This is a genomic window from Streptomyces sp. ALB3 (genome assembly GCF_044385685.1).
Lineage (GTDB): Bacteria > Actinomycetota > Actinomycetes > Streptomycetales > Streptomycetaceae > Streptomyces.
This window is the reverse complement of the sequence record NZ_JBISCE010000031.1, coordinates 1-111,062: the sequence shown is the minus strand read 5'-3', so window position 1 is coordinate 111,062 and position 111,062 is coordinate 1. Positions and strand designations below refer to the sequence as shown.

The 111,062-nt window shown below is 71.1% G+C and carries 108 protein-coding genes, 1 pseudogene and 1 riboswitch (1 of these 110 running past the window's edge); of the genes and pseudogenes, 53 read left to right on the top strand and 56 right to left on the bottom strand.

From position 1 onward, the window contains the following. On the bottom strand, positions 1 to 2,316 hold the 5' portion of the coding sequence (locus tag ACHFIV_RS19265) for a family 49 glycosyl hydrolase (protein ID WP_398970324.1). 51 nt of this gene lie to the left of the window's left edge; 2,316 of the gene's 2,367 nt are visible here — the first part of the coding sequence; the start codon lies at positions 2,314 to 2,316; the stop codon falls past the left edge of the window. A gap of 736 nt (positions 2,317 to 3,052) precedes the next feature. Here ACHFIV_RS19265 and ACHFIV_RS19260 point away from each other — a divergent pair. The 5 genes from ACHFIV_RS19260 to ACHFIV_RS19240 all read left to right on the top strand — a co-directional run bounded on the left by ACHFIV_RS19260 (position 3,053) and on the right by ACHFIV_RS19240 (position 9,330). After that, positions 3,053 to 4,234 (top strand): ROK family transcriptional regulator, encoded by a 1,182-nt coding sequence (locus ACHFIV_RS19260; protein ID WP_398970321.1) that lies wholly within the window; start codon positions 3,053 to 3,055, stop codon positions 4,232 to 4,234. A gap of 82 nt (positions 4,235 to 4,316) precedes the next feature. Beyond that, entirely contained in the window at positions 4,317 to 6,050 is a 1,734-nt protein-coding gene (locus ACHFIV_RS19255; protein ID WP_398970318.1) for an alpha-glucosidase, read from the top strand. A gap of 70 nt (positions 6,051 to 6,120) precedes the next feature. Next, a complete protein-coding gene (locus ACHFIV_RS19250; RefSeq protein WP_398970315.1) occupies positions 6,121 to 7,443 on the top strand; it encodes an extracellular solute-binding protein in 1,323 nt (440 codons plus the stop codon). Positions 7,444 to 7,537: 94 nt separating this feature from the next. Then, positions 7,538 to 8,431 (top strand): carbohydrate ABC transporter permease, encoded by an 894-nt coding sequence (locus ACHFIV_RS19245; RefSeq protein WP_398970312.1) that lies wholly within the window; start codon positions 7,538 to 7,540, stop codon positions 8,429 to 8,431. Positions 8,432 to 8,433: 2 nt separating this feature from the next. Further along, a complete protein-coding gene (locus ACHFIV_RS19240) occupies positions 8,434 to 9,330 on the top strand; it encodes a carbohydrate ABC transporter permease (RefSeq protein WP_398970309.1) in 897 nt (298 codons plus the stop codon). Positions 9,331 to 9,577: 247 nt separating this feature from the next. On the opposite strand, the gene ACHFIV_RS19235 is transcribed toward ACHFIV_RS19240, so the two are convergent. The 3 genes from ACHFIV_RS19235 to ACHFIV_RS19225 form a co-directional block, all read right to left on the bottom strand. After that, positions 9,578 to 10,915, bottom strand: a complete 1,338-nt coding sequence (locus ACHFIV_RS19235) for a salicylate synthase (protein WP_398970306.1) — start codon at positions 10,913 to 10,915, stop codon at positions 9,578 to 9,580. Further along, positions 10,836 to 11,717: a class I SAM-dependent methyltransferase gene (locus tag ACHFIV_RS19230; protein WP_398970303.1), complete on the bottom strand. Its 882-nt coding sequence runs from the start codon at positions 11,715 to 11,717 to the stop codon at positions 10,836 to 10,838. Before ACHFIV_RS19230 ends, ACHFIV_RS19235 begins: the two co-directional genes overlap by 80 nt. 307 nt (positions 11,718 to 12,024) lie before the next feature. Beyond that, a complete protein-coding gene (locus ACHFIV_RS19225) occupies positions 12,025 to 12,663 on the bottom strand; it encodes a TetR/AcrR family transcriptional regulator (RefSeq protein WP_398970300.1) in 639 nt (212 codons plus the stop codon). A 119-nt stretch (positions 12,664 to 12,782) separates the two neighbouring features. Here ACHFIV_RS19225 and ACHFIV_RS19220 point away from each other — a divergent pair, with 119 nt between their 5' ends. After that, on the top strand, positions 12,783 to 13,571 hold the full coding sequence (locus ACHFIV_RS19220) for an SDR family NAD(P)-dependent oxidoreductase (RefSeq protein ID WP_398970297.1): 789 nt from the start codon (positions 12,783 to 12,785) through the stop codon (positions 13,569 to 13,571). A 313-nt stretch (positions 13,572 to 13,884) separates the two neighbouring features. Here ACHFIV_RS19220 and ACHFIV_RS19215 read toward each other — a convergent pair whose 3' ends face one another. Further along, positions 13,885 to 14,919, bottom strand: coding sequence for a squalene/phytoene synthase family protein (locus ACHFIV_RS19215; RefSeq protein ID WP_398970294.1), 1,035 nt, complete (start codon positions 14,917 to 14,919; stop codon positions 13,885 to 13,887). 611 nt (positions 14,920 to 15,530) lie between these two features. Here ACHFIV_RS19215 and ACHFIV_RS19210 point away from each other — a divergent pair. From ACHFIV_RS19210 to ACHFIV_RS19165, 10 genes are all read left to right on the top strand, one after another. Next, positions 15,531 to 17,261 carry an FAD-dependent oxidoreductase gene (locus ACHFIV_RS19210; RefSeq protein ID WP_398970292.1) on the top strand — a complete coding sequence of 577 codons (1,731 nt, stop codon included), beginning with the start codon at positions 15,531 to 15,533 and terminating at the stop codon, positions 17,259 to 17,261. Beyond that, a complete protein-coding gene (locus tag ACHFIV_RS19205; RefSeq protein WP_398970289.1) occupies positions 17,237 to 17,605 on the top strand; it encodes a nitroreductase/quinone reductase family protein in 369 nt (122 codons plus the stop codon). The genes ACHFIV_RS19210 and ACHFIV_RS19205 overlap by 25 nt, the downstream gene beginning before the upstream one ends. Before the next feature lie 376 nt (positions 17,606 to 17,981). After that, the gene (locus tag ACHFIV_RS19200) at positions 17,982 to 18,260 is read left to right on the top strand and encodes a hypothetical protein (protein WP_398970430.1); all 279 of its coding nucleotides are present in this window, start codon (positions 17,982 to 17,984) and stop codon (positions 18,258 to 18,260) included. Next, entirely contained in the window at positions 18,254 to 19,138 is an 885-nt protein-coding gene (locus tag ACHFIV_RS19195) for a HipA family kinase (protein ID WP_398970286.1), read from the top strand. The genes ACHFIV_RS19200 and ACHFIV_RS19195 overlap by 7 nt, the downstream gene beginning before the upstream one ends. Further along, complete coding sequence (locus ACHFIV_RS19190; RefSeq protein ID WP_398970283.1) at positions 19,135 to 19,518, top strand: DUF3037 domain-containing protein; 384 nt, start codon at positions 19,135 to 19,137, stop codon at positions 19,516 to 19,518. Before ACHFIV_RS19195 ends, ACHFIV_RS19190 begins: the two co-directional genes overlap by 4 nt. A gap of 200 nt (positions 19,519 to 19,718) precedes the next feature. Continuing rightward, positions 19,719 to 20,480, top strand: coding sequence for a 3-oxoacyl-ACP reductase FabG (fabG, locus tag ACHFIV_RS19185; RefSeq protein WP_398970281.1), 762 nt, complete (start codon positions 19,719 to 19,721; stop codon positions 20,478 to 20,480). A gap of 22 nt (positions 20,481 to 20,502) precedes the next feature. Next, entirely contained in the window at positions 20,503 to 21,258 is a 756-nt protein-coding gene (locus ACHFIV_RS19180) for an SDR family oxidoreductase (protein ID WP_398970278.1), read from the top strand. A gap of 119 nt (positions 21,259 to 21,377) precedes the next feature. Next, positions 21,378 to 22,958: an ABC transporter substrate-binding protein gene (locus ACHFIV_RS19175; RefSeq protein ID WP_398970276.1), complete on the top strand. Its 1,581-nt coding sequence runs from the start codon at positions 21,378 to 21,380 to the stop codon at positions 22,956 to 22,958. 90 nt (positions 22,959 to 23,048) lie between these two features. Next, complete coding sequence (locus tag ACHFIV_RS19170; RefSeq protein ID WP_398970273.1) at positions 23,049 to 23,768, top strand: uracil-DNA glycosylase; 720 nt, start codon at positions 23,049 to 23,051, stop codon at positions 23,766 to 23,768. Between the two features lie 74 nt (positions 23,769 to 23,842). Further along, positions 23,843 to 24,322, top strand: coding sequence for a hypothetical protein (locus tag ACHFIV_RS19165; RefSeq protein WP_398970270.1), 480 nt, complete (start codon positions 23,843 to 23,845; stop codon positions 24,320 to 24,322). Between the two features lie 196 nt (positions 24,323 to 24,518). Here ACHFIV_RS19165 and ACHFIV_RS19160 read toward each other — a convergent pair whose 3' ends face one another. After that, complete coding sequence (locus ACHFIV_RS19160) at positions 24,519 to 25,160, bottom strand: TetR/AcrR family transcriptional regulator (protein WP_398970267.1); 642 nt, start codon at positions 25,158 to 25,160, stop codon at positions 24,519 to 24,521. Between the two features lie 83 nt (positions 25,161 to 25,243). Here ACHFIV_RS19160 and ACHFIV_RS19155 point away from each other — a divergent pair, with 83 nt between their 5' ends. Together ACHFIV_RS19155 and ACHFIV_RS19150 are read left to right on the top strand one after the other, a co-directional pair. Continuing rightward, on the top strand, positions 25,244 to 26,455 hold the full coding sequence (locus ACHFIV_RS19155) for an FAD-dependent monooxygenase (RefSeq protein WP_398970265.1): 1,212 nt from the start codon (positions 25,244 to 25,246) through the stop codon (positions 26,453 to 26,455). Positions 26,456 to 26,486: 31 nt separating this feature from the next. Next, complete coding sequence (locus tag ACHFIV_RS19150) at positions 26,487 to 27,392, top strand: Gfo/Idh/MocA family protein (RefSeq protein ID WP_398970262.1); 906 nt, start codon at positions 26,487 to 26,489, stop codon at positions 27,390 to 27,392. A gap of 99 nt (positions 27,393 to 27,491) precedes the next feature. On the opposite strand, the gene lnt is transcribed toward ACHFIV_RS19150, so the two are convergent. The 3 genes from lnt to ACHFIV_RS19135 form a co-directional block, all read right to left on the bottom strand. After that, positions 27,492 to 29,072, bottom strand: coding sequence for an apolipoprotein N-acyltransferase (lnt, locus tag ACHFIV_RS19145; protein ID WP_458575931.1), 1,581 nt, complete (start codon positions 29,070 to 29,072; stop codon positions 27,492 to 27,494). Between the two features lie 297 nt (positions 29,073 to 29,369). Continuing rightward, entirely contained in the window at positions 29,370 to 29,528 is a 159-nt protein-coding gene (locus ACHFIV_RS19140) for a hypothetical protein (RefSeq protein WP_398970259.1), read from the bottom strand. A gap of 63 nt (positions 29,529 to 29,591) precedes the next feature. Next, a complete protein-coding gene (locus ACHFIV_RS19135; RefSeq protein WP_398970257.1) occupies positions 29,592 to 30,443 on the bottom strand; it encodes a universal stress protein in 852 nt (283 codons plus the stop codon). Between the two features lie 214 nt (positions 30,444 to 30,657). Between ACHFIV_RS19135 and ACHFIV_RS19130 the strand changes: the two genes are divergently transcribed. Then, positions 30,658 to 34,797, top strand: coding sequence for a molybdopterin-dependent oxidoreductase (locus ACHFIV_RS19130; RefSeq protein WP_398970255.1), 4,140 nt, complete (start codon positions 30,658 to 30,660; stop codon positions 34,795 to 34,797). Between the two features lie 2 nt (positions 34,798 to 34,799). Here the strand turns inward: ACHFIV_RS19130 and ACHFIV_RS19125 are convergent, their stop codons facing one another. The 3 genes from ACHFIV_RS19125 to ACHFIV_RS19115 all read right to left on the bottom strand — a co-directional run bounded on the left by ACHFIV_RS19125 (position 34,800) and on the right by ACHFIV_RS19115 (position 37,520). Further along, the gene (locus ACHFIV_RS19125; protein ID WP_398970253.1) at positions 34,800 to 35,588 is read right to left on the bottom strand and encodes an SGNH/GDSL hydrolase family protein; all 789 of its coding nucleotides are present in this window, start codon (positions 35,586 to 35,588) and stop codon (positions 34,800 to 34,802) included. Positions 35,589 to 35,754: 166 nt separating this feature from the next. After that, positions 35,755 to 36,627, bottom strand: a complete 873-nt coding sequence (locus ACHFIV_RS19120) for an undecaprenyl-diphosphate phosphatase (RefSeq protein ID WP_398970250.1) — start codon at positions 36,625 to 36,627, stop codon at positions 35,755 to 35,757. Positions 36,628 to 36,797: 170 nt separating this feature from the next. Beyond that, a complete protein-coding gene (locus ACHFIV_RS19115) occupies positions 36,798 to 37,520 on the bottom strand; it encodes a TVP38/TMEM64 family protein (protein WP_398970248.1) in 723 nt (240 codons plus the stop codon). 477 nt (positions 37,521 to 37,997) lie between these two features. On the opposite strand from ACHFIV_RS19115, the gene tuf reads away from it, so the two are divergent. The 3 genes from tuf to ACHFIV_RS19100 all read left to right on the top strand — a co-directional run bounded on the left by tuf (position 37,998) and on the right by ACHFIV_RS19100 (position 40,972). After that, entirely contained in the window at positions 37,998 to 39,167 is a 1,170-nt protein-coding gene (gene tuf, locus ACHFIV_RS19110; protein WP_398970245.1) for an elongation factor Tu, read from the top strand. Positions 39,168 to 39,234: 67 nt separating this feature from the next. Next, positions 39,235 to 40,086 carry a patatin-like phospholipase family protein gene (locus tag ACHFIV_RS19105; RefSeq protein ID WP_398970243.1) on the top strand — a complete coding sequence of 284 codons (852 nt, stop codon included), beginning with the start codon at positions 39,235 to 39,237 and terminating at the stop codon, positions 40,084 to 40,086. A 40-nt stretch (positions 40,087 to 40,126) separates the two neighbouring features. Then, the gene (locus ACHFIV_RS19100; RefSeq protein ID WP_398970241.1) at positions 40,127 to 40,972 is read left to right on the top strand and encodes a spermidine synthase; all 846 of its coding nucleotides are present in this window, start codon (positions 40,127 to 40,129) and stop codon (positions 40,970 to 40,972) included. Here the strand turns inward: ACHFIV_RS19100 and ACHFIV_RS19095 are convergent. Next, the gene (locus ACHFIV_RS19095; protein ID WP_398970239.1) at positions 40,934 to 42,244 is read right to left on the bottom strand and encodes an MFS transporter; all 1,311 of its coding nucleotides are present in this window, start codon (positions 42,242 to 42,244) and stop codon (positions 40,934 to 40,936) included. The two genes, ACHFIV_RS19100 and ACHFIV_RS19095, sit on opposite strands and share 39 nt — an antisense overlap. Before the next feature lie 67 nt (positions 42,245 to 42,311). Then, positions 42,312 to 43,343 carry a hypothetical protein gene (locus ACHFIV_RS19090; RefSeq protein ID WP_398970236.1) on the bottom strand — a complete coding sequence of 344 codons (1,032 nt, stop codon included), beginning with the start codon at positions 43,341 to 43,343 and terminating at the stop codon, positions 42,312 to 42,314. Positions 43,344 to 43,452: 109 nt separating this feature from the next. On the opposite strand from ACHFIV_RS19090, the gene ACHFIV_RS19085 reads away from it, so the two are divergent. Both ACHFIV_RS19085 and ACHFIV_RS19080 read left to right on the top strand, forming a co-directional pair. Beyond that, positions 43,453 to 43,890, top strand: a complete 438-nt coding sequence (locus ACHFIV_RS19085) for a DUF4442 domain-containing protein (RefSeq protein ID WP_398970427.1) — start codon at positions 43,453 to 43,455, stop codon at positions 43,888 to 43,890. A 130-nt stretch (positions 43,891 to 44,020) separates the two neighbouring features. Beyond that, the gene (locus ACHFIV_RS19080) at positions 44,021 to 44,680 is read left to right on the top strand and encodes a DedA family protein (RefSeq protein ID WP_398970234.1); all 660 of its coding nucleotides are present in this window, start codon (positions 44,021 to 44,023) and stop codon (positions 44,678 to 44,680) included. A 64-nt stretch (positions 44,681 to 44,744) separates the two neighbouring features. On the opposite strand, the gene ACHFIV_RS19075 is transcribed toward ACHFIV_RS19080, so the two are convergent. Continuing rightward, a complete protein-coding gene (locus ACHFIV_RS19075; protein WP_398970231.1) occupies positions 44,745 to 45,278 on the bottom strand; it encodes a gamma carbonic anhydrase family protein in 534 nt (177 codons plus the stop codon). A gap of 149 nt (positions 45,279 to 45,427) precedes the next feature. On the opposite strand from ACHFIV_RS19075, the gene ACHFIV_RS19070 reads away from it, so the two are divergent. After that, complete coding sequence (locus ACHFIV_RS19070; RefSeq protein ID WP_398970228.1) at positions 45,428 to 46,180, top strand: acyltransferase; 753 nt, start codon at positions 45,428 to 45,430, stop codon at positions 46,178 to 46,180. 146 nt (positions 46,181 to 46,326) lie between these two features. Here the strand turns inward: ACHFIV_RS19070 and ACHFIV_RS19065 are convergent, their stop codons facing one another. Continuing rightward, positions 46,327 to 47,199 (bottom strand): EamA family transporter, encoded by an 873-nt coding sequence (locus ACHFIV_RS19065; RefSeq protein WP_398970226.1) that lies wholly within the window; start codon positions 47,197 to 47,199, stop codon positions 46,327 to 46,329. A 94-nt stretch (positions 47,200 to 47,293) separates the two neighbouring features. On the opposite strand from ACHFIV_RS19065, the gene ACHFIV_RS19060 reads away from it, so the two are divergent. Both ACHFIV_RS19060 and ACHFIV_RS19055 read left to right on the top strand, forming a co-directional pair. Continuing rightward, a complete protein-coding gene (locus ACHFIV_RS19060; RefSeq protein ID WP_398970223.1) occupies positions 47,294 to 47,878 on the top strand; it encodes a helix-turn-helix domain-containing protein in 585 nt (194 codons plus the stop codon). Positions 47,879 to 47,907: 29 nt separating this feature from the next. Beyond that, entirely contained in the window at positions 47,908 to 48,462 is a 555-nt protein-coding gene (locus tag ACHFIV_RS19055) for a YbaK/EbsC family protein (protein ID WP_398970424.1), read from the top strand. A gap of 29 nt (positions 48,463 to 48,491) precedes the next feature. Here ACHFIV_RS19055 and ACHFIV_RS19050 read toward each other — a convergent pair whose 3' ends face one another. Both ACHFIV_RS19050 and ACHFIV_RS19045 read right to left on the bottom strand, forming a co-directional pair. Further along, positions 48,492 to 49,301: an aminoglycoside N(3)-acetyltransferase gene (locus ACHFIV_RS19050; RefSeq protein ID WP_398970219.1), complete on the bottom strand. Its 810-nt coding sequence runs from the start codon at positions 49,299 to 49,301 to the stop codon at positions 48,492 to 48,494. Between the two features lie 124 nt (positions 49,302 to 49,425). Next, positions 49,426 to 49,842 (bottom strand): CoA-binding protein, encoded by a 417-nt coding sequence (locus ACHFIV_RS19045; RefSeq protein ID WP_398970216.1) that lies wholly within the window; start codon positions 49,840 to 49,842, stop codon positions 49,426 to 49,428. Positions 49,843 to 49,925: 83 nt separating this feature from the next. On the opposite strand from ACHFIV_RS19045, the gene ACHFIV_RS19040 reads away from it, so the two are divergent. From ACHFIV_RS19040 to ACHFIV_RS19030, 3 genes are all read left to right on the top strand, one after another. Then, positions 49,926 to 50,552: a YigZ family protein gene (locus ACHFIV_RS19040; protein WP_398970214.1), complete on the top strand. Its 627-nt coding sequence runs from the start codon at positions 49,926 to 49,928 to the stop codon at positions 50,550 to 50,552. Positions 50,553 to 50,694: 142 nt separating this feature from the next. After that, positions 50,695 to 51,861 (top strand): exonuclease SbcCD subunit D, encoded by a 1,167-nt coding sequence (locus ACHFIV_RS19035; protein WP_398970211.1) that lies wholly within the window; start codon positions 50,695 to 50,697, stop codon positions 51,859 to 51,861. Next, the gene (locus ACHFIV_RS19030; protein ID WP_398970209.1) at positions 51,858 to 54,908 is read left to right on the top strand and encodes an AAA family ATPase; all 3,051 of its coding nucleotides are present in this window, start codon (positions 51,858 to 51,860) and stop codon (positions 54,906 to 54,908) included. Before ACHFIV_RS19035 ends, ACHFIV_RS19030 begins: the two co-directional genes overlap by 4 nt. Here ACHFIV_RS19030 and ACHFIV_RS19025 read toward each other — a convergent pair. Next, positions 54,898 to 55,344, bottom strand: coding sequence for an Lrp/AsnC family transcriptional regulator (locus tag ACHFIV_RS19025; protein ID WP_398970207.1), 447 nt, complete (start codon positions 55,342 to 55,344; stop codon positions 54,898 to 54,900). The two genes, ACHFIV_RS19030 and ACHFIV_RS19025, sit on opposite strands and share 11 nt — an antisense overlap. A gap of 93 nt (positions 55,345 to 55,437) precedes the next feature. Here ACHFIV_RS19025 and ACHFIV_RS19020 point away from each other — a divergent pair, with 93 nt between their 5' ends. Then, positions 55,438 to 55,923 (top strand): rhodanese-like domain-containing protein, encoded by a 486-nt coding sequence (locus ACHFIV_RS19020; protein WP_398970205.1) that lies wholly within the window; start codon positions 55,438 to 55,440, stop codon positions 55,921 to 55,923. A 108-nt stretch (positions 55,924 to 56,031) separates the two neighbouring features. Here the strand turns inward: ACHFIV_RS19020 and ACHFIV_RS19015 are convergent, their stop codons facing one another. From ACHFIV_RS19015 to ACHFIV_RS19005, 3 genes are all read right to left on the bottom strand, one after another. Beyond that, a complete protein-coding gene (locus ACHFIV_RS19015) occupies positions 56,032 to 56,901 on the bottom strand; it encodes an ATP-grasp domain-containing protein (protein ID WP_398970203.1) in 870 nt (289 codons plus the stop codon). Between the two features lie 81 nt (positions 56,902 to 56,982). Next, positions 56,983 to 58,668, bottom strand: coding sequence for a DUF885 domain-containing protein (locus ACHFIV_RS19010; RefSeq protein WP_398970201.1), 1,686 nt, complete (start codon positions 58,666 to 58,668; stop codon positions 56,983 to 56,985). A gap of 69 nt (positions 58,669 to 58,737) precedes the next feature. Then, positions 58,738 to 59,265, bottom strand: a complete 528-nt coding sequence (locus tag ACHFIV_RS19005; protein WP_398970198.1) for an Lrp/AsnC family transcriptional regulator — start codon at positions 59,263 to 59,265, stop codon at positions 58,738 to 58,740. A 59-nt stretch (positions 59,266 to 59,324) separates the two neighbouring features. Between ACHFIV_RS19005 and ACHFIV_RS19000 the strand changes: the two genes are divergently transcribed. After that, positions 59,325 to 60,611: a trans-sulfuration enzyme family protein gene (locus tag ACHFIV_RS19000; RefSeq protein ID WP_398970196.1), complete on the top strand. Its 1,287-nt coding sequence runs from the start codon at positions 59,325 to 59,327 to the stop codon at positions 60,609 to 60,611. Here the strand turns inward: ACHFIV_RS19000 and ACHFIV_RS18995 are convergent. The 3 genes and pseudogenes from ACHFIV_RS18995 to ACHFIV_RS18985 form a co-directional block, all read right to left on the bottom strand. Further along, positions 60,559 to 61,917, bottom strand: a pseudogene (locus ACHFIV_RS18995) (GNAT family N-acetyltransferase); the annotation flags it as partial. The gene ACHFIV_RS19000 and the pseudogene ACHFIV_RS18995 sit on opposite strands and share 53 nt — an antisense overlap. 293 nt (positions 61,918 to 62,210) lie before the next feature. After that, a complete protein-coding gene (locus ACHFIV_RS18990; protein ID WP_398970194.1) occupies positions 62,211 to 63,791 on the bottom strand; it encodes an alkaline phosphatase D family protein in 1,581 nt (526 codons plus the stop codon). A gap of 216 nt (positions 63,792 to 64,007) precedes the next feature. Next, a complete protein-coding gene (locus ACHFIV_RS18985) occupies positions 64,008 to 64,838 on the bottom strand; it encodes an alpha/beta fold hydrolase (protein WP_398970191.1) in 831 nt (276 codons plus the stop codon). Between the two features lie 146 nt (positions 64,839 to 64,984). On the opposite strand from ACHFIV_RS18985, the gene ACHFIV_RS18980 reads away from it, so the two are divergent. Both ACHFIV_RS18980 and ACHFIV_RS18975 read left to right on the top strand, forming a co-directional pair. After that, entirely contained in the window at positions 64,985 to 65,887 is a 903-nt protein-coding gene (locus ACHFIV_RS18980; RefSeq protein WP_398970189.1) for an RNA polymerase sigma-70 factor, read from the top strand. A gap of 614 nt (positions 65,888 to 66,501) precedes the next feature. Next, positions 66,502 to 67,269, top strand: coding sequence for a GntR family transcriptional regulator (locus ACHFIV_RS18975; RefSeq protein WP_398970187.1), 768 nt, complete (start codon positions 66,502 to 66,504; stop codon positions 67,267 to 67,269). Between the two features lie 129 nt (positions 67,270 to 67,398). On the opposite strand, the gene ACHFIV_RS18970 is transcribed toward ACHFIV_RS18975, so the two are convergent. From ACHFIV_RS18970 to ACHFIV_RS18960, 3 genes are all read right to left on the bottom strand, one after another. Then, a complete protein-coding gene (locus tag ACHFIV_RS18970; RefSeq protein ID WP_398970185.1) occupies positions 67,399 to 68,556 on the bottom strand; it encodes an ROK family transcriptional regulator in 1,158 nt (385 codons plus the stop codon). A gap of 122 nt (positions 68,557 to 68,678) precedes the next feature. Next, on the bottom strand, positions 68,679 to 69,329 hold the full coding sequence (locus ACHFIV_RS18965; protein ID WP_398970183.1) for a response regulator: 651 nt from the start codon (positions 69,327 to 69,329) through the stop codon (positions 68,679 to 68,681). A 4-nt stretch (positions 69,330 to 69,333) separates the two neighbouring features. Beyond that, on the bottom strand, positions 69,334 to 70,506 hold the full coding sequence (locus tag ACHFIV_RS18960) for a sensor histidine kinase (protein WP_398970180.1): 1,173 nt from the start codon (positions 70,504 to 70,506) through the stop codon (positions 69,334 to 69,336). A 107-nt stretch (positions 70,507 to 70,613) separates the two neighbouring features. Here ACHFIV_RS18960 and ACHFIV_RS18955 point away from each other — a divergent pair, with 107 nt between their 5' ends. The 3 genes from ACHFIV_RS18955 (at position 70,614) to ACHFIV_RS18945 (ending at position 72,885) form a co-directional block, all read left to right on the top strand. Further along, positions 70,614 to 71,558 (top strand): ABC transporter ATP-binding protein, encoded by a 945-nt coding sequence (locus tag ACHFIV_RS18955; RefSeq protein WP_398970177.1) that lies wholly within the window; start codon positions 70,614 to 70,616, stop codon positions 71,556 to 71,558. Beyond that, positions 71,555 to 72,298 (top strand): ABC transporter permease, encoded by a 744-nt coding sequence (locus ACHFIV_RS18950; protein ID WP_398970175.1) that lies wholly within the window; start codon positions 71,555 to 71,557, stop codon positions 72,296 to 72,298. Before ACHFIV_RS18955 ends, ACHFIV_RS18950 begins: the two co-directional genes overlap by 4 nt. Positions 72,299 to 72,450: 152 nt before the next feature. Beyond that, positions 72,451 to 72,885: a hypothetical protein gene (locus tag ACHFIV_RS18945; RefSeq protein WP_398970173.1), complete on the top strand. Its 435-nt coding sequence runs from the start codon at positions 72,451 to 72,453 to the stop codon at positions 72,883 to 72,885. Between the two features lie 116 nt (positions 72,886 to 73,001). Here the strand turns inward: ACHFIV_RS18945 and mug are convergent, their stop codons facing one another. From mug to ACHFIV_RS18910, 7 genes are all read right to left on the bottom strand, one after another. Continuing rightward, positions 73,002 to 73,550, bottom strand: a complete 549-nt coding sequence (mug, locus tag ACHFIV_RS18940) for a G/U mismatch-specific DNA glycosylase (RefSeq protein ID WP_398970170.1) — start codon at positions 73,548 to 73,550, stop codon at positions 73,002 to 73,004. Positions 73,551 to 73,575: 25 nt separating this feature from the next. Beyond that, positions 73,576 to 75,018, bottom strand: coding sequence for an adenylosuccinate lyase (purB, locus tag ACHFIV_RS18935; RefSeq protein WP_398970167.1), 1,443 nt, complete (start codon positions 75,016 to 75,018; stop codon positions 73,576 to 73,578). Positions 75,019 to 75,145: 127 nt separating this feature from the next. Beyond that, positions 75,146 to 75,946 carry an SAM-dependent methyltransferase gene (locus tag ACHFIV_RS18930; RefSeq protein WP_398970164.1) on the bottom strand — a complete coding sequence of 267 codons (801 nt, stop codon included), beginning with the start codon at positions 75,944 to 75,946 and terminating at the stop codon, positions 75,146 to 75,148. A gap of 341 nt (positions 75,947 to 76,287) precedes the next feature. Beyond that, positions 76,288 to 77,124 carry an SGNH/GDSL hydrolase family protein gene (locus ACHFIV_RS18925; RefSeq protein ID WP_398970161.1) on the bottom strand — a complete coding sequence of 279 codons (837 nt, stop codon included), beginning with the start codon at positions 77,122 to 77,124 and terminating at the stop codon, positions 76,288 to 76,290. A gap of 246 nt (positions 77,125 to 77,370) precedes the next feature. Then, entirely contained in the window at positions 77,371 to 78,390 is a 1,020-nt protein-coding gene (locus ACHFIV_RS18920) for a hemolysin family protein (RefSeq protein ID WP_398970159.1), read from the bottom strand. Continuing rightward, a complete protein-coding gene (locus ACHFIV_RS18915; protein ID WP_398970157.1) occupies positions 78,387 to 79,724 on the bottom strand; it encodes a hemolysin family protein in 1,338 nt (445 codons plus the stop codon). Before ACHFIV_RS18915 ends, ACHFIV_RS18920 begins: the two co-directional genes overlap by 4 nt. Before the next feature lie 198 nt (positions 79,725 to 79,922). Further along, on the bottom strand, positions 79,923 to 80,342 hold the full coding sequence (locus ACHFIV_RS18910; RefSeq protein ID WP_398970155.1) for a GNAT family N-acetyltransferase: 420 nt from the start codon (positions 80,340 to 80,342) through the stop codon (positions 79,923 to 79,925). 241 nt (positions 80,343 to 80,583) lie between these two features. Here ACHFIV_RS18910 and ACHFIV_RS18905 point away from each other — a divergent pair, with 241 nt between their 5' ends. Together ACHFIV_RS18905 and ACHFIV_RS18900 are read left to right on the top strand one after the other, a co-directional pair. Beyond that, complete coding sequence (locus ACHFIV_RS18905; protein WP_014157595.1) at positions 80,584 to 80,811, top strand: hypothetical protein; 228 nt, start codon at positions 80,584 to 80,586, stop codon at positions 80,809 to 80,811. Beyond that, positions 80,808 to 81,179, top strand: coding sequence for a fic family toxin-antitoxin system, toxin component (locus ACHFIV_RS18900; RefSeq protein WP_398970152.1), 372 nt, complete (start codon positions 80,808 to 80,810; stop codon positions 81,177 to 81,179). Before ACHFIV_RS18905 ends, ACHFIV_RS18900 begins: the two co-directional genes overlap by 4 nt. Positions 81,180 to 81,195: 16 nt before the next feature. Here ACHFIV_RS18900 and ACHFIV_RS18895 read toward each other — a convergent pair whose 3' ends face one another. Genes ACHFIV_RS18895 through bioB form a run of 4 tightly spaced genes read right to left on the bottom strand, consistent with a single transcriptional unit; the run spans position 81,196 to position 85,115 of the window. Next, complete coding sequence (locus ACHFIV_RS18895) at positions 81,196 to 81,891, bottom strand: class I SAM-dependent methyltransferase (protein ID WP_398970149.1); 696 nt, start codon at positions 81,889 to 81,891, stop codon at positions 81,196 to 81,198. A 27-nt stretch (positions 81,892 to 81,918) separates the two neighbouring features. Continuing rightward, positions 81,919 to 82,653, bottom strand: a complete 735-nt coding sequence (gene bioD, locus ACHFIV_RS18890; protein WP_398970147.1) for a dethiobiotin synthase — start codon at positions 82,651 to 82,653, stop codon at positions 81,919 to 81,921. A 1-nt stretch (position 82,654) separates the two neighbouring features. Continuing rightward, the gene (locus ACHFIV_RS18885; protein ID WP_398970144.1) at positions 82,655 to 83,959 is read right to left on the bottom strand and encodes an adenosylmethionine--8-amino-7-oxononanoate transaminase; all 1,305 of its coding nucleotides are present in this window, start codon (positions 83,957 to 83,959) and stop codon (positions 82,655 to 82,657) included. Then, positions 83,952 to 85,115, bottom strand: coding sequence for a biotin synthase BioB (gene bioB / locus ACHFIV_RS18880; protein ID WP_398970421.1), 1,164 nt, complete (start codon positions 85,113 to 85,115; stop codon positions 83,952 to 83,954). The genes ACHFIV_RS18885 and bioB overlap by 8 nt, the downstream gene beginning before the upstream one ends. Positions 85,116 to 85,257: 142 nt before the next feature. Between bioB and ACHFIV_RS18875 the strand changes: the two genes are divergently transcribed. Next, on the top strand, positions 85,258 to 86,406 hold the full coding sequence (locus tag ACHFIV_RS18875; RefSeq protein WP_398970141.1) for an 8-amino-7-oxononanoate synthase: 1,149 nt from the start codon (positions 85,258 to 85,260) through the stop codon (positions 86,404 to 86,406). On the opposite strand, the gene ACHFIV_RS18870 is transcribed toward ACHFIV_RS18875, so the two are convergent. Together ACHFIV_RS18870 and ACHFIV_RS18865 are read right to left on the bottom strand one after the other, a co-directional pair. After that, the gene (locus ACHFIV_RS18870) at positions 86,399 to 86,605 is read right to left on the bottom strand and encodes a DUF397 domain-containing protein (protein WP_398970138.1); all 207 of its coding nucleotides are present in this window, start codon (positions 86,603 to 86,605) and stop codon (positions 86,399 to 86,401) included. The two genes, ACHFIV_RS18875 and ACHFIV_RS18870, sit on opposite strands and share 8 nt — an antisense overlap. Next, positions 86,542 to 87,495 carry a helix-turn-helix domain-containing protein gene (locus tag ACHFIV_RS18865; RefSeq protein ID WP_398970135.1) on the bottom strand — a complete coding sequence of 318 codons (954 nt, stop codon included), beginning with the start codon at positions 87,493 to 87,495 and terminating at the stop codon, positions 86,542 to 86,544. Before ACHFIV_RS18865 ends, ACHFIV_RS18870 begins: the two co-directional genes overlap by 64 nt. Before the next feature lie 227 nt (positions 87,496 to 87,722). On the opposite strand from ACHFIV_RS18865, the gene ACHFIV_RS18860 reads away from it, so the two are divergent. Further along, on the top strand, positions 87,723 to 88,154 hold the full coding sequence (locus ACHFIV_RS18860) for an ATP-binding protein (RefSeq protein ID WP_398970132.1): 432 nt from the start codon (positions 87,723 to 87,725) through the stop codon (positions 88,152 to 88,154). Positions 88,155 to 88,262: 108 nt separating this feature from the next. Here ACHFIV_RS18860 and ACHFIV_RS18855 read toward each other — a convergent pair whose 3' ends face one another. Continuing rightward, a complete protein-coding gene (locus ACHFIV_RS18855; RefSeq protein ID WP_398970129.1) occupies positions 88,263 to 89,192 on the bottom strand; it encodes a LysR family transcriptional regulator in 930 nt (309 codons plus the stop codon). Between the two features lie 72 nt (positions 89,193 to 89,264). Between ACHFIV_RS18855 and ACHFIV_RS18850 the strand changes: the two genes are divergently transcribed. Further along, a complete protein-coding gene (locus ACHFIV_RS18850; protein ID WP_398970126.1) occupies positions 89,265 to 89,912 on the top strand; it encodes a LysE family translocator in 648 nt (215 codons plus the stop codon). An 18-nt stretch (positions 89,913 to 89,930) separates the two neighbouring features. On the opposite strand, the gene ACHFIV_RS18845 is transcribed toward ACHFIV_RS18850, so the two are convergent. The 3 genes from ACHFIV_RS18845 to ACHFIV_RS18835 all read right to left on the bottom strand — a co-directional run bounded on the left by ACHFIV_RS18845 (position 89,931) and on the right by ACHFIV_RS18835 (position 91,894). Continuing rightward, positions 89,931 to 90,401, bottom strand: coding sequence for a C40 family peptidase (locus tag ACHFIV_RS18845; RefSeq protein ID WP_398970123.1), 471 nt, complete (start codon positions 90,399 to 90,401; stop codon positions 89,931 to 89,933). Positions 90,402 to 90,404: 3 nt separating this feature from the next. Beyond that, positions 90,405 to 90,577, bottom strand: a riboswitch (cyclic di-AMP (ydaO/yuaA leader). Positions 90,578 to 90,942: 365 nt separating this feature from the next. Beyond that, a complete protein-coding gene (locus ACHFIV_RS18840; RefSeq protein ID WP_398970121.1) occupies positions 90,943 to 91,251 on the bottom strand; it encodes a hypothetical protein in 309 nt (102 codons plus the stop codon). A gap of 7 nt (positions 91,252 to 91,258) precedes the next feature. After that, positions 91,259 to 91,894, bottom strand: coding sequence for an ATP-dependent Clp protease proteolytic subunit (locus tag ACHFIV_RS18835; protein WP_398970118.1), 636 nt, complete (start codon positions 91,892 to 91,894; stop codon positions 91,259 to 91,261). Positions 91,895 to 91,972: 78 nt separating this feature from the next. Here ACHFIV_RS18835 and ACHFIV_RS18830 point away from each other — a divergent pair, with 78 nt between their 5' ends. After that, positions 91,973 to 92,272 carry a type II toxin-antitoxin system Phd/YefM family antitoxin gene (locus ACHFIV_RS18830; protein ID WP_398970115.1) on the top strand — a complete coding sequence of 100 codons (300 nt, stop codon included), beginning with the start codon at positions 91,973 to 91,975 and terminating at the stop codon, positions 92,270 to 92,272. Positions 92,273 to 92,431: 159 nt separating this feature from the next. Here the strand turns inward: ACHFIV_RS18830 and ACHFIV_RS18825 are convergent, their stop codons facing one another. Beyond that, entirely contained in the window at positions 92,432 to 93,427 is a 996-nt protein-coding gene (locus ACHFIV_RS18825) for an ABC transporter permease (RefSeq protein WP_398970112.1), read from the bottom strand. A 108-nt stretch (positions 93,428 to 93,535) separates the two neighbouring features. On the opposite strand from ACHFIV_RS18825, the gene ACHFIV_RS18820 reads away from it, so the two are divergent. The 8 genes from ACHFIV_RS18820 (at position 93,536) to ACHFIV_RS18785 (ending at position 100,559) form a co-directional block, all read left to right on the top strand. Beyond that, positions 93,536 to 94,156 carry a TetR/AcrR family transcriptional regulator gene (locus ACHFIV_RS18820; protein WP_398970110.1) on the top strand — a complete coding sequence of 207 codons (621 nt, stop codon included), beginning with the start codon at positions 93,536 to 93,538 and terminating at the stop codon, positions 94,154 to 94,156. A 139-nt stretch (positions 94,157 to 94,295) separates the two neighbouring features. Next, complete coding sequence (locus ACHFIV_RS18815; protein ID WP_398970108.1) at positions 94,296 to 94,598, top strand: urease subunit gamma; 303 nt, start codon at positions 94,296 to 94,298, stop codon at positions 94,596 to 94,598. Between the two features lie 14 nt (positions 94,599 to 94,612). Continuing rightward, positions 94,613 to 94,924 carry an urease subunit beta gene (locus ACHFIV_RS18810; protein WP_398970106.1) on the top strand — a complete coding sequence of 104 codons (312 nt, stop codon included), beginning with the start codon at positions 94,613 to 94,615 and terminating at the stop codon, positions 94,922 to 94,924. Next, the gene (locus ACHFIV_RS18805) at positions 94,917 to 96,638 is read left to right on the top strand and encodes an urease subunit alpha (RefSeq protein ID WP_398970104.1); all 1,722 of its coding nucleotides are present in this window, start codon (positions 94,917 to 94,919) and stop codon (positions 96,636 to 96,638) included. Before ACHFIV_RS18810 ends, ACHFIV_RS18805 begins: the two co-directional genes overlap by 8 nt. Before the next feature lie 20 nt (positions 96,639 to 96,658). Then, positions 96,659 to 97,324 (top strand): urease accessory protein UreF, encoded by a 666-nt coding sequence (locus ACHFIV_RS18800; RefSeq protein ID WP_398970101.1) that lies wholly within the window; start codon positions 96,659 to 96,661, stop codon positions 97,322 to 97,324. Between the two features lie 43 nt (positions 97,325 to 97,367). Continuing rightward, positions 97,368 to 98,045 (top strand): urease accessory protein UreG, encoded by a 678-nt coding sequence (ureG, locus tag ACHFIV_RS18795; protein WP_398970099.1) that lies wholly within the window; start codon positions 97,368 to 97,370, stop codon positions 98,043 to 98,045. After that, positions 98,042 to 98,827, top strand: a complete 786-nt coding sequence (locus tag ACHFIV_RS18790) for an urease accessory protein UreD (protein ID WP_398970096.1) — start codon at positions 98,042 to 98,044, stop codon at positions 98,825 to 98,827. The genes ureG and ACHFIV_RS18790 overlap by 4 nt, the downstream gene beginning before the upstream one ends. A gap of 154 nt (positions 98,828 to 98,981) precedes the next feature. Then, entirely contained in the window at positions 98,982 to 100,559 is a 1,578-nt protein-coding gene (locus tag ACHFIV_RS18785) for an alpha/beta hydrolase (protein WP_398970093.1), read from the top strand. A gap of 75 nt (positions 100,560 to 100,634) precedes the next feature. On the opposite strand, the gene ACHFIV_RS18780 is transcribed toward ACHFIV_RS18785, so the two are convergent. The 9 genes from ACHFIV_RS18780 to ACHFIV_RS18740 form a co-directional block, all read right to left on the bottom strand. After that, positions 100,635 to 101,684 (bottom strand): NAD-dependent epimerase/dehydratase family protein, encoded by a 1,050-nt coding sequence (locus tag ACHFIV_RS18780; RefSeq protein ID WP_398970090.1) that lies wholly within the window; start codon positions 101,682 to 101,684, stop codon positions 100,635 to 100,637. A 65-nt stretch (positions 101,685 to 101,749) separates the two neighbouring features. Further along, positions 101,750 to 102,460, bottom strand: coding sequence for a lysophospholipid acyltransferase family protein (locus ACHFIV_RS18775; RefSeq protein ID WP_398970087.1), 711 nt, complete (start codon positions 102,458 to 102,460; stop codon positions 101,750 to 101,752). Between the two features lie 457 nt (positions 102,461 to 102,917). Continuing rightward, positions 102,918 to 103,295, bottom strand: coding sequence for an SRPBCC family protein (locus ACHFIV_RS18770; RefSeq protein WP_398970085.1), 378 nt, complete (start codon positions 103,293 to 103,295; stop codon positions 102,918 to 102,920). Between the two features lie 22 nt (positions 103,296 to 103,317). Beyond that, positions 103,318 to 103,572 carry an HU family DNA-binding protein gene (locus ACHFIV_RS18765; RefSeq protein ID WP_398970082.1) on the bottom strand — a complete coding sequence of 85 codons (255 nt, stop codon included), beginning with the start codon at positions 103,570 to 103,572 and terminating at the stop codon, positions 103,318 to 103,320. Positions 103,573 to 103,758: 186 nt separating this feature from the next. Further along, the gene (locus ACHFIV_RS18760; protein WP_033301001.1) at positions 103,759 to 103,917 is read right to left on the bottom strand and encodes a hypothetical protein; all 159 of its coding nucleotides are present in this window, start codon (positions 103,915 to 103,917) and stop codon (positions 103,759 to 103,761) included. A 67-nt stretch (positions 103,918 to 103,984) separates the two neighbouring features. Then, on the bottom strand, positions 103,985 to 104,935 hold the full coding sequence (locus tag ACHFIV_RS18755; RefSeq protein ID WP_398970078.1) for a cytochrome c oxidase assembly protein: 951 nt from the start codon (positions 104,933 to 104,935) through the stop codon (positions 103,985 to 103,987). A 112-nt stretch (positions 104,936 to 105,047) separates the two neighbouring features. After that, the gene (locus ACHFIV_RS18750; RefSeq protein ID WP_398970075.1) at positions 105,048 to 106,073 is read right to left on the bottom strand and encodes a 6-phosphofructokinase; all 1,026 of its coding nucleotides are present in this window, start codon (positions 106,071 to 106,073) and stop codon (positions 105,048 to 105,050) included. Positions 106,074 to 106,258: 185 nt separating this feature from the next. Then, a complete protein-coding gene (locus ACHFIV_RS18745) occupies positions 106,259 to 106,987 on the bottom strand; it encodes a type 1 glutamine amidotransferase (RefSeq protein ID WP_205023279.1) in 729 nt (242 codons plus the stop codon). A gap of 34 nt (positions 106,988 to 107,021) precedes the next feature. Further along, complete coding sequence (locus tag ACHFIV_RS18740) at positions 107,022 to 108,260, bottom strand: MurT ligase domain-containing protein (protein ID WP_398970072.1); 1,239 nt, start codon at positions 108,258 to 108,260, stop codon at positions 107,022 to 107,024. A gap of 114 nt (positions 108,261 to 108,374) precedes the next feature. On the opposite strand from ACHFIV_RS18740, the gene def reads away from it, so the two are divergent. Then, positions 108,375 to 108,929: a peptide deformylase gene (gene def / locus ACHFIV_RS18735; RefSeq protein ID WP_398970070.1), complete on the top strand. Its 555-nt coding sequence runs from the start codon at positions 108,375 to 108,377 to the stop codon at positions 108,927 to 108,929. Positions 108,930 to 108,960: 31 nt separating this feature from the next. Here the strand turns inward: def and ACHFIV_RS18730 are convergent, their stop codons facing one another. Beyond that, positions 108,961 to 109,611 carry a TetR family transcriptional regulator gene (locus ACHFIV_RS18730; protein ID WP_398970067.1) on the bottom strand — a complete coding sequence of 217 codons (651 nt, stop codon included), beginning with the start codon at positions 109,609 to 109,611 and terminating at the stop codon, positions 108,961 to 108,963. 175 nt (positions 109,612 to 109,786) lie between these two features. Between ACHFIV_RS18730 and ACHFIV_RS18725 the strand changes: the two genes are divergently transcribed. Continuing rightward, positions 109,787 to 111,013 carry an acyl-CoA dehydrogenase family protein gene (locus ACHFIV_RS18725; RefSeq protein WP_398970064.1) on the top strand — a complete coding sequence of 409 codons (1,227 nt, stop codon included), beginning with the start codon at positions 109,787 to 109,789 and terminating at the stop codon, positions 111,011 to 111,013. Positions 111,014 to 111,062: the final 49 nt, after the last annotated feature.

The following is a 111,062-nucleotide window of genomic DNA, read 5'->3' as shown; positions in this document are numbered from 1 at the left end:
GTGGAGGCGGGCTCCGTCGGCGGTGCTCTGGCCCTCGATGTCGAGGCAGCGGCCGGACTTGAGGTTCTTCAGCGTGCCGTTGGCCTGGAAGGCCCACTTCTGGCTGTCCCAGCCGCCGCAGTCCCACAGATGTGCCTTGGTGCCGTTGGCGGTGGCGCCGCCGACGACGTCCAGGCACTTGCCGCCGGACTTGAGCTGCTGGCCATCCAGCGTCCATGTCATCGAGGCGGCGTTCGCGCAGGTCCACTGCTGGATCGCGGTGCCGTTGGCCGTGCCGGCTCCGGCGCGGTCGACGCACTTGGCGTTGCCGCCGTTGACGATCTGACCGGAGCCCGTGCCCGGGTCGGGATCAGGGTCGGGGTTGCCGCCGGGGCCCCAGGCGTTCCAGTTGTCCCAGTTCTCGGTGTCGAAGCCGAGGCGGCCCAGCTTGTCCGCTCCCCAGTTGGTGCCGGATTTGTTGATTGCGGTGCCGCCGACGGTGTAGTTCTCGAGCTTGAGGCCCTTGCCCTGGGTGGTCTCGTTCCCCAGGGTGACCTTCTGGCCGGCGGTGTTGGAGTGACGCTTGAGGAGGCTGATCTGGCTGCTGGGATCGAGGCCGTTCCAGTTGTCGATCTTCAGGTTCTTGACGTGGATGTTCTCGGTGCCGGAGAGGGCGAAGACGCGGATCGCGCAGTTGGTCTGGCCCTCGACGGTGATGTTCTCGAAGGTCATGTTCTTGACCCAGGTGTTGGGGTCGCCCTTGGTGGTGGATCCCATGTCCTCCCAGTGGGAGGAGGAGTTGAGGATGCAGGTGTTGTACTTGACGTCCTTCCAGTACATCCGGTTGTGGATGACGTGGGTGTTGGTCACCCGGACGTTGTCGATGTTGCGGGGGGTCCAGCCCCACTGGATGACGGGGCCGTTCTCGTTCTTCCAGATGACGGTGTTATCGATGGTGACGTCGCTGTGGTACATCTTCAGCACGTCGTCGTTGGCGTTGAAGAAGGTGTTCTTCATGGTGCTGCCGCGGTAGAGCTCGATGCCGTCGGTCTGCCAGTACCAGGAGCCGACCTGCTTGTAGTTGTCGACCCGCATGCGGAAGGTCTGCTCGTTGCCGTAGACGACGAACGAGTGGTAGGGCGGTTCGTTGATCGTCACACCCTGCAGGTCGAGGTGCTGCTGGGCGTTCGCGGACTGGAACTGGAGCATCTTCACGCAGGAGGCGTGACAGTTCGACGCGCCGCTGAGGTGGTCGTAGTTGTTGTTGGTGTCCGCCTCGTAGACGTACTGCTCGCCGGAGAGGACCCCGTACCCGGTGACCTTGTACAGGCTCTGGTTGTCGTGGAAGAAGCGGAAGGCTCCCTTCACGTAGGCGCCGGGGGCGAGGTAGACCCACTTGACGTTGGCCGGCAGGACCGCGTGGTACTTCGAGCCCATGGTGTAGGTGCCCGGGCGGAAGTAGATGATGTCCTGGCTGACGTTGTTGAGGTTGGTGACCTGGCCGGGCTCGGGGTAGTGGATGCTCCCTGAAGCGGCGGTGGGGATCAGCCGGTCCTTCTCCGCGCCGGTCGGCGTCGGCTCGGCGAAGATCATCATGGAGTTGCGCGGCTCGGTGTGGATGGCCCGGTTTCCGCCACCACCGCTCGTCGTCAGCTTGCCCGCGTCGTTCGCCGGCCCGGACATGTCGTTGTACGCCGTGTAGAGCTGCGGGTCGAACTCGACCGAGAACCGGTGGCCCTTGCTGCTGTAGGGCACCTTGACCCGCACGGTCTTGCTGTTGACGAGCTCCTTGTCGAAGTGCAGGCTGCTGGGCCTGATCTTGACCTGGTCGGCGGAGGAGATGCTCTGGTCGGTACGCAGGGACACGTCGACCCACACGTCGGCCGTGTACTGGAAGGACGACCAGCTCATGGTGAGGTTCGCCGACGCGGAGAACTCCGCACCGTCCTCCTTGGTGTAGCCGATCTTCCCCTTGCCGCTGCGGGGGATGCTCATGTAGGCGAACGAGTCGTACTTCGTCGTCGGCGCGGCGGCCGTGGCGACCTTCACGTCGTAGAAGGAGGACCGCCGCACCTTGTCGCCGCCCACCGGGCTGCTGGTGTTGAACTCGTGGTTGTCGTGCCACCAGGTCTGCAGCTGCTCGCTGTTGGCGGTGGCACCCGCCGCTCCTGCTGCCGGTGCCGCGAGCAGGGCGGCCGCGGGGACGAGCTGTCCTGCGGGGGCGGGGGCGGCCGAGGCCGTGGTGCTGGCGGGTACGACGGCTCCGGCGAGCGCCAGTGCCAGGCCGGCGGCGATGGCCGCCAGCGGGTTGAGCCGTCGCAGTCTTCCTGCGGGCATGGTGATGTCCTCTCCTTGATGAATCGGGGCATGGCCCCAAGGCGCCCGCCCGGGGGCGGGCACGGACACCGCTGGGACAGCTGGAACAGCTGTGTGGCGGAGTCATCGGTGCATGCGGTCGCCCGTTCACGGGGCTGACCGGGGTGCGGCACTCGTCCTGGTCGGCGGTTCGTCTCTCTTCGGGGGGAGCCGGCTGACGGAGTCCACGCGGGGATCATTCGCAGGGCCAGGAGCACAGGACACCGGTCCTGCGAGCGGAGCGAACCGGTCCTGCCCGCCCCGAGGGGTGAGGGGGCTGCAGATGTGGCGGCGGCCTGTGACCCAACAGGTCCTGGCTCCGCCCCGGTTGCCGGTTAACTTCCCGTCATTTCTTCCCCGTGTCAATGAAATGAACAGGATTCTTCGACCTGCGGGACCAGTGCGCGCATCACAAGAAGCACAAAACACGCAAAACGACTACAAGTGTCCGGCAGAGGTGGGCCATCACGGTTGCGTAACGCGATGTTTTCTTCCTTGACGCACTTAAAGGCTGCGGGACACACTCCCGTCATGAGCAGCGACGCCGACTTCCACAGGTCGACGGCGTCCCAGCCGCAGGAGGCGCGATGACGATCTCTGCAACGCTTGGCGGTACCGGTCCCGCGCATACGGGAAGCCCTCGCCGCCCGCATCGGGTTCGATGGCGCTGAACCCGATGCAACGGCCCTGACAGACCACTACCTGGAGGCACCGCGTGATGAGCCCGTCCAAGATCCGGTTCTCGGAGCTTGTCAGTGAGCAGACCCGGGCGGAGATCTTCGCGACCGTGCTCACCGCAGGACCCATCTCGCGCACCCAGCTCGCCCAGCGCCTGGGCCTGGTGCCCTCCTCCGTCACCCGCATGCTGCCGCCGCTGCTCGAGCATGACTACCTGCGTGAGAGCGACCCGGTTGCCCAGGGGCGGGGCAGGCCGCAGAAGATGCTGCACGTCAATCCCGACAAACACGTGGTCGTCGGCATGAAGATCGCCCCCGGACGGGTCTTCGGTGTCGTCACCGACATGGCCGCCAACGTCCTGGCCCGGGACGAGGAGCCCCTGGCCGACTGCACCCCCCGGACTGCCCTGTCCGCCGCCGCCTCCCTGACCGGCAGGCTCCTCGCAGAGGCGCCCGAAGCGGCGGACAGGGTGCTCGGCCTCGGCGTCGGAGTCAGCGGCCACGTCGATTCGGCAGCCGGGATCTGCCGCTACTCGGCCCTGCTCGACTGGAACAAGGTCGACGTGGCCGGGCCCCTGCGGGAAGCGACCGGGCTGTCGGTGGTCGTCAACAACGACGTCAACACCCTGGTCGTCGCCGAACGCTGGTTCGGCGAGGGCCGCGACATCGACTCCTTCGCCGTGGTCACCGTCGGCCCCGGCATCGGCTGCGGCCTGCTCCTGGACGGCGCCCTGTTCTCCGGCGCCACCGGACTCGCGGGCGAACTCGGCCACCTGCCCCTGGACCCCTCCGGACCCATGTGCAGCTGCGGCCGACGCGGCTGCCTCGAATCCCTGGCGGGCGACCGCGCCATCCTGCGCCACCTCGCAGACGGCGGATTCCCCTGCGACACGATCACCGACGCCATCGAGCTCGCGCGAGGCGAAGCCGGGGCGGCCCGCACCGTGGCCCGATCCGCCTTCGCCGAAGCCGGCACCGCCCTCGGCAGAGGCGTGGCCGGCATGTGCAACCTGCTCAACCTGCAGAAAGTCATCATCGCCGGTGAAGGCGCGGTCGCCTACGACCTGTTCGGCCCGCACATGAGCGAGGCGATGGAAGCGCAGGCGTTCTCCACCGCGGCCACCGACTGCGACATCCACGTCGACCCCGCCCGCCACGACCTCTGGGCTCGGGGCGCCGCCTGCCTCGTCATCCGCGACACCGTGGGCGCGGCCATCTCCTGACCCACAGCGCCCGCCGACGCTGCGGCGACCCACCACCCGCGAAGTCACTAAAAGTAACCATGCGAACACTGTGAGGTCTGACGTGCCCGAAATCGAAGCCAATCCCGCCGACGCCTGGTGGAGCGAAGCGGTGGTGTACCAGATCTACCCCCGCAGCTTCGCGGACTCCAACGCGGACGGCGTCGGCGACCTGCAAGGCATCATCGAACGGCTCGACTACCTGTCCCAGCTCGGCGTCGACGTCCTGTGGCTGTCCCCTGTCTACCCGTCCCCGCACGACGACAACGGGTACGACATCAGCGACTACCAGGACATCGACCCGCTCTTCGGCACCCTCGCCGACTTCGACCGGCTCCTTGGCGCCGTCCACGAGCGTGGCATGAAGCTCGTCATGGACCTGGTCGTCAACCACACCTCCGACGAGCACCCCTGGTTCACCGCCTCCCGCGACGAAGGCCCCCAGGGCAGCAAGCGGGACTGGTACATCTGGCGCCCCGCCCGCGAGGGCATGGAGCCGGGCACCCCCGGTGCGGAACCCAACAACTGGGGCTCCTTCTTCTCCGGCCCCACCTGGACCTACGACGAGAAGAGCGGCGAGTACTACCTGCACTTGTTCTCCCGCAAGCAGCCCGACCTCAACTGGGAGAACCCCGACCTGCGCCAGGCGGTCCACGCCATGATGCGCTGGTGGCTCGACCGGGGCGTCGACGGCTTCCGCATGGACGTCATCAACCTCATCTCCAAGACACCCGGCCTTCCCGACGGCATCGTGCCCGAGGGTGCCTTGCACGGGGACGGCAGCCCTCACTACATCTGCGGCCCCCGCATCCACGAGTACCTGGCGGAGATGCACCGCGAGGTCTTCGAAGGCCACCCGCGCCGCCTGCTCACCGTCGGCGAGATGCCCGGCGTCACCGTCGAGGACGCCAAACTTTTCACCGACCCCTCCCGCCGCGAGCTCGACATGGTCTTCCAGTTCGAGCACGTCGGCCTCGACCAGGGCCCCGGAGGCAAGTTCGACGTCCGCCCGCTGAAGCTGACCGACCTCAAGGCAAGCCTCGGCCGCTGGCAGACCGGCCTGGGCGAGACCGGCTGGAACAGCCTGTACTGGAACAACCACGACCAGCCCCGCGCCGTCTCCCGCTTCGGCGACGACAGCCCCGCCTACCGCGACCGCTCCGCGAAACTCCTCGCCACCGTCCTGCACCTCCACCGCGGCACGCCCTACGTGTACCAGGGCGAGGAACTCGGTATGGCCAACGCCCCGTTCGCCTCCATCGAGGACTTCCGCGACATCGAGTCCCTCAACCACCACCGCGAGCAGACCGCCCTCGGCGTCGATGAGGAACGCATCCTGGCAGGGCTGCGCCACCGCAGCCGGGACAACGCCCGCACCCCCGTGCAGTGGGACGCCACCCAGAACGCCGGCTTCAGCGCCGGCACTCCCTGGATCGCGGCGAACCCCGACCACACGCGTGTCAACGCCAAGGCCCAGCTCGCCGACCCCGACTCCGTCTTCCACTACTACCGCCGCCTCATCGCCCTGCGGCACACCGAGCCCGCCCTCACCCACGGCGACTTCCACCTGCTGTACCCCGACCACGAGCAGCTCTACGCCTTCACCCGCCACGACGCGGCATCCGGCACCGAACTGCTGGTCCTCGCCAACTTCAGCGGAGCCGACCTCACCGTCGACCTGCCCGACGGCTGGGAACACAGCGAAACCCTCATCGCCAACGTCCCGGCCTCCACACCTCTCACGGCCCCTCACACCCTGCAGCCCTGGGAAGCGCGCGTCCACCGCCGCAACGCCTGAGCAGCCCCACCTGAACACCCGTACCGCCTCCCCCCGCACCGCCCTGACCCTGCACATCCAAGGAATCCTCATGACGAACATGCGCTTCCGTGCTCCGCGCCGCACCACCCGACGAGCCCTGCTCGCCGTGTCCGCTCTGGCACTCGTGGCACCGCTGACCGCCTGTGGCGGCGGATCGGACACCGCGGCGGGTGACGGCAAGACTCTGCGCCTGTGGCACTACGAGCAGGAGGACGGAGCCCTGAGCAACGCCTGGGACTCGGCCATCGCGGAGTTCAAGAAGACCCACCCCGACGTGAAGGTCGTCTTCGAACGCAAGACGTTCGAGCAGATACAGCAGAACGCGGGCATGATCCTGAACTCCGACAAGGCGCCCGACGTCATGGAGTACAACAAGGGCAACGCCACCACCGGCCTGCTCGCCAAGCAGGGCCTGCTCACCGACCTGACCTCCGTCGCGAAGGAACGCGGCTGGGACAAGAAGATCAGCGAGAGCGCGTCCGTCACCGCCCGCTACGACGCCGACGGTGAAATGGGCGGCGACAAGTGGTACGGCGTCCCCAACTACGGCGAGTTCGTCCTGGCGTACTACAACGACGACCTCTTCAAGAAGCACGGCATCACCAAGCCCACCGACCTCCAGAGCTTCGAGGCCGCACTGGCCGGCTTCAAGGCCGCCGGGATCACGCCGCTCGCCAACGCGGGCAACGACCACCCCGCCGGCCACTGGCTCTACCTCCTGGCCCTGGCGAAGGCGAACGACGCCTGGGTCGACGACTACCAGCTCTACAAGGGCAAGGTCGACTTCCACGGCCCGGAGTGGACCTACGCGGTCGAGACCTACAAGGACTGGCTCGACAAGGGCTACTTCGAGAAGAAGGACGTCGGCCTCAAGGGCAGCGACATGACCGAGCAGTTCGTCTCGCAGAAGCGCCCGATCATGGTCGGCGGCAACTGGTGGTTCGGCGGCCTGACCACCGACATCACCGACTTCACCTGGTCCACCGCCGCCTATCCCGGGAGCAGGAAGACCCTCGGCTCCGGCGGCAACCACTGGGTCGTGCCCACCAAGGCGAAGAACAAGAAGCTCGCCGAGGACTTCATCGACATCACCATGTCGGACAAGATCCAGAAGATCCTCGGGGAAGAGGGCAACGTCCCTCTCGCCGTGAAGCCGGACTCCATCGAGAACCCCAAGTCCCGCGAGCTCATCACCGCGTTCCACACCTACCAGGACGGCAAGGGGCTCGCCTTCTACCCGGACTGGCCGGCACCCGGCTACTACGACACCTGGATGGGCGCCACCCAGAACCTCATGAACGGCGGCAAGCCCCACGCCGTCCTCGACGAGCTCAAGGCCCCCTACGAGAAGTACACCGCCTCGCGGCGCTGAGGCCGACCCGCCCGCACCCGCGCGTCAGTCCCTTCTTCCCGGGGACGGCGGCCCGCCCGCACCGGGCCGCCGTCCCGCCCCTCTTGGAGCAACAGTGAAAACCACACGTCACCCGCGGCCCACGGGGTACGCCGTCTTCCTGGCCCCCGGCCTGCTGCTGAGCCTGCTCTTCCTCGTCGTCCCGCTGGTGATGACCTTCTACTACAGCCTCACCCAGTGGCAGGGCGTCGGAGAGCCCACCTGGATCGGCTTCGACAACTACACCCGCCTGTTCAGCGACGCCGACTTCTGGGCCTCGTTCCGCAACATCGCCTTCGTCATCGTCGGCATCGCCGTCGTCCCCACCCTGCTCGGGCTCTTCCTCGCAGCCCTGCTGTTCGACTACATCGGCAAGAAGCACGGCGACGGGTTCGTCAGCCTCTTCCGCTCCGGCCTCTACCTGCCCCAGGTCATCCCCGTCGCCGTCACCGGGCTGATGTGGGGCTGGATCCTCGCCCCAGAAGGCGCAGTCAACAGCGTCCTCGAAAAGATCGGCCTGAACTCCCTCGCCCAGAACTGGCTCGGAGACCCCGACCTCGCCCTGTGGATGGTCCTCGCCGTCCTCGTCTGGATGCAGCTCGGCTACCCCCTGGTGCTGTTCCTGTCCGGGCTCCAGCGCATCGACCCCGAACTGTACGAAGCCGCCTCCCTCGACGGCGCCACCTGGTGGCAGCGCTTCACCCGCATCACCGTGCCCATCCTGCGGCCCGAGGTATACGTCGTCCTCGTCACCACCACCATCGCCGGCCTGAAGGTCTTCGCCCAGATCTTCGTCCTCACCGGCGGCGGCCCCGGCAACTCGACCCTCGTCCCCGCCTACTTCGCCTACCAGAACTTCTTCGAGCGCGCCGACGTCGGATACGGCTCCGCCATCTCCAGCACGATCACCCTGCTTGTGCTGGTCATCGCCGGAACGATGCTCACCCGCCAGGCCCGCGAGGACGGATGACCATGACCACGCACACCACCCCCGCGGCACCCCCGAGCCACCGGCGCGAAGACCGCAAGGCCAAAGCCTCGGGCAACCGCCGCACCCCCGGCTCCTACGCCGTCCTGGCCGCTGTCGCCGTGTTCGTCCTCGCGTTCCTCGCGCCCTTCGCCGTCATCCTGCTCAACTCGTTCAAGACGAGCGCGGACTTCCGCACCAACGGCTCGCTGTCCCTGCCCGACCAGTGGAACTGGAGCATCATCGCCGACGTCTGGGAACGCGTCGGCTTCACCCAGAAGCTCCTCAACAGCGTCCAGATCAGCCTCGGCGTCGTCCTCATAGCCGTCCTGTTCGCCCTCTTCAACGCCTACGCCATCGGCATCGGCCGCATCCGCTGGCGCACCCCCTTCCTCATCTTCTTCCTCGGCGTCAACGTCCTGCCGCAAGAGGGCCTCGTCTACCCCATCTACTACCTCTTCAAGGAGATGGGTCTCTACGACGGGAAGCTCGGCTACACCATCCTCGTCGGCATCACCTACAGCGCCTTCGGCACCTACCTGCTCTCCTCCGTCTTCGCCGGCTTCCCCCGCGAACTCATCGAAGCCGCCTCCATGGACGGAGCCGGCCGATGGACCATCCTGTGGCGCATCGTCCTGCCCATGAGCTGGCCCACCCTCTCGGTGATGTGCGTCTTCTTCTTCGTCTGGAGCTGGAACGAGTTCCTCTACCCCCTCGTCCTGCTCATCTCCAACGCCAACCAGACCGTCCCCCTCGGCCTGTCCGTCATGCAGGGCCAATACACCAGCGATCCCACCGCCATGAGCGCCGCGGCCCTCCTCGGTGTCGTCCCCATGGTCGTCTTCTTCCTGATCTTCCAGCGCTCCCTCACCCGCGGCATGACCGCCGGAGCGGTCAAGTAGGCCACCCGCGCCACCCCGAAGCCACCCCGGATCCGGCACGCACTGCCCCGCCGCCGGATCCGGGGTACGCGCACGCCCTGCCCCGAGCGGCCTCCGCAGCGCACGCGCCCGCTGCGGACATCCCTGCCCGGGAGGGCGGAGCGTGCTGTGCGGCTCTCTGTACGAGGTGGGGAGGCCGGGCCGTGGTGCCGGTGCCGCACGACCCCGCCGCCGTGCCGGGGACCACGCACGTGGTTGCCGCAGCACCTCACCCACCGGCATCCGGGGGAGCGGCCTCACCGGGCGGTGCATCGCCTCGTGCCTCCGGGCCGCCGATGGCGGCCGGGACGAGATGGTGGGCGACGCCGCGCAGCTTCTCGCACGTCTCCTCGTGCTCGCGTTCGGGCTGGGACTGCCGCACGATGCCGGCCCCGGACTGGAGCCAGCATCGGCCGTCCCGTCGGAAGATGCTGCGCAGGACGAGGGCGGCGTCGAGAGTGCCGTCGGCATCGCAGGTCAGAACGGCGCCCGCGTACAGGCCGCGTGGCTTTCCTTCGAGGGCCCGGATGAGGGGGTACGCCGGCTCCTTGGGGATACCCGTCGCGGTGACCGCCGGGAAGAGGGCCGCGAACGCGTCCCAGGGGCCGCAGCCGGGAAGGAGGTGGCCCGTGATCGTGGAGGCCAGGTGCTGGACGGTACCGCGGTCTACGACGGTCATGTACTCGCTGACACAGGTGTCGTCGCACACCGAGCCGAGGTCCTCCAGCGCGAGCGTGACGGAGATGGCGTGCTCGTGGATCTCTTTCGGGTCGCCGAGGAGGTCAGCACGCAGCCGGGCGTCGTCGCCGGGCGCTCCGCTCCGCGCCCGGGTACCGGCGAGGGGCCGCGTGGTGACGCGACCGTCGGCGGTGACCTCGGCCACCGTCTCGGGGCTGAACCCGGCCGCCTGGATGCCGCCGAGGTCCAGAAGGAACGAACGTGCCGGCGTGTTGGCCCGGCGCCCCGTGACAAAGCTGGTGACCAGGTCCACGGCGACCGGTACGGGGACCTGCCTGGAGAGGATGACCTTTTCCAGCGGGCCCTGGCTCCGCACTTCCAGCAGAGCCGCCGCGACCGCTGCCCGGTAGTTGCCGGTGTCCTCCAGGGGGAGCACGATCCGCCCGGCCGGCTCCGGCGTAGGCGCGGTGCCGGCTGACCGGACGTGGTCGGCGATGATGTGCAGCCGCTCGGGGGCGGTGGACCGGATGAGGATGCCCGTCGCGTCGGTGCGTACCTCGTCGGTGGGCACGATCAGGTGCAGCAGGGTCTCCGTGCCCTCGGTATTCTCCCCGGCCAGCGCGGCTCCCAGTTCGAACGACGCCCACCCGTAGGCTCGCCAGCCTGCCACCGGTGCCTCGGCGAGGCGTGCCCCCACATGTGTGAGGTCTGTGGCTTCCTCTCCGCTCAGCCGGACCGAGGTCAGGACACCGCCGGCCAGAGACCAGCCGACACTGCTCTCATAGACCACGTAAGGGTCGAACAGCCCGCTACGGACCAGCCGGGTCATCAGCAGCAGCGGCTCCTCGCGTAGCGGCAGGCGCAACTCCACGTAGGGTCTGCGGGTCATCCTGCTCCTTCCTCGGGGGGCGGCGGCCCCGCACACTGATCAGCGGATAGGAGTTGATGACGAAGTCTGGGTGATGCAACAGCGCACGGAACCGGTCCAGTTCGGTGGTTGACACACCGGATGCGGTCAGTCGGCCGCTGACTTGGTCGACGTTGTGCCGATGCAGGGCGATGCCCGCGCTGCCGCCCGGCCACGCCTCGGCGTAGGTGCTCGCGGTGAGGTCACGCAGCCCGGCGGCTGCCATCGCCCCCAGCACGCGGCGCCCCCACAGCGGATCGGCCCCGGCCGTCCTCAACAGGCTCATCAGCGCCGCATGGACCCGGTCGAACAGTGCTGCCGATGAGGAGTCGGGCGCCGCCAGTACCGGCGTCCAGCCGCAGTCGAACTCCTCCAGTACCAGCCATCCGCCCGGCCGCAAGGCCCCCACGAGCTTCTGGAGCACCTCCAACCGCTCCGGCAGGTGCAGCAGCACCAGCCGTGCGTGGACGAGGTCGTAGTCTGTGCCCGGCAGCGGATCGTGGACGATGTCGTGCCGCAGCAGGCGCACATGATCAGGGCGGTGCCGTGAGGCAGCCCAGCGTGGTTCCAGCTCGGTGACCGTCACCTCCCCCTCCGTCCCCACCCGTTCACCGAGCCAGTCGCCCAGGGAAGCACTGCCGCCCCCGACCTCCAGGCACCGCCATCCTGTGGTCGGTCCGATCAGCTCCAGCTGGCGCCGGGAAACAGGGTCGTAGCACGCCTCGAGTGCGGAGAAGCGGCCTGCCGTCTGAGCGGCGTCGCTGTCGAAGAGGTAGTGGGACACGAACTGCCTCCGTCCGAGGGAGGGGAAGGCTCTCTCACATACTCACGGAGTGCGTCGAGTCCGCACAGGGCGCTGAAGAGGGTGGTGGCAGTCGAAGGGCGCACGCCTGGCTCACTCAGGTGGCGCAGCGATGCCGTCTGTGCTGCCGGAACCACACCACCCGACGACTCCGGGGGTTCACATCGGCTCGGACGGCGGGCTCATCCTCTCCGCCTTCGTGCGTCGGACCTTCCGGAGACGTGGGCTGTCGGCCTGTACGGGCGGTGGTTGCCGGCTGGTTACCCCGAGCGGTGGGGCATCCGGTGTCTCAGACGCCGTGGGCCCCCGGCGCTCCGTATCGGGTGAGCATGGTCAGCACCGCTTGGTCGACCGCGTCGGCGACGGCGGAGGCGTCGGGCTCCCAGTGTGCGAGCAGCATCCGCGGCCAGAACACGTAGTTGGAGATCATCCCGAGGAATTGGGTCGCCGCCATCTCCGCGTCGTCGAGCACGGCTGTACCGGCGGCGTTCTCCGCTTCCAGGTAGCGGCGGACCGACTCGAAGTAGGGCATCTTGCCGAGCCTGAACTGGGTCTCGCCGAGCTCGGGGAAGCGCGGTACCTCGGCGATGACGATGCGGAAGAGGGCGGCCATGCCGGGCCGGGTGAGGAGGGCGACGTAGCGGCGTCCGATGGTCTCAAGTCCCGCGCGGAGGTTCCCTGGCTCGGGCAGGCGTTCCTCCTCGTCGTCGACCTTCCACTGTTCGGTGACGATCGCCTCGAACAGGGCCGCCTTGGTGGTGAACTGCTTGAACAGGGTCGCTCTCGACACCCCGGCAGCCTCGGCGATGCGGGCCAGCGAAGTGCCGTCGTAGCCGGAGTCGAGGAACAGCTTCGTCGCCGCCTCGACGATGGACGTCCGCTTCTGCGCTGCCACGCGCCGGTGGTATTCCGAAGGCTGTGCCGTCATGTCCTCCAGTATGCCCCAGCGGCGAGGTGAGTCACTTGACTCACCTCTAGTTCCGACCCTACCTTGAGAGGGGAGGTGAGTCACTCGGCTCACCACTGATGCGCCTGGAAGGAAGCACCATGGGACGCTTCGAGGGTCAGACCGTCATCGTCACGGGCGGCAGCGGAGGCATGGGCAGCAGCCATGTGCGGGGCTACCACGCGGAGGGGGCGAACGTCGTCATCGCCGGCCGTGACGACGGCGCCTGCCGCGACCTCGCCGCTCGGCTCGGTGAGCGGGCTCTGTCCGTTCACCTCGATGTCGCCAGCGAGGACGACTGGGCGGCGGCGGTGCGAAAGGCCGAAGGCCACTTCGGGCCGATCGCCGTCCTGGTGAACAACGCGGGAGTGCAGAACCCGGCGGCCCCCATCGAGCACACCGAACTCCGTACCTGGGAACACGCCTTCACGGTGAACGTCACCGGCCAGTTCCTCGGCATCAAGGCCGTGGCACCGTCGATGCGCAGGGGCGGTGGCGGAAGCATCGTCAACATCGCCTCGACCATGGCCCACATCGGCACGGCCTTCTACGCCCCTTACACCGCCAGCAAGTGGGCCGTGCGCGGGCTGACCAAGACGGCCGCGCTGGAGCTGGGGCGGGACAACATCCGGGTCAACTCCATCCATCCCGGCGTCGTCTCCACACCGCTGATCAACGAGCCCGCGGTCGCGGGCCAGCCGGCCATCGCGGACTTCTACTCGCCCGCCCCCTTCGCCATCCCCCGCCTCGCCGAACCCTCTGACATCACCGGACTGCTGCTCTTCATCACCTCCCAGGACGCATCCTTCGCCACGGGCTCGGAATTCGTCCTGGACGGGGGCCTGCTGCTCGGCCCCGCCCTCCCACCCGAAGCCGGCATCGCGGCGTGAGGGGTGGCGCTGCCGGACGGAGCGTGCAGTCGCGGGTGTGCGACGTGTTCAAGGCGACGGACGTCGCCCCGCGGTGATGGCGGGCTGTGGCAGTCGTGATCACGGCGTCCGAACCTTCCTGGTCCGGTGGTGGCGACAGCCCTGGGAGGCGGCCGAAAGCCTGGCAGCGGGCGGCGGCCGTCGAGGGCGGTTCCCGCGCCTTCGGGCCACCCTTGCCCCGATCATGTGCGGCGCCGGGGGTTCTATGCGAGAGGTCGTAGCGACCCGCTATGTCACGCCCTTGCGTGGGGGCGGCTCGCTCCCCGGGAACGTGTCACCCACGGCCCCGGCATTCCGACGTCCGGCGCCGTTCCTGAACCAGTAGGCGCAGGCAGGCCACCGCCTGGTTTCGCACGGGACCGCGCGTCACCCCGGTACCCATCCTTGCGATGGCCTGAAGCCTCAGGTGGTGCAGGCCCAGCACGCAGCTCACCAGGGGACGGTGGCGCTCCGCCACCTCGTCGACGATCCGGCTCGCCATTCTGAGTGTGGCGTGCGCGGTATCGGCTGTCGCTGAAATCAGTGCGCGTACACCTGGAGTGTCGCGGCCCTGTTCGAGATCGCCACGCGTCACGCCGTGCCGCTCGAGGTCATCGGTAGGCAAGTACAGGTTTCCGCCCCGCAGATCCTCCGCCAGATCGGCGAGGAAGTCGGTGCGCTGGCACCCGTCGGCGAGCAGCCGACAGGAGCGTTCGAACTGCTCGTCACCACCCTCGGGCTGCGCCAAGCCAGTGATGAGCATGAGGAAGGGCCAGGTGTTCTGGTCGACGTATGCCTGGTAGTCGGACTCGTTGACGAAACCCGCGAAGGCCAAGTCCAGCTGTGCGCCCGCCAGATACGACTCGACCCACCGCCTGGGCAGACCGGACACGGCAGAAGTGTGCAGAAAGGCTCGCAGCAACGGGTGCTCCGCCCGGCCGGTGTCCAAACCGGCGCGCACAAGACCCGTCCACTGGTTGAAGCGTCGTTCCCGCTCCGCAAGGGTGCCCGTATCGCACACATCGTCGGTGTACGAGGCGAAGGCGAAACTGGCGAGCAGGTGAGGCTGGGACTCCGCCGGTGCGAGAACGCGCACGGCCGCGTAACCCGCCGGATCGGTACGCACGAGGAACCGCGCTGCCTGACCGTAGTCGGCCCTCAGTCGACGCCCGACGACTCCTGCTGCATCCAGGCCACGCCCCCAAGAACGCACGGGCTTTCCTCGCTCACATAGAGAGGTGTGCAGGAAAAAGCCCATGCGCACCGACATCGTCACCCCGAAGCCCAACGACCGGATCGCGCCACCGTCACGCCCGTCGGCCACAGACATGGCCCGACACGGCGGGCTGTCAGAGCACCGCACCACGAAGCGGCATGGTGGTCGTGCCGTCCCGAACGGTGGTCTGTAGCCGAGCGCACCGCCCAGGAGCCATGATCGTGAGGTCCGGAACGGCCGAGAGGCGGGGGGACTCGACGTCCTCCCTGGAGCCCCGTGTGCGCCAGGCACCGCTGCCAGCCTTCTGGTTGTGACCTGTGCACGCATATCCGGGCCCGTGTGGTTGACACCCGCTGGACCCTCACCCAGGGTGACCCGTAGTGTGCGGGCCGTGATGCCTGTCTCCTGTCATCCTCCATCGGCCCGGTTGCCCCTCACCCCGGCACCCCCTACTGCCGCGAACCGGCAGTTACCCGAAGTGCTGAACCTGAACCTGCCTGCGGGGCAGCTGAGGGGCACCATCGGGGAGAACGCGGCGGGCAAGAGCAACCTGCTGGGCATTCTCGTCGGTGGGCTTGAGCGCTGGCGGGCACAACCGACAAGCAGTCCCCGGGACGGCAGCCTCTTCCACCGGCATCGGGACACCTGCCCCCCGGCCAACCCCGCCACCTTCTTGCCCCGAGCTCGGAACCGGGCCCAGGGGCCCGGTCGGGGACATGGCACCCATGCCTGACCAGGCTGGCGCCTACCCGCACGAGGCCCTCATCGATGTCCTGGTCATCGGCTCCGGGTTCGGGGGAAGCGTGGCCGCACTGCGGGCGACCGAGAAGGGGTACCGGGTCACCGTCATCGAGGCCGGTCGCCGCTTCGCCGACACCGACTTCGCCACCAACCCCTGGCAGGTGCGGCGCCTGCTGTGGGCACCCCGCCTCGGCCTGCACGGCATCCTGCGCCTCCATCCGCGCCGCCGACTCCTGACCCTGACCGGCACCGGGGTCGGCGGAGGATCCCTGGCCTACGCCGCCGTTCACTACCAGCCCGACGACACTGCCTTCCAGGCATCGCCATGGGACCAGGCGGTTGACTGGGCGGCGGAACTCGCCCCGCACTACGCCCGGGCCGAACGGATACTGGGTACCACCGCCGTGCCCACCATGGCGGCCGCGGACCAAGTGCTACGGCAGACCGCGGACGATCTCGGCGTCGGGGCCACGTTCCACCCCACCCGGGTCGGCATCCACTTCGCCACCCCAGGGCGGCAGACATCCGACCCCTACTTCGGCGGAGAGGGACCGGCCCGAACGGGCTGCACCCTGTGCGGACAGTGCACAACCGGCTGCCCCACCGGAGCGAAGAACACCTTGGTCAAGAACTACCTGTACCTCGCCGAGCAGGCCGGCGCCCGCATCCAGGCCATGACCCGCGCCACCACCCTGCGCCCGCAGCCTGACGGCACCTGGCACGTCCACACGACCCGCACGCCCACCGGCCTCCGGCCCGCACGCCGCACGCAGGAGGTCTTGACTGCCCGACAGGTGGTCCTGGCCGCCGGCGCCTGGGGAACCACCGAACTGCTGCATCGCTCACGCCCCCACCTGCCCCTCCTCTCCCCAGCCCTGGGCACCCGCACCCGCACCAACCGCGAAGTGATCACGGGTGTGGCAGCCCCCGGCTTGGACACCGGCGCCGCAGTCGCCATCACCTCCGCGATCCGCCCCGACGCCCACACCCTCCTGCAACTGTGCCGGGTCGGCCCCGGCACCCACCCGCTCGCCGCAGCCCTGCTGCCCTTCCCCTTGCCCGGACCCTGGCGCACCTTCGGTCGACGCACCGCCCTGCTCCTCGCCATGGAGCGCCGGGATTCCGCCCTGACCAGCAGCATGCGCCGCTCCCTCTTCGGCCGGCGCATGACCTTCCGGCCCGGCACCCCCCTCCCCGAACCTGTCCGTACCCGCGCAACCGACACGGCCGCCACCGCCTACGCTCGGCGCACGCAAGGCCGGGTCCGCCGCCTGGCCACCACGCTGCTGCGCATCCCGATCACCGCGCACCTCATGGGAGGCTGCCCCACCGGCACCGACCCGACCCAGCACGTCACCGACCCCTACCACCGGGCCCACGGTTACCCGAGCCTCCACATCACGGATGCATCTGCCATCCCGGCCAACCTCGGTCTCAACCCCTCCCTGACCATCACCGCCATGGCCGAGCGGGCCCTCGCCGCCTGGCCGCAGGCCGGCGCCCCGGATCCACGCCCCCGGCAAGGCGAGCCCTACCGGTCGCTGCCCACCCCCAAGGTGTCCCCATGCCCCACCCCCTCATCGTCCGCATCGGCCGCACCCGCACGTTCACCACACTCGCCCCCCGCTTTCTGCCCCGCTGCGACATCGCAGTCCACCGCCTCACCCACGGACGACTGCTCCCCAGCCGCTTGTTCATCGACACCGTCGTCCTGACGACCACCGGGTACCGCACCGGTAGAAAACGCACCACCCCGCTGTGCGCCCACGAGGATTCCGACGGCAGCTGGCTCGTCGTCGCCAGTAACTTCGGGAAGCCGCACCACCCCACCTGGAGCATCAACCTCCTCGCCACCCCCACCGCCGACGTCACCCATCGAGGCCGCACGATCACCGTCACCGCAAGGCAACTCACCGAAGAGGACAAGAGGCTCCACCAGCACCGCATCCTGAGTGCCTTGCCCGTCTACGACACCTACAACGAGCGGACCCGACGCGATATCCGCGTCTTCCACCTCACCCCCCGCCCCTGTCCCGCTTCTGCGGCATACCGGAAGTAGCGGGTTGGGGACGTCATGGCATGCGATGAGACGGGAGGAGGATACGGCGGGCCGGTCGGCGGGGGGTGCACGCCCCGACGGCAGTGCTCCTTCGGGCCCGCAGGAGAAGGAGCTGCGTCCGCCGCCGAAGAGCCCCGGCTTTCCCCGTACGGATGGAGCGAGTCGCCTTCTTCCGGAGCGTCGCTTGTGAGGCGGAGCTCCATGACATCTCACCTCCTCGGTCCGCTTCCTCCAGGTCTCGAAGTCGCTGCCGTTGAGCAGTCCGGGAAGGTGGCCTTCCCGTCATCCGCCATGTGCCGAGGGGGCGAAAGCATGGCAGGGGGTTGCGGCCCCGAAGGGCGGTTTCCACGTGCTTCGGCACACCTGCACCTCGATCATGCTGGAAGCCGGAGAGTCCGTCGTGACCGTGACGCGGTGGCTCGGGCACTCCTCGCCCGCGATCACTCTCGGTTACTATGCTCACTGCATGCCGGAGGCCGGCGGCAAGGGGCGCGGCACCATCGACGGTCTGCTCGGGGAGGGAGGGACATCGGCCTGCTGGTCGAAACTCCCCGGATTCTCCCCGGCGCCGTCGACCGGCGGTTCCCGCCGCGCCCCGCAGGAGCCTTCCGTTGATGGTAAGGCTGAAGAGATGGGTGGCCTGGGAAAGTGCTAAAAGAGGTTGTCGCGACCCGCTATGTCACGCCTTTGCGTGAGGGCGGCTCGCTCCCCGGGATCGTCGAGGCCGACGACCTGGGCACGTACGTCATGAAGTTCACCGGAGCGGGACAGGGCCGCAAGACCCTCGTCGCGGAGGTCGTCTGCGGCGAGCTCGGCCGGAGGCTGGGGCTGCGGGTGCCCGAACTGGTGACCATGCAGCTCGACCCCGTCATCGGCCTCGCCGAGCCGGACCAGGAGGTGCAGGAGCTCCTCAAGGCCAGTGCCGGGCTGAACCTCGGGATGGACTTCCTTCCGGGTTCGCTCGGGTTCGACCCCCTCGCCTACGAGGTCGGAGCCCAGGAGGCCGGAAGGGTCGTCTGGTTCGACGCGCTGATCAACAACGTGGACCGGTCGTGGCGCAACCCCAACATGCTCGTCTGGCACGGTGAGCCCTGGCTGATCGACCACGGGGCCACGATGATCTGGCACCATAACTGGCCGGGTGCGCGGGCTTCCGCGGCCAAGCCGTACAACGCCTCCGACCACGTCCTCGCGCCGTTCGGCCCGGACATCGCCGCCGCGGCCGCCGAGCTCGCCCCGCTCGTCACGGAACAACTGCTCACCGAGGTGGCGGCGGACGTGCCGGACGAGTGGCTCGCCGGCGAACCGGGCTTCGCGACCACGGACGAGCTGCGCCGTGCGTACGTGGAGACCCTGCTGGCCCGCGCCGACGGCATCCACGAGCGCATCGTCCTGGAGGCGCCCTCGAAGGCCCGGCCCTCGCAGGCTCCCGGCTGGCTCACCGAACACCTGAACCCCTGGCCGCATCCCACCAAGAAGGACCGCGACGCCCAGGCGGACGCCGGACCCAGCAGCAAGGACGGCGGCCGATGAGCGAGCGCGATGTCTTCGAGTACGCGGTCCTGCGCGTCGTCCCCCGGGTCGAGCGCGGAGAATGCTTCAACGCGGGCGTACTGGTCTACTGCCGGGCCAAGTCCTTCGTCGCCGCGCGGACACACCTGGACGAACGCAAGCTCGAGGCGCTGGACCCGCAGGCCGACGTGGCCGGTGTGCGGGCTGCCCTGCGCGCGGTCGAAGGCGTCTGCGGCGGTGGTGAGGCGGCCGGCCAGGCCGCCGGTGACGATGCCGGGCGACGCTTCCGCTGGCTGATCGCACCACGTTCCACGGTCGTCCAGCCCGGTGTCGTGCACAGTGGCCTCACCGCGGATCCGGCCGCCGAGGTGGAGCGGTTGCTCGATCTGCTGGTGCGCTGATGCGTGGAGCCGCGCCGCCGCCGGGGCCCACGGGCGGCGGCGTCGTCCGGTGTGACATGCGCCCCTGCCCCCGTGGGCCGTTGACACCGGGTGCCAGGGCTTCTAGCGTCTCGTCTGCTGAAGGTACTAAGCGGTTGCTCAGCTATCGGGAACTTCCTGACGTCCGCTGAGCCGCGATCCAAGGGCGAGGAGAACCAAGCATGTCCACCACCGAGCAGCGCGTCGCCATCGTGACGGGAGCGGCACGGGGCATCGGCGCCGCCACCGCCGTACGCCTGGCGGCCGAGGGCCGCGCCGTCGCCGTACTCGACCTCGACGAGGCGGCGTGCAAGGACACGGTCGAGAAGATCACGGCTGCCGGGGGCAAGGCCCTCGCCGTCGGCTGCGATGTGTCGGACAGCGCGCAGGTGGAAGCCGCCGTCGCGCGTGTGGCGGCCGAGCTCGGCGCCCCGACGATCCTCGTCAACAACGCGGGAGTGCTCCGCGACAACCTGCTCTTCAAGATGAGCGAGTCCGACTGGGACCTCGTGATGAACGTCCACCTCAAGGGCGCGTTCCTGATGGCCAAGGCCGTCCAGTCGCACATGGTGGAGGCCAAGTTCGGCCGCATCGTCTCGCTCTCGTCCTCCTCCGCGCTGGGCAACCGGGGCCAGGCCAACTACTCCGCAGTCAAGGCCGGCCTCCAGGGCTTCACCAAGACCCTCGCCAAGGAGCTCGGCAAGTTCGGTGTGACCGCCAACGCCGTAGCCCCCGGCTTCATCGTCACCGAGATGACCGCCCAGACGGCGGCGCGGGTCGGCATGGGCTTCGAGGAGTTCCAGGCCGCCGCCGCGACGCAGATCCCGGTGCAGCGCGTGGGGCGTCCGGAGGACATCGCCAACGCCATCGCCTTCTTCACCGGCGAGGACGCGGGCTTCGTGTCCGGGCAGGTCATGTACGTCGCCGGCGGACCGCTCAACTGACCCCGGAAGGGCAACCGACACCATGACTGTGCAGGACAGTGGCAAGGTCGCGCTCATCACGGGCGCGAGCAGGGGCATCGGCTACGGCATCGCGGAGGCGCTCGTCGCGCGTGGCGACCGGGTCGTCATCACGGGCCGGGGCGAGGACGCCCTGAAGGAGGCCGTCGAGAAGCTCGGCGCCGACCGGGCGGTAGGCATCGCGGGCAAGGCGCACGACGAGGCGCACCAGGCCGCGGCCGTCGCGCGTGCCATGGAAGCGTTCGGCCGGGTCGACTACCTGATCAACAACGCCGGTACGAACCCCGTTTTCGGGCCGATGGCCGAGCTCGACCTGAACGTCGCCCGCAAGGTCTACGAGACCAACGTGATCTCGGCGCTGGGCTTCGCCCAGCAGACCTGGAAGGCGTGGCAGAGGGACAACGGCGGGGCGATCGTCAACATCGCCTCGGTCGCGGGTGTGTCCGCGTCGCCGTTCATCGGCGCCTACGGCATGAGCAAGGCCGCGATGGTCAACCTGACCCTCCAGCTGGCGCACGAGTTCGCGCCGGTCGTGCGGGTCAACGCGATCGCGCCGGCCGTGGTGAAGACCAAGTTCGCGGAGGCGCTGTACGAGGGCCGTGAGGCCGAGGCGGCGGCGGCGTACCCGCTGGGCCGGCTCGGTGTCCCGCAGGACATCGGGGGCGCGGCGGCGTTCCTCACCTCCGCGCAGTCCGACTGGATCACGGGGCAGACACTCGTGGTCGACGGCGGCATTTTCCTGAACGCGGGCGTTGCCTGAGGGAGACCTGGGTCAGTTTGATCCTGAATGACTCAAGTGCCCCGCCGGGCCAGCGGATTGTCCCGGCGGGGCGCTGCGGTATGGTCTGCCGACCCCCAGGCCGATCGAGGAGCGTGCACGTGTTCTACCGGGCCAGTCTGCAGGCTGCTGCAGCCCTTGCTTCCCTTTCCCTGCTGGCCGGCTGCGGTCTGCTGTCCGACAGCAGTTCGGAGACGGACCAGCGGATATCGGTCGGAACGACGAGCTCGCCCTCGACCCTTGATCCGGCGGCAGCGTGGGACGGCTCCTGGGAGCTGATGAGGAACGTCTTCCAGACCCTGGTGAGCTTCCCGACCGGCAGTACCAGCCCCGAGCCCGACGCGGCGAAGGAATGCCGGTTCACCGACGCCACGAGCATGGCGTACCGGTGCACCCTGCGTTCCGGCCTCAAGTTCTCCAACGGGGAGAAGATCGACGCCGAGGTGGTGAAGTACTCCATCGACCGGATAGCGAAGATCAAGGTCAAGGGGGGCCCGGCGGGTCTCCTCGGGTCCCTCGACCGGGTGGAGACCAAGGGGGACGACACCGTCATCTTCCACCTCAGCAAGGCGGACGCGACCTTCCCGTTCATCCTGGCCACGCCGGCGATGTCGCTCGTCGCTCCCGGTGACTACCCGGCGGACAGCATCCGCGACGACGGGAAGGTCACCGGTTCGGGGCCGTACGTCCTGGACTCGTACGAGCCGGGCAAGCAGGCGGAGCTGACCAAGAACCCCAGCTACAAGGGCTTCGCCGACCGGAAGAACAACGCGGTCACGATCCGGTACTTCGAGGACTCCACACCCATGGTGGAGGCGCTGAAGAACAAGGAGATCGACGCGACCTACCGCGGCCTGACCGCCGAGGAGGTCATCGGTCTCGAGGACAACAAGAAGGACAACAACGGACTGCAGATCGTCGAGTCGGTGGGCGCCGACATCCGCTTCCTCGTCTTCAACCCCGAGGACCCGGCCGCGGGCAAGCTGGCCGTCCGGAAGGCCATCGCACAGGTGGTGGACCGTGACGCCCTGGTCGCCAAGGTCTACCGGGGTACCGCCGAACCGCTCTACTCCATGGTCCCCAAGGGCATCGCGGGTCATGCCACGAGCTTCTTCGACTCCTTCGGCGACCCGGACGTGGCCAAGGCCCGGAAGACCCTCTCCGGGGCGGGGATCGACGAGCCGGTCAAGATGACCTTCTGGTACACCACGGACCGCTACGGTTCCTCCACCGCTCCCGAGTTCGCCGAGCTGAAGCGCCAGCTCGAGGCGTCGGGCCTGTTCGAGATCACCTTGAAGAGCGCACCCTGGAAGACCTTCCAGGAGGGCTTCACCAAGGGTGAGTACCCGGTCTTCGGACGCGGCTGGTTCCCCGACTTCCCCGACCCGGACAACTTCATCGCCCCCTTCGTGGGCGAGGACAGCGTCACCGGCACCCCGTACCTCACCGACGAGATCACGCAGGAGCTGCTGCCGTCCTCCCGCAAGGAGAGCGACCGCGGAGCCGTCTCCGACCAGTTCAAGCGGGCCCAGGAGATCCTCGTCAAGGACGTGCGGTTGCTGCCCCTGTGGCAGGGCAAGCTCTACGTCGCCGCGGGCGAGGACATCGGCGGCGGCGAGCGCGCGCTCGATCCGCAGACGGTCATGCAGATGTGGGAGCTCTACCGCAAGACCAGCTGGTAGGCGGACGGCAGCGGGCTCGGCGAGGCGACTGTCAGTGGTCCCCGGTAGGTTCAGTGGTCAAGAACCGATCGCTTACCGGAGGTTGTGCACGTGACCGACACCGACCTGCTGCCCGAGTCCTGGCGCGGCGTCCTCGGCGAAGAGCTGCAGAAGCCCTACTTCAAGGAGCTCATGGACTTCGTCGAGGAGGAGCGGGCCAGGGGGCCGGTGTATCCGCCGCGGGAGCAGGTCTTCGCCGCGCTGGAGGCCACCCCCTACGACCGGGTGAAGGTGCTCATCCTCGGCCAGGACCCCTACCACGGCGAGGGTCAGGGCCACGGCCTGTGCTTCTCGGTCAGGCCGGGTGTCAGGACGCCTCCGTCGTTGCGCAACATCTACAAGGAGATGAACGACGAGCTGGGCCTGCCGGTCCCGGACAACGGATACCTGATGCCGTGGGCCGAGCAGGGCGTCCTGCTGCTCAACGCGGTGCTGACGGTCCGCGGCGGTGAGGCCAACTCCCACAAGGCCAAGGGCTGGGAGAAGGTCACCGACGCGGTGATCCGCGCGGTGGCCGAGAGGCCCGACCCGGCGGTCTTCGTCCTCTGGGGGAACTACGCACAGAAGAAGATCCCGCTGATCGACCAGGACCGCCACGCGGTGGTCAAGGGCGCCCACCCCTCGCCGCTCTCGGCCAAGAAGTGGTTCGGCTCGCGCCCCTTCACGCAGATCAACGAGGCCGTCGCCGCACAGGGGCACGAGCCCATCGACTGGCGGATCCCGGACCTGGGCACGCAGGCGACCCGACCGGCGGCCGCGGCCCGCGCCTGAAGGCGATCGCCCCTGGCTGCGGCTAGCGTCTGAGCCACCGGAACAGGCCGGCGGTGATCAGGGAGACCTCTGTAGTGGAGCAGCGGGAAATGCCGGGGGACGTCCTCATGACCAGGATCGGCCAGGCGATCATGCTGCTCCACGCCGGGGACAGGGAAGAGGCACGCAATCGCTTCGGGATCATCTGGTCGGAGATCGGCGAGCGCGGCGAGGCCCTGCACCGCTGCACCCTCGCCCACTACATGGCGGACACCCAGGACGATCCCGGGGACGAGCTGGCCTGGGACCTGCGGGCCCTGACGGCCGCGGAGGGGCTGGCCGCCGCGGGTGCCCGGCACCGGGACGCCACCGCCGTGCGCGCCCTCATCCCCTCGCTGCACCTCAGTCTGGCGGAGGACTACGTGAAGCTGCAGCGCTTCAGGGCCGCCCGGATCCACCTGGACCGGGCCTGGGAGGCCGTCGGGGTGCTGGGGGACGACGGATACGGCGGAGGGGTCCGCGCCGCCCTCGGGCGCATGGAACAGCGCATGCGGGCGGACGCGCCCGGGGAATGAGGCGGGCGCCCGATCGCGCCGAATGCCCGCAGGGCGCTCCCGTCGCCCCGCACCATCCCGTACCACCCCGCACCATCCCGCGCCGTGCCGTGTCCGACCGTGCCGTCGGCGTGCCTGCCGCGCCGACCGCTCCGGGCCCGGCTCGCGCCCGCCTCGGCCGTCGGGCTCCGGGCGCGCCGTCGACCGCGGCCCTCGTTCATCGCGCCTGGACGGCTCCCGTGCCGAGCATCCCCCGCAGCAGTTCGCTGCAACCCGTACGCAGTTCCTCCTCGGTCGGTACCGCCCGGTGGTAGGAGCCCACGGCGCACGCGAACATCATTCCCTCCACCCAGGCCACCACCGACAGCGCGTGACGCTCCGGATCGGCCGACCCCGCCCCGGCCATCACGGCCACCAGAGGGTCACGGAACCGCCCGCCCGCGTCGTCGTAGAACGCCCGGAGGCCAGGGCGTCGCGTGGCCTCCAGGGCCAGTTCGTAGCGGCAGACCAGCAGCTCGGTGCTTCCGGTCAGATAGCGGTGCAACGCGCGGGCCAGCCCTGCCGCGACCCGGGCCGGATCGCTGGTGGTGAGCAGGTCCCCGGGGACGAGCACCCGCGCCTCCAGCTCGGCCAGCCGGCGTACGGAGGCCTCCAGCAGGGCCTGGCGGGTGCGGGCGTGGTTGGACGTCGAGCCCTGGGGGAGACCGGCCCGCTCGTCCACCGCCCGATGGGTGAGTCCCCTCATCCCGCGCTCGGCGAGGAGCGCGAGGGCGGCGTCGGCGATCAGGTCGGCGCGGGAACGGGCGGACGGCCCGCCGCCAGGAGGGGCGGAGCGCGGGGGCTCGGGGGGAGTGGACATGAGTCCAATCTACCGCTGCCACTACACCTGTAGTAGCGTGGATCTCGGCTACTACAGGTGTAGTTACGAGAAGGGGTGCGGTCATGGCGACATCACGGGCAGTGGTCATCGGCAGTGGGATCGGCGGACTGACGGCCGCCGCCGCGCTCCACCGGAGCGGCTGGCAGGTCACCGTGCTGGAACGCGCCGCGTCACTGGAACCCGTCGGCGCGGGCATCAGCCTCGCCCCCAACGCCCAGCGTGCCCTCGACGTCATCGGACTCGGCGACCAGATCCGAGCCCTCGCCGCCTGGCAGGGCGACGGAGGCATGCGCACACCGGACGGCCGCTGGCTCGCGCGGACGGAGGCGGCCGCCGCGGCCGAACGCTTCGGCGGACCGCTCGTACTGCTGCGCCGGGCCACGCTGATCGACCTGCTCCGCGCCAGGCTGCCCGAGTCCTCCGTGTACACCGGTACGGAGGCGCGGCTCGTCGCGCCGGGGCGTGCCGACGGGCGCCGTGCGGTGGTCAGGACACCCACCGGAGACCTCGAGGCCGACCTGGTGATCGGCGCCGACGGCATCGGCTCGGCGGTACGCACCACCCTCTTCCCGCGTCACCCCGGGCCCGCCTACAGCGGCTTCACCACCTGGCGTGTCCTCTCGCCGGGAGTCGGCCACCCCTTCAGCTCGCACGAGACATGGGGCCGGGGTGCCCTGTGGGGCAGCCACCCGCTGAAGGACGGCGGGGTCTACGCCTACGCCGCGGCGGCCGTCCCGGCGGGAGGCGGGGCCCCCGACGACGAGAAGGCGGAACTGCTGCGCAGGTACGGCGACTGGCACGACCCCATCCCGGGCATCATCGCCTCCGTCGAGCCGGACGAGGTCCTGCGGCACGACGTGTACCAGCTGGCGGAACCGCTTCCGTCCTTCCACCGGGGCCGCGCCGTACTCGTCGGCGACTCGGCGCACGCCATGGTGCCCTTCCTGGGCCAGGGCGGCAACCAGGCCATCGAGGACGCCGTCGTGCTCGCCCACCACGCCTCACCGGACGGCGACCTCGGGGCGGGACTCGCCGCCTACAGCGCGGTGAGGCAGCCCCGCACGACCGCCGTGGTCCGCAAGTCGGCGAACGTCTCCCGGATGACCGGGCTGTCCAGCGCGCCCGCCGTCGCCCTCAGGAACGGGCTGATGTCCGCGGTCTCCCGTCTCGGCCCCGGCCTCGTCCTGCGGACCTTCGACGGTATCTGTGACTGGCAGCCGCCGCAGCGCACGTATGCTGCCGGGACCAGGGAAGACCGGAGTCCGCGGCCGTGACACGGCCTGGTCCATTCGACAGGGAGAACACGTGAAGGTCGGCTGCATCGGGCTCGGCGACATCGCGCGGAAGGCGTACCTGCCGGTACTGACGACCCTGCCCGGCGTCGAACTGCACCTGCAGACCCGCACCCCGGCCACGCTGGCGGCCGTCGCCGGGGCCCACCGGATCCCCGAGGCGCGGTGTCACGGGGATCTGGGCTCGCTGCTCTCCCAGGGGCTGGACGCCGCCTTCGTGCACGCGCCGACCGCCGCACACGCCGAGATCGTGGGACGGCTGCTCGAGGCGGGCGTCCCCACCTACGTGGACAAGCCGCTGGCGTACGAGCTCACCGAGTCCGAGCGGCTGGTGGCCCTCGCGGAGGAGCGGGGAGTCACCCTGGCGGTCGGGTTCAACCGCAGGCTCGCCCCGTCGTACGCGCAGTGCGCGGAGCACCCGCGCGAGTTGATCCTCATGCAGAAGAACCGGGTGGGACTGCCCGAGGACCCGCGCACCATGGTGCTCGACGACTTCATCCATGTCGTCGACACCCTGCGCTTCCTGGTCCCCGGCCCCGTGTCGAGCGTCGTCGTGCGGGCACGTGTCACCGACGGTTTGATGCACCACGTGGTGCTCCAGCTGTCAGGTGACGGATTCACCGCCATCGGGATGATGAACCGGCTCAACGGATCGACCGAGGAGATCCTCGAGGTCTCGGGGCAGGACACCAAGCGGCAGGTACTCAACCTCGCCGACGTCATCGACCACAAGGGCCAGCCGACCCTGCGGCGACGCGGTGACTGGGTGCCCGTCGCACGCCAGCGCGGCATCGAGCAGAGCGTGCTGACCTTCCTGGACGCCGTCCGGGCCGGAGAGGTCCTCAGCGCCCGGGACGCCCTGGAGACCCACCGGCTGTGCGAGCGCGTGGTCCGGGACGCGTCGGAGCAGATGTCCTGAGGCCACGGCCGGCGGGCGCGGCGCGGGACCGGACGCCGGCCTGGCTGGGCGCCCCGTCGCGCCGCCCCCGGGCGCCTGCCACCTGTCGCGACCCGTCCGTCAGGTGCGGTGAGGGCGACGGCCTCCACGCCCCCGCAGCAGGGCTGCTCCGATGTGGACGGCCAGGACCAGCGCCGCGCCGTACACGGGCCAGGCGCCCAGGCGGACGTAGGCAGTGGTGCCCCGGGCGAGCGGTACCACGTACACGGCGGCCTCGGACGCGTCCGTACCGAGCGGTGATCCCACCCGTTCGCCTCGTGGGCCGTACACCGCGCTCACGCCCGTGAGCGTGGCGTGCACCATCGGGCGGCCCGACTCGGCCGCCCGCAGCGCCGCGAGCGAGGCGTGCTGCGCCGGAGCCCAGCTGTGCTGGAAGGTCGAAGTGGACGACTGGGCGACCAGAAGCTCGGCCCCGTCCCTCGTCAGCTGCCGGCTCATGTCGGGGAACGCCGACTCGAAGCACACCAGGGGGCCCACCCGCAGCCCGTCCGGCAGCTCCATCACCACGGGGCTGTCGCCGCGCAGCCGGTCCTCGCCCGCCGCCTTGCCCACGGAGGTCGCCCAGCCGAGCAGCCCCCGGGCAGGGACGTACTCACCGAACGGCACCAGACGCATCTTGTCGTAGCGGTCTCCCGTAGGTCCTTCCGGGCCCACCAGCACCGCGGACTTGAAGATCCCGGTGCGGTCGGGGCCGTCCGCGCGCCGGGCGTCCATGTTGACGAGCACATCGGCTCCGGTCAGGCGCGACAGAGCGGCGACGCGTTCCGCCGTCTCCGTGCTCCTGGACAGATCGACACCGACACTGCTCTCACCCCACACGACCAGGTCCACGTCCCGGCCCGCCAGGCCACGGGTCAGCTCCTCACTACGTGCGAACCGGCGTTCGACACTGCCGGGGCCCTCGACCACACCCGGCTGCACGACGGCGATCCGGACGGAGCCGGTCGTCTCCGGCCGGGGCGCCCACAGGGCGGCCGCACCCACGCCCACGGCCCCCACCACCAGACACACGCCCGCAGCCCTGCGGCCCTCCGGTACGGCCACCAGCAGGGTCACCGCGGTGTTCACGGCCACCACGACCAGGCTGAGCAGCCACACGCCGCCGACGGAAGCGGTCCGCAGCGCGAGCGGTACGTCCCACTGGCTGGCGCCCAGCAGCCCCCAGGGACCGCCGAGCCCCTCCCACGAGCGGACCAGCTCGATCATCAGCCACCCGGAGGGCACCACCGCGACGGCGGCCACGGACCGCCGGACGGACGGCGAGCCGCCGAGCAGCCGGTTCGCGAGCAGGCCCCAGGGAGCCCACAGCAGCCCCAGCAGCCCGGCCAGCACCAGGATGAACACATGGAGGCTCGGCATCAGCCAGTGGTGGACGGCCAGCATGAAGCCCGTACCGCCCAGCCAGCCCTCGACCGCCGCCCGACGCCCCGTACCCGCCGTGCGGACCAGCAGCAGCCAGGGCACCAGCGCGACGTAGGCGAACAGGGAGAACGAGGGCGCGGGGAACGCCAGGGCGGGCAGCGCGCCCGCGCACAGCGCCGCGATGCCGCGCCCGGTGCGGGAGCCCAGCAACCGTTCGTACGGCCGCGCACCGCCCTCGGCCGCTCGTCCGGCCGGAAGTCGCCCGCCTCGCATCGGCATGCACCTCCCTCTCGCCGGTTCCGCACCTGGTCCCAGTGTGGGGCAGAAGATCAGCAGCGCACAGGGGGCAGGCCGCCGCCACCGGGGCGGGGCAGGCCGCCGCCACGTGTCGGTGACGGCGGACGCGGGCGTGTACCGCTGTCCTCGGCGCGCGGTGACGGTCCGGATCCGCCGTCCCGGTTCCGTACGCCGCAGCCCGGAGACGTGGAGGCTGCCGTCGACCAGGGCCGGAGGTTATCTCCGTCCCAGGCCTCCGGCCCTCCGGGACTCGTGTGCCGGCCTGTACGTGCGCCCCCGTCACCGGGACAGCCGCCCGTCCCGAAGGCCCGGTCGCCGGTCGACGATCAGGGGCCGACGGGCCGGGAAGCCGTCTCCCACCGCCACGGCGCAGTCGGTGATCACTGGGTCGACGGTGAGCCGGTCCGTCGCCGTTGCGAGGTCCAGGCGCTGTGCCATCGACCGGCACCGGTCAGTGGGAGCGGCACGCCGAGGGCCCCGCAGCGGCCCGCGGGTCCCACGTCAGACGGGGACGACGGCCACCGGCCCGAGGGCGTGCGTCACCGTCGTCTGTGCCACCGGGGAGAGACCGAGCCCGAGGGACTCGCCGCCCTTGCGCCGACCGACCACGGTCAGTGCCGCGGTGGCCGATGCCGTGACCAGAGTGCGCGACGCCGAGCCCCGGACCGGTTCGGGCACGACGTCCACCTGCGGGTACCTCTCATGCCGGCCCCTGGTGAGGTCGGCCAGGGCGCGGTCGGCCGCCTCCGCCGCCGCCTCGCTGTCGAACACGGGGCCGCCGGAGAGCATCGAGGAGAACATCGTCCACCCGTGCACCAGACGCAGACGCGCGCCGGGGCGTGCGACGGCGGCCTCGAAAGCGAAGTCGAGGACGGCTCCGCTGCTCTCGTCGGCGGCGACCCCCGCGACGACGTCCGCCGGCCCCGCGTCCGCGTCGTCCGTCCGGCCGGTGCGGACGACCACGACCGGACACCGCGCCATCGATGCGGTGGCCAGGCTGTCTGATCCGATCATCAGCGAGCGGAATCCGCCGAGTCCGCGAGATCCGACCACCACCATCGAGGCGTCACGGCTGAGCGAGGTCAGCGCCGCCGAGGGGAAGTCCCGGGGGGTCGAGGTCGAGGCGGGCAGTCCGGGAGCGATCCGGGAGGTGCGCAGCACGGCCTGCGCGAGCAGCTCCTCGGCCTCGCGGAGCCCTTTCCCCTCCTCCGTGGGGCGGGCGCGGGACCTGACATGCACGATCAGCAGCGGGAGACCGCGGCGCGCCGCTTCACCGGCCGCCCAGTCGAGCGCCTCCCAGCTGTGCGCGGAACCGTCCACCGCGGCGATCACGGGAAGGTCGTCGGCGGTCATACAGGCCTCCAAGGGGTCGGGGAACTCCCGGACAGGCCGGCCGGCCCCGGGTCGCGAGGACGACCCGGCCGTGCACCGGAGGCCCGGCGGGCCTCACCGGCGTACCCGGCCGACTGTGCAGTGGACGTAACCACGCCTGATCGTCCGGCGTGACACCCGGGAAACGGACGTTTCGTACCGTCACCCTGTCACCGTTCCCCATGAGAGGCCGTTCATGACCGTGCCGAATCCGCAGCCGGACGCCCCCGCCCAGGTGCGGACGGTCTGCTCGTACTGCGGTGTCGGCTGCGGGATGGTCCTCGACATCGGCCGGGGTCCCGACGGGCGGCGTACCGTCCTGAAGGCCACGGGTGACAAGGCCCACCCCGCCAACCGGGGGCGCCTCTGCACCAAGGGGGCCACGAGCGCGGAGATGCTGGCCGCCCCGGGCCGGCTGACGACGGCCCTGGTGCGGGCGGAACGCAGCGAGGAGCCCGCACCGCTGCCGATGGAGACCGCCGTCAAGGAGACCGCGCGGCGGCTCCGCGCGATCGTCGACGCACACGGGCCGGACGCCCTCGCCCTCTACGTCTCCGGGCAGATGACGCTGGAGGCGCAGTACCTCGCCAACAAACTGGCCAAGGGCTTCGTCCGCACGAGCTGGATCGAGTCCAACTCGCGCCTCTGCATGGCCAGTGCGGGCAGTGGCTACAAACTGTCGTTGGGGGCCGACGGCCCGCCCGGCTCGTACGGGGACTTCGAGCACGCCGACACCTTCTTCGTCATCGGCTCGAACATGGCGGACTGCCACCCCATCCTCTTCCTCCGGCTGATGGAGCGGGTGAAGAGCGGGGCGAAACTCATCGTGGTCGACCCGCGGCGCACCGCCACCGCCGACAAGGCCGACCTGTTCCTGCGGATACGCCCGGGCACCGACCTGGCGCTGCTCAACGGCCTCATGCACCTTCTTGTCGAGAACGGCCACACGGACCCGGAGTTCATCGCGGAGCACACCGAGGGCTGGGAGTCGATGCCCGCCTTCCTGCGGGACTACCCGCCCGCCGCGGTCGCGGAGACCACCGGCATCCCGGAGGCGGACATCCGGCTGGCCGCCCGCTGGATCGGCGAGGCGGGCGAGTGGATGAGCTGCTGGACCATGGGGCTCAACCAGAGCACCCACGGCACGTGGAACACCAACGCGCTGATCAACCTCCATCTGGCCACCGGCGCGATCTGCCGCCCCGGCAGCGGACCCTTCTCGCTCACCGGCCAGCCCAACGCCATGGGCGGCCGGGAGATGGGCTACATGGGTCCTGGACTGCCCGGCCAGCGCGTCCTGCAGTCCGACGACGACCGCGCCCACACCGAGGAGCTGTGGGGGCTCGCGGCCGGGACCCTGCGTACGGACACCGCGGGTGCCGGGACCGTGGAGATGTTCCGGCGCATGTCCGACGGCGGCATCAAGGCCTGCTGGATCATCTGCACCAACCCGGTGGCGTCCGTGGCCAACCGCCGCACCGTCATCGAGGGGCTCGAAGCCGCGGAGTTCGTCGTCACCCAGGACGTGTTCGCCGACACCGAGACCAACGCCTACGCCGACGTCGCCCTGCCCGCCGCCCTGTGGGGCGAGGCCGAGGGCGTCATGATCAACTCGGAGCGGAACCTCACGCTCGGCAGACCGGCCGCCGACCCGCCGGGGGAAGCCTGGCCGGACTGGCGGATCATCGCGAGGATCGCCTGCGAGATGGGATACGAGGACGCCTTCGGCTACAGCAGCGCCGAGGAGATCTTCGAGGAGATCAAGCGGGCCCACAATCCGAAGACCGGGTACGACCTGCGCGGAGTCACCTACGAACGGTTGCGCCGGGCCCCCGTCCAGTGGCCCAGCGCCACCCCGGACGGCCCCGACCGCAACCCGGTCCGCTACCTCAACGACGGCGTCAGCCAGACGCCGGTCGTACGCCCCGACGGAAGCGTGCCCCGGCTCGCCTTCCCCACGCCGAGCGGCCGGGCGGTGTTCTTCGCCCGCCCTCACCTGCCTGTGGCGGAGATGCCCGACGACGACTTCCCGTTCGTGCTGAACACGGGGCGCCTCCAGCACCAGTGGCACACCCTGACGAAGACCGGGAAGGTCGCCAAGCTCAACAGGCTGAATCCCGGCCCCTTCGTGGAGATCAGCCCGCAGGACGCGGCGGCCCTCTCGATCGCGGAGGGCGACTGTGTCGAGGTCGCCTCCCGGCGTGGCCGGGCCGTGCTGCCGGCCGTGGTGACCGACCGGGTGCGGCCCGGGGACTGCTTCGCGCCGTTCCACTGGAACGACCTCTTCGGCGAGTACCTCAGCGTCAACGCGGTCACCAACGACGCCGTCGACCCGGTGTCCTTGCAACCCGAGTTCAAGGCCTGCGCCGTGACCCTGGCGAAGGTCGCCGCCGTGGCGGCCCCCGAACCCGCCGGTGTCCCCGTCCCGGTCCGCCGGAACACCGATGCCGCCGGCCCCGCCGGCCCCGCCGCTCCCGCCGGGGTGTTCGGCATCGCGGACACGGCCCCGCCCGTGCTGGCCGACCACGAGAGGCGCTACCTCTCCGGCTTCCTCGCGGGACTCGGTACGCGGCCCTCGGGCATCCCCGTGCTGCCGGTGCACGCGCCGTTCGAACCGGACCACGCCCTCTGGGTGAACGGGGTGCTGGCCGGCATGTACTCCCGGGTGCCCGGTGACGCCTCCCGGGGGCCGGAGCCCGCCGGGGAGCCCGGCACCGTCCCGGGTCGGCAGGTCGTGGTCCTGTGGGCCTCGCAGACCGGGAACGCCGAGGAGGTCGCGGCCGCCGCGGCCCGGCGGCTGACCGACGAAGGCCGGACGGCGGTGCTCCTCGGTATGGACGACAGCCCCCTGGCGAGCCTGCCGCGTACCGCCGACCTGCTGGTCGTCACCAGCACGTTCGGTGACGGCGACGCCCCGGACAACGGCGCCGGCTTCTGGGAGTCGCTCAACGCACCCGACACACCCCGGCTGGACGGTGTGCGCTACGCCGTGCTCGCCCTGGGGGACTCCTCGTACGACGACTTCTGCGGGCACGGCAGGCGGCTCGACGAACGCTTCGGCGAACTGGGCGCCGTGCGGCTCGTCCCCCGTACGGACTGCGAACCGGACTACGAGGAGCCGGCCGGGCAGTGGCTGGAGGAGGTGTTCGCCGCGCTGGGTGCCGCTCCCGTCCCCGCCGCACCGCCCGCACCCTCCGCCCCGCCGGTCAAGGCCCGCTCCGCGGGTGCGGCGATCGGGCGCCTGGTGGGCAACAAGCTGCTCAGTCTTCCCGGCGCCGCAAAGGAAGTGCGCCAGTTCACCTTCGACACGAAGGACAGCCCCGTGCCGCTCACCTACGAGGCGGGTGACGCACTCGGTGTGGAGGCGCTCAACTGCCCCGGACTCGTGGCGGAATGGCTGGCCGTCACCGGACTGGACCCCGCAGGCCGGGTCGACGTGCCGGGGGTCGGCTCCGTGCCCCTGGGCGAAGCCCTCCACCGCCACCTGGACATCGCCCGGATCACCCCCGGGCTGCTTCGTCTGGTCGCCGACCGCACCCACGACCGCACCCTCAAGAAGCTCCTGCGCCCGGACAACAAGGGCGAACTCGCCCAGTGGACGTGGGGCCGGCAGGCAGTGGACGTCATCGCCGAGCACTCCGCCCGCGCCACCGCGGCCGAATGGGCCGGGTCCCTCACACGCCTTCGGCCCAGGCTCTACTCCATATCCTCCAGCCCGCTCACGGACCCCGGCCTCGTACAGCTCACCGTCTCCGTGGTCCGCTACGAGAACAGGAACGGCGTGGTCCGCAAAGGTGTGGCCTCCACCTTCCTCGCCGACGCGGAACCGGGCAGCCCCGTCCCCGTCTTCGTCCAGCGCGCCCCGCACTTCCGTCCGCCGGCCGACCCGGCGACCCCCATGGTGATGGTCGGCCCCGGCACCGGGGTCGCCCCGTTCGTCGGCTTCCTCGACGAACGGCGCGCGCTCGGACACCGTGGCGCCAACTGGCTGTTCTTCGGCGAGCAGCGCCGGGCCACCGACTTCTATTACCGGGAGGAACTCGACGCCCTGCACCGCGACGGCACCCTGACCCGGCTGGACACCGCCTTCTCCCGCGACCAGCGCGCCAAGATCTACGTCCAGGACCGGATGCGTGAGCACGGGGCCCAGCTGTGGTCGTGGCTCCAGGAAGGCGCGCACTTCTACGTCTGCGGCGACGCCTCCCGGATGGCGAAGGACGTGGACCGGGCTCTCCGGGACATCGCCGTGGCCCACGGAGGACTCCAGGAGGAGGCGGCCGCCGCGTACGTCAAGCAGCTCGGCGCCGACAAGCGGTACGTCCGCGACGTGTACTGAGCTCAGTTCCCCGACGCGGCGGCGCTGAAGGCCGGAAGGTAGGCGGACTGGTGGCCCTCGGCCGTCGGATGGACGTTCGTGCCGCTGATCCATGCGTCGCTGGTGCAGATCTCGTGCCCGGCGAAGGCGGGCCGGCCGTCCGCGAAGGCGAACCCGGCCGCCTGGGCACGGGCTGCGATGGTCTCGTTGAGCAGGTCCGAGCCTTCGTTGACGGCCGAGCGCTTGGCCGAGCTCAGCCCGCCCAGGCAGAGGCCGCCCTCCTTGTAGAGGTACGGGTAGCCGATGATCACGACCTCGGCGTGCGGTGCGCGGGCCCGGACGGTCGCGTAGAGGCTGTCCAGCTCGCCCGGCAGCTGGTCCACGACGTACTTCCCGGCCGTCTCCAGGGCCCGCTCGCAGGCCGACAGGGTGGAGTACCGGCAGCTGAGCATGGTCGAGGCGAAGCCCGAGTCGTTGCCGCCGATGCTCAGGCTGACCAGGGTCGTGTCCTCGTCCAGCTCGTCCACCTGATCGCTGAGCACGTCGGGGATCTTCGCGCCTCCGCAGGCGGCGAAGGTGAACGAGGCGGGGTCGTTGGCGTCGGCCCAGAGCGCGGGATAGGCGTTCCGGCTCCGTGTGCACGCCACGTCGGAGTAGTCGCCGGCACCGGTGCCGGAGGCGTACGAGTCGCCGAGAGCGGCATAGCGCACGTCGGCCGAGGCGGTTGCCGTCGGGGAGGCGGAGGCCGGGACCGCGACGGAGGCGAGCACGAGGGCCAGCAGGGCGGCACCGGACGAACGGGTCAGGGACATGGGTTCTCCGTGGTGTGGGAACGAAGGCGGCCGGTGCACGGCCGCCACCCGTGACCGACGGCCGTGCACCACACCCAACGTCCCGCCCAGGCGCGCCCGCGTCATCGGCGAAATGACCGACTCCCGGACCGGCCCGGTCCGGGAGTCAGGGCGCGACAGCTCCCGCTCAGCCGGCGGACTCGCCCGCGTGCGGGCTCAGCACACCCGCGCCGACCAGGATGAACAGCACGATGCCCAGGATCACGCGGTAGATGACGAACGGCATGAAGCTCTTGGTCGTGATGAACTTCATGAACCAGGCGATCACGGCATATCCGACCGCGAACGCGATGACCGTCGCGAAGATCGTCGGCCCCCAGGAGACGTGGCCCTCGCCCGCGTCCTTCAGCTCGAAGGCTCCCGAGGCCAGCACCGCGGGGATGGCCAGCAGGAAGGAGTAACGGGCCGCCGCCTCACGGGTGTAGCCCATGAGAAGACCACCGCTGATCGTCGCGCCCGAGCGGGACACACCCGGGATCAGGGCCAGCGCCTGGCAGAAGCCGAAGATCAGGCCGTCCCTGACCCCCAGTTCCCTCAGCGACTTGCGTTCCTTGATCGCGCGATGCTTGCCGCCGGTCTCGTCGCGGGCGGCGAGCCGGTCCGCGATGCCGAGGACGACGCCCATGACGATCAGCGTCGTGGCGATCAGGCGGAGGTCGCGGAACGGACCCTCGATCTGGTCCTTGAACGTCACCCCGAGCACCCCGATGGGGATCGACCCGATGATGACCAGCCACCCCATCTGGGCGTCGTGGTCGCTCCGCATCGAGGCGTCGGTCAGGGACCGGAACCAGGCGGAGATGATCCGGGCGATGTCCTTGCGGAAGTAGATGAGGACCGCAGCCTCCGTACCGATCTGTGTGATCGCGGTGAACGCGGCTCCCGGATCGTGCCAGCCGGCGAACGCCGCGGTCAGCCGCAGATGCGCACTGGAGGAGATCGGAAGGAACTCGGTCAGTCCCTGTACGAGGCCCAGGACGAATGATTCGAACCAGCTCATGGGGCTTAGGCCATCCCGGAGGTACTCATGCAACGGCCGACGGACGATCAGGCCGTCGGCGGCGTGCGGATGCGGTCAGAAAGGGGGACGGGACGCCACGGCCCCGGACATCCTCTGTCGGTCGCGCGCAGCGTATCGCCTGCAGGTGAACAGACGTCCGCCTGCCCCTGCTACGCCGCGCCGCCCGCCGCGCCCAGCCGGTGCCGCTTGCGCCAGGCCACCAGCGCCGCGCCCGCGCCGGACAGCACGATGAAACCCATCGCCGCGAGGAACACCGGCGACGTCGGCGAGGAGGCCGTGCTGCCCGCGATGACGTACGCCGCGGTGTTCGGGATCGAGCCCAGCCCCGTGGCCAGGAGGAACGGCGGATATCCCATGCGGGAGGTCGCCGCGCAGTAGTTGGCCGCGGCGAACGGCACCCCGGGGAAGAGGCGCAGAGCCAGCATCGACCTGAACCCGTGCCGGCTCAGCAGCCCGTCGGCCGCCTTCAGGTACTTGCCGCGCAGCAGCGTCCGGAGTGCGTCCTGTCCCAGCACCCTGCCGAGCAGGAAGGAGACACCCGCGCCGAGAACCGTCCCGGCCAGCGCCGCCGCGAGACCGGCCTGGGCGCCGAAGAGGGCGCCGGCGGCCAGGTTGAGCAGCGGACGCGGCACGAAGGCCACGGTGCACACGCCGTACGCGAGCGCGAACAGCATCGCGGCCGCGCTACCGGTGAGTTGAGGTGGCCAGCCGGAGGCCAGCAACCGCTGTGGTTCGAACAGCAGCATGGTGGTGGCGGCGGCCAGCAGGACCGCCACGAGCAGGGAGAACCGGGACCAGGGGGACAGTAGCGCCCTCGTGCAGCGCACTGCGAGGCCACCGGACGGCCGTGTTGCGGGGACGGGGTCGAACATCTGGGGAGCGTAACCGAAACGGATGTGTGATCGTCGTAATGCGCGGGCGGTGGGTGACGAGTCATCCGTCACGTGCCCCTGCCTGTCGCACCGGTCGGCGGGGGCCAGTTGCCCCCCTCGCGACGGTGACCGGGGGCGCTGCCGACCGGGGTGGGGACGCGGGGTGCCTGGCTGCCGGCCCCGCGAAAACCATTCGACGCGGCCGCACCGCTCCGCCATGATCAGGGCATGTTCCGGTACGCCTTCCTCGCAGCGCAGTCCGCAGTCGCGGACGCGCCGAAGGCTGCCGTGAGCCTCGCGACCGCATGCACCGCAGCCGTCGCAGCAGCACCTGAAGCGGCGTTCGCCGCTGCCGCAGCGCCCTTCGGCGGCGCCCGAAGCTGACCCTCCCCCGACAGTCCGGCGGACCCCGTGAGGGGAGGGTCGGCGGGGCCCTGGGGTCTTCTTCTCTCAGCTTCGAAAACCAAGGAACGAGCCATGCCCAAGACGGCATACGTGCGCACCAAGCCCCACCTCAACATCGGCACCATGGGCCACGTCGACCACGGCAAGACCACCCTCACCGCCGCCATCACCAAGGTGCTCAGCGACCGGGGTACCGGAACCTTCGTGCCCTTCGACCGGATCGACCGGGCCCCCGAGGAGGCCCAGCGGGGCATCACCATCAACATCGCGCACGTCGAGTACGAGACCGACACCCGGCACTACGCGCACGTCGACATGCCCGGACACGCCGACTACATCAAGAACATGGTCACCGGAGCGGCGCAGCTCGACGGGGCGATCCTCGTCGTCTCCGCGCTCGACGGAGTCATGCCGCAGACCGCGGAGCACGTCCTGCTGGCCCGTCAGGTCGGTGTCGACCACATCGTCGTCGCCCTCAACAAGGCCGACGCCGGGGACCCCGAGCTCACCGACCTCGTGGAGCTGGAGGTCCGCGAGCTGCTCTCCGCGCACGGATACGGCGGGGACACGGTGCCCGTCGTCCGGGTGTCGGGGCTCGGCGCGCTCCAGGGCGACCCACGCTGGACGGCGTCCATCGAGGGACTGCTGGACGCCGTCGACACGTACGTACCGATGCCCGTGCGCTACACCGACGCGCCGTTCCTCCTGTCCGTGGAGAACGTGCTCACGATCACGGGCCGCGGCACCGTCGTCACCGGGGCCGTGGAGCGCGGCACGGTGCGCGTCGGGGACCGGGTGTCGGTGCTCGGCGCGGACGTCGAGACCGTCGTCACCGGCCTGGAGACCTTCGGCAAGCCGATGGAGTCCGCGGAGGCGGGCGACAACGTGGCGCTGCTGCTGCGCGGCGTCGAGCGCGACCGGGTCCGCCGCGGGCACGTGGTGGCGGCGCCCGGCAGCCTGACACCGAGCAGGCGCTTCACCGCGCAGGTGTACGTCCTGTCGGCCAGGGAAGGGGGCCGGACCACGCCGGTCACCACCGGATACCGGCCGCAGTTCTACATCCGTACGGCTGACGTCGTCGGGGACGTCGACCTCGGCGAGGCGGCCGTGGCGCGGCCCGGCGACACGGTCACCATGACCGTCGAGCTCGGCCGTGACGTCCCGCTGGAGTCCGGTCTCGGCTTCGCCATCCGCGAGGGCGGCCGCACGGTCGGCGCGGGGACGGTCACCGGCCTGCTCTGACGCCCGTGTACGGCCCGCCTCCCGACCCCGGGAAGGCGGGCCGTACCTCCTGCGGCAGACTGGGCCCATGGCAGACACAGCTCTCGTACTCGGCGCCGGAGGCGTCACCGGCACGGCCTGGGAAACCGGCATCCTGCACGGGCTCGCCAAGGCGGGCGTCGACCTCTCCACCGCCGATCTGATCGTGGGGAGCTCGGCCGGAGCCGTCGTCGGGGCGCAGCTCGCGTTCGGACCTGCCGGCGTCGGCGACCTCTACGAGCGGCAGCTGGCCGCCCCGGAGGACGAGAAGGGGCCGGCCGGCCGGCTCGGGCCCGTCACCGTCCTGCGGTACGCGAGAGCGCTGTTCTCCTCCCGGACGCCCGACGAGTACGGCCGGAAGCTGGGCGCCCTGGCCCGGGACAGCAGGCCCGGCGCGACCGCGGACGAACGCCGGGAGATGATCGCGCGTCTGCTCCCGTCGTCCGAATGGCCCGACCGGCACCTCCTGGTCACCGCCGTGGACGCGTCCACCGGAGCGCTGCACACCTTCGACAGGACCGGGACGGTCACCCTTCCCGACGCCGTCACGGCCAGTTGCGCGGTCCCCGCGGTCTGGCCCGTGGTCAGCGCGGGCGGGGGGATCTGGATCGACGGGGGAGTGCACTCCCCGGCCAACGCCCACCTCGCCTCCGGCTACGGACGCGTCATCGTGATCGCACCCACGGCCAGTGGCAACAAGGTGATCGTCTCGCCCCACGCGCAGGCCGCCGGACTGGAGGCCGCGGGCGCGCGCGTCGAGGTCATCACCCCGGACGCCGGCACCCGGAAGGCCATCGGCCGCAACTCGCTGGATCCGGCACGCCGGGCCGCGGCTGCCAGGGCCGGTCTCGCCCAGTCCGCCGCCCACACCGAGGCGGTCGCCGCGGTATGGAACGGGTGACCCGGCCGGGAGGGGGCCGGGCGCCCGTCACAATGGTGGGGTGAACGAGCCGATACCCGTCATCCGCGACACCGACTGCGGCACCGCCAGGCTGCTGCCCGACGTCGACCGGCACCGGGCCTGGCTGCTCACGGTCGACGGCGCCCCGCAGTCGTACGTCGATCTCGACGATCCGGGGCACCTGGAGTTCGAGTACGTACGACGCCTCGGCCACGTCGTGGATCTTGCCGGCGCCCCGGGGGCCCCGCTGGCCACGGTGCATCTCGGAGGCGGCGCCCTCACGCTGCCCCGCTACGTGGCGGCGACCCGTCCCGGCTCGCGACAGGACGTCGCCGAGGCGGACCGAGGGCTCGTCGGGCTGGTCGGGGAGCATCTGCCCCTGCCCGGGGAAGCCGGTATCACCGTGCATGCCACCGACGCCCGGCTCTGGCTCGAACAGGCACCGGGCGACACCGCCGATCTGCTGATCGCCGACGTCTTCGGCGGTACCCGGGTGCCGGCGCACCTCACCTCCGTCGAGTACGCGCGGGCCGCCGGACGGGTGCTGCGGACGGACGGCGTCTACGCGGCCAATCTCGCCGACGGCGCGCCCTTCACCTTCCTGCGCTCGCAACTGGCCAACTTCGCCGAGTTCTTCGACGAGCTCGCCCTCATCGCCGAACCGGCCGTGCTGCGTGGCAGGCGCTTCGGCAACGCCGTGCTGCTCGCCTCCCGCGTCCCGCTCGACGTCCAGCCGCTCACCCGGCTGTGCGCCGCCGACGCGTTCCCCGCACGGGTCGTGCACGGAGCGGCGCTCACCCGGCTCATCGGTGACGCGAGGCCCGTGCGGGACAGCGAGGCCGTGGCCTCACCCAAGCCCCCCGAGGGAGCCTTCAGCGTCGGCTGACTCCCTGGACCGCTCCGGCACGCTGATCTTCCTCACCGAACCGCGGCGGGTCAGATTCCGTACGTCCGGGACGAACAGCACTCCCGCCGTGACCACCACGATGAGGGCGGCGCAGCCCCACAGGGCCTCGCTGCGCCCGACGAGCGTCTCCACGGGGCCGGCCGCCGCCGTGGCCAACGGCACCATCGCGACCGAGCCGAACCAGTCGTAGGCGGCGACCCGGGACAGCTTCTCCTCCGGGATCTCCTGGTGGAGGGCCGTCATCCAGGAGACCCCGAACACCTCGATGGCGACCCCCGTCACGAACATCACCAGACACAGACCGGCCACCGGCAGAGGGATCGCGAGCGCTGCCGACGGCAGCGCCAGCGGGAACACGCAGAGCGTGCCCGCGAGCAGCAGCCGCCGGGGCTTCCACCGCATCATCAGCAGCGCTCCGCCCAGGGTGCCGACCCCGAACGCCGCGAGAGCGAATCCCCAGGGGCGGGCGCCACCCAGCTCGTCCCGCGCCACCAGCGGTCCGTAGACCGCCTCGGCGGCACCCACGACCGCGACGACCACGGAGAACTGCAGCACCACGGCCCACAGCCACGGACGTCCGGCGACCTCCTGCCAGCCCTCCCGGAGATCGGAGAGCAGCCCGGCGCCCGGTGCGCGCGCGGGGATGTGGCTCACGTTCAGGAAGGCCCGGAGCCCGCCGGCCACGGCGAACGCCGCGGCGTCGACCGCCAGCACCCAGCCCGGGTCCATGGCCGCGATCATGGCACCGCCGAGTGCCGCACCGCCGATGGCGGCGCCGTGCATGGACATCCGGAAGAAGGCGAAGGCCCGGGCCGCCTGTTCAGCACTCACGCTGGACAGCAGCATGCCCTCGGCGGCCGGGCCGAAGAAGGCCTGCCCCGTACCGCAGAGTGCCGTCAGCAGCATCATGTGCCACAGCTCGGCGTCGCCGGCCAGGACCAGCCAGGCGAACACCGCCTGCGAGACGCAGTTGAGCGCGTTCGCGGCCACCATCACCCGGTGACGTGGCAGCCGGTCCGCGACCGCGCCGCCGATCAGCAGGAAGAGCACCAGTGGCGCCGTCCGCGCGGCGGCGACCAGACCGACGTCGCCGCCGTCGCCGCCCGACTCCAGGACGGCGAACGCCGCCGCGATCAGCGCGCCGTTGGTGCCCAGGCTCGTGATGATCGCGGCGGCGGTCAGCAGACCGAAGTTCCGTCCGGCCGGTGCGGGGCGGAGGACCGGAGAGGGGGAGGAAGCGGCGGAAGTCACCAAGGGACTATCCCCGGCCGTGGCCCTTCCCGCCAAATGGAGGGCCCCGGCCGTGTGCGCCGAAGGCTCAGGAGGCCGTCTCCGCGCCGCCGGCCAGGCGCACCGTGCTGAGGATCTTCTGGATGGTGGCGTCCGGGAGCTCGTCGTCGACGCCGGCGTTGGCGTAGAGGATCCAGGACGAGTACTCGCCCTTGGCGTTCTTGAAGGTGAACGCGATCGACTTGCCGTCGGTGTCGCACTTGTTCTTGTTGGCCAGACCGGTGGCGGTGGCCGTGACGACGCTGCCGGTGAGGCCCGACTTGGTCGTGTACGGCTTGGCCTTGGCGATCTTGACCTTGTTCTTCGGGTCCTCCTGCGCGTAGGCGGCCCAGACCCAGTTGGCGGCCTCGTTCGTGGCCGCCTCATCCGTGTTCTTGGCGCCCTGGCCACCCTTGGTGCCGACACCGGCGAGGCTGGTGTCCTCCTTGGTGCCGTCCTTGTCCGTGTCGTCGACGCACCACTTGCTCTTGTAGTGCGCCGGCGCCGAGAAGCCGACCGCCGGCGGGCCCGTCGGGTTCTTCACGTCCTCGAACCCGGAGATCACGCCGGTGGCCGCGACCTCCCAGTCGCCCGGCACGTCGAACTGGGTGCCCCACTTCGGATTGGTCACCACCTTCCAGCCCGGGATCGTGGGCGCGGCGTCCTCACCGCCCCGCGGGTTGGCCGCAGGAGAGGATGCCGCCTCGGACGCCTTGGCGGACGGTGACGAGGAGGCCTTGTCGCCTGCCACGTCCGAGCCCTTGTCGTCGTCCTTGTTCATGACGACGACGCCGGTGACCACCGCCGCGATGACGACCGCGGTGGCCGCGAGGACGGCGACGATCGTCGTCTTCCTCCTGTCGTCCGGCTGGGGTCCGCCCGGTACGGCGTACTGCGGCACCGTGGGCTGCTGGTACGGGTTGGGCTGCGGGTACCCGGGCTGCTGCCCCGGCTGGCCCTGCTGCTGATATCCCGGCTGCTGATAGGGATTCGGCTGTTGGTACCCCGGCTGCTGGTACGGGTTCTGGTTCTGGTCCTGCGGGTTCTGCTCGCCCCCGGGCGGCTGCTGTCCTGGCCACATGGCCAGTAACCATAGAGGGGTGGGGGGTCCTCTGCCACGGGCGCCCCTGTGAGGGGATGGTCAAAGAGTGCTACTCGCTAGTAACATCACGGCCATGAGCACTGAAGAGATGACAGTCGGCGACATCCTGTCCGCGAGCGTCCCGATGGTCCGGACCCTCGGGATCGAGTACCTGGAGACGACTGCGGACCGTGCCGTGCTCTCGCTCCCCGACCGGGCGGACTATCACAACCACCTCGGCGGTCCCCATGCCGGAGCGATGTTCACACTCGCGGAGTCCGCGAGCGGCGCGATCGTCGTCGCCGCGTTCGGCGACCAGATGGCGCGGGCCGTGCCGCTGCCCGTCACCACGGAGATGGCCTTCAAGAAGGTGGCGATGGGCGCGCTGACGGCGACCGCGGTCCTGGGCCGCCCCGCGGCCGAGGTCGTCGCCGAGCTGGACGAGGGGAAGCGTCCGGAGTTCCCTGTGTCCGTCGAGATCCGGCGCGCCGACGGTGCGGTCACCAGTGAGATGAGCGTGGTCTGGACACTGCGTCCGAACCGCTGACAGCTGCCCCGCACCGTCCGCCCCGGCCCCGGGGGCCGCGGCGGACGTCCCGGCTGTCCGGCCCGGTAGGCTGCCCGCCGTGCGCCACCTGTGGTGCACGGCCGCAGATCTCTTACGGGAAGGACCCGCGTTGCACGTCCAGGAGTGGCTCGAGACCGTCCCGGCGGTCAGCATTTACCTCCTGGTGGGGGTCGTCATCGGACTCGAGAGTCTGGGCATTCCGCTGCCGGGCGAGATCATCCTCGTGAGTTCGGCGCTCCTCGCCTCCCAGCACGGCGACATCGACCCCGTGGTGCTCGGTGCCTGCGCGTCGGCCGGAGCGATCATCGGTGACTCGATCGGCTACGCCATCGGCCGCAGGGGAGGGCGCCCGCTGCTCGCCTGGTGCGGCGGGAAGTTCCCCAAGCACTTCGGGGAACCACAGATCGCCATGGCGGAGCGGTCGTTCGAGAAGTGGGGCGTGTGGGCGGTCTTCTTCGGCCGCTTCGTCGCGCTCCTGCGCATCTTCGCCGGACCGCTGGCCGGCGTCCTGCGCATGCCGTACTGGAAGTTCCTGATCGCCAACGTGCTCGGCGGCATCGTCTGGGCCGGTGGCACGACCGCCGTCGTCTACTCGGTGGGGGTCGTCGCCGAGGCGTGGCTCAAGCGCTTCTCGTGGCTGGGGCTGCTCGCGGCCGTGCTGATCGGTGTGGTCTCGATGCTGGTGCTGAAGAACCGCGCCAAGAAGGCCGCCGAGCAGGCCGACAGCACTGTGGCGGCCGAGCGGGACGCGGTGCCCGCCACCGACTGATCCGACGCGGGCCCGAGGACTGCCTGGCGGGTGCGCCCGGCGGGCCCGGTCCTCGGGTGAGCCGTCAGCCCTTCCGGTGCGCCTCGCGGTGGGCCTTCGCCAGTTCCACGTAGCCGGCAGCGTTGAAGGCGATGCCCTCGCGCTCCTCGGCGGTCAGCTCGCGCTTGACCTTGGCCGGTACGCCGGCGACGAGGGACCCCGGCGGAACCCGCATCCCCTGCGGCACGAGCGCCTGCGCCGCGACCAGTGAACCCGCTCCGATGTGTGCCCCGTTGAGCACGGTTGCGCCCATGCCCACCAGGACGTCGTCCTCGATGACGCAGCCGTGCAGTACGGCGTTGTGGCCGACCGAGACCCTGGCGCCCACCGTCAACGGGAAGCCGGGGTCGGTGTGCACGCTGCAGTTGTCCTGGATGTTGCTGTCGGTCCCGAGGGAGATGGGGCCGCCGTCGCCGCGCAGCACGGCGTGGTACCAGACGCTGGAACCCGCGGCCATCGACACCTCGCCGACGACGACCGAGGTCGGTGCGAGGAAGGCGTCCGGGTCGATGTCCGGCTCCTTGCCGCCGATACCGGTGACCAACGCCTGCTCTGCCATCGACTGCTCCTCCGGTCGGTGTGGTGCGCGCTCGGCGCCCTTCGCTCGCCACGAACCGTAGTGGAAGGCCCCGGTGACCTGGGCAGGTGGGGTGAACATCACAGTCGGCCGCGCGGATCCGCTCCCGCCGGGCCGACTACCGTGAGCGGGTGCCGAAGAACCGGAAGTTGTTCTCCTCCCTGGCCCTCCGGCGGCGTGCCGTCGCCTCGGGCGCCGTTCACCGCGCCTGGGCCTGGGTGCAGGAGACCGGAGCGGTCACCGCCCAGCACCCCGGGCGGCTCCGGTTCGGCCGTATCGGGGCGGGGACCCGGCTGGCCTTCCCGCAGGGCACGGTCTTCGGCGAGGCGTGGATCGAGCTGGGTGACCACTGCATCATCGGCGAACAGGTGACGCTCACGGCCGGCCTGATGCCCGGTCTGGATCTCGGATCGGACACGGTCCTCACCCTGGGCGACGGAGTGGTGCTGGGGCGGGGCAGCCATGTCATCGCCGACACCACGGTGTCGATCGGCTCGGACACGTACTGCGGGCCGTACGTGTACATCACCTCCACCAACCACAGCTACGACGATCCGCACGAGCCGGTCGGCAGGCAGTGGCCGCGCATGGAGCCGGTCGTGATCGGGCCCGGGTGCTGGATCGGCACCGGAGCGGTGATCCTCCCGGGGGCCAGGCTCGGCCGCAACGTGGTCGTCGCGGCGGGGGCCGTCGTACGGGGAGAGGTTCCGGACCGCGCGGTCGTGGCGGGGGCGCCGGCCCGGGTGGTGCGCAGCTGGGATCCGGAGGCGGGCTGGCAGCCGCCCCTGCGCACCCCCGCACCGGTGCCGATCCCCGAAGGAGTCACGCCCGAGCAGTTGGCCGCCGTGGCGCTGCTGCTGGAAGAGCCGTCCGGCGGGGCCTGACCTCCCGGGCCTCGCGGGGTGGGCAGCGGCTGTGAAACGGGCCGGGGCCGTGCGTGGGGGAGGGGCGTCCCGCGCGGGGACAGCGAGACGGTCCGTGGGTCCGGGCTCCTGCCCGTGCAGAGGGCGCCCGGTCCGTGCGTTCCCCTTCAGCCGGTCGCCAGCAGCAGCGTGCCGAGCAGCGCCAGGCCCGCGCCCGCGGCCTGGACCCCGCGCATCCGCTCACCCAGCACGCCCCGCGCCGCCAGCGCCGTCACCACCGGGTACAGAGACGCCAGGACGGCGGCCACGGTGACCGGACCGTGCTGGGCGGCGAGGGCGTACGTGCCGTTGGCCGCGACATCGGCGAGCCCGACGAAGGCCAGGGCGGGCAGGGCGGCCCGTACGGCGCCGGCCCCGCCCTCCTCCGGTGCCGGGAGTGCGCGGCCGCCGCGGCGTACGGAGACGTACAGGGCCGTCCCGCCGACCGCGATGTTGGTGATCCGCTGGACGAACAGGGCGAGGAAGAGGCCGGTCACGGTCGTGGAGGCCTCCGCGATCAGAGCCATGACCGCTCCGAAGCCGAAGGCGGCCAGCAGCGTCAGTATGACCGCCTGCCGCTGCACCGGCGCTCCGCGCAGCTGTGGTCCCCCGGCCAGGACGACACCCGCGACGGCGACCAGTACCCCGGCGGACTGCAGCAGTCCGGGCCGCTCGCCCACGAGCAGGCCCACTCCCACCGGGACCGCCACTCCGAGGGATCCGAGCGGGGAGATCACGCCCATCGGTCCCAGTGCCAGAGCCTTGTAGAAGCTCAGCATGGCGACCGGCCCGACCGCCCCGGCCGCGACCGCGAACCACAGGCGGCTCCCGGCCTCGCTCCAGCCGCCGGTGGCGACCACCACGATCCCGAGGACCGCAGCGGCGATGCACTGCGACACGACCACCACGGTGAGCGCCGGGACGCGCCGGGTCAGCAGGCCTCCGCCGAAGTCGGCCAGCCCCCAGAGCAGGCTGGTGGCCAGGGCGAACAGTGCTGTCATCGTGACGCCTCGCAGTACAGTGCGGTGATCGGGTGGGTGCACCACACCGTAGTGCAGTATTTTCGACCCTGTCATTCAAAATATTGGACGGAACGTGTCTGACCTCGATCAGCTCACCCAGTCGCTCGCACGCAACCTCAAGCGATGGCGAGGCGAGCGCGGATTCACCCTGGACGCTCTCGCGGCGCGAGCCGGTGTCAGCCGCGGCATGATCATCCAGATCGAGCAGGCTCGGACGAACCCCAGCGTCGGCACGACCGTGAAGCTCGCCGACGCGCTGGGGGTCAGCATCACCACGCTGCTCGACTACGAGCAGGGATCCCAGGTGCGACTGGTCCCCGAGAGCCAGGCGGTGCGTATGTGGTCCACGGAGGCGGGCAGTTCGACGACACTGCTGGTGGGTACGGAAGCCAGGGGCCCGCTCGAACTCTGGTCCTGGCACCTGATGCCCGGCGACAGCAGCGCCTCCGACCCGCACCCCGAGGGAACGGTGGAGCTCCTCCACGTCACAGCGGGTGAACTGACCCTGATCGTCGACGGCGCGGTCCACATGGTGCCCGCCGGTACCTCCGCCACCTTCGAGGCCCACGTTCCGCACACCTACCGCAACGACGGCTCCGGGCCCGCCGATCTGACCATGGCGGTATCGATCCCGCCGGTCCGCCGGGAGGGCAAATGAGCAGCGCGGGTGACGGCGGCGTGAGCGGGATGCGCGCACCCCTGGGTACCTTCAGCGACGTCTTTCCCGCCGCTGACCGGCTGGACCTGCTCCCCCCGCCCGTCGCGGACACGGTGAGGGCCGGCTGGGGAGGCGTCCCGGCCGAGTCGGTCGTCCACGTCGACACCGATCCGGAGATCGCCGACACGGCTGTCTTCGTCGAGCACTACGGCCCCGAACTGCTCGACACCTCGGCCAACTGCGTGGTGGTGGCCGGGAAGCGGGGCGGCGACTCCACCCTCGCGGCATGCGTGGTGCTGTCGCGCACCCGCGTCGACGTGAACGGGGCGGTGCGCAAGCACCTCGGCACGCGGAAGGCCTCCTTCGCCCCGAGGGACGTGGCGGTCGGCGAGAGCGGTATGGAGTACGGCGGAATCACCCCCATCGGTCTCCCGGCGGCATGGCCCCTCCTGATCGACCCCGCTGTGGCGCGGCTGGAGTGGGTCCTGATCGGCAGCGGCCGTCGGCGCGGCAAGCTGATCGTCCCCGGCAAGGCGCTGGCGGCACTGCCCGGAGCGGTCGTGCTGGACGGCCTCGGGATCTGAGGAGCGGTGGCCGGAGCGCCGCCGCTTCGTCAACGCCCCCCGGGGCGACGGGCGTCGAGCCAGCCCGTGGCGAAGTCCACGGCCGCGCGCAGGGAGAGCAGGTGACTGCGCGCCGTCCCCACCCGGCCGGTGCTGACCGCGTCGGACCGCGCGCGGACGAAGTCCGACCCGAGGGCGGCGAAGTCGCTGTCGTCCAGCGCGACGTCCTCGTACTCCCACCAGCATCGTCCGCCGTCCGACAGCACCACACAGCGGTAGCGCCGGCGGGGCGGGGCGGAGCGGCGGTACTCCGCGAGGTGGAAGGCGGAGCAGCGGTCGAAGCCCGTACCCAGCAGCAGGACCTGTGCATCGGCCTCGTACAGCCGGGCCAGGGGGGATTCCTCGCCGAGGTGGCAGTCCCGGCGATGGCCGGAGAGCAGCGCTGCCGCTGCCGGGCCGAGCGCGGCGAACGAGGTCTGCGGGTGGGTGCTGCGCAGTGCCCCCGGGGTCAGCCGCACCGTCTCGGCGAGCGCGCCCATGCCGGGCGCGGGAGAAGTCGCCGGATCGAACGGCGGCATGGAGGCGCGCACCCTGGCGCGTGCCTCGTCGCTCAGCCCGCGCACCCGGTCCAGGTACGACCGTGAGGTGTCGGAGTTCTCCGGAGTGAAGGCCGGGACGGCCAGCGTCCCCTCCGGGCCCAGGACCCGGCGCAGTGCGTCCACCGTGCCCCCCGCGTTCCCGCCCACGGAACGCATCGAGGCGTGCACCAGCAGGACTCCGCCCGGCCGCACGCCGAGCCGGGACAGCTGCGTGGTGACGCGTTCACCGCGGAGGAGCAGATGCTGTGTCACACGACACATTCTCCCCCGGGCGGGCCCTCCGGGGACACCACGCCTGCCGGGCGCCGGCCACACACCTGCCGGGCACGAGTCCGGATCACCGCGCGGTGACTGTCACGGGCCGGCCGCGGCCGGCGGGCGCGGCTCAGCGGCGAGCGTCCAGGCGGGGTATCTCGATCGCCGGGCAGCGGTCCATCACCATGGCGAGGCCTGCCCCGCGCGTGCGCTCGTACGCCGCCTCGTCGATCACGCCGAGCTGGAACCAGACCGCCTTGGCACCGACCGCCACCGCCTCGTCGGCGACACCGCCCGCCAGGTCGCTGTTGACGAACACGTCCACCACGTCGACGGGGAAGGGTATGTCCGCCAGCGAGGCGAATCCCTGTTCGCCGTGGACGGGCTCCGCCTTGGGGTGGACGGGCACCACCCTCTTGCCGAAGCGCCTGAGCACCTCCGCCACCCCGTAGGCCGCGCGGGAGCGGTTGCCGGACAGGCCGACCACCGCCCAGGTGTCACCCGTGTCCTTGAGGATCCTTCGCACCGTCTCATCGTCTGCGTACATGCCCGGACAACGGACGGTCACGCGGGACCATTCCCGCACGGGAGGGTGAAAGTGCCGGGCGTACCGGCGCATAGGGTGGACCGATGCAGGAGCAGTACCGGACAGTCGCCCGCGCGGGCGTGCACGAGACCGAGGTCAGCCGATCGCGTTTCCTCTGTGCCCTCGCCCCCGCCGCCACCGAGCAGGAGGCGCAGGAGTTCGTCGCGCGCGTCCGCAGGGAGCACCCCACCGCCAACCACAACTGCTTCGCCTACGTCATCGGGGCCGACGCGTCCGTGCAGAAGGCCGGTGACGACGGGGAACCGGGCGGGACGGCGGGCGTCCCCATGCTGCAGATGCTCATGCGCCGGGACGTGCGGTACGCCGTCGCCGTCGTCACCCGTTACTTCGGCGGGGTCAAGCTCGGCGCGGGAGGCCTGATCCGTGCGTACGGAGGAGCGGTCGGTGAGGCGCTCGACGCGCTGGGGACGATCACCCGCCGCCGGTTCCGCCTCGCCACCGTCACCGTGGACCACCAGCGGGCGGGAAGGCTGGAGAACGACCTGCGGGCCACCGGCCTGGCCGTCCACGAGGTCACGTACGCGGAGGCGGTGACCATCGCCGTCGGGCTGCCGGACGCCGACGTCGACGGCTTCAGGGCCTGGCTGGCCGACGCCACGGCAGGTTCCGCGACGCTCGAACTGGGTGGCGAGGCGTACGGGGAGGCCTGAGCCGGATGAGGGTTCCGGGACCGCGTGGCGCTAGCGTGGCCAGGCCTGCCGCGGAGATCCCCGGCAGGCGGGGTGCCGGAGAGGGTCCGGTGCCGGGGACGAGGAAGTGGAACATGCGGGTCGAAGCCGTCGGAGTGATGTCGTGAGGATCCTGCACACCTCGGACTGGCACCTGGGGCGGTCGTTCCACCGCGTCTCCATGCTGGACGCCCAGGCCGCCTATCTCGATCACCTCGTGGGGACGGTGCGGGAACACTCGGTGGACGTGGTCGTCGTGGCGGGAGACGTCTACGACCGGGCCGTGCCACCCCTGTCGGCCGTCCAGCTCTTCGACGACGCGCTGCACCGGCTCGCCGCCGCCGGAGTGCCGGCCGTCATGATCTCCGGGAACCACGACTCCGCCCGCAGGCTCGGTGTCGGTGCCGGGCTGATCGCACGGGCAGGGATCCATCTGCGCACCGATCCCGCCGCGTGCTCCACACCGGTCGTCCTGCGCGACGCGCAGGGCGACGTCGCGTTCTACGGGCTGCCGTACCTGGAACCGGCCCTCGTCAAGGACAGCCTGGGCGCGTCGAAGGCGGGCCACGAAGCCGTACTCACGGCGGCCATGGACCGGGTGCGGGCCGATCTCGCCTCCCGGGCGGACGGTACCCGGTCCGTGGTGCTCGCCCATGCCTTCGTGGCGGGCGGGGAACCCAGCGACAGCGAACGCGACATCACGGTCGGCGGTGTCGCGGCTGTTCCCGCCGGAGTCTTCGACGGCGTCGACTACGTGGCACTGGGACACCTGCACGGGTGCCAGACGGTCACGGAACGCGTGCGCTACTCGGGGTCGCCGCTCGCCTACTCCTTCTCCGAGCACGCGCACCGCAAGACGATGTGGCTGATCGACCTGGGCGCGGGTGGAGATCTCGTCGCCGAACGTGTCGACTGCCCTCAGCCGCGCCCGCTGGCACGACTCCGCGGCTCCCTCGGCACCCTCCTCGAAGACCCGTCCCTCGAACGGCACCGGGAATCCTGGGTCGAGGCCACACTCACCGATCCGGCGCGGCCGGAGGAGCCGATGGCACGCCTGACCGAGCGCTTCCCCCACACTCTCAGCCTGGTGTTCGACCCCGAGCGGGCCCCCGAGGACCCGCTCGCGTCGTACGCCCAGCGGCTGAAGGGGCGTGACGACCAGCAGGTGGCGGAGGACTTCGTGGCCCACGTACGCGGCGGGAGCGGACCCACCGCGCAGGAACGGACGGTACTGCGCGCCGCCTTCGACGACGTACGGGTCGGCGACGCGGTCGACGAGGTGTCCCGTTGAGACTGCACAAGCTCACCCTGACGGCCTTCGGTCCCTTCGGCGCCACCCAGGAGGTCGACTTCGACGCCTTGTCGTCAGCCGGGATCTTCCTGCTGCACGGACCGACCGGAGCGGGCAAGACCTCGGTGCTCGACGCGGTCTGCTACGGCCTCTACGGGGCGGTGCCGGGCGCACGGCAGAGCCCCGGCACCTCGCTGCGCAGTGACCACGCGTCGGCGGACGTGCCGACCGAGGTGTGCCTGGAGCTGACCGTCGGGGGACGCCGCCTGGAAGTCACCAGGCGCCCCGCCCAGCCCCGGCCCAAGAAGAGGGGCGGCGGCTTCACGACCGAGAAGGCCCAGAGCTGGCTGCGCGAGTACGACCCCGAGCACGGCTGGAAGGCTCTCAGCCGCTCGCATCAGGAGATCGGCGAGGAGATCGGCGGGCTCATCGGGATGAGCCGCGACCAGTTCTGTCAGGTGGTGCTGCTGCCGCAGGGCGATTTCGCGCGGTTCCTGCGCGCCGACGCGGAGGCACGCGGCAAGCTGCTCGGCCGGCTCTTCGACACCCGCCGTTTCGCGGCCGTCGAGGAGCGCCTGGCCGAACTGCGCCGTGCCGCCGAAGCCCGGGTCAGAGCGGGGGACGAGCAAATCCTCGCGCTGGCCCACCGCGTCACGCAGGCGGCCGGGCCCGTCGTCGAGGAGGCGCCGTCGCCCCGGGAGCGGCCCGGTGAGCCAGGCCTCGCGGAGGAGGTCCTGGAGTGGGCCGCGGTCATGCGCTGCGGCGCCCGGGAACGCCTCGACATCGCCCGCCGCGCCCTGGCCTCGGCCGAAGGCCGCAACGCCGAGGCACGCGACGCACTGGAGGCCGCACGCGAACGCGCCCGGCTCCAGCAGCGGTACGCGGAGACCCGGCGCCGTGCCGCGGGGCTGGAGGAGCGGCGCGCGGAACGCGACCGCTGCCACGAACAACTGGTGCGCGCGCGTAAGGCGGACCTGGTGGCCCCCGCGCTCGGTCTGCGTGAGGAGGCCGAGCGGGCCCACCGCGCGGCCGTCGGGGCACGCGAACGGACCCGCGCCGCGCTGCCGCCGGAGCTGGCCGGAGCGGGCCTCGACGAACTGGCCGCCAGGGAACGCGGAACCCGGGCGGAGCTGGGCGCACTGGACGCCGCCCGCCGCGCCGAACGGCGAAGCCGGGAGATCGAGACGGAACGGGCCGGCCTGGAAAGGCAGTCACGCTCCGACGACGAACTGATCCAGGAGGCGGCGCAATGGCTGGCCGGCTGGGACGCCACCCGCCAAGCCCTCGGGAAACGCGTCGAGACGGCCCAGGAGGCCGCGGCCCTCGCGGAACAGCTGGCCGGCCGGCTCGACCCGGCGCGCAGGAGGCTGAAGGCGGCACGCCGGCGTGACGCCCTCGGCGAGCAGGAGGAGGAGGCGGCGGCAGCCCTGACCCGGGCCCGTGAGTACGCGGCGGACGCGCACGAGAGGTGGCTGGCGCTGCGGGAGCAGCGGCTGCGCGGCATCGCGGCGGAACTGGCCGGTCAGCTCGTCGACGGCGTGGCCTGTACGGTGTGCGGCTCGGCCGAGCACCCGGAGCCGGCCCGCGAGGAGGCCGGCCATGTGGACCGGGCCACCGAGGAGGCGGCGCTCGCCGCCCACCAGCGGGCCGACCGGGAGAGGGCGCGGGCGGAGGGCGAGCTGGCGGTCCTGCGCGAACGCCTCGCGGCGGCGCGGGCCGAGGCGGCGGGCCCGGAAACCGGAACCGGCACCGCCGGAGCACCGGACCCGGTGCCTTCGTCCGTGGCCGCGCTGCAGGGTGTCGTCGACCGTCTGGCCCGGGAACACGCGGACGCGCACCGTCTGGCCGCGGGAGCGCACGCGGCCAGGGAAGCCCTCGCCGCCGCCGAGCGTGAGCACCTGGGACGGCTCGACGACCGTCAGCAGGCGGAGCGGCGTGCGGCTGCCCGCACCTCGCAGAGGGAAGCGCTCGACCGTGAGCAGGCAGCGCTGGAGTCCGAGCTGGTGAAGGCCCGGGGGGCCTGCGCGTCCGTCGCCGAGCACGCCGGGCTGCTGGAGCGCCGGGCCGGCCTGCTGGCCGAGGCCGCCGAAGCGCTCCGCGCCGAGCAGGGCGCCGCCGAACGGCTCAAGGAGGCCGACGGCAGGGTTGCCGACGCCGCCTACCGGGCCGGTTTCGACACTCCGCAGGCCGCCGCAGCGAAGCTCCTCGACGACCTCGCGCAGCGGGAACTGCAGCACCGGATCGACGCCTGGCAGACGGAGGCCGCCACCGTGGCCGACCGGCTTGCCGAGGAGGACGCGCGGGAGGCCGCCGGCCATCCGCCCGCCGCGCCGGACGCGGCGCAGGCGGCGTACGAGCTGTCCGCGAAGACGCTGCGCGAGCGTGCCGCCGCGCACGCCGCCGCGCAGGAGCGCAGTGCGGAGCTCGGCCGTCTCTCCCGCCTCGCCGAGGACGCGGTGCGCGCCCTGGGGCCGATGCGCCGGGAGTACGAGAGGGTGGCCCGTCTCGCGGGGCTGGCCGCGGGCACCTCCGCGGACAACGAGCGCAAGATGCGGCTCGAGGCGTACGTGCTGGCCGCCCGTCTCGAACAGGTGGCCGCCGCGGCGACGGCCCGTCTCCAGCGCATGTCCTCGGGCCGCTACACGCTGGTGCACTCCGACGAACGCAGCGGGGGCCGTCGTGCGGGGCTCGGCCTGCACGTCGTCGACTCCTGGACGGGCCGGCAACGCGATACGGCCACCCTGTCCGGAGGGGAGACGTTCTTCGCCTCACTCGCCCTGGCTCTCGGCCTCGCGGACGTGGTGACGGACGAGGCGGGCGGCGTACGTCTGGACACGCTCTTCATCGACGAGGGCTTCGGCAGCCTGGACGACCAGACGCTGGACGAGGTGCTCGACGTGCTGGACTCCCTGCGTGAACGCGACCGCAGCGTCGGCATCGTCAGCCACGTGGCCGACCTGCGCCGTCGCATCCCCGCCCAGCTGGAGGTGGTGAAGGAACGGCACGGATCGGCGGTGGTCCACCGGGCCGGCACGCTCAGCGGCTGATCGCCCTGCGGGGGAGCGGCGAGGAGTACACGACGCTGGTGGTCACGGAGCCCAGGGTGCCGATCCTGCCCGTGACCTCCTCCAGATGACGCATCGACCGGGCGGTCACCTTCAGCACGAAGCAGTCGTCCCCGGTCACGTGGTGGGCCTCCACGATCTCGGGGGTGCTGTCCGTCAGGTCGTGGAAGGGCTTGTAGTTGCCGTTCGGATAGCGCAGCCGCACCAGGGCGAGGATCGGGAGGCCCAGCCGTTCCGGGTCGACCACCGCGGCGTAGCCGCTGATCACCCCCGTCTCCTCGAGACGGCGTACCCGCTCCGTGACGGCGCTCGGGGACATCGCCACGGCGCGGGCCAGCTCGGCGAACGTCACGCGTCCGTCGCGCTGCAGGACGTCGAGGATGCGCCAGTCCGTGGCGTCCGGGGAATACTCGGTCATGGCCACAGCCAACAGGGCAATCCCCTGCCGATCAAGCGATGTGCCGTGGATCACCGCTTCCGACGGTGGGAGGGCAGCCGTAGATTTCTGACCATGACCTCACACACCATCCCCGTCGGCAACAACGTCCTCCGGGTGCCGCCCGCCTCCCCGGCGGCAGCCGCCGCCTACTTCGGCGCGTCGCTCGCCCACCACACGGACGTGTCCGACGTGGCCGCCGCCCTGCAGGCGGACGGCGACCCCGGGTTCGTCGTACTGGACTCCCGGTCCACCGCTTCCTGGGACCAGGGGCACGTCCCCGGCGCGGTGCACCTGCCGACCGCCCTCATCCCGGAGCAGGCCCCCGGACTCCTCGACCCGGCCGTTCCCGTGGTCACGTACTGCTGGGGACCGGGCTGCGACGGCGGGGCCAGGGCCGCTCTGGCGCTCGCCGAACTCGGCTACCAGGTCAAGGAGATGCTCGGCGGATTCGAGTACTGGGTGCGCGAGGGATTCACCTTCGAGACCTGGGAGGGGCCCCGGCGGCGCACCGCCGATCCTCTCACCGCGCCGGCGGACGCCGACGACTGCGGCTGCTGAACCGGCCCACGTCCTGCGGACCGCCCCGCCGCGGGCCGGGCCCGGCGGCCGTGCGCAGGGGGACGCGCACCCGGCAGGCCCGGCGCCGATGCGCATGGGGCGGGGCGGTCACGGCCGCAGCAGCGCGCCGAACAGGTTTCCGCCGTCGTCGCCGGAGGGCAGTCCGCTGACCTGGCCGTCGCCGACCTCCACGACCCGCCACACCCCGTCCTCCCGCAGCGCCATGTCGGTGGTCACCCATCGGCAGCCGAGCGCGCGCACGGCCTCACCGACGGCGTCGAGGCCGGGATCCGGCAGCGAGCCGGGCGTGTCCGGATGGGCCGTCACCCGCACGGCCTCACCGTCCACCCACCACACCCGCGCCTCCCCGCCCGGCACGAAGGGCTCGTACGCGCGCAGCACCACGCCCCCGGCCAGGAAGTCCGCCTGCAGTCCGAGGAACCGGCCGACGACCGCGGCGAGCCGGTCCGTGTCCCCCAGTTCCGGCACGAAGCACGCCTCGTGCCATTCGTGCTTCCGCGACTTCACGTAGTCCTTGACGATTCCGGGGCCGGAGCCGAGAGCCCCGGCGAGGACCGCCCAGGTGGCGGGAGGCGGCGGGGGATCTTCCGGGGAGAGGGCGTGCCAGACGCTGGGCGGGGTGAGCCCGTCGAACGTCCCGTACCAGCCGGGCAGTTCGTGGGCCGTGCGGTACGCGGACGCGTCGGTGAGCAGGGAGCAGCCGCGGGCGACGAGGGCGCGTTCGAGCTCCGTGTAGCGGTCGGACGGCATCATCCAGCCCCGGTACCAGTACGGCCCCGAGTCCCGCCGCACCCGGCCCACGGCGCTCTCCGCGTCCCCGGCGAGCAGCGCGTCGTGATCGACCAGGGCGCCCGGCGCACCGGTGCGCCGGGCCGCGGCCGCCTCCTGGGCGAACTGGGGATCGGGGAGCCGCGGACGCAGCGGGTCGCTGCAGAACAGGAAGCCGGGCGTGGTCATGGGGGCATCGGCCTTCGAACCGTCGTAGGGGAGCGGGCCGGGGCCCGGAGGTGGCGTACCGGGCCCCGACACCGCCGGCGATCAGAGTTTGGACAGCTCGTCCACCAGGTCGTCCAGGCCGAGTGAGCCCTGCGACAGGGCCGCCATGTGCCAGGCCTTGAGGTCGAACGCGTCGCCGTGTGCCTTCCGGGCGTTCTCCCGGCCCAGCAGCCACGCGCGCTCGCCCAGCTTGTAGCCGATGGCCTGTCCCGGCATCGACAGGTAGCGGGTCAGCTCGCTCTCGACGAAGTCGGCGGGCCGGCCGCTGTGGCTGCCGAAGAACTCCTCGGCCAGAGCGGGCGTCCACCGCTCACCGGGACGGAACGGTGAGTCCGCCGGGATCTCCAGCTCCAGGTGCATACCGATGTCGACGATCACCCGGCACGCACGCATCATCTGCGCGTCCAGATAGCCGAGACGGCGCTCCGCGTCGGGCAGGAACCCCAGTTCGTCCATGAGACGCTCGGCGTACAGCGCCCAGCCCTCCGCGTTGGCGCTGACCTGGCCGACCGACGCCTGGTAACGCGACAGGCTGTCGGCGACGTGCGTCCACTGAGCGATCTGCAGGTGGTGGCCCGGCACGCCCTCGTGGTACCAGGTGGACACCAGGTCGTAGACGGGGAAGCGGGTCTCGCCCATGGTGGGGAGCCAGGTGCGGCCGGGACGCGAGAAGTCCTCCGACGGTCCGGTGTAGTACGGAGCGGCGGCGCCCCCCGGGGGAGCGATCCGCGACTCCACCTTCCGCACACGCTCGGCCAGTTCGAAGTGGGTGCCGTCGAGTGCCTCGATGGCCTCGTCCATCAGGCTCTGCAGCCAGACCCTGACCTCGTCCACGCCTTCGATGTGCTTGCCGTGGACGTCGAGGTGGGCGAGCGCCTCCCACGGACCGGCACCCGGAAGGATCTTCTCCGCCTCTGCCTTCATCTCGCCCAGCAGGCGGTGGTATTCGGACCAGCCGTACGCGTACGCCTCGTCCAGATCCAGGTCCGTGCCGTTGACCTGGCGGGCCCAGCGGGCGTAGCGCTCGCGACCGACGGTGTCGGGAGCTCCCTCGACCGCGGGGGCGTACACCTCCCTCATCCAGTCGCGCAGCGCGACCAGGGCCCCGGCGGCCTGCCCGGCGGCGGCGTCCAGCTCCGCGCGCAGTGATCCGGGCCCCCCGGCCACGAACTCCTGGAAGAACCCGGGCCCGTCCTCGCCCGCCCAGGCCCCCAGCTGACCGATGAACGTCGCGGTCGGCCGCGGGCCGCCGTACAGCTTGCGCTCCAGACCGAGGGCGAGCGAGGCGCGGTATCCCTCCAGAGCGTCCGGTACCGCCCGCAAGCGGTCCACGACCGCGGCCCAGTCCTCGTCCGTCGCCGTCGGCGTCGCCGAGAACACGTCGCGGAGGCTGTGCGCCGGGGAATGGATGTTGGAGACGGCCCGGAGCCCCTCCTCCGCCTCGTGGACCGCGAGTTCGGCCGTCAGGCGTTCCCTCAACAGCCGGGCGCAACGCCTCTCCTCATCGGACTCCGCACCCGGCACCCGCTCCGCGGCGTCGAGTCGCACCAGCGTGCTGCGCATGAGTCCGGCCATGGCCTCCTGGCCGGCGGGCGAGAAATCGGGCAGCCGGCGGGAGCTTTCCGCGACACCGAGATAGGTACCGGTGATCGGGTCGAGTTCGATGTACGCGTCGACGTAGGCGTCGGCGACCTGGCGCGGCAGTGCGCTGCTCGATGTGTCTGACATACGGACATCCTCGTACGCCGAGGGCCTCCCCGTCACGGGGGAACCGGACTTCGGCCGGGAGAAGATCCGCTACGACGGGGAGGAACCGGGACGCGCCTCCGGAGCGCCCGCGGTCCGCGTGGCCGACGCGGGCGGCATCAGCGGGCCGCACTCCCACTGCTGGAAGATCAGCCGGGTCTCCACCCGCGCCACCTCGCGGCGCGAGGTGAACTCGTCCAGCACGAGGCGCTGCAGGTCCGTCGGGTCGGCGACCGCCACGTGCACGAGGTAGTCGTCGGGGCCGGTGAGGTGGAAGAACGCCCGGGACTCCGGCAGCGCTCTGATCCGTTCGACGAACGGGCCGATGAGCTCCCTGCGATGCGGGCGGACCTGGACCAGCAGCAGTGCCTCCAGGCCGCGGCCGAGCCGTGCCGGGTCGAGCCGCAGCCGGTGCCCGAGGATCACTCCGGACCGGCGCAGCCGTGCCACGCGGTCCAGGCACGTGGACGGGGCCACGCCGACCTCGGTGGCGAGCTCGCGGTACGTCGTCCGCGCATCGTTCTGCAGGAGACGCAGAATGTGCAGATCGACCGGATCCAGATCGACGGAATCAGACATCTGGCGAACGTAACACGGAGCAGAGGCACCTTTGGCCGGTCGCTGTTCAGGCTGGTGACATGGACACCGAAGCCTCCTCGCTGACACCCCAGCCATCCTTCCGGTCCAGGGCGCTCGCCACCGAAGCCGTGCACGCCGGACGCGACGACCTCGCCTCCCTCGGTCTGCACGCCGCGCCGATCGACCTGTCCACCACCTACCCCTCGTACGACTCCAGGGCCGAGGCCGAGCGCATCGACGCCTTCGCCACCACCGGAGCCAGGCCTGACGGACCGCCCGTGTACGCGCGGCTGGACAACCCGACGAACGCCCGCTTCGAGACGGCGCTGGCCCGGCTGGAAGGCGCCGGCAGCGCGGTCGCGTTCGCCAGCGGGATGGCGGCGCTCACCGCGGTCCTGCTCGCCCGTGCGAGCCTGGGGCTGCGCCACGTGGTCGCGGTGCGTCCGCTGTACGGCTGCAGTGACCACCTCCTCGGCACCGGACTGCTGGGCACGGAGGTCACCTGGACGGATTCGGCGGGCATAGCCGAGGCGATCCGCCCGGACACCGGCCTGGTGATGGTGGAGACGCCCGCCAACCCGACGCTGGCCGAGATCGACATCCGGGCCGTGGCGCACTCGTGCGGCTCCGTGCCGCTCCTCGTGGACAACACCTTCGCCACGCCCGTGCTGCAGCGGCCCCTCGAACTGGGGGCCCGGATCGTGCTGCACAGCGCCACCAAGTACCTGGGCGGCCACGGCGACGTGATGGGCGGCGTCGTCGCCTGCGACGAGGAGTTCGCCGCGACCCTGCGGCAGGTGCGGTTCGCCACCGGCGGTGTACTGCATCCGATGGCCGGCTATCTGCTGCTGCGCGGGCTGTCCACCCTGCCGGTACGGGTCCGGGCCGCTTCGGCCTCAGCGGCGGAGCTGGCACGCAGGCTGTCGGCCGACCCCCGGGTGGCCCGGGTGCACTACCCGGAGGTGGGCGGTGCGATGGTGTCCTTCGAGGTGTTCGGTGACCCCCACCGCATCATCGCGGGAGTCCGGCTGATCACACCGGCGGTGAGCCTCGGCAGCGTGGACACACTCATCCAGCATCCGGCCTCCATCAGCCACCGCATCGTGGACGAAGGAGACCGGAGGGCCGCGGGAGTCAGTGACCGTCTGCTGCGCATGTCGGTCGGTCTGGAGGACGTCGAGGACCTCTGGGCGGACCTGTGTCAGGCGCTCAGTGACGGAGGTGCTGTTCCGCCTGCCCGCTCCGGGGAAGCGGCCGGGACGTCGACGGCCCTGCCTGCCGGGTCCCCGGTCCCGGCGCCGGCCGCTCGGGCCGCTGGTCGCGAACCGCGGCCAGCCGCGCGGTGATCACCAGGGTGCCTTCCTCGATCTGGTAGTCGAGGGGCAGCGAGAGCGCCCGCATGGCGGCCACCATGCCCGTGTTGCGGGCCTGCGTCACCGCGTAGACGCTTTCGCAGCCCGCCTCAACGGCCAGAGCCACCAGCCGCCCGAGGAGTTCGGAACCGATGCCGCGGCGCTGCCAGTCGTCCTCGACGAGGAGGGCCACTTCGGTCTCGTCCCCGTCCCAGAGCAGATGGCCGAGGGCGACCAGCCGGCCGGAGGCGGTCTGCACGGCGAGCGTGCGGCCGAAGCGCGGGCTCAGCAGGTGGTCCAGGTAGCGGTCGGCGTCACGGACCGGGCCGTGGTAGCGCAGGCAGAGCGTGTCGTCGGAGCAGCGTCCGTGCATGGCGAGGGCCGCGTCCAGGTCGGCGCGGTCCGCCCGGCGCACGGTGATCTCGTTGCCCTCGGGCAGGGTGAGGACGTCCTCGCTGCGCGGTACACGCGGGCCGAGCCGTGCGTCGAGCTCGACCAGGGCCCGGGCACGGGCGAACTCGGTCGGGGTGAAAGGGAGATAGGGGCGCTCGACGGTGATGACGCCGCCCGAGGGGTCGCGCAGCCGCATCACGGTGCCCTCCAGGACGCCTTCCACCGGTGCGCTCTCACCGGTGGGGCGCCCGCTGACCGACAGTGCGGGCAGCGAGTGGATGGTGCACCGGCCCAGGAGCTGGCGCAGAGCCAGCGGCAGCTCGGCAGCGTCCAGCGCCGTGCGGGTGGCGAGGCCGAGAACCCGGGTAGGTGTGTCCACCAGGTCGTGCGCGTCCGCGCGCTCGATCCAGGTGGAGGATCCTCCGGCGGCCGAGATCTCCCGGGTGAGCTGCTGGGCCGACAGCGTCGCCGGCGCGCGCAGCAGGAACTCGTCGACGGTGCCCTCGGCCAGCGGGTGGGTCTGCAGGGTCAGGATGTCGACGCGGTGCCGGGCCAGGGCGATGCAGAGGGCGGCCAGGGTTCCGGGGGCGTCCCGCACGGTCGTACGCATCCGCCAGAGCACCGTTTCGGCACTCTCTTCGGCACCGGGGGAGGGAAGCTCCGGACCGGCGCCGGTATCGGAGTCCGGGGGCGGTGCGTGGCTGTGACGCCGCGCCCACCAGGTGTGGAACGCCGCCGTGGCGATCAGTGCCACGGCCGAGGCGATGAGCAGGAAGGGGCCGTCGGGCTGGTGCCCGATCAGGTTGGCGATCGCATCGGCCACGGCGACCGCCGTGAAGAGCGCGGCCAGTTCGATCAGGTCCCGCCGCCAGTGGTGGGGGCGGCGGGCACTCTTCGCGGATGTCACATCAGTCATGCCTTCACTGTGACGGAACGGTGTTGCCTGATCGCGAACGCATTGTGACTGATGGGTTACGTGTGGATCTGGTCGTCTTCAGCACCTTTCACGCCCTCACAGAGCCCGGGCTGCCCTCGTGGACCCCGGCGCGGGCCCGGCGCCCGGGTGGCGTGTCCTGACGGGACCCGGCCGGGCACGGCACTTCGGGGCGCCCCGGCCGCGCGGTGGCCGTGAGCCGGGACCGCGGCCACAGGCCGGCGGAACCGCACGGCGGCCGACGGCCAGCACGCGGCCCCTCACCGTCACTGACCGGTGCGCCCCGGCTGCAGGACCTTGCTGAACAGGACGGTGCCGCCCTGCGCCCGGAGCCGCACGGTCATTTCCCCGCTGCCGCCGTCGATGTCGACCTCTCCGAAGAACTGCGGCGACTCCATGGGGGACACGTTCGCCCGGTCCGGTGCCCGCACGAAGACCCGCTCCGGTCCGAACGTCCCGTCCAGCGCGTTCGCGGGGAATCCCCCCGCGGCCAGCGGACCGGAGACGAACTCCCAGAACGGCGCGAAGTCCTTGAAGGCGGCGCGCTCGGGAAGGTAGTGCTGAGCCGAGGTGTAGTGCACATCGGCCGTCAGCCAGACGGTGCCGGTGACGCGCCGGTGTTTGATGTGACGCAGCAGGTCCGCGATCTGCAGCTCCCGCCCCAGCGGCGCACCCGGGTCACCCTGCGCGATCGCCTCGAAGTCCGTGGCACCGTCCGGGACCACCAGCCCCAGTGGCATGTCGGCGGCGATCACCTTCCACAGCGCCCGTGACTGCGACAGCTCGCGCTTGAGCCAGCGCAACTGCTCCGCGCCCAGGATGCCCGTGGTGTCGTCGGGCTGCCGGCCGGGGGAGTTGGCGTTGCGGAAGGACCTCATGTCCAGCACGAACACGTCGAGCAGGGGCCCGTGCCGCACGACGCGGTGCATCCGCCCCTCGGCCGGCGATCCCTGGAGCCTGGACGCGGGGAAGTACTCGCGGAACGCTCGCATCGAGCGCGCCGCGAGCAGATCCACGTTCTTCTCGGTGTAGCGGACGTCGTCGAGGATCTGCCCCGGGTACCAGTTGTTGCGCACCTCGTGGTCGTCCCACTGGATGACGGACGGCACCTGGGCGTTGAACGCCCGCAGATTGTCGTCGAGCAGGTTGTAGCGGAAGTTGCCGCGGTACTCGTCCAGGGTCTCGGCGACCTTCGACTTCTCCGGGGTCGTGATGTTGCGCCAGGTCCGTCCGTCGGGCAGCGTCACGCTCGGTTCGAGCACCCCGTCCGCGTAGATGTTGTCGCCGCTGCACAGGAAGAAGTCCGGGTCCAGACGGCGCATCTCGTCGTACACCCGGTAGCCGCCGATGTCGGGGTTGATTCCCCAGCCCTGCCCCGCGATGTCGCCGGACCAGAGGAACCGAACCCCGTCGCGGCGGCGAGCCGGAGCCGTGCGGAAGGTTCCGTACACCGGCCTGCCGGTGCGGCGGGGGTCGTGCGGGTCCTCGAGCGTGACGCGGTAGTGCACCTGTTCGCCGGCAGGCAGACCGTGGAGCGGGGTCGTACCGGTGAAGTCCGTACGGGCGCCGATCAGCGGACCGTGCCATGTGCGGGCACGGCGGAAGGAACCGGTCGCGGAAGTCTCCACCACCATCCGGGCCGGCCGGTCCGAACGTACCCACACCAGGGCGGACGACGCCGTGACGTCACCGACCTGGACGCCCCACGACGCACTCGGCCTGCCCGACAGCGCCAACGCGGGTGCGGCGGTGACCGTTGCGGGCACGGTGAGCGCGGCCGAGGCCATCAGCGAGCCGCGCAGCACGGAGCGGCGGCCCGGGACCGGGACGAGGGGACGGTTCGACATCGGTGCGCCTCCAGGGGCGGGCGGGGCTGCCGGAACAGCGCGGACGTACACGCTGGTTGCAGACCCATGCCTAGTCCCCGGCGGAGGCGGGCACGCCGCCCGCAGATGAACAACGGGTCGGCGTCGCCCCCGGTCCCAGGCCTCCGCGGCCGAAGAGGGACCGGCACCCCGCCGGACCGGCCGGTGCCGGGCTCGGGGCGGACCGGCCCCGGTGTGTCAGCGGCTCGTGTCGAGGATGACCCGCGCCACGGCGGCGGGGTCGTCGTTCATCGGCACGTGCCCGCACCCCGGAAGGCGGACGAGCCGCGCGCCGGGGATCACCTGCTTGGCCCGCACGCCCTGCCGGCGCGGGAGCAGACGATCCTTGTCGCCCCAGGCGATGCTGACCGGGACGTCCGGCACGTCGTCGGTGAACGCGACGGTCAGCCCGGCCTCCAGAGTCTGACGGAAGCCGGTGGCCTCACGCAGGGCGACGGTCTCCGACACGACCGCACCGGGTGAACGGCGTCCGGGCCGGGCATAGATGGTGCTGGTCAGCGCGGTGCGGCCCGGGGAGCTGCCGGCCAGCCTCTCGATCACCGGCATCGGCAACGCGAGAGCCGCCGCCCGCATGGCCCGCAGCACCCCGAAGGCGTAGCGACGCTCGCTCCGCGTCCAGAACCCGGCGGGGGACAGCGCCGTCACCGAACGGACCAGCTTCTCGTGGCCCAACCGCAGTGCCAGCAGCCCGCCCAGGGAATTCCCGGCGACATGCGGCCGCACCACGCCGAGCGTCTCGAAGAACGCGCCGAGCACCGGCACCATGGTCCGCAGGTCGTGGGCGAGGCCGTCAGGAAGGGCCGCTGACGCGCCGAACCCCGGCAGGTCGACGGCTATGACGTCGCGCTCGGCCGCCAGGACGCGCAGGACCGGATCCCACGCCTGGCGGTGATGGCCGATCCCGTGCAGGAGCACCAACGGCTCACCGTGCCCCTGCCGTTCGTACGACACGCTGACGACGTGGCGACCGGCGGGTGAGTCGACTGCGAACGAGACCGTGGTGGTCATGCTGCTCCTCGGGACGAATCTGCCGGGCTGAGCGGGGACCGGACGAGACTGCCCGTCAGCAATGATTACCGCCCGGTAGTTTGTAGTTCAAGGGGTACGCGGGACTTCAACTGGACACCCTCCCGCCCGTCGGCTGGGATGGGGAAGTGACTGCCGACGCCGTGACCGATCTCTTCGAAGAGCACCGCCCCCTCCTCACCGGGGTCGCCTACCGCATGCTCGGCCGCGTCGCCGACGCGGAGGACGTGGTGCAGGAGGCGTGGCTGCGCTGGTCGGCGGCCGACCGTGGTGATGTGCACGAGCCGCGGGCCTATCTCGTACGGATCACCACACGTCTGGCCATCGACCGGCTGCGCCACCTCCGGTCCCGCCGTGAGGCGTACGTCGGGCCCTGGCTGCCCGAACCCGTCGTCACCGAATACGGCCCCTCCGTCCCCGACTCCGCGGAGCGGGCGGTGCTCGCCGACTCCGTGTCCCTCGCCGTACTGGTGGTCCTGGAAACGCTGTCCCCGCTGGAGCGCGCGGTCTTCGTCCTGCGCGAGGCCTTCGGCTATCCGTACGCGGAGATCGGAGCCGCCCTCGACCGGTCCGAGGCGGCGGTACGCCAACTCGCGGGCCGTGCCAAGCGGCACGTCGAGGAGCGCAAGCCGCGGTACGACGTCGATCCCGCCGTGCGGCGCGACCTCACCGAGCGTTTCCTCGCCGCCGCTTCGGGCGGGAACCTGGAGCAGATGCTCGCCCTGCTGGCCCCCGACGTGCGCCTCGTGAGTGACAGCGGGGGCAAGGCGAAGGCACCGCGCCGGATCATCGAGACCGCGGACAAGGTCGGCCGCTTCCTCTACGCCGTGGGGCTCAGCCGCCCTTCCGGTACCGAGGTGAGCACGGTGGAGCTGAACGGCGGTCCTGCTCTGGTGTACATCGTCGACGGCGTGGTCGACACGGTGCTCCAGGCACAGGTCGACGGCGGGGTCATCCGATGCGTCTACGTCATCCGCAACCCGGACAAGCTCGCCGGGGTGCACAAGGGCCGGGCGGTGCCGTTCGGCTGACCAGGCCGGTGGAGACCCGCTGAGGGCCGGGTCCGGCAGCGGGGTGCTCGTGAGCGGTCATGCCGGCCGGCTCGACGGTCGCCGGCGCGGAGGCCGCACGGAGACGCCCCGTCCCCGTCCTCCGTCGCGTGCTGGACGCCCCGGTCGCCCGCCGACAGGCCCTGTGGCGCCGTGGCCGGGAGGGAGCCCCCCGGAGGCTGTCGCCTTCGGGGCGGTCGCACCCGGGGCGTCGGCTCCCCTGGGGAGAACCTTCATCGGATACCGGGGCAGCGGATCCGTGTGCACGGAAGCGACGGGTACGTCGAGACCCTGCCTCGAGCGAGGGCACCGGGGAGCGCCGTCCATGACCTTCCCGGCTGCGCAGGGCCAGTTCGGCCACGCCCTTCTCCTGAAGCCCCACGGCCCGGCCGGCCGTGGGGCTTCATGTTGCGCGAGCCCACAGACGCGCGAACGTCCCGTGAACGCTCTGCGGCAGAGGATCGCTTCGCTCCGTGACGAGGCGAGGATTGGTCTTGACCAAGGTGGTTCGCCGTCCTAAGGTCTGAACGATAAGGCAGGAACCTTTAATAAATAACGTCGCGGAAACATGCCACCGGGCGGATGCGGAGGACAGGGTGGGGACCACGCAGCTGGAATCGGTGCAGGAGCCGAAGTACTGGCACCTCAAGACGGTGCTCAGCGAGGCGCTCGACTCCGACTTCTCGGTCGGCGAGGTGCTGCCCAACGAGCGTGACCTGGCGGCGCGCTTCGGGGTTGCCAGGGCGACGCTCCGTCAGGCGCTGGAGCAGCTGGAACTCGAAGGAAGGCTCCAGCGACGCCGCGGGGTCGGCACGACCGTCGCCCCTCCCCGGGTCGGAGTGGCCGTCACCGCCGCGCAGCACGACTGGGTGGGGGATGACACGGACGGTGCGTGGCAGCCCCTCGAGTGCACCACCACGACCGCTCCCGCCGCCGTCGCCGCCATGCTGGACACGGACCCAGGAGAGGCCGTCCACGTGGTGCGGCGCATCCGCGTGGCCCAGGGGCAGGCCGTGGCCGCGGAACTCCTCTACGTCCCGGCGCCGTCCGTGCCCGCACTCCCCGCCATCGAAGCACCGTCGGGTCCCGCCCGGGCCCGGAGTGTCCTGAGGGAGCTCGACCGCCTCGATCTCGACGGCCAGGACCGGTCGGTCGAACTCGGGTCCGCCCGCGCGGACGACGCGAAGGAGCTCGACCGGCTCCCGGGGGCTCCGGTCCTGGTCGTCACCACCCGCTACCTCGCCGACGCGGGGACAGCCGCTGTCTCCGTCGCCACATACCGGGCGGACACCTGCCGGCTCACCTTCGGGGACAGCGGTGCGCTGGAGATCCGACACGACGAGCAGGAACGCAAGGCCTCCTGACAGCAGGGCAGTCGGCGCAGTCGGCCTCCCGGCCCGTTGGCCCCGCGAGAACTCCTGCTCCTCGCGCGCGGACCGGTTGCTGCGGCCCGTCCGGCCCGGTACCGCTTCCTCCCGCGCGGCCCGTCGCTCTCAGCGGCGGGCCGTCACCGTCCCCTCCACCGCGAACAACTGCTCCTCCACGTGGTCGAGTGCCAGCCGCAGCGCGCCGGTCGCGACGGCCGCCTCGCCGAGGAGCGAGAGGGCGACCCGGGGCGGGCGCAGGCAGTAACGGGCGAGCTCGTCCCGGAGCGGGTCGAGAACGCCGTCCAGGCCGGCGGCCCACCCGCCGATCACCACCAGCTCCGGATCGAGCGCCAGGACCAGGGCGGCGACATCGTGCACCAGCCGTTGTATGAACCGTGCGACGGCGGCCTGCGCGCCGGGATCGCCGTCCTTGGCCTTGGCGAAGACGGCGGCGACGGCGTGCTCGTCCAGAGGGTCGAGCGGAGTGTCCGTCGTGGAGAGAAGATGCTCCGGAGTGACGTCCCGGCCGAGGAGGTGCAGCGCGCCGATCTCCCCGGCCGCACCGCCGAACCCACGGTGCAGCCGTCCGCCGATCAGTGACCCCGCTCCCGGGCTCAAGCCCGCGAGGACGAAGACGATGTCGTCGGACTCGGTCGCCGCACCCTTCCAGTGCTCCGCCACCGCCGCCGCGTTGGCGTCGTTCTCCACCAGCACCGGGCACTTGAAGGAACGCCGCAGCCTCTCGCCGAGCGCGAGCCCGGTCCAGTCCGGCAGCGCCGTCCCCAGGCGCACGGTGCCGTCGGCCTCGACGATGCCGGGGCTGCCGACCCCGACCGCACGCAAGCTGCTCCGCGCCACCCCGGTCCGCCGCAGCACATCGGCGATCACGGCTCTGACCTGGTCGATCCTGTCGTCCGCGCATGCGCTCTCGGAGACGTCACGGGAGCCCGCGCCCACGATCCGGCCGTCAAGACCGGACAGCAGAGCCGACACCCGGTGCGAACCGATCTCGACGCCCAGCAGATACCCGGCCTCGGCTCGGAACCTGAACCGCCTTGCGGGGCGGCCCTGCCGCCTGGCTCCGCGGTCATCGGGGAGCGCCTCCACGACGAGGCCCGCAGCGAAGAGCCCTTCGACGACACCCTCGACCGTGGGACGCGACAGACCTGTGATCCGGGTCAGATCCGTGAGTGTGGGTGAATCCGCCCCTCGCAGGGCGTGCAGCACCACCGCGGAGTTGATCCTCCGCAGCAGCGACGGGTCACCACCGGTCAGCCGGCCCACCGTGTGTCCTCCCAGGTCGCGCGCATGTCTGCCGGATCGTACTCGCTGCCTCCGACCGCGGCGACCAGCACCCGAGGTGAGACGCCCGGCACAGCCGGGGGCACCGTAGGGGCTGTCCCCGGTCAGCGCGGAGCGACGAAACCGGACTCGTAGGCGGCGATCACGGCCTGGGTGCGATCCCGGGCGCCCAACTTCGCGAGCACCGAGCTGACATGTGTCTTCACGGTCTCCACGCCCACGATCAGATCGGCGGCGATCTCCGCGTTGGACAAGCCCCGTGCCATCAGGCGCAGGACCGCGGCTTCGCGGTCCGTGAGTGCCGCCCGGTCCATCGTGGCGCGCGCCTCGCTCGTGCCGTACTCAGCGGCGAGCTGCCGTACGGCTGCGGGGAACAACAGTGACTCGCCCTCCGCCACCAGCCGCACCGCGTGAACGATCTCCGCGGGACGGGCCCGCTTGAGCAGAAACCCGTCGGCGCCCGCCCTCAGCGCCTCGTAGACGTACTCGTCGTTCTCGAACGTCGTCACCACAAGGATCTTCGGCGGATCCGCGACGGTGCGCAGCACCGCCCGGGTCGCCTCGATGCCGTCCATCAGAGGCATGCGCACATCCATCGCCACGACGGCGGGCCGAAGCCGGCTCACCAGAGGGATGACCGCCGCACCGTCAGAGGCCTCACCCACCACTTCGATGTCGGGCTGCGCCTCCAGGATCGCGCGGAGCCCCGCGCGCACCAGCGGCTCGTCATCGACCAGAAGCACGGTAACCGGCATCCGGTCAGCGTATGCGGTCCAGCGGGAGGGTCGCGTGCACCCTCCATTCCCCATCGTGCGGGCCTGTTCTGGCCTTGCCGCCCAGCAGGGCGGCCCGCTCCCGCATCCCCCTGAGCCCCCTGCCACCACCGGAGCCGCGCGACGAGCCCACGAGAGGGTTGGCCACTTCCAACTCCAGGCACTCCCGCGCCACGACGATCCTCACCCGTACGGGCACGGCGCCGGCATGACGCAGCACGTTGGTGAGCGACTCCTGCAGAATCCGGTAGCCCTCGCGGGACACCGGTCCAGGCACCGACTCGAGGGGACCGTTCTTCTTCACCTCGATATGCGCTCCGGAGCCGCGCGCCGATTCCAGCAGCCGGTCCGCTTCCGCCAGGGTCGGACGCCGGCTGACGGGAAGGTCCGACTCGCGAAGCACCGCTAGGACGCGTTCCAGATCATCCAGCGCGTTGCGCCCCGTCTCCTCGATGGCGGCGAGTGCCCGCGCGGTGAACTCCGGGTTCCCCGCCGTTCTGGCGGCTCCCGCCTGCACCACCGCGACGGTCAGCGCGTGTCCGATCGAGTCGTGAAGCTCTCGCGCGATGCGGTTGCGCTCCAGCAACTGCTCGGTGCGCCTCTCCAGGACGGTCATCCGCTCGGCCGACGACGGCCCCAGCAGCTCGCGGGCCGCCGCTGTGGCCACCTCACCGCCCAGGACGACCAGCCCGAGGAGTATCAGGACCGGCAGAGGTGCGATCAGGGCGCACCACCAGCCCGGGCCGACACCACGGGCCAGCCATTGCCCGCTCGGAACCGTCCCGAAGGCTCCTCGCACCAGATCGACCGCGGTCGCCGGCAACCAGACAGTCGCGAAGCACGTCACTGCCGCGAGGACCAGCCGCACCTCCAGCCAGGCAACGGTGCGCCAGCGGGCCGCCCATGTCCTGGCGGGTCCGGCGGAGATCGCGGCGTCGGGACGGCCCCGCTGCTCGGGTGTGAGGAGCAGCTGCGCCTGGACCCCTTCGGCCAGACGCATCGCCGGAAGCAGCCCGACGGGTACAGCGAAGAGAAACGGCATCCACGGCTTGCTCGGGGAGATGAAGAGCCACACGCTGGCCACTGCGGCCGGGATGAGCAGGTGCAGCCAGCGGCTGTAGGTGGCGGGTCTGGCCGGCATGGCGAAGTAGCGGCGCATGCCGCCATCGTGCCAGCGCCGACCGGGGCGACGGCTCCCCCATGAGAGGGAGACGGTCCACCCGCGAGGGGGAGGCCGTGAACCGGGGCAGGGGCCAGGCTGAGGTCATGACCACCATCGACGTGCATGACCTCACCAAGGACTACGGCGCGGTCCGCGCTGTGGACCACCTCTCGTTCAGCGTGCGGCCGGGCCGGGTCACCGGCTTCCTCGGGCCCAACGGCGCGGGCAAGTCCACCACCATGCGTCTGCTTCTGGGTCTGGACCGGGCGACCGGCGGCTCCGCGACGATCGGCGCACGCCCTTACTCCTCGCTGGGCAACCCCCTGAGGCAGGTCGGCGCGCTGCTCGACGCTCGGGCCGCGCACGGTTCGCGTACCGCGCGCGATCACTTGCTCGTGCTGGCCACCAGCAACGGCATAGCGGGGACCAGGGTCGAAGAGGTGCTCGCGGAGGCCGGTCTCACGTCGGTCGCAGGGCGGCGGATCAAGACCTTTTCACTCGGGATGCGGCAGCGGCTCGGCATCGCAGCGGCGCTTCTCGGCGATCCGGAAGTGGTGATGCTGGACGAGCCGTCGAACGGACTGGACCCGGAAGGCATCGTCTGGATACGGGAACTCATGCGGAAGCTCGCCGGAGAGGGCCGAACGGTGCTGGTCTCCAGCCACCTGATGAACGAGACCTCGTCGTTCGCCGATCACTTGGTCGTCCTCGGCCGGGGAAGGCTCCTCGTCGACATGTCGATGCGCGAGTTCCTCGCTTCCCGGAGCCGGCCCGGCGTCCGGCTACGCACGACGGAGCCCATGCGGCTGCGCGATGCGCTGATCCGCACGGGTTACGAGCCGTCCCAGGACGACGACGGACGCTTGACGGTCGACGGGGCCACGGCGCGGGACGTCGGCACCCTGGCCGCCTCCGAAGGCATCGCTCTTGTCGAACTCGTCGATGCCCGGCCGACGCTGGAGGAGGCCTACCTCGATCTCACGGCGACCGAGACGCAATTCGCCGCCGTTCCGCCCCTTTCCGTCGGCCAGGAGGCCCGTTCCGCATGACCATGTCGACGACTGCCGTACTGCACTCCGAGTGGATCAAGATCAAATCGGTGCGGTCCGTTGCGGGTTCTCTCATAGCGGTCTTCGCCGTCACCGTCTCCGTCACTCTGTTCGCCTTCTCCACCGTCGGGCAGGCGGAGGTCGACGATCCGGGCAACGACCTTCTCTTCTCGGCCTTCTACGCGCTGAACTTCGGTCAGATCGCGGCCATGAGCTTCGGCGCGACCGCTCTGTCGTCGGAATTCCTCAACGGAGCCCTGCGGACATCGCTCATGGCCGTCCCCCGTCGCAGCCTCTTCTATGTCTCGAAGATCGCGGTGGTCGGCGGGCTCGCCCTGCTCGTAGGCCTGATCACCAGCTCTACGGCATTCCTGGTGGGACAGCTGTTCATGGGTGAGTACGCGATAGGTCCCGGGGAACCGGGCGCTCTGCGCGCCGCGTTCGGTGGTGGCGTCTACCTGGCCCTCATGGCCCTGTTCGCGGCAGGCCTGACGGCGGTCCTGCGCAGCGCGGTCGCCGTGCTCAGTCTGCTCATCCCCTTCATCCTGCTCGTCTCCTTCGTGGTCGGGAGCACCGCGGGGGGTGTCTCTCAGTATCTGCCTGACCGAGCAGGGCAGTTGGTGCTTCACCAGCACCCCCAGGGCAGCCTCGGGCCATGGGCTGGGCTGGCCGTCACCGCCGGGTGGGCGGCTGCCGCTCTGGCCACGGGCTGGTGGGCGTTGCGCAAGCGGGACGCCTGAACCGTGGCGATGAAGGCGCGGCTCGAATTCCGCCGACACCGGGCCGGGGTCCATGCCCTCGCAGACACAGAACTGCCTGGAGAGGGGCATATTTCGGTGCCGACGATGCCTGGTGGCGGCCATCTGTCAGTGGCGGGCGGTTTACTGACGGTATGACCACCGCACATCACCTCCGCCTCATCGACGGGATGCGCACCAAGGACTTCCCCCTGGAGCGCGTTCCCTCGGGCTCGGGAGTCAGCGGGCCCGGCTACCACACGGCGCTCCTCGTAGGCGGGGACGACCAGGAGGGGGACGGGGCGGACCGCGAGGAACACCGGGTGCAATGCCTGGCGGAACACGACGCGCTGCTCACCCTGCTCGCCTTGCGCTGGGGCGAACCACAGGTCGTCAGCCTGTGGAGCGCACAGGAACGGATGATGGCAGGGGAGGTGATAGCGGAACCCTGGGCCGAACCAGTCGCGAGCTGCGATTACCTCCAGCTGTGGCGTACCGGCGGGCGGTGGATCGCCGTGGCGCTCCACCAGGAGAACGAGGGGGCGGGCTGTGAGCTGGGGGTGCTCGTCACCGTGATCGACCCGCCCTGAGCAGCCAAGCCCCACCCCAGCGACGAGGGACCCCGCCCCGGTGCGCCCCGGTCCGTGGAAGTCCCCCGGCAGCAGCACCACAGCGGATTGTGCCGGAATGGTGGGAGGCGGGCGGCCTAGCTGGAGGCCCCGGAGCCGACCGCTGCCAACAGGCGGGCGTACTCCTCAGCCATCGTGCTCACCGTCCAGTGCGCGTTCAGCCCGCTCGGATTGGGCAGTGCCCAGACACGCGCGCCGCCGATGGTTCGCTCCTGGGGGCCGATCCGCGCTCCACGTTCACCGAAAGCCGTGCGATAGGCAGTGACGCCGACGACGGCCAGCCACCGCGGCCTCAGCTCTTCCACCTTGGCTGACAGGAGTCTCCCGCCCTCACGGAATTCTTCCGTGCTGATCTCGTCCGCCCGTGCAGTGGCCCTGGCCACCACATTGGTGATGCCCAGACCGAAGTCCAGCAGTTGGCCCTGCTCGGACGGCTTCAGCTGCCTGGGCGTGAAGCCCGACCGGTGCAGCACCGGCCAGAACCGGTTGCCCGGGTGGGCGAAGTGATGACCCGTGGCGGCAGTCATGAGGCTCGGGTTGATGCCGCAGAACAGCACACGCAGACCGCCCGCGACCACGTCGGGCACGACGCGGCCACGGGCGGCAAGCAGTTCCTCGGGTGTCATACGGCCGAAGGTACGCAGCCGGCCGTCAGAGGATGGAGCCGGGGGTGTAAGCGGCGGCTTCCGGGTGCTGCTTGGCGATCTCCTCGATCCTCGACACGAGGGCCGTGACCTGGTCACCCGCGGCGCCGGTGAACGACAGCTTGTCCGCCATCAGCGCGTCGAGCTCGTCGCGGCCGAGCGGGATCCGCTCGTCGGCGGCCAGCTTGTCCAGCAGCTCGTTGCGCTCCGCGCCCTGCTCCCGCATGGCGAGAGCCGAGGCGACCGCGTTCTCCTTGATGGCCTCGTGCGCGACTTCGCGGCCGACTCCGGCGCGTACCGCACCCATCAGCACCTTGGTCGTGGCGAGGAAGGGGAGGTAGCGGTCCAGCTCACGCGCCACGACCGCGGGGAACGCCCCGAACTCGTCGAGCACGGTGAGGAAGGTCTCCAGCAGGCCGTCGAAGGCGAAGAAGGCGTCCGGCAGAGCGACCCGGCGGACCACGGAGCAGGACACGTCGCCCTCGTTCCACTGGTCGCCCGCCAGCTCGCCCGTCATCGAGGCGTAGCCGCGAAGGATCACCATCAGGCCGTTGACGCGCTCGCAGGAGCGGGTGTTCATCTTGTGCGGCATCGCCGAGGAACCGACCTGGCCAGGCTTGAAGCCCTCGGTCACCAGCTCGTGTCCGGCCATCAGCCGGATGGTCTTGGCCACCGAGGAGGGCGCGGCGGCCAGCTGCACCAGCGCGGTCACCACGTCGTAGTCGAGCGAACGGGGGTAGACCTGGCCGACGGAGGTGAAGGCGTGCGCGAAGCCGAGGTGCCCGGCGATGCGCTGCTCGAGGTCGGCGAGCTTGCCCGCGTCGCCGCCCAGCAGATCCAGCATGTCCTGCGCCGTGCCGACGGGCCCCTTGATTCCGCGCAGCGGATAACGGCCCAGCAGGTCCTCCAGCCGCCCGTACGCCACCAGAAGCTCGTCCGCGGCGGTGGCGAAGCGCTTGCCGAGTGTCGTCGCCTGCGCGGCGACGTTGTGCGAGCGGCCCGCGATGACCAGCTCGCCGTACTCCGCCGCGAGCTTGCCCAGGCGCGCCAGAACGGCCACCGCGCGGTCGCGCATCAGCTCCAGCGAGAGGCGGATCTGCAGCTGCTCGACGTTCTCGGTGAGGTCCCGGGACGTCATGCCCTTGTGCACCTGCTCGTGGCCGGCGAGAGCGTTGAACTCCTCGATCCGCGCCTTGACGTCGTGCCGGGTGACCTTCTCACGCTCGGCGATCGAGGCGAGGTCGACCTGGTCGATCACACGCTCGTAGTCGGCCAGCGCAGCGTCGGGTACCTCGATCCCGAGGTCCTTCTGAGCGCGCAGCACCGCCAGCCAGAGCTGACGTTCCAGCTTCACCTTCTGCTCGGGGGACCAGAGGACGGCCAGCTCCGTAGAGGCATAGCGGCCGGCCAGGACATTGGGGATGCGAGGCTTCGCAGACACAGCAGTCACGTGGCCCGATTCTACTGGCGGTTTCTGCAGGTCCGCGCCGCGGTCCGGTATGTGGTTTCCTACGAAGCCCTTCCCGGGCCCTCGTCCGAAGCTCTTCGCAGGCCTTCGTCGCAGGGCCGGAGGGCGCTCACCGCTTGGCGGCCACGAAGCCCCACTGGTCGACCGCCGGGCCCGTATCCGGTTCCTCGGGGCGCCACAGGCTGATGGAACCGAACCCCGGCGGGACGAGGTCGAGGCCGTCCGCGAAGGAACGGATGGTGTCTCCGGGGCGGGAGACGTACGGCATCGCGCCGCCGTCGGCGTACTCGTCGGAGGCCGCCAGGGTCTCCTCGGTCTCGATGGTGTCGCACAGCATCAGGAAGCTTCCGGAGGGAAACGCGCCGAGGTAGCGGCGCAGCAGAGCCGCTGCCTCGGCCGGGTCGGCCACATGCCCCAGGGTGGAGAGCACCATCAGGGCCACCGGCCGCCGAAGATCCAGCGTTCTGGCGGCCTCGCGGAGCACGGTGCCGGTGTCGCGCAGATCCGCGTGCACATAGTCGGTGGCACCCTCCGGGCTGCTGGTCAGCAGGGCGCGAGCGTGCGCGAGGACGATCGGGTCGTGATCCACGTAGACGACGCGTGCCGCCGGGGCGACAGCCTGCGCGACCTCGTGGGTCGCGTCAGCGGTCGGCAGGCCGGTGCCGAGATCGAGGAACTGCCGGATCCCCGCCTCCCCGGCCAGATGGCGCACCGCCCGGGCCTGGAAGCGGCGCGAGGCACGGGCGATGTCGATGATCTGCGGGTAGAGCTTCGCCAGCTGCGCGCCCAGCCGGCGGTCCACCTCGTAGTTGTCCTTGCCGCCCAGCCAGTAGTTCCACACCCGCGCGGAATGGGGCGTGGCGGTGTCGATTCCGCCCGCCGGAATTCCGATGTCCGGTACGCCACTCATCGGCACTCCCCGTTCCGGTGCCCAGGGCGGCCCTGCGCGGTGAACGCCCATGCTGTCCCACCAGCCACACACGCAACAGCTACAACTGCGCCAACTCCCGGAGAGTGCCTCGGATTCACGTGCGCTCGGATTCACGTGCGCTCGAAATCGCGTGCTCTCGGAGGGACGTGCGCGGGCACGGATGCAGGCAAGGGCGTGGGCGGGGGCACGGGCGCAAGCGCGCGCTCGGACGTGCGGAGACGTCCCTGGCAGCGCGGGACGCACGCAGGCGGGAAAGGGACGCGTCCGGGTGCGCGGGGGACGCACGTGGGCACCCGGCGACACACGCGGAGGCGGAGAGGTCAGCCGTCCAGCCGACGCCAGCCCGTCACCGGTCCTGGGGCTGCCACGTCCTCGGGAGTGATCCAGAACGCCTTGCCCAGCCCCGCGTCGTACTGTGCGCCCGCCCGGCCGTCGCCTGAGGAGCGCCCGGTCAGACGCCGCCCGATCCAGGGCAGCAGATGCTGCCGGGCGAACCGCGCGTCGTCGATCCGCCGCTGCAGCCACCGTGCGGGCGCGGACGCGGGCATCGGAGTCTGCCAGTCGCTCTCCGCGGGGAGCCCCAGCGTCTGCCACACCGCCTCCGCGACCCTGCGATGCCCCTCGGCCGTCAGATGCAGCCGGTCGACGTCCCACATCCGCGGATCGCCCAGGGACGGCGCGCCGTACAGATCGGCCACCAGTGCGCCGTGACGCTCGGCCAGGTCGCCGACCAGTGTGAACAGCTCCTCCATCCGTGGACGGAAGCGTTCCATCACCGGGCCGTTGCGGCCGGGGCTGCGCATCAGCACCAACGTCTTGCACGAGGGGGCGAGGCGTTCCACCGCCTCCTCCAGCCGGCCGCGGACCATGCCCATGTCGCACTTCGGCCGCAGGGTGTCGTTCAGCCCGCCCACGAGCGTGATCACATCCGGTTGCAGGGCCGCTGCGACCGGGACCTGCTCGTCCACGATCTGGCCGATCAGCTTTCCCCGTACGGCGAGATTGGCATACCGGAATCCCGGCGTGTGAGCGGCCAGTCGGGCGGCGAGGACGTCGGCCCACCCGCGGTACGAACCGTCGGGCAGCAGATCCGACATGCCCTCGGTGAACGAGTCGCCGACCGCGACGAAACTGGTGTAGGAAGCATTCAATTCCATGGCGCTGCCGATCGTACCGCGACGGCGGCCCGCAGTTCCGTCCCCGCCGAAGCGACGACCGCGTGCAAGGCGACGGGGAAGCCATGGCCGGCCGGGTCCCGGCGGACAGCGGGCAGAGGGCAGGGGGCACAGGACCGGGAGAGGGAGGGCCAGCAGGGCACGGTCGGCATCACCACGATGACGGGGGAGGGGCGCGACCCTGGCCGCGCCCCTCCCGTGCCGGTCACCGGTCACCGTTCACCGACGTCAGCGAGCCTGGGGCCGTCCCACCAGCTCACGCAGGACGTCTTCCATGGTGATCATGCCCGCCAGCCGGCCGTCCTCGTCGAGGACGGCCGCCAGATGTGTCCGGCTGCGCCGCAGCGCGGTCAGCACGTCGTCCAGCGGTGTCGCCGCTCGCACCCGGGCGATCGGCCGCAGAGCCGTCACCGGGAACGGCACATCGCGCGGCGCTGCGTCCAGGGCGTCCTTCACGTGGAGGTACCCGATGATGCGCTGCTCGCTGTCCATCACCGGGAAGCGGGAGAAGCCGGACTCGTGGGAGAGCCGCTCCAGCTCCTCCGGGGTCGTGCCGACCCGCGTGTACAGCACCCGGTCGACCGGAAGCAGCACGTCCTGGACAGGGCGGCGGCCCAGTTCCAGCGCGTGGCGCAGACGGTCCGCCGAGCGGTCGTCCACGAGCCCGGAGTCCTCGGCGTCCTTGACGAGACGTGCCAGCTCGTCGTCGGAGAAGGTCGCCGAGACCTCGTCCTTCGTCTCCACCCGGAGCAGCTTGAGCAGGGTGTTCGCGAAGGCGTTGATCGCGAAGATCACCGGCTTGAGCGCCCGGGCGAGTGTCACCAGCGGCGGCCCGAGCAGCAGTGCGGTGCGGGCGGGCTCAGCCAGCGCGATGTTCTTCGGGACCATCTCGCCCAGCAGCATGTGCAGGTACGTCGCCACGGTGAGGGCGATGACGAACGAGATCGGGTGCACCAGCCCGTGCGGCACCCCCACCGAGTCGAAGACGGGCTCCAGCAGGTGGGCGATGGCGGGCTCGGCGACGATACCCAGCACCAGGGTGCACAGCGTGATGCCCAGCTGCGCCGCCGCGAGGAGCGCCGACACGTGCTCGAGGCCCCAGATGACGCTGCGGGCCCGCCGGTTGCCGGCTTCGGCCTGGGGTTCGATCTGACTGCGCCGTACGGAGATCAGCGCGAACTCCGCGCCGACGAAGAAGGCGTTGACGACCAGGGTCAGCAAGCCGATGAAGAGCTGGATGGCGATCATCGTTCGTCCTCCGCGGGCTCTTCGCTGCCGGGCAGCGGTGCGTGCAGCAGCGCACGCGCGGCGCGATGCCCCGAAGCGTCCACCACGTCGATCCGCCAGCCCGTGAGCTCGACGGTGTCGCCGACCACCGGAATGCGGCCGACCTCTGTGGCGATCAGCCCGGCGAGTGTCTCGTAGGGTCCGTCCGGTACCCGCAGTCCGATGGTGCGGAGCTGGTCCGTGCGGGCCGCGCCGTCGGCGGACCACAGGGTGCGCCCGTCGGCGTCCTCACCCGCGGCCGCCAGGTCCGGCGTCTCGTGCGGGTCGTGCTCGTCCCGCACCTCGCCGACGACTTCCTCCACGATGTCCTCCAGCGTCACGACGCCCGCCGTGCCGCCGTACTCGTCGATGACGACGGCCATGGCCAGCTTTCCCGAGAGCCGGTCCAGCAGGCGGTCGACCGTGAGTGTCTCCGGTACCAGCAGCGGTTCACGGAGCATGTCCGACACCCGCTTACGGGGCCGCTGGTCCGCGGGAACGGCCAGCACGTCCTTGATGTGGGCGACGCCGACGACCGTGTCCAGGCTGCCCCGGTAGACCGGGAACCGGGAGAGGCCGGTCGCCCGGGTGGCGTTCGCGACGTCCTCCGCGGTCGCCTGCACCTCGAGGGCGGTGACCTGGACGCGAGGCGTCATCACGTTCTCCGCGGTCAGCTCGGACAGATTGAGGGTGCGCACGAAGAGTTCGGCGGTGTCCGCCTCCAGCGCGCCCTCCTTCGCGGAGTGGCGCGCCAGGGCCACCAGTTCCTGCGGGCTGCGCGCCGAGGCCAGCTCTTCGGCCGGCTCGAGGCCGAAGCGCCGCACGATCCGGTTGGCGGTGTTGTTGAGATGGCTGATGAAGGGCCGGAAGACCGCCGTGAACGCGCGCTGCGGCGCGGCGACCGTCCGGGCGACGGCAAGCGGGGAGGAGATCGCCCAGTTCTTCGGGACGAGCTCACCGACCACCATCAGGACCACGGTGGACAGCGCGGTGCCGAGCACGAGAGCCAGGGAGGAGGACACACCGGGCGACAGCCCTGTCGCCTCCACCGGTCCACGGATCAGCTTGGAGATCGACGGCTCGGAGAGCATGCCTACGATCAGGTTGGTGACGGTGATACCGAGCTGCGCGCCGGAGAGCTGGTAGGTGAGGCTGCGCACGGCCTTGAGCGCTCCCGCCGCTCCCCTGTCCCCTCGTTCCACGGCCCGTTCGAGCTCGCCGCGCTCCACAGTGGTGAGGGAGAACTCGGCCGCCACGAAGGCACCGCAGGCGAGCGAGAGCAGCAGCGCCACGAGGAGCAGGAGCACTTCGGTCATCGGTTCACCTCCGTCCCATGATCGGGCAGGGGCAGGAGGTTTGCGCGATGTCGACTACTGGGGGGCTCGCCCATGGGCGGACGCTCACACCTTTCGGAAGGGTCGGACGGTCGAGCATCCATAGTAAAGGATCGGCAAAATGCTCTGTCCGCGGTCGGTTTTCTGCTTGTCACTGGCCTTCGGCGGTGCCGGTCGGGGTCACAGGGCCTTGACCCAGCGCCGCCACTGGTCCTCGCGATGGTAGCCAGCCGAGCCCCATGTCCGATGGGCCCGTTCGTTGGACTCGAGGACCATGGCGTCGATCCGACGCCCGCCCAGTGCGGCGAATCGCTGTTCCGCGGCTTCCATCAGCGCGGTGGCGATGCCCTGGCGGCGGGAGCCGGGGTCCACGGCGAGCCGGTATGCGGAGCAACGCCATCCGTCGAAGCCGGCTATGACCGTGCCGGTGATCCGGCCGTCGCGCTCGGCGAGCAGGAGCGCCCCGGGGTCCCGTGAGATCAGCCGTGCCACCCCGTCGTGGTCGTCACTGATGCTGGTGCCTTCCGCGGCCTCGCGCCAGAACCGCAGCACCGCGTCGATGTCGCTCGGCAGGGCACAGCGGATGTCAAGATCAGTCATGGTGCGAGCCAACCAGAACACCGGGGGGAGGGGCGAGCGCTTTCGGCCTCGCCGGTGGCGGCCCGGCGCCTGTGACCTGCTCCGTCGGTGATCGCCCGCGCCCGGCATGATGGCGCGGCACCGCGTCCGGAGCCGGACCCCCGGGCGGCGGGACGGTGGACACCCTCCGTCGCGCCCCGCGCGCGTTCGGTGTGCGCCTTTCCCCTTGCGAGTGCTAGCACCCACACGCTAGCGTGATTGCGTGCCCAAGACGCAGCTGAACGTTCGAGTGGACGAGGCCACCGCCGAAGCGGCGCGACAGCGCGCCCTGCAGCGGGGGATGAGCGTGAACCGCTACATAGAGGAGCTCGTCAAACAGGACGCGGGCGAGGTGGGGCACACCTTCGTCGAGGCCGCCGCCGACTTCATGAAGCAGTACGAGTCGGTGTTCGCCGAGGAGTTCGGCCCGGAGCGCGAAGGCACCCGTTGAACCTGCGGATCGACCTTTCCTGGCTGCTCATGGTCGCAGAACACAAGACGCCCGGCGATCCGCAGGTCGTCGACTGGGGTGCCCTGGTCGCCGCTGTCAGCCGGCACGAGGCGGAGATCTTCGGAAGCCCCGTCTACAGCGACCCGCACTCCCGGGCGGCCGCCATGCTGCAGCTGCTCCTCCACGTGCCCGCCCTCGAGCACTCCAACGCGATGTTCGCCTCCGCCGTCGCCTACGGCTATCTGGTCGCTTCGGGGCTGAAGGTCGTCACCTCTCCCGAGCAGGTGCGCGACCTCGCACGGCTCGTCAAGGAGGGCAAGGCCGACGTCCGGGCCATCGCCGACGAGCTGCGCAGGTGGAGCCGGTGACCGGGGCTCCTCCGGTTCAGCCCGCCTGGGCGGCGCGGTCCACCACGGCGGACCGGCGGGCGACACCCAGTACGCACGGGGATGTCGGCAACTGGACACCCCTGTCCGGAATGCGGAAGCTGCGGTAGACGCCCAGCTCGAAGCCCGCTTCCTCAATGGCGGCGACCGTGTCCCGCGCCGTGTGACAGCCCCCGAAGAGCAGAGGCCAGAAAGTGCGGTCCACCGCCCGCTGCGCCGTCGCCAGCCCTCGGCCGGGGGCCAGCGTGTGCTCGAAGAAGCGCAGCTCAGCGCCTGGTCTCAGCACCCGCTTGATCTCCGCGAGCGCACGCGGCAGGTCCCGCACGGTGCACAGGACCAGCGACGCCACCGCCCCGTCGAACGCCTCGCTCTTGACCGGCAGTGCCTCGGCCGTGCCCGGCACCACATCGACCGGCACCTCCGAGCGCAGCGCCGCACGGACCGCCAGCCGCCGCAGACCGCGCTCGGGTTCGATCGCCACCACTTCGGACACCGCACCCGGATAGTGCGCGAAGTTGAGGCCGTTTCCCGCGCCGATCTCGATGACACGGCCGGAGAGCCCGGTGAGGAGCTCCTCGCGATGCGCCGCCACACCCCCCTTGAGGTCGGCGGTCACGCTCATCCGGGCGTAGAAGCGGGCGAAAACCGGGTGGTGCACCGCGTCCCGGGGGACAGGTGTGCTGCGCCGACGCATGATCGGGCCTCCTCGGAAGGCACGTGGTTACGGCTCTCCTTGCATTCTCCCCCCGTACGCGCCGCTCAGCCGCTCGTCCGGCGGACGATTCCCCCCGAGCTCCGGATCCAGCCAACCGGCCGCCCGCGCACGGAAGTCGGGCGGAGCCAGCGCTCCCGCGCCGGCCGGTACCACGCCGAGCAGCGGGGCGCCCGCTGCGACGGGGAGGTCGTCCAGGTTGCACCGCGAGGCCAGGTCGGGCTCGGCCGGCATGCTCCCCACCACCACTCCGGGACAGGTGAGTCCTCGCGACCGCAGGGCCTCCGTCGTCAGCGCGGTGGCATTGAGGGTTCCCAGGCCGGCGGGGGCGACCACCAGCACCGGCGCGGCCATCAGCCGCGCGGCGTCCGCGAGAGTGGCCCCCCGCTCGTCGTAGCGGACGAGCAGCCCGCCCGCCCCCTCGACCAGCACCAGGTCGTGCTCCGTCTCCAGCTTCTGGGCGGCCTCGGCGATCTCGTACGGACGTACGGGCCGGAGGCCGGCTCGGCGTGCCGCCGTCCCGGGCGCCAACGGCTCCGGGAAGCGGGCCAGTTCCACCGCGGTCACATGGGCGCCGGCCAGCCGTGCCACTTCGGCGGCATCCCCTGGTTCACCCGGGCCGAGACCCGTCTGGGCGGGTTTGAGGACCGCGACGCGGAGGTCACGGTAGGCGGCCGCCACCGCCGCGGTCACGATCGTCTTGCCGATCTCGGTGCCGGTCCCGGTCACCACGAGGATCGTCATCTCAGCCCTCCTTCGCCGCTGCGCACACGGCCCGGCAGATCCGTGCCACGTCGTCGTCGCCCGTCACATAGGGCGGCATCGTGTACACGAGATCGCGGAACGGCCGCAGCCACACGCCCTCGCGGACCGCGGCCCGTGTCGCCGCGGCCATGTCCACCTCGTGATCGAGCTGTACCACCCCGATCGCGCCCAGCACCCGGACGTCACGCACGCCCGGCACATCCGCTGCCCCGGCCAGGCCCTGCCGCAGTCCCGTACCGATCCGTCCGACCTCCAGCTCCCAGTCCTGGGCCAGCAGAAGGTCCACCGAGGCACAGGCCACCGCGGAAGCCAGCGGATTGCCCATGAAGGTCGGCCCGTGCGCCAGTACGGGCACGTCTCCGCTCGAGATGCCGCCGGCCACCCGCGAGGTGCAGAGCGTCGCCGCCAGCGTCATGTAACCGCCGGTCAGCGCCTTGCCGACGCACATGACATCCGGTGACACGCCGGCGTGCCCGGCGGCGAACAACTGTCCGGTGCGTCCGAAGCCCGTCGCGATCTCGTCGAACACCAGCAGTACGTCGTTCGCGTCGCAGGCCTCGCGCAGGACCCGCAGATACGCGGGGGAGTGGAAGCGCATCCCGCCCGCACCCTGCACCACGGGCTCGACGATCACCGCCGCGAGTTCCCCGGCATGGGCGGCGACCAGCTCGCGCAGGTGACTCGCGTACGCATCGTCCGGCTCGGCGTCGAAACCGTCCGGAGGAGCGTCCGCGAAGATCTGCCGGGGGAGCGAACCCGACCACAGTTCGTGCATCCCGCCCTCGGGATCGCACACCGACATGGGCTGCCAGGTGTCCCCGTGGTACCCGCCGCGCCAGGTCAGCAGCCGGTGTTTGGCGGGCCGTCCCGCCGAACGCCAGTACTGCAGGCACATCTTCACCGCCACCTCGACGGAGACCGAACCCGAGTCGGCGAGGAAGACGTGCCGCAACGGCTCCGGAGTGATCTCCACGAGCCGGGTCGCCAGCCGGACGGCGGGCTCGTGCGTGAGCCCGCCGAACATCACGTGGCTCATCCGGTCCAGCTGGGCGCGTGCCGCCTCGTTGAGCACCGGGTGGTTGTAGCCGTGGACCGCCGACCACCAGGACGACATGCCGTCCACCAGCTCGCGATGACCGTGAGCGGGTTCGGCCAGCCGGATACGCACCCCGGACGCGGACTCCACGACCAGCGGCCGCTGCCGGCCCGGCATCGGGCCGTAGGGGTGCCAGACGTGGGCCCGGTCCAGGGCGAGGAGTTCCTCGGGGCGGAGCGGATCAGGCATTGGGCGCGAGATCCGTACCGGCGCCGCGACGCCGGACCGCCACCAGATCGGTACGCGCCCCCAGGACCTCGGACGGCTCCGGGACGGTCCCGGCGGTGTCGCCGCACGGACCGCAGCCGTTCTCGTGCGCACCGCAGTCACCGGCCTCCGGTGCCCGGTGACCGGGCAGCGTCCTCGTCGCCGCGCCCTCGACCTCGAACCCGGCGTCCGCGATCATGTCGAGGTCGGTCCGGCCGGACTGGCCCTCACTGGTCAGGTAGTCCCCCAGGAAGATCGAGTTGACCAGGTGCAGGGCGAGCGGCTGCATCGAACGCAGATGGACCTCACGGCCGCCCGCGAGCCGCACCTCGACGTCCGGGCACACGAACCTGACCATCGCGAGGATGCGCAGGCACCGCTGCGGCGTGAGGTGCCACTCCCCGGCCAGCGGCGTCCCCTCCATCGGGATCAGGAAGTTCACCGGAACCGAGTCGGGATCCAGCTCGCGCAGCGAGAAGACGACGTCCACCAGGTCGGCGTCGGTCTCTCCCATGCCCGCGATCAGACCGGAGCACGCCGAGAGCCCGGCGGCCTGGGCCCGCTGGACGGTGTCGACCCGGTCGGCGTACGTGTGCGTGGTCGTGATGTCCCCGTACGTCCCCTCCGAGGTGTTGAGGTTGTGGTTGTACGCGTCGGCGCCGGCGGACCTCAGGCGGTCGGCCTGGCCCTCCGACAGCAGACCGAGGCACGCGCACACCTCTACGTCCTCGTGCTGCTCCTTGATGGCCTCGATCGTCTGCGACACCCGGTCGACGTCGCGGTCGGTCGGACCCCGGCCGCTGGCCACCAGGCACACCCGCTTGGCGCCGCCGGCCACTCCGGCGGCGGCGGCCTTCTTCGCCTCGTCCGGCTTCAGCCAGGTGTACTTGAGGATCCCGGCCTTGGAGCCGAGCCTCTGCGAGCAGTAGGAGCAGTCCTCGGGGCAGAGCCCGGACTTCAGGTTCACCAGATAGTTGAGCTTGACGCGCCGGCCGAACCACTCACGGCGCACCTTTCCGGCCGCGGCCACCACGTCGAGCAGTTCGTCGTCGGAGGTCGCCAGCACGGCGAGCGCTTCGTCCCGGGTCGGCAGTTCGCGCCGCAGCCCCTTGTCCACCAGCGTGTTCAGCAGGTCCATGGCGTTGATCCTGACGTACGTCACCGCCATCGGCCAAGGAGGAACCGGACAGTAGAGCCGGTCGATGCTGTGGGTATTGCCACACCCTGGCCCGTTGCGCACCCGGTTAGGGTCTGTGAGCTGCCTACAAAAGGACCTTCTCATGTCCTACGCCCCGTTCGACTGGATCGATGACGAGGCCCGGAGCCGTGCGCAAGCCGGACTCGTCCGGACGCTGCGCCCCCGGCCCGCGGAGACGGAACTCCTGGACCTCGCGAGCAACGACTACCTGGGTCTGAGCCGGGACCCCGAGATCACCGCGGCGGCGGCCGAGGCGGCGCGGACGTGGGGCGCGGGTGCGACCGGTTCGCGGCTCGTCACCGGATCCACCGCGCTGCACGCCGAACTCGAGCGTGAACTGGCCCGTTTCTGCGGCTTCGAGGCCGCCCTGGTGTTCTCCTCCGGCTACGCGGCCAATCTCGCCGCCCTCACGGCGCTGACCGGCCGGGACTCGCTGATCGTGTCCGACGCGGGCAACCACGCCTCGATCGTCGACGGCTGCCGCCTCTCGCGCGCCGCCACCGCCGTGGTCCCGCACGCGGACCCCGAAGCCGTGCGAAAAGCACTCGGCGCGCACGGTGGAAGGGCGCTGGCCGTGACCGATTCCGTCTTCTCGGTGGACGGGGACGCGGCCCCACTGGCGGATCTCGCCGAAGTCTGCCGCGACGCGGGCGCGGCACTCCTCGTGGACGACGCGCACGGACTGGGGGTTCTCGGCGACGGAGGGCGCGGCGCCCTCGCCGCCGCCGGACTCGCCGGCGGCGAGGGCGTCGTCGCCACACTCACCCTTTCCAAGTCGCTCGGCAGCCAGGGCGGAGCCGTGCTCGGCTCCGCCCGGGTCATCCGCCATCTGGTCAACACGGCCCGTACGTTCATCTTCGACACGGGTCTCGCGCCGGCAGCCGCAGGCGCGGCTCTGGGCGCCCTGCGCCTGCTGCGCCGAGAACCCGAGCGGGCTGCGAGGGCCGGCGCCGTCGCCACCGAGTTGTACACCCGTCTGACGGCGGCCGGACTGACCGCGGTACGGCCCGACGCCGCCGTGGTGTCCGTCCGGGCGCCTTCGGCGGAGTCAGCCGTGCGCTGGGCCGCCGACTGCCGCAGGGCGGGGCTCGCCGTGGGGTGCTTCCGGCCACCGTCGGTGCCGGACGGGATCTCGAGGCTGAGGCTGACCGCCCGGGCGGACCTGACAAGAGTCCAGGTCACCACCGCCGTGGAGACGATCCTCGCGCAGGCGCCGCTGCCGGTCAGCTGACAGGGCGGCCGTCCAGCGCGGCGACGAAGGATCTCCACGCTCGCACCGAGAAGCGCAGGGGCGGCAGACCCACGTCCTTGGAGTCTCGGACGGCGAGACCGCCGTCGCCGAGCGGTGCCGTTTCCACGCAGTTGTTCATCCCGGTGCTGCGGCTGCTGCGCCGCCACCCGGGCGCGGGCCGTGCGAGACGGTCGGACATCGTGCCCCCCTCGGGCAGTCTGAGGATTCCGCCTGACCGCCGCGGCCTACTGCGGCGATGAGGTCCAGCGAACGCTCGGGCGACAGCGCGTGGGCCTGCATGGTGCGGAAGGCCGAGCTGTACGCCTCAAGGTCTTCTCTCCGCTCCAGGTAGAGACTACTCGTCAAGTGGTCAAGAACGACCACATCTAGATCTGAAGTGCTCGGAAAGGAGAAGATTACGAAAGGTCCGGTGAGGCCGATGTAGCTCCCTGCCCGGAACGGCAGCAACTGGAGCGTCACGTGAGGCAGTTGTGCCGTCCGCGCCAGATGGTGCAGCTGTTGCTCCATGACCCGTGGACCGCCGACCTCACGCCGGAGTACGGCCTCGTCGAGTACGGCGCTCAGCCGCAGCGGCCGGCGTGCGTGGAGCACGCTCTGCCGGGCGAGCCTGACCTCCACCAGGCTATCGAGCTGGGCCGACGGGAGCCCGTCCAGCGACGACCGGGTCACCGCTCGCGCGTAGTCGGCGGTCTGGAGCAGCCCAGGGACCACCGAGGTCTCGAGCGTGCGAGCCGCGTCGGCCTGCGACTCCAGGCTGATGAAGTCGCGGTACTGGGGCGGAATGAGCCCGCGATAGGCATGCCACCACCCACTTCCGCCGCCACCTGCCGAACCGGCGAGCACCTGGAGCAGGGAACGCAGCTGCCGGTCGTCCACGCCGTAGGCGTCCAGCAGCCGGGTCACGTCACCGGGCGTCACCCCGCTCGTCCCCGTCTCGATCCGGCTCACTTTCGACTGGTGCCAGCCCAGCATCCCGGCGGCGTCCCGGCTCGTGAGTCCGGAGTTCTGCCGCAGGCTGCGAAGCTCCTCCCCGAGCTTGCGGCGGCGTACCGCAGGGCCGTTCCGCATGGTGGCCTCCTCCCGTCGTACGGAGAGCCGCCCCAGGGGCCGGCTCGGAAAGGGGCCAGTGTGGCGCCGCTGGACGCCGCAGGGAGCAGAGTTCACCGTAATGAGCGACAGATATATGCATATCCTGGTGGATCGCCGTCATGGAGGGGTGTATCGGTGGCACTCTGGCGCGAAGCACAATCCAGGCCGTCCGCAGGTCGGTCCGGGCGGAAAGGGACGGCGTCGCCATGGCGGACCATCAGGAAGCATCCTTCACTCTGCCGAGCGATCCGGCATCGGTCTCCGCGGCCCGGAGACACGTGGCCCGGGTACTCGCGGAGTGGGGCCTGGCCGAGGACTGCGACACCGCCGACACGATCCGGCTGATCCTCTCGGAGCTGGCCACCAACGCCGTCCAGCACACCTTCGGGCAGTCACCGACCTTCAGCGTGGATCTCCGGCTCGACAGGGACGTGGAGTTCTACCTCGGCGTGACGGACAGCCACCCACGGTGGCCTCAGCGGTTGCCCGCCGCGGTCCGGCAGGACAACGGCCGCGGCATGGTGATCATCCGGGCCCTGACCAAGGAGTACGGCGGCCGGCTCAGCGTCAGCCCCACCCCGGACGGGGGCAAGACCGTGTCGGTCGCCCTTCCCTGGCCGGTACCCGCGCAGACCTGACGCCGGCCCGGGCGGCGCACGCGGCGAGTGACGTCACGGCCGTCCGCACGCGGCGGGCCACCGCCGCCCGCGCGTGACCAGTGACGCGGGCGGTGTCCGGCGGGTGACTCACGAGACGGGTCCCTGCATGGCGGAGGCCCGGCCGAAGCCGCCACGGAGCAGTGCCGTCAGCGTCGTCGCCGCAGTGGTGTTCCGGTCCCCACGGTGCGCCACGGAGATCGTCCGCCGGAATGCGGGGGGTTCCAGGCGCCGGACGGCGAGGGGCGCAGGAGACATCGCCGCCACCATCTCCGGCACCACGGCCACGCCGATGCCCGCGCTGACCAGGGCGCACACCAGGGCGTACCCGGGTGACTCGCACACCACGGCGGGGGTGGCCCCCGCCTCGGCCAGCGCACGCTCCACCCCACGCCGCGGCGGGTGCTCCGGCGCGCTGCTGATCAGCGGACGGCCCGCCAGTTCGGCCACGGGCAGGGGGCCGCTGCCCTCGGACAGCATCTGCCCGGGGGCGGTGACCAGCACCAGCTCCTCGACGAGCAGCGGTTCGGCGGACACGCCTGACGGCAACGGATCGGCGGAGGCCGGTTCGTACGCATGGGTGAGTGCCAGGTCCACGTCCCCCGCGGCCACGGCGGCCACCCCGGCAGGAGGCTCGTAGTCCGTCACGGCCAGCTCCACGTCGGGATGGGCGCGGCGGAAGGCCGTGAGAACCGGCGGCAGCAGATGGATGCCGGCCGTCACGAACGTACCGACCCGCAGCCGGCCGCCCGACAGTCCGGAGAGCCGGGCCAGCTCGTGCCGGGCCTGGTCCATCTCGTCCAGTACGCGTCGCGCCCGCCCGGCCAGCAGCTCACCGGCGGCCGTCAGCCGTGCCCCACGGTGATGGCGGACGAGGAGGGCGGCTCCCGCCTCCCGCTCCAGCTTGGAAAGCTGCTGCGACAGCGCGGGGGCGGTGTACCCCAGCCGAGCGGCGGCACGTGTGATCGAGCCGGCCTCGGCGACGGCCACCAGCGCGGCCAGCCGTGTCGGGTCGTACATTAAGCGTTCCTTCAGGCAGACCCAGCAGATTGCAAGTACACGCTAAAGGGCTGGAGCGGCCAGGGTGTACCCATGGACGCACAACTACTCGCCTTCGTCGCCGTGGCCGCGGGAATGGTGGCGCTTCCCGGCGCCGACTTCACCGTGGTCGTACGCAACGCGCTCGCATCCCGGCGGGACGGACTGGCCACCGCGGTGGGAGTCGCCGGAGGCCTCGTGGTGCACACCGCGCTGGCCGTCGCAGGACTCGCCGCCGTGCTCGTGACGATGCCCGTCCTGTTCCGCACCGTTCAGCTTCTGGGCGGCGCCTACGTGCTGTACCTCGGACTCAGCGGCCTGTACGCCATGCGGCGAGGAGCCGGCCCCGCCGCCGCCGGCGGCACGGTCGAGGAGAACGCCGCAGGCGGGTCCGCAGGTCCCGGGCGAGCGCTTCGCCAGGGATTCCTGACCAACGCACTCAACCCGAAGGCCCCCGTGCTCTTCCTCAGTCTGCTGCCCCAGTTCGTCCCCGACGGCCGGCCTCCGTTGCCCAGGACCCTGCTTCTGGCCTCGGTGGTCGTCCTGCTGGCACTCGTCTGGTTCCCGGCCGTGGCCCTGCTGGTGGACCGCCTGGGCCGGTGGCTGCGCCGGCCGCGTGCCGCCCGTGCGATCGAGGGCGGCAGCGGCACGGCACTCACCGCGTTGGGGCTCGTGCTGGTGACGGGGCCGCTGCTGCACTGAGTGAGGCCGGAAGACGCATCAGCGAACCCTTCCGTACCAGACGTTGCCGGACCAGATCTTCTCCAGCCGGACCACGGCACCGGCCTTCGGCGAATGCCAGATCTTCCCGCTGCCGGCGTAGATGCCGACGTGGTACACACTGCGACCCGCATGGAAAAAGACCAGGTCGCCGCGTTTCCGCTGCGACCTGGAGATATGGCGGGTCTTGTTGTACTGCTGTTGGGCCGTGCGGGGAAGTTTCTTGCCGGCCTTCTTGAACGAGTAGAGCGTGAGCCCGGAACAGTCGAACCGATGAGGGCCCGTGGCGCCCCATCTGTACGGTGCGCCCTTCTTCGAGGCGGCGATCTTCAGTGCCTTCGTCGAGTGGGCGGCGGCCTCGGCGTCGTTCACGACCCCAGGAGCCAGCATGGTGGCTCCCACGGCGAACGTCAGGACCGAGGTCGTACCGACCCGGGCGAACAGAGACGGGACATGAACCTGCGCAGGCATGCGCAACCCTTCGTCAGCCGCCTGTGAAGGATGACCTGTCGGGTTCGGGCTGGCGAAGTCGCCCGGCCGCACGAAGCGGCTTCACCCCGAGGGCCACCCGGAAATCCGGCCGGCCCGTTGCGCTCGGGTCCTCCACTCCTGCCGATCCACTCCTGTCGACCAGGCATCCGGACGGCGGCAGGACTCGGCGTCCGCCCGGACCGCCCCGCCGCGGTGGCGGGGGCTTGTCGTCCCAGGGATCTTTACGCACGCGCTGCCGGATTTCCTCATCGAAGCGGCGATATGTGAGAGTCGTCACCACTGATCCGATCGGGTGGACGGAGCAGTTCGGGGGCCGCGGCGGCCGTACCGGACCAGCCGCGTACCAGCGGCGGAACGACGCGTGTCGATCAGTGTGGTGGCTCGCGGCGCAAGTTGGGCTGTCCCTCGGGAGGGGGAGCTCCTACGCCGATCGAGCGAGGGAAACTCATCGGGCTGCCGGGCGTGTCGTGATAGGCCGTCGAAAAGCCGTCACGGCGCCCGAGTCGGGCGGTGGAGGTGCTCAACTCGACTGAGCGGGCGGTACGGCGACCCGTCCGGCGCGGCGCTCTCCGTCCAGCAGCCGCAGAGCCCTGGCCAGGGTGTCCGCGTGGATCCGTGACTCGCCCCGCTCGTGCATCAGCGCCAGTGCCTCGCGGAGGGCGACGGCCCGGGACGCGAGCGCCTGAGCCGCCCGCAGCGCTCCGTAGGTGTCGCTGCCGCGCGCGGGGTTGATGCGGCCGAGCTGGTCGAGGGCCTCCAGGTAGCAGTCGATGAACTCGGCCTCGGCGCGGGTCAGGGCGGGCAGCGGCGGGAACTGGGGTGAGAGCATCGGGCGTTCACCTCGCGGGGTGCGGCGGCTGGGACGGCGTGCGGTTCTCCACGACGTGGTCCACCAGTCCGAACGCCAGGGCGGCCGGTGCGTCGAGGACGGTGTCCCGTTCGATGTCGGCGCTGATCTCCCGCGTGGTACGCCCGGTGTGACGGGCCAGCATGGTCGTGAGCAGCTCGCGCTCGCGCGTCAACTCACGGGCCTGGATCTCCAGGTCGGAGGGCTGGCCCACCACCGGCTCGTCGAGCGCGGGTTGCTGTATGACTACCCGGGCCCCCGGCAGGGCATGTCGGCGTCCGGGCGCGCCGGCCGCGAGCAGCACGGCGGCGCTGGAGCCCGCCTGGCCGAGACAGAAGGTCTCCACCTCGCAGGCGAGGAAGTGCATGGTGTCGTAGATCGCCGTCATCGCGTCGAAGGAGCCGCCGGGCGAGTTGATGTAGAGGGAGAGGGGCCGGTCCGGGTCCGCATGCTCCAGGTACATGAACTGCGCGATCAGATCGGTCGCCGCGGTCTCGTCGACGGGTGTGCCGAGGAAGACGATCCGCTCGGACAGCAGCTTCGAGTAGGGATCCATGCTGCGGGGTCCGTAGGCGGTGCGCTCGGTGAACTCGGGCAGTACGTAGCGGGCGGCGGGACGGAACATCGCGTTGCCTTTCCTCGGACCATGCGCAGCGGGGTGCGTAAAAAATGTACAGGACGTACAGGAGGTTACGATGGAGGTATGGCCTATGAGATTCCGGTGACGCAAGCCCGGGCGGACCTCGCCGAACTGATCAACCGCGTCGTCTACGGGGGTGAGCGTGTGGTGGTCACGCGGCACGGGAAGCCGCTTGTCGCCCTGGTCTCTGCTGCTGACCTGCAACGACTTGAGAACGCGGAGGCCGCCGCGCAGGAGGAGGCCGCGGAGGAGCAGGTGATCAGCTCGGTGTCCTCGATCCGCTCCCTGTCGTCCGCTCCGGGCGGACACCACCGCTTCGGCATCGCGGCGGAGCACCGCGCGCACCAGGACAGGGACCGCTGACCCCGTCCGCGGTCCGGCGGGCGGCGGCCGGGGCACGGGCGGTCCCCGGCCGGCCCGGACCCGTCACCCGTCAGGGCCGCGGACGGCGGCGGAACCATGGCGGAGCCGCACCGCGCCCTCCTGGCGCGGTGCGGCTCGGTGGGATGTCGGGCCGGCTGCTCAGCCCGTGAGGACTGCTTCGGGACGGTGGCCGGGAGGTCCGGCCGTGTCGGCCGCCTCGGGCTGCCGGCGGCCGCCGGACAGCACGGCGACGAGCCCCGCCGCGGCCCAGGCCGTCAGGACCAGTGCGGGTCCGCCCGCCGCGGCCCCGTCGAAGAACGCCGTCGACCGCAGCAGGGACCCGCCCGCGCCCGGCGGGAGCCACTGGCCGATCGCGCCGACCGGTTCTGGGAGCAGCTCGGGTGCGCTCGTGACGCCGGAGAAGGAATTGCCGAGCAGCACCATCAGCAGCGCTCCCAGGCCTATGCCCTTCGTGCCGGCCAGGGCCGCCAGTCCCCCGACGCCCGAGGCGATGGCCAGCACGGTGAGCCCGATGACGCCCGCGTCCGTCCACCAGTCACCCGTGACCACGCCCAGCCAGCTGTGCGCGACCGCCGTGGCTGTGATGCCCACCAGGCCCGCCGCTCCGGCAAGGGTCAGGGCGGCCCTGGCGCCGCGCAGCCTCAGGAGGGTCACCATGGCCCCGGCGGCGACACCGGCGAGGGCCAGCGGCAGGATGCTCGCGCCCAGTGCGGCGCCGCGCGGGTCCGTCCTGGGGGCCGCGACGACATCGGTGACCCGCAGGACCGCGCCCGCAGGCGCCGCCCCCTCGGCCGCCCCGGTCAGCAGCTGGGAGACGACAGGACTCGCCGCCGAGGCGGTGAGCAGCTCCGGGCCGCTCTCCGTGATCACGACGGCGCCGTATACGACCCGGTCCTCGATCGCGGTCCGGGCCTCGGTGGCGTCGGCGTAGCGGTGGATCTCGAAGGCGCCCTCGCGTTGTTCGAGCCGCCTCTGCAGCTGCTCGGCGGCGGGCGCGGCACCCGCGACGCCCACGGGCAGATCGCGCGGGGCGATCCGCGCGGCGGGCCAGGAGAAGGCCCAGAGGCTGAGCGTCACGATCAACGGGACGAGGAGGATGACCGCGACCGCGCGGCGGTTGGGCGCAGCAGGCATGGTGACTGCCTCGATTCAAAGAGAAGGATCGTTCGTTTTACTGTCCGGCCACTGTCCCGCCGGTCCGGAGGCTTGTCAAGAAAGAACGTTCGTTTTAGATTGGTCGGCATGGCACGTGTATCGCAGGAGCACCTCGACGCCCGGCGCCGGCAGATCCTCGCCGGCGCGGCGCGCTGCTTCGCCCGCAACGGCTTCCACGGCACATCCATGCAGGATGTGCTGAAGGAGGTCGGGCTGTCGGCCGGGGCCGTCTACCGCTACTTCGCGGGCAAGGAGGAGCTGATCGCGGCCATCGCCGACGAGGCGTTCAACGGCATCCGGAGAGCCTTCGAGGAGGCCGCGGAGCTCTCCCCGCCGCCCACCCCCGACGTGCTGCTGGGCCGGGTGCTGCGCAGGGTCTTCGACGGCCAGGTGTACGGGATGGAGCGCCGCGTGTGCGCAGCGCTCATCGTGCAGGTGTGGGCCGAGACCCTGCGCGACGACCGGCTGGCGAGGACGCTGGACGAGGGTTACACCGGCATGCGGGCCGCCTGGGCGAAGCTGGTGGAGGCCTACCGTGCCGCCGGGCTCATGTCGTCCGAGGTACCGGCCGACGATGTCGCCCGCACCCTGATCGCCGCCGCGCAGGGATTCATCGCGCAGGAGGCGCTGTTCGGCGGAGCCGAGCCCGGCGCCCTGGAGAACGGCTTGCGCGGGCTGATGTCCATGAATCCGCAAAAGGCCAGTTAACGCGCCGGAAAAACTTCCGCCCTAACGTGCAATACCTGGCCGCGGAATCCTCTTCATCGTTCAACAGAGTGTTGAAGGCGGGATAGGGTCCCGCTGCGTCCGGGGCAGGTACCGGGCGGAAGACGAAGAGGGTGGAAGCGTGCAACTGACTCCGCACGAACAGGAACGCCTGCTCATCCATGTGGCGGCCGATGTCGCAGAGAAGCGCAGGGCGCGCGGCCTGCGGCTGAACCACCCCGAGGCGGTCGCGCTGATCACCTCGCACCTTCTGGAAGGCGCCCGTGACGGCCGGACCGTCGGCGAACTGATGGCCTCCGGCAGGAAGGTCCTCACCCGCGACGACGTCATGGACGGCATCCCGGAGATGATCCACGACGTCCAGGTCGAGGCCACGTTCCCGGACGGCACCAAGCTGGTCACCGTCCACGACCCGATCGTCTGACGGGGGACCAGCGGATGATTCCCGGAGAGATCCTGCACGCGGACGGCACGGTGCCGCTCAACGAGGGGCGCCCCGTCACCCGTCTCACCGTCCTCAACGCCGCGGACCGGCCCGTCCAGGTCGGCTCGCACTACCACTTCGCCGAGGCCAACCCCGGCCTGGACTTCGACCGCGGTGCCGCCCACGGGCTGCGGCTGAACATCGCCGCCGGAACGGCCGTGCGCTTCGAGCCCGGTATCCCCGTCGACGTCGAACTCGTCCCGCTCACAGGTCTGCGCGTCGTCCCCGGGCTGCGTGGCGTCACCGGAGGTCCCCTCGATGCCTGAGCTCAGCCGCCCCGTGTACGCAGACCTGTTCGGGCCCACCACCGGCGACCGCATCAGGCTCGCCGACACCGATCTGGTCGTCGCGATCGAGGAGGACCGGTCGGGGGGCCCCGGGCGGGCAGGGGACGAGGCCGTGTTCGGCGGCGGGAAGGTGATCCGCGAGTCGATGGGACAGGCGCGCACCACCCGGGCCGAAGGCGCCCCCGACACCGTCATCACCGGCGCCGTCATCATCGACCACTGGGGCGTCGTCAAGGCCGACGTCGGTATCCGCGAGGGCCGTATCACCGGCATCGGCAAGGCCGGGAACCCGGACACGATGGACGGTGTCCACCCCGACCTCGTCATCGGACCCGAGACCGAGATCATCGCGGGCAACGGCAAATTCCTCACCGCGGGGGCCGTCGACGCACACGTCCACTTCATCTCGCCCACCCTCGTCGACCAGGCGCTCTCCTCCGGCATCACGACGCTCGTCGGCGGAGGAACGGGCCCGGCCGAGGGGACGAAGGCCACGACGATCACCCCGGGACCCTGGCATCTCGCCCGGATGTTCGAGGCGCTCGAGGGATACCCGGTCAACATCGGTCTCCTCGGCAAGGGCAACACCATGTCCCGCGAGGCCATGCATAACCAACTGCGCGCGGGCGCCCTCGGATTCAAGATCCATGAGGACTGGGGTGCGACCCCCGCGGTCATCGACGCCTGCCTGGGGGTGTGTGAGGAGACCGGTGCCCAGCTGGCCATTCACACGGACACGCTCAACGAGGCCGGATTCGTCGCCGACACGCTCGCCGCCATCGCGGGCCGCTCCATCCACGCGTACCACACCGAAGGCGCGGGCGGCGGACACGCTCCCGACATCATCAGCGTGGTGTCGGAACCGTACGTCCTGCCGAGCTCCACCAATCCGACCCGGCCGCACACCGTCAACACGATCGAGGAACACCTCGACATGCTGATGGTCTGTCATCACCTGAACCCCACGGTGCCGGAGGACCTGGCGTTCGCCGAGTCCCGGATCCGGCCGTCGACCATCGCCGCCGAGGACATCCTCCACGACCTGGGGGCGATCTCGATCATCTCCTCGGACTCCCAGGCCATGGGGCGTATCGGAGAGGTGATCCTGCGTACCTGGCAGACCGCCCATGTGATGAAGCGCCGACGTGGTGCCCTGCCCGGCGACGGAACCGCCGACAACCACCGGGCGCGTCGCTATGTCGCCAAATACACCATCAATCCGGCGGTGGCCCAGGGCCTGGACCGGGAGATCGGCTCCGTCGAGACCGGCAAGCTCGCCGACCTCGTGCTGTGGGACCCGGCCTTCTTCGGCGTCAAGCCGCAGACCGTCCTCAAGGGCGGCCAGATCGCGTACGCGCAGATGGGCGACGCCAACGCCTCGATCCCCACCCCGCAACCGGTCATGCCGCGTCCCATGTTCGGCGCCATGGGCCGGGCTCCTGCGGCCAACTCCCTCAACTTCGTGTCATCGGCGGCCCTCGATGCCGGGCTGCCGGAGCGCCTGGGGCTCGGCAAGCGGTTCGTGCCGATCACCAGTACCCGGGGCGTCACGAAGGCGGACATGCGGGAGAACGACGCCCTGCCCCGTGTCCAGGTCGACGCCGACAGCTTCGCCGTGACCATCGACGGCGACCCGGTCGAACCCGCCCCGGCCGCAGAACTTCCCATGGCCCAGCGCTACTTCCTCTTCTGAGGGGGGCGGGACAACACATCATGACGACACGCGCAGCACTGCTTGTCCTCGCCGACGGCCGGTTCCCCGCCGGTGGCCACGCCCACTCCGGTGGCGCCGAACCGGCCGTCAAGGCGGGACACATCCGCGACGCCCGGGACCTGGAGGCGTTCTGTCTGGGGCGGCTGCACACCACCGGCCTCACCTGTGCCGCCCTGGCCGCCGCGGCGGCCCACGGACTCGACCCGCTCGCCCTGGACGAGGCCGCCGACGCCCGGACACCCTCGCCCGCGCTCAGGAGCGTCGCACGCAAGCTCGGACGGCAGCTGATGAGAGCGGCACGAGCGACCTGGCCGAGCCCCGGACTGGCCGCGCTCGCCGAAGCGCGGCCGCGCGGTGCCCATCAGCCCGTCGTACTCGGCCTCACGGCACGGGCCGCGGGCCTGGGGCCGGCCGACGCCGCGCACTGCGTCGCCTACGAAGCGGTGAGCGGGCCGGCCACCGCGGTGGTCCGCCTGCTGTCCCTGGACCCCTTCGAGGCGACCGCGGTCCTCGCCCGGCTCGCACCCGCCCTCGACCAGGTCGCCGATCGGGCCGCCGAGGCCGCACGGCACGGCATCGACGCCCTGCCCGCCACCTCCGCCCCGCTGCTCGACATCTCGGCCGAGGCGCACGCGGCCTGGCCGGTCCGCCTCTTCGCGTCCTGAACTCCCGTACCACGCCCCGCCAGCCATCACAGGAGCCGCACCCATGCATCTCGACCACGCACACCAGGGCCCCGCGGCCGTCAGCGCCGACGCCGCCCGCCCCGACGGCACCCGGCGGGCGTTGCGCATCGGCCTGGGAGGGCCGGTCGGCTCAGGCAAGACAGCCACCGTCGCCGCCCTCTGCCGCGCACTGCGTGACCGCGTCTCCATCGCCGTCGTCACCAACGACATCTACACGCGCGAGGACGCCGCCTTCCTCCTCCGCAACGCGGTGCTCCCGCCCGAGCGCATCCAGGCCGTCGAGACCGGCGCCTGCCCCCACACCGCGATCCGCGACGACATCTCCGCCAACCTCGAAGCGGTCGAGGACCTGGAGGACTCCGTGGGGCCCCTCGACCTGATCCTCGTCGAATCGGGTGGTGACAATCTCACCGCCACGTTCTCCAGAGGACTCGTCGACGCCCAGGTCTTCGTGATCGACGTCGCGGGAGGCGATGACATCCCGCGCAAGGGCGGCCCCGGTGTCACCACGGCCGACCTGCTCGTCATCAACAAGACCGACCTCGCCCCCTACGTCGGGTCCGACCTCGGACGGATGGCCCGCGACGCAGCCGAACAGCGAGGTGATCTCCCCGTGGTGTTCACCTCGCTGACCGGTGCCGAAGGTGTCGCACCCGTCGCCGACTGGGTGCGGGCGCGGCTCGCGGACTGGGCCGCATGAGTGTCAGGGCGACCGCCCGGATCACGGCGGTCCCCGACGGGCGGGGATCCACGGCACTCCCGCTGCTCGAGAGCGACGGCCCGCTCGCCCTGCGCCGGACCAGATCGCCGGACAGCTCCTACGCGCGTGTCACCGTCGTCGGCGCGATGAGCGCACCGCTCGGCGGGGACAGGCTCGCCGTCGAGGTCAGGGCAGAGGCCGGCGCCCGGGTCAGGGTGGACGCCGCCGCCGCCACCGTGGCCCTGCCCGGTGCCGGCCCGGACGCCGTCCCCGCCTCGTACGACGTGCGACTGAGCGTGGGGGAGGGGGCGGAGCTCCACTGGCTCCCCGAACAGCTCGTATCGGCCTGCGGGAGCGCACTGGACATGACCACTCGGGCCGAACTCTCCCCCGGCGCACGCCTGGTCCTGCGCGAGGAGCAGATCCTGGGCCGCCACGGCGAAGCCACCGGCCGGCTCTCGACCCGTCTGACGGTCCACAGAGCCGGACGTCCGCTGCTCGACCAGCAACTGGCGTACGGTCCGGGGGCACCCGGAGGGTGGGAGGGCCCCGCCGTCCTGGGAGGCCACCGGGCCGTCGGGCAACTGCTCGTCGTCGACCCCGTGTTCGAGGAAGCCCTCCCCGCACCGAGGCTGCTCGGACCCACCGCCGCACTCACCCCGCTGGCCGGCCCCGCGGTGCTGGTGACCGCGCTCGCCACCGACGCGCGGTTGCTCCGCGCGGTGCTGGACGAGGCGCTGGAGGGTCTGTCGAAGGACGTGAACGCCGCGCGAGAGGCCTGAGTCCGCTCAGCGGGACAACGGACACCGGTTATTGGTTCGGTAAAGAAACACGTGTACGCCCTGTTCTCGGCAGCCCCACAGACGAAAGGATCCCCCTGCACGTATGCACCAAGGGGCCGCCGACGGCGGCGCCTCACACAGGGGGAGGTTCCACTTGAGACGCACAGCGCTGCTCGGTCCGGCCGGCACTCTGATCGCGGGCACGCTCATAGCGGGGGCGATAGCCGCACCGGCCGCCGGTGCCGACAGCCGGCACCACGGCGACCAGGAGGCGCGCGGTGTGCAGATCGCCGCGGCGCGGGCCGCCGAGGCGGGTATCGACTGGACGGACTGTCCGGCCGACTGGGCGATCGCCGCGCCCATCCAGTGCGGATGGGTGAGCGTTCCGCTCGACTACGCGGAGCCGGACGGCAAGCAGATCAAGCTCGCCGTCGACCGGCACGTCAGCACGGGCACGAAGGACGAGCGCCAGGGAGCACTCGTCTACAACCCCGGGGGCCCCGGCGGCTCCGGCATGGCGTTCCCGAAGCGCATCGTCACCAAGAACCCGCTCTGGGCGAAGACCGCGAAGGCGTACGACTTCGTCGGCTTCGACCCGCGCGGGGTCGGCCACTCGGCGCCGATCTCCTGCATCGACCCGCAGGAGTTCGTGAAGGCCCCGAAGGCCGACCCGGTGCCGGACAGCGAGGCCGACAAGCGGGCGCAGCGCAAGCTCGCGGCCGAGTACGCCGACGGGTGCGCCGAGCGCAGCGGCGCCATGCTGCCGCACATGACCACGCCGAACACCGCGCGCGACCTGGACGTCATCCGCGCCGCGCTCGGTGAGAAGAAGCTCAACTTCCTGGGCGTCTCGTACGGCACCTACCTGGGCGCGGTCTACGGCACGCTCTTCCCGTCGCACGTACGGCGCATGGTCGTCGACAGCGTGATCGACCCGGCGAAGGACAACATCTGGTACGAGGCCAACCTCAACCAGGACATCGCCTTCCAGACCCGCTGGAACGACTGGAAGGCGTGGGTCGCCGAGAACGACGCCGCCTACCACATCGGTGACACGCCCGAGAAGGTCGAGCAGGCGTGGCTGACCCTGCGGGCGACCGCCAAGAAGAACCCGATCGGAGGCGTCGTCGGGCCCGCCGAGCTCATCGGGTTCTTCCAGGGCGCGCCGTACTACGACTCCGCCTGGGCGCCCACCGCCCGGACCTGGAGCGACTACCTGGCCGGCGACACGCAGGCACTGATCGACGCCGCGGCACCCGACCTGTCGGACACCGCGGGCAACATCAGGGCGGAGAACAGCAACGCCGTGTACACGGCGGTCGAGTGCGCCGACGCGAAGTGGCCCACCAGCTGGAGGAAGTGGGACCGCGACAACACCAGGCTGCACAAGGATCACCCGTTCATGACCTGGGCCAACGCCTGGATGAACCTGCCCTGTGCGACCTGGTCGACCGAGCAGCAGACCCCGCTGGACGTCCGTACGGGCAAGGGCCTGCCTCCGGTGCTCATCGTGCAGTCCACGCGTGACGCCGCGACTCCCTACGCGGGCGCCGTCGAACTGCACAAGCGCTTCAAGGGCTCCCGTCTCATCACGGAGAAGGGTGCCGGCTCGCACGGCGTCACCGGCCTGGTCAACCCCTGCGTCAACGAGCGGGTGGACACCTACCTGCTCACGGGGAAGACCGACCGGCGCGATGTGACGTGCACGCCGCACGCCGCACCGAAGCCGTGATCACCACCTGAACGTGAGCGGACGGCCGATGATGTCCGGCGGCCGTCCGCTCACCCCCGGATGCCGCCAGGGCGCTCACGCCCTCCGGCCGTACGTCTCCAGCCAGACGTCCTCCGCCGCGTAGTCGAAAAGGGATTCACCGTAGCTGCGCACCATTTTGGGGAAGGCCTGCCGCCAGTCGCGGCCGTCGAGCTGCGCGGTGAGCCATTCGACGGTCCGCGGCAGCGACTGGGCGTATCCCGTGACGGGGCGGTAACCCAGCTCCCGCTCAGCTGCCGACATGTCGTACACCACGGGGTGCGCGCCGGTCCACGGCGTCTCGCCGACATGGCCCTCCGGCGGCGGCCCCGGGACGAGGAACGTCTCCGTCTCCAGGCCGAGCACGCCGTCGACGGCGGCGCCGATCTCGGCGACGGTCGGTGCCTGCGGGTCTCCCGCGTTGAGCACCCGCGAACCCGGCCGCCGAGCGGCGAGCCGGATCAGCTCGGCGAGGTTGGACACATGGACCGGATGGAAGCGGCTCGCCCCGTCGTACGCCAGGACACGTCGTCGGCGTCCGTCCACCAGGCGCTTGACGAAGTACAGCTCACGCGGCGTGCGGCAGTGCTCCCCGTGCACCGCGCCCGCCCGCAGCAGCGTCACCGGCAACGCGTCACCCCCAGCCAGCAGCTCGTGCTCCAGCGCCACCTTCCGCGTCCCGTACGTCGCGTCCCCGGGAGCAACCGTGCGCTGGGTCTCCGGGATCGGCACCGGATACTCCGGGAAGCCGTCCGGCTCGCCCTGGGTGTCGAAACTCCGACCCCGTCCGTCCTCGTACACCGCACCGCTGGAGATGACCACCGCGGAACCGATCCTGCCCGTCAGACCTGTGAGCTGCGCGGCGTGAGCCCTGCCGAAGGCGACCATGTCGACCAGGACGTCGTAACCGTCGCCGATCACGGCCGCCAACGCGCCCTCCTCCTCACGGTCGAGGACGACGGCGCGCACGTCCTCACCCCAGCCGGCGTCCCGGCCACCGCCCCGGGAGGCCGCGGTCACCTCCCAGCCGTCCCCGGCCAGGGCCCTCACCGCGGCCCGGCCGATCTGTCCCGTGGCCCCCAGTACGCATGCTCGTCCTCTGCTCATGCCGGCAACGCTACGGTCGCCTCAGAGGCCCGACCAGGGACATCTGCCGAGAGCAGATTCCCCGCTCAGCGTGGCCGTCGGGGGAACTTCCTGGGCTGCTCCGCCTGTGCGGCCTTCGCCTTGACCGCGTACTCGTCGACGTACTCCTGGCCGGAGAGACCGAGAATGGCGTACATGATCTCGTCCGTGACCGCCCGGATCGCCGCCTTCTGGTCCTCCAGGCCCGCGTAGCGGGAGAAGTCCAGCGGCTCCCCGAACCGGATCGAGACCCGCTTGACCTTCGGCATCTTCTGTCCGGGCGGCTGGATCTCGAACGTGCCGACCATCGCGCAGGGGATCACCGGGACCCCTGCCTTGATCGCCATCACCGCGACCCCGACCTTGCCCTTGTACAGCCGGCCGTCGTGCGAGCGGGTGCCCTCCGGATAGATGCCCAGGAGCTCGTTCCTGCTCAGTACGCCCAGGCCTTCGCGGATCGCGGCCTGCCCCGCCTCCTTGCCGGAACGGTCCACGGGGATCTGTCCGATGCTGTGGAAGAACGCCGCGGTCAGCTTGCCCTTGATGCCGGGGCCGGTGAAGTACTCGGCCTTCGCGAGGAAGGTGATGCGTCGCTTGAGGATCGCGGGCATCAGGAAGTGGTCGGAGAAGGAGAGATGGTTGCCCGCGACGATGGCGGCCCCCTCTTCCGGGATGTGTTCCAGCCCCTCGATGCGAGGCCGGAACGCCAGCCGGAGCAGGGGGCCCAGCACGACGTATTTCAGGACGTAATAGAACACAGCTTCTCTCCTAGCCTTCTGGACCGGGCTGGTGGCCGCGTTCTGCCAGGTCACACATGGTGTTGTCGCTCGTGGCCGACTCGTCGGCGCGGCTGACGGCGGCCCGGCCCTCCCTGGACTGGTACCCGCTTCTCGCCGGCCCACCTGACGGGCCATCAGTCGATGGTCCGTGCGAACGGCTCGCTCTCCACGGTGATCGATCGTAGCGCTGTCCGGGCTGCGGTCGAGAAGTCGCACGGGCCGGGACGGAACACACCCGGCGTCATCCGCCGCACGCCGGCACGCCGCCCACGCGAGCAGCCCCGGGCAGGGCAGCCCGGGGCTGTTCGCACATCCCGTCCGAAGGCCCATCGCCGACGACCGACGACCGGTGAGCGGTGACCGTCCGCTCCCCGCACCGGCGGCCCCGCGGCGTTCGTTCGTCGGCACGCACGTCCCGCGAGGGCCTACCGCTCCGTCATCCCCGGACCAGACGCCCCATCGCCCACCGTGCCGGGCCGGCATAAGCGGCGAGAGCGAGGGAGGGGCCCTCGATCCGCAGCGTGGTGGCCGAGCCGCCCGGCCGGTGCAGGACCGCGTGACGCAGCCGCAGGCACACCGGTCCGAGCCGGACCCGCCACGTCCACCGCCGGCGCTCCTCGTCCACCGACTCGACAAGGAAGGCCGCCGTGACGCCGAACAGCGAGACGATCTCCCCCCTGGTCCCCGGCGTGATCCGCTCCGCGTCCACGCGCACCTTCCTGATCTGCGGTGACCAGGAAGGCCAGCAGGCCGGCGTGACGTAGCGGAGCCACACGTCCCCGGCCGACGCGGAACCCTCGGCCCGGAGCGTCATGGCAGCCAAGGGAGCCCCCGGCTCATCCGACCTGGTCGTGGACGAACTCGTTGAGGGCCTTGCCCGGCCGCAGGGACGCCTCGCCGCCCACCTGGTGGAAGCTGCCGAAACCCACCAGGGTGACGGTCCTGCCCGCCTTGAGCGCCTCCGCGATCGCGCCGGCCTCCCCGACCGTGCCGAACACGGCGTCGACGACCCGGCCGATCTGGTCGGCGGGAAGCTCACCGCCGTCCGCCGTCTTCCGTCCGATCGCCTCGATCAACCCGGACCTGTCCATGTGAAGCACCTTTTCCCGCCGACGAGGACGCGCGGTACACCATGACCCGCCCGCCTCACGCGCCGGCCGGTCACCCACCGCACAGTGTCACCAGGGTGGCACCGCCGGAGCCCACTCGCACGGCGCCCTACGCCGGCTGTGTACCCCCGCCGCCCAGGGGCGGGGGACGCCGCCGGCCCCCACCTCTCAGGTGTCGCGGGTGGCGACCATACCCAGAGTGGCGAGCCCCAGGACCACCCAGCCGAACCAGAGCCAGCCGTTGCTCCCCAGTGCCACCGTGTACGCCGTCACCGCGACCAGCGTGCCGACGGTGAGCACTCCCATGGTCTTCGTGGATCCAGGCATGAGCACACGCTCCTCACCCGGCCGCCCGGCCGTTGCAGCCATGGTCGCCCCTAGGGCCTGTTCCCCGCTACTGTCCGCGTGTCTGCAATGAGGCCAGATAGGCGTTGTACGCCTTCAGCTCCTGGTCGCCGTCCCGGTCGGCCGCCCGGTCCGAGCGCTTGGCCGTCCGCTGTTCGGAGCGGTACCACTGGAAGACCAGCGCGATCAGCACGAGCACGGACGGGATCTCGCTGAACGCCCAGGCGATGCCGCCGGCCGCGGACTGGTCCCCGAGCGCGTCGATCCCGAGCGAGGCCGGCGGATTCTCGTACGTGCCCACCATCGGCTGGCTCGCCATCATCAGCGCGATCCCGAAGAACGCGTGGAAGGGCATGCCGGCGAAGAGCTCGAGCATCCGCATCACGTAACCGGGCCTGTGCGGGCCGGGGTCGACGCCCATGATCGGCCAGAAGAACACGAGCCCGACCGCCAGGAAGTGCACCATCATCGCGATGTGGCCCGGCTTCGACCCCATGAGGAAGTCGAACAGGGGGGTGAAGTAGAGCCCGTACAGGCTCGCGATGAAGAGCGGGATCGTGAAGACCGGATGCGTGATGATCTTCATGTAGCGGCTGTGGAGCAGCTTGAGCAGCAACTCGCGCGGGCCCGTACGGCCCCGCCCCGCCACCGGCAGCGCCCGCAGCGCCAGCGTCACCGGAGCGCCCAGCAGCAACAGGATCGGCGACACCATGCTGATCACCATGTGCTGCACCATGTGCACGCTGAACATGACCATGCCGTAGTCGTTGAGGCCCGTGCACATCACCAGGGCGATGGACAGGACGCCCAGGACGAAGAAGACGGTCCGGTTCAGCGGCCAGCCGTCGCCCCGGCCCCGCAGCCGCATGACGCCGTAGCCGTACAGGGCGAGGGCGGCGACGCAGCCGATCAGGAAGAACGGGTCCGCGGAGAACTCGAGCCCACGTCCCAGCGTGAACGGCGGCAGGTCCATGTTCATGCCGTGCCCGCTGTGATCCATCTGTTCACTCCCGCTGGGGACGTCCCCGTTTCGTGCCGGTTGTCCGGTCCAGACTAGAACCGCCCCCGGGCGCGGGTGCGGCCGGGGGCGGTCTCTACGGGTGGCGTGACGGTCAGAGTACGACCTGGGCCTCGGCGTAGCGTTCCGCCGGAACCGTCTTCAGGGTCTCCACGGCCGCTGCCAGGGGGACCATCGTGATGTCCGTGCCACGCAGCGCCGTCATCATGCCGAACTCGCCGCGGTGAGCGGCCTCCACCGCGTGCCAGCCGAAGCGGGTGGCCAGGACGCGGTCGTACGCGGTCGGGGTGCCGCCGCGCTGCACATGGCCGAGGATCACGGGGCGGGCCTCCTTGCCGAGGCGCTGCTCCAGCTCACCCGAGAGCTGCGTCGCCACACCGGCGAAACGCTCATGGCCGTAGATGTCCTTCTTGCCCTGGTTGAACTCCATGGAGCCCTCCCGGGGCTTGGCGCCCTCCGCCACGACGACGATGGCGAACTTCTTGCCCTCCGAGAAGCGGCGGCCGACCAGTGAGGTCAGCTCCTCGATGTCGAAGGGCCGCTCGGGTACGACGATGGCGTGCGCGCCGGCCGCCATGCCCGAGTGCAGCGCGATCCAGCCGGTGTGCCGCCCCATGACCTCGACGATCAGCACCCGCTGGTGTGACTCGGCCGTCGTCTTCAGCCGGTCCAGGGCCTCGGTCGCGACCCCGACAGCGGTGTCGAAACCGAACGTCACGTCGGTGGAGGCGATGTCGTTGTCGATGGTCTTGGGCACACCGACGATGGGAAGTCCGGCTTCGGAGAGCAGATTGGCGGCCTTCAGCGTTCCCTCGCCGCCGATCGGGATGATCGCGTCCAGGCCGAGATCGGCCACATGGCCCTTCGCCCGCTCCACGCCGTCACGCAGATGCGCCGGCTGGACGCGGGAGGAACCGAGGATCGTGCCGCCACGGGCAAGAATGCCGCCGACCGCGTCGAGGTCGAGCTTGCGGTAGTCGCACTCGAGGAGGCCCCTCCAGCCGTCGTGGAAGCCGATGACCTCGTCGCCGTGGTCGACCACCGCGCGGTGCACGACGGAACGGATGACGGCATTGAGGCCGGGGCAGTCGCCGCCGGAGGTGAGCACACCAATTCGCATTGCCCGGGAAACCTTTGCAACGTGGGCCGACGCCGGACCACGTCGTCCGGTTGGATCCCCGCTACCCTACCGGCGCGAGGTGGCCGAACCGAACCCACTGTCCGACTGCTGGACGTCCACCGGATGTACACCCGCCCCGCACGCGCGGACCGGCCCGTCGGACGGACCGGTCCGCAGGCCGTGTGTCAGGCCGGCTGGGTCGCCGCGGCGATGCGTTCGGCGCGCAGCGCCTCGTACCACCGGTCGTCGCTCGGCGGCAGCGCGTTCACGTCCAGGGCCAGCTTCAGGAGCAGGTCCGCGATGAGCGGGTTGCGTGCCAGGACCGGCCCGTGCATGTACGTGCCGAAGACGGTGTCGTTGTACGCGCCCTCCGTACCGTCACCCGTGCCGTTGCCCCGGCCGAGCCGCACCCGGGCGAACGGACGGGCCGCCGGGCCGAGGTGGGTGATGCCCTGGTGGTTCTCGAAGCCGGTCAGAGGCGGCAGGCCCAGGTTCGGGTCGATGTCCCCGAGCACGTCGCCGACGCACCTGGCGCCCTCGCCCCGCGTCGAGACGACGTCCAGCAGCCCGAGGCCGGGCTCACGCTCGCCGAGGTCGTTGATGAACTCGTGGCCGAGGATCTGGTAGCCCGCGCAGACGGAGAAGATGATCGCGCCGTTCGCCGCGGCCCTGTTCAGTCCGCCGTCACGGCGCAGACGTTCCGAGGCCAGGCGCTGCGGCCGGTCCTCACCGCCGCCGATCAGATAGATGTCGCCCGACGTCGGGATGGGCTGGTCGCTGCGCACGTCCACGCGCGACACGTCGAGACCGCGCTGGCGTGCCCGGCGCTCCACCACCAGCGCGTTGCCCTGGTCGCCGTAGGTGCTGAGGAGGTCGGGGTAGACCCACACCAGCCGCAGGCTGTTGTTGCTCATGCTTCGTCCTCTCCGGGGGGTGCCCGCGCGGGGGTCAGTTGCCGACACGACGGCGCAGATCCTGGAAGGCGGTGTAGTTGGCGATGACCTCGATGCGGCCGGGCGGAGCCATCTGGACGGCCTCGTCCAGCGTCTCGCAGACACGGAAGTCCAGACCCGCCACCTCGAGCCGGACCGCCAGGTCCAGCTTGCGGTCACCCAGTACGAAGATCGGGTGCCCGTAGAGCTGGGTGTAGTCGACGTCCCACAGCCAGGAGGTGTCCGTGCCGTCGGCGCCGCGCGCGTTCACCGAGAGGATCACCGGCGTGGGCGGCGGGTCGATCAGGGAGAACGTCTCCAGCCAGCCCGCCGGGTTCTTCGCCAGCAGGAGCCGGAGCTCACGGCCGAGGAAGGTGACGACGTCGTAGCGGCCGGCCACGGCCTGCACCTGGTACATCCGCTCCAGGGCGACCTGGGGCGGCACGCCGAACACCGCGGCGACGGCGGCCGAGCTCGTGGCGTTCGCCTTGTTGGCCCGGCCCGGCAGCTGGAGGTGGATCGGCCACGCGGACCCGTGCGGGTCCAGGACGTAGTCGCCGTTCAGCGCCCAGCTCGGGGCGGGGCGGCGGAAACCGCACTCGCCGCAGAACCAGTCGTCACCGGGGCGCTGCATCACACCGCCGCAGGAGGGGCAGGACCAGGCGTCGTCCTTCCACGCCTGCCCCGCCGCGACCCACACCACGTTGGGGGAGGAGGAGGCGGCCCAGACGATCAGTGGATCGTCGGCGTTGGCCACGACCACGGCCTTGGAGCCCGACAGGCCCTCCCGCCACTGCTCCGCCATCATCCGGGTCTCCGCCGCGCGGTCCAGCTGGTCGCGGGAGAGGTTGAGCAGCGCGATCACCTTCGGCGTCGTGTCGCGCGCCACGCCGGCGAGGTACTTCTCGTCCACCTCGATCACGCCGTACCGCGCGTCCGAGCCCCCTGCCAGCGCGGAGGTGATCCCCGCGGGCATGTTGGCTCCGAGCGCGTTGGACACGACGGGCCCCGCGGCCCGGAGTGCCTCGGCGATCAGCCGGGTGGTGGTCGTCTTGCCGTTCGTCGCCGACACGAGGATCACGTCCAGGTGCTGCGCCAGCCGCCCGAGCAGGTCGGGGTCGAGCTTGAGCGCCACCCGGCCGCCGATCACCGATCCGCTGCCGCGCCCCGCAGCGCGCGACACCGCCGCCGCGGCCTTGCCCGCCGTCACGGCGAGCTTGGCCCGCGGCGACAACGGCTCCGTGTTGCCTGCCATCGTCCTAGATCCTCCTTGCGTAAGTCCGCGCCCAGCCTATCGATGTCCGGCGCGGCGACCGCACCTCGGCACCACGGGGAACGTGGAGGTCACGTGGAACGTACGCTTCTCCTCATGCGAAACCGCCCGATCCCCGGCAGTTCCGGACGCGTCCGGCCCATGAGCCTGTTCGGGGCCCCGGTGCTGCACAGCCCCTGTGACGAGGTCACCGACTTCGGGCCGCCGCTCGCCCGTCTGGTGGAGGACATGTTCGCCACCATGTACGCCGCGAACGGTGTCGGGCTGGCCGCCAACCAGGTCGGTGTCCCGCTCAGGGTGTTCGTCTACGACTGTCCGGATGACGACGAGGTCAGGCACCTCGGCCACATCGTCAACCCCGTACTCACCGAGGCGGACGGGATCACCGTACGCGGACCGGAGGGCTGCCTGTCACTTCCCGGCCTCGAAGCCGGGACCGCGCGCTTCGACCACGCGGTGGTCGAGGGCCGGAACGCGGCGGGGGAGCCGGTACGGGTCACCGGCACCGGATGGTTCGCCCGCTGCCTGCAGCACGAGTGCGACCATGTCGACGGCCGCGTCTACACGGACCGGCTGACGGGACTGCGCCGCTCCAGGGCGCTGCGCGCGGCCCGGCGGGCTCCGTGGGGGCGGCCGGCGGGCGGGAGCTGACCCGGCCACGCGTCCCACTCCCCGGGGGCGCTCAGAAGCCCGGGCCGCCGGGCAGGTCGCCGGCCCCGGCCAGCCTGCCCCACAGCAGGTCGGCGAGACTGCGTACCAACTGCTCGCGTGAACAGGGCCGGTCACCGAGCCACCAGTCGCCGGCCGCGTGCATCATGCCCACGATCCCGTGCCCCCAGATGCGGGCCATCTGCTCGCTCTCCGGTCCGAGATCGACCCGCTCCACGATCACCTTTCCCAGCTCCTCGCCCAGGCGGCGCAGCAGCGGCGCGGAGTGCCTGCCCACGTCGAAGCCCTGTTCGGGCGAGGGGGCGGCGTCGTCGGAGGGGTGCATCAGGAAGCGGTAGACCTGCGGGCGCGCCTCGATCGCCGCGAGGTAGGTGTCCAGCGTCGCCTCGACGCGTTCCCGCCGCTCGGACGGCGCGTCGAGGGCGGCCCGCAGGGCACTCAGCAGAGCGTCGGTGTGACGCTTGGCCAGCGCGCGGTAGAGGCCGCCCTTGTCGCCGAAGTGCCGGTAGAGGATGGGCTTGGTGATTCCGGCCTCCGCGGCGATCGCGTTCATCGACGCCTGGGGGCCGTCCCTGAGCACCACCCGGTCTGCGGCTTCGAGCAGCTCCCGGCGGCGGCGTTCGGCCGCTGTCCGCTGCCGTTCGGCCCCTCGTGTGGTCTCCATGTCGTCTTCTCCCGCCCCGCCCAGCTGTCCTGCGATCTCGTCACGCCCGGGCAACGTAACACCCTGCTCAGCCGCTCGCGGATCCCCGGCCGCCCGGTTGACAGAGGCTACTTGCTGGTAACAGACTGTTGTTACCGCTAGTAACGGGTTGATCCGGAAGTGCATGGAGGGAACCATGGCCGAGTTCACGCTCGAGCTCAACGACGACCAGAAGCAGGTCCGTGACTGGCTGCACGGATTCGCCGCCGAGGTGATCCGGCCGGCTGCTTCGGAGTGGGACGAGCGTGAGGAAACGCCCTGGCCCGTCATCCAGGAGGCGGCGAAGGTGGGCATCTACTCCCTCGACTTCTACGCCCAGCAGTTCTTCGACCCCACCGGTCTCGGCATCCCCATGGCCATGGAGGAGCTCTTCTGGGGCGACGCGGGAATCGCCCTGTCGATCGTCGGCACCGGCCTGGCCGCCGTCGGCGTCCTCGCCAACGGTACCGAGGAGCAGATCGGTACCTGGATTCCCCAGATGTACGGGGACGCGGCCGATGTGAAGGTCGCCGCCTTCTGCTCGTCCGAGCCCGACGCGGGCTCGGACGTGGCCTCCATGCGTACCCGCGCGGTCTACGACGAGGCCAAGGACGAGTGGGTGCTCAACGGCACCAAGACCTGGGCGACCAACGGCGGTATCGCCAACGTCCACGTCGTCGTCGCCGTCGTCGACCCGGAGCTGGGCTCGAAGGGCCATGCCTCCTTCATCGTCCCGCCGGCCACCCCCGGGCTCTCGCAGGGCCAGAAGTTCAAGAAGCACGGCATCCGCGCCTCGCACACGGCCGAGGTCGTCCTCGAGGACGTACGTGTCCCCGGTCACTGCCTGCTGGGCGGCAAGGAGAAGCTCGACGAGCGCCTCGCCCGGGCCCGGGAGCGCGCCAGGTCCGGTGGCGAGCGTCTGAAGAACGCGGCCATGGCGACCTTCGAGGCGTCCCGCCCGGCGGTCGGAGCGATGGCGGTCGGCACCGCTCGCGCTGCCTACGAGGTCGCCCTCGACTACGCGAAGACGCGGACCCAGTTCGGCCGCCCGATCATCGACAACCAGGGCATCGCCTTCCAGCTGGCCGACATGCGGACCCAGATCGACGCCGCGCGACTGCTCGTCTGGCGCGCCTCCTGGATGGCCAGCGCCGGCAAGCCGTTCACGGCCGCCGAGGGCTCGATGTCGAAGCTCTACGCGAGCGAGACCGCGAAGTCGGTCACGGCCCAGGCCGTGCAGATCCTCGGCGGCAACGGCTTCACCCGTGAGTACCCCGTCGAGCGCATGCACCGGGACGCCGCGATCTACACCATCTTCGAGGGCACGAGCGAGATCCAGCGCCTGGTGATCGCCCGGACCCTGTCGGGGATGCCGATCCGCTGACCACGGCGCGGGGCCGGACCGGGCGCCCGGTCGGCCCCCCCCCCCGTTC

Coding starts and splice junctions, on each gene's coding strand:
- ACHFIV_RS18875 (WP_398970141.1), top strand. CDS start 85,258: ATGTCCTACGCCCCGTTCGACTGGATCGATGACGAGGCCCGGAGCCGT.
- ACHFIV_RS18820 (WP_398970110.1), top strand. CDS start 93,536: ATGGCACGTGTATCGCAGGAGCACCTCGACGCCCGGCGCCGGCAGATC.
- ACHFIV_RS18915 (WP_398970157.1), bottom strand. CDS start 79,724: ATGACCGAAGTGCTCCTGCTCCTCGTGGCGCTGCTGCTCTCGCTCGCC.
- ACHFIV_RS18755 (WP_398970078.1), bottom strand. CDS start 104,935: ATGGATCACAGCGGGCACGGCATGAACATGGACCTGCCGCCGTTCACG.
- ACHFIV_RS19180 (WP_398970278.1), top strand. CDS start 20,503: ATGACTGTGCAGGACAGTGGCAAGGTCGCGCTCATCACGGGCGCGAGC.
- ACHFIV_RS19055 (WP_398970424.1), top strand. CDS start 47,908: ATGCGCGCACCCCTGGGTACCTTCAGCGACGTCTTTCCCGCCGCTGAC.
- ACHFIV_RS18745 (WP_205023279.1), bottom strand. CDS start 106,987: ATGAGCAACAACAGCCTGCGGCTGGTGTGGGTCTACCCCGACCTCCTC.
- ACHFIV_RS18960 (WP_398970180.1), bottom strand. CDS start 70,506: ATGCGCCGCTACTTCGCCATGCCGGCCAGACCCGCCACCTACAGCCGC.
- ACHFIV_RS18865 (WP_398970135.1), bottom strand. CDS start 87,495: ATGCGGAACGGCCCTGCGGTACGCCGCCGCAAGCTCGGGGAGGAGCTT.
- ACHFIV_RS18835 (WP_398970118.1), bottom strand. CDS start 91,894: ATGTTCCGTCCCGCCGCCCGCTACGTACTGCCCGAGTTCACCGAGCGC.
- ACHFIV_RS19135 (WP_398970257.1), bottom strand. CDS start 30,443: ATGACCGCCGACGACCTTCCCGTGATCGCCGCGGTGGACGGTTCCGCG.
- ACHFIV_RS19120 (WP_398970250.1), bottom strand. CDS start 36,627: ATGAGCTGGTTCGAATCATTCGTCCTGGGCCTCGTACAGGGACTGACC.
- ACHFIV_RS19045 (WP_398970216.1), bottom strand. CDS start 49,842: ATGTACGCAGACGATGAGACGGTGCGAAGGATCCTCAAGGACACGGGT.
- ACHFIV_RS18985 (WP_398970191.1), bottom strand. CDS start 64,838: ATGACCACCACGGTCTCGTTCGCAGTCGACTCACCCGCCGGTCGCCAC.
- ACHFIV_RS19260 (WP_398970321.1), top strand. CDS start 3,053: ATGAGCCCGTCCAAGATCCGGTTCTCGGAGCTTGTCAGTGAGCAGACC.
- ACHFIV_RS19190 (WP_398970283.1), top strand. CDS start 19,135: ATGAGCGAGCGCGATGTCTTCGAGTACGCGGTCCTGCGCGTCGTCCCC.
- ACHFIV_RS19215 (WP_398970294.1), bottom strand. CDS start 14,919: ATGTCTGTGGCCGACGGGCGTGACGGTGGCGCGATCCGGTCGTTGGGC.
- mug (WP_398970170.1), bottom strand. CDS start 73,550: ATGACACCCGAGGAACTGCTTGCCGCCCGTGGCCGCGTCGTGCCCGAC.
- ACHFIV_RS19225 (WP_398970300.1), bottom strand. CDS start 12,663: ATGACGGCACAGCCTTCGGAATACCACCGGCGCGTGGCAGCGCAGAAG.
- ACHFIV_RS18855 (WP_398970129.1), bottom strand. CDS start 89,192: ATGTACGACCCGACACGGCTGGCCGCGCTGGTGGCCGTCGCCGAGGCC.
- ACHFIV_RS18845 (WP_398970123.1), bottom strand. CDS start 90,401: ATGCCTGCGCAGGTTCATGTCCCGTCTCTGTTCGCCCGGGTCGGTACG.
- ACHFIV_RS19240 (WP_398970309.1), top strand. CDS start 8,434: ATGACCACGCACACCACCCCCGCGGCACCCCCGAGCCACCGGCGCGAA.
- ACHFIV_RS18765 (WP_398970082.1), bottom strand. CDS start 103,572: ATGGACAGGTCCGGGTTGATCGAGGCGATCGGACGGAAGACGGCGGAC.
- ACHFIV_RS19160 (WP_398970267.1), bottom strand. CDS start 25,160: ATGTCCACTCCCCCCGAGCCCCCGCGCTCCGCCCCTCCTGGCGGCGGG.
- bioD (WP_398970147.1), bottom strand. CDS start 82,653: ATGACGATCCTCGTGGTGACCGGGACCGGCACCGAGATCGGCAAGACG.
- ACHFIV_RS19065 (WP_398970226.1), bottom strand. CDS start 47,199: ATGACAGCACTGTTCGCCCTGGCCACCAGCCTGCTCTGGGGGCTGGCC.
- ACHFIV_RS18825 (WP_398970112.1), bottom strand. CDS start 93,427: ATGCCTGCTGCGCCCAACCGCCGCGCGGTCGCGGTCATCCTCCTCGTC.
- ACHFIV_RS19025 (WP_398970207.1), bottom strand. CDS start 55,344: ATGACCGAGTATTCCCCGGACGCCACGGACTGGCGCATCCTCGACGTC.
- tuf (WP_398970245.1), top strand. CDS start 37,998: ATGCCCAAGACGGCATACGTGCGCACCAAGCCCCACCTCAACATCGGC.
- ACHFIV_RS19040 (WP_398970214.1), top strand. CDS start 49,926: ATGCAGGAGCAGTACCGGACAGTCGCCCGCGCGGGCGTGCACGAGACC.
- ACHFIV_RS19000 (WP_398970196.1), top strand. CDS start 59,325: ATGGACACCGAAGCCTCCTCGCTGACACCCCAGCCATCCTTCCGGTCC.
- ACHFIV_RS19200 (WP_398970430.1), top strand. CDS start 17,982: ATGCTGGAAGCCGGAGAGTCCGTCGTGACCGTGACGCGGTGGCTCGGG.
- ACHFIV_RS18930 (WP_398970164.1), bottom strand. CDS start 75,946: ATGAGTGGCGTACCGGACATCGGAATTCCGGCGGGCGGAATCGACACC.
- ACHFIV_RS18895 (WP_398970149.1), bottom strand. CDS start 81,891: ATGCGTCGGCGCAGCACACCTGTCCCCCGGGACGCGGTGCACCACCCG.
- ureG (WP_398970099.1), top strand. CDS start 97,368: ATGCATCTCGACCACGCACACCAGGGCCCCGCGGCCGTCAGCGCCGAC.
- ACHFIV_RS19075 (WP_398970231.1), bottom strand. CDS start 45,278: ATGGCAGAGCAGGCGTTGGTCACCGGTATCGGCGGCAAGGAGCCGGAC.
- ACHFIV_RS19020 (WP_398970205.1), top strand. CDS start 55,438: ATGACCTCACACACCATCCCCGTCGGCAACAACGTCCTCCGGGTGCCG.
- ACHFIV_RS18750 (WP_398970075.1), bottom strand. CDS start 106,073: ATGCGAATTGGTGTGCTCACCTCCGGCGGCGACTGCCCCGGCCTCAAT.
- ACHFIV_RS18925 (WP_398970161.1), bottom strand. CDS start 77,124: ATGGAATTGAATGCTTCCTACACCAGTTTCGTCGCGGTCGGCGACTCG.
- ACHFIV_RS18730 (WP_398970067.1), bottom strand. CDS start 109,611: ATGGAGACCACACGAGGGGCCGAACGGCAGCGGACAGCGGCCGAACGC.
- ACHFIV_RS19140 (WP_398970259.1), bottom strand. CDS start 29,528: ATGGCACAGCGCCTGGACCTCGCAACGGCGACGGACCGGCTCACCGTC.
- ACHFIV_RS18860 (WP_398970132.1), top strand. CDS start 87,723: ATGGCGGACCATCAGGAAGCATCCTTCACTCTGCCGAGCGATCCGGCA.
- ACHFIV_RS19050 (WP_398970219.1), bottom strand. CDS start 49,301: ATGTGTCGTGTGACACAGCATCTGCTCCTCCGCGGTGAACGCGTCACC.
- def (WP_398970070.1), top strand. CDS start 108,375: ATGCGAAACCGCCCGATCCCCGGCAGTTCCGGACGCGTCCGGCCCATG.
- ACHFIV_RS18790 (WP_398970096.1), top strand. CDS start 98,042: ATGAGTGTCAGGGCGACCGCCCGGATCACGGCGGTCCCCGACGGGCGG.
- ACHFIV_RS19210 (WP_398970292.1), top strand. CDS start 15,531: ATGCCTGACCAGGCTGGCGCCTACCCGCACGAGGCCCTCATCGATGTC.
- ACHFIV_RS19105 (WP_398970243.1), top strand. CDS start 39,235: ATGGCAGACACAGCTCTCGTACTCGGCGCCGGAGGCGTCACCGGCACG.
- ACHFIV_RS19005 (WP_398970198.1), bottom strand. CDS start 59,265: ATGTCTGATTCCGTCGATCTGGATCCGGTCGATCTGCACATTCTGCGT.
- ACHFIV_RS19250 (WP_398970315.1), top strand. CDS start 6,121: ATGACGAACATGCGCTTCCGTGCTCCGCGCCGCACCACCCGACGAGCC.
- ACHFIV_RS18965 (WP_398970183.1), bottom strand. CDS start 69,329: ATGCCGGTTACCGTGCTTCTGGTCGATGACGAGCCGCTGGTGCGCGCG.
- ACHFIV_RS19010 (WP_398970201.1), bottom strand. CDS start 58,668: ATGTCAGACACATCGAGCAGCGCACTGCCGCGCCAGGTCGCCGACGCC.
- ACHFIV_RS18830 (WP_398970115.1), top strand. CDS start 91,973: ATGGCCTATGAGATTCCGGTGACGCAAGCCCGGGCGGACCTCGCCGAA.
- ACHFIV_RS18910 (WP_398970155.1), bottom strand. CDS start 80,342: ATGACTGATCTTGACATCCGCTGTGCCCTGCCGAGCGACATCGACGCG.
- ACHFIV_RS18725 (WP_398970064.1), top strand. CDS start 109,787: ATGGCCGAGTTCACGCTCGAGCTCAACGACGACCAGAAGCAGGTCCGT.
- ACHFIV_RS19130 (WP_398970255.1), top strand. CDS start 30,658: ATGACCGTGCCGAATCCGCAGCCGGACGCCCCCGCCCAGGTGCGGACG.
- ACHFIV_RS18870 (WP_398970138.1), bottom strand. CDS start 86,605: ATGTCCGACCGTCTCGCACGGCCCGCGCCCGGGTGGCGGCGCAGCAGC.
- ACHFIV_RS19235 (WP_398970306.1), bottom strand. CDS start 10,915: ATGACCCGCAGACCCTACGTGGAGTTGCGCCTGCCGCTACGCGAGGAG.
- ACHFIV_RS18850 (WP_398970126.1), top strand. CDS start 89,265: ATGGACGCACAACTACTCGCCTTCGTCGCCGTGGCCGCGGGAATGGTG.
- ACHFIV_RS18760 (WP_033301001.1), bottom strand. CDS start 103,917: ATGCCTGGATCCACGAAGACCATGGGAGTGCTCACCGTCGGCACGCTG.
- ACHFIV_RS18885 (WP_398970144.1), bottom strand. CDS start 83,959: ATGCCTGATCCGCTCCGCCCCGAGGAACTCCTCGCCCTGGACCGGGCC.
- ACHFIV_RS19115 (WP_398970248.1), bottom strand. CDS start 37,520: ATGTTCGACCCCGTCCCCGCAACACGGCCGTCCGGTGGCCTCGCAGTG.
- ACHFIV_RS18920 (WP_398970159.1), bottom strand. CDS start 78,390: ATGATCGCCATCCAGCTCTTCATCGGCTTGCTGACCCTGGTCGTCAAC.
- lnt (WP_458575931.1), bottom strand. CDS start 29,072: ATGCCGATGCGAGGCGGGCGACTTCCGGCCGGACGAGCGGCCGAGGGC.
- ACHFIV_RS19155 (WP_398970265.1), top strand. CDS start 25,244: ATGGCGACATCACGGGCAGTGGTCATCGGCAGTGGGATCGGCGGACTG.
- ACHFIV_RS18770 (WP_398970085.1), bottom strand. CDS start 103,295: ATGACGCTCCGGGCCGAGGGTTCCGCGTCGGCCGGGGACGTGTGGCTC.
- ACHFIV_RS18945 (WP_398970173.1), top strand. CDS start 72,451: ATGACCACCGCACATCACCTCCGCCTCATCGACGGGATGCGCACCAAG.
- ACHFIV_RS19125 (WP_398970253.1), bottom strand. CDS start 35,588: ATGTCCCTGACCCGTTCGTCCGGTGCCGCCCTGCTGGCCCTCGTGCTC.
- ACHFIV_RS18740 (WP_398970072.1), bottom strand. CDS start 108,260: ATGGCAGGCAACACGGAGCCGTTGTCGCCGCGGGCCAAGCTCGCCGTG.
- ACHFIV_RS18810 (WP_398970106.1), top strand. CDS start 94,613: ATGATTCCCGGAGAGATCCTGCACGCGGACGGCACGGTGCCGCTCAAC.
- bioB (WP_398970421.1), bottom strand. CDS start 85,115: ATGGACCTGCTGAACACGCTGGTGGACAAGGGGCTGCGGCGCGAACTG.
- ACHFIV_RS19015 (WP_398970203.1), bottom strand. CDS start 56,901: ATGACCACGCCCGGCTTCCTGTTCTGCAGCGACCCGCTGCGTCCGCGG.
- ACHFIV_RS18955 (WP_398970177.1), top strand. CDS start 70,614: ATGACCACCATCGACGTGCATGACCTCACCAAGGACTACGGCGCGGTC.
- ACHFIV_RS18990 (WP_398970194.1), bottom strand. CDS start 63,791: ATGTCGAACCGTCCCCTCGTCCCGGTCCCGGGCCGCCGCTCCGTGCTG.
- ACHFIV_RS18840 (WP_398970121.1), bottom strand. CDS start 91,251: ATGCTCTCACCCCAGTTCCCGCCGCTGCCCGCCCTGACCCGCGCCGAG.
- fabG (WP_398970281.1), top strand. CDS start 19,719: ATGTCCACCACCGAGCAGCGCGTCGCCATCGTGACGGGAGCGGCACGG.
- ACHFIV_RS18950 (WP_398970175.1), top strand. CDS start 71,555: ATGACCATGTCGACGACTGCCGTACTGCACTCCGAGTGGATCAAGATC.
- ACHFIV_RS19220 (WP_398970297.1), top strand. CDS start 12,783: ATGGGACGCTTCGAGGGTCAGACCGTCATCGTCACGGGCGGCAGCGGA.
- ACHFIV_RS19085 (WP_398970427.1), top strand. CDS start 43,453: ATGACAGTCGGCGACATCCTGTCCGCGAGCGTCCCGATGGTCCGGACC.
- ACHFIV_RS18800 (WP_398970101.1), top strand. CDS start 96,659: ATGACGACACGCGCAGCACTGCTTGTCCTCGCCGACGGCCGGTTCCCC.
- ACHFIV_RS19090 (WP_398970236.1), bottom strand. CDS start 43,343: ATGTGGCCAGGACAGCAGCCGCCCGGGGGCGAGCAGAACCCGCAGGAC.
- ACHFIV_RS18805 (WP_398970104.1), top strand. CDS start 94,917: ATGCCTGAGCTCAGCCGCCCCGTGTACGCAGACCTGTTCGGGCCCACC.
- ACHFIV_RS18780 (WP_398970090.1), bottom strand. CDS start 101,684: ATGAGCAGAGGACGAGCATGCGTACTGGGGGCCACGGGACAGATCGGC.